The organism is Rhodococcus sp. IEGM 1241 (assembly GCF_033142365.1).
Taxonomy (GTDB): domain Bacteria; phylum Actinomycetota; class Actinomycetes; order Mycobacteriales; family Mycobacteriaceae; genus Rhodococcus_F; species Rhodococcus_F erythropolis.
Map to the genome: position 1 here is coordinate 31,540 of NZ_JAWLSE010000006.1, position 115,343 is coordinate 146,882.

Below are 115,343 nucleotides of genomic sequence, written 5' to 3' on the forward strand. Positions count from 1 at the left end.
GGGGGCGGGCCCCCCCCCCCCGCGGGGGCCGCCGGGCGGGCGGGACCCGGTGCCCGCACCCGGGGGGGGCGCGTTTTTGCCCGGCGGGGGGTTAAAACCGCCCCACAGCAGGGTTATGCCCCTACATCGTCTAGCGACTCACCCTTTGTCTCGCGCATGACCAGCAGCGCAACAAAAGTCAGCGTCGCCGCCACGAGGAGGTAGATGCCGACCCAGCCGACGCCGTAGTTCTTCGCGAGGTAGACGGCGATGAACGGCGCCACCGCAGCGCCCAGAATGCTGGCGGTGTTGTACGCGATTCCCGAGCCCGTGTAGCGGACGTTGGTCGGGAAGAGTTCCGGGAGAACGGCACTCATCGGCCCAAAGGTCAGGCCCATGAGCAGCATGCCCACGATGAGGAACGCCAACATACGACCGTCGTTCATTCCGTCCGGTTCGAGGAACACGCCGAAGGTCAAGCCGAACACCATGATCAGGCCGGTGATGATCAGCAGTGTGATACGACGCCCGTAACGGTCCGCAAGCCAACCCGAGACCGGCACGGCGGCAGCGAAGAACACGACTGCGATGAGCTGCAGGACAAGGAAATCGGTGTACTTGAAGCCGGCGCCAGTTCCGCCGTCGGCCGCCGTCTTGCCGGTTCCGTGGCTGAGTACCCAGGTGGTCATGATGTAGAAGAGCGTGTACGTCGCGAGCATCACGAACGTACCGATGATGAGCTGACGCCAGCTGGTCTTGAATACCTCGGCGACCGGGGTCTTGACCTTCTCGCCGCGCTCGACTGCACGCGCGAACACCGGGGTCTCTTCGAGCTTGAGCCTGACGTACAGGCCGATCATCACCATGATTGCGCTGAGCAGGAACGGAATTCGCCATCCCCAGCTCAGGAAGGCACCCTCAAGGTCCGGGCTGGAATTGTCGTGGTTCATGAACAACGTGATGATCAGGAACAGTCCGTTGGCCATGAAGAAGCCGATGGGTGCACCGAGCTGCGGCCACATCGCCGCCCAGGCCCGCTTGCCTTCCTTGGCCGTCTCGGTCGCGAGCAGAGCCGCGCCAGACCATTCGCCGCCGAGTCCGAGGCCCTGGCAGAAACGCATGAGCGCCAACAGCGCCGGGGCCAGTAGACCGATCTGGTGATAAGTGGGCAGCAGTCCGATGAGGAAGGTCGCGATGCCCATCGTCAGCAGCGAGCCGACCAGAGTTGCCTTGCGTCCGACGCGGTCACCGAAGTGTCCGAAGAGAATCGAGCCGAGGGGACGGGCGACAAACGCGAGTCCGAACGTCGCCAACGACGCGAGAAGCGCGGTGGTGTCGTTGCCCTTCGGGAAGAACAGGTGCGGGAACACCGATACTGCCGCTGTTGCATAGATGTAGAAGTCGTAGAACTCGATGGACGTACCCACCATGCTGGCAACCACGATTCGGCTGCGCGGCACTCCGGCGACGGTATCTGCGTCGCCGCCCTCCGGCTTGGGTGGGTTCTCACTGACTGACGTGCTCAAAACATGCTCCTGCGCCGTTATACGAAAATTGTCCAATTGGTGGGATGGTGTCCCAATCAGTAGGAATTGAACACCCGCGGGGTTTTCCGGCGCAAATTCGGTTCGCTAATTCGGCTCAGCGAGCAATCCGCGATAAAATCCCGTAAAGGTGAGCCGGGAAGTCTGGTCGGCACGTGCATTCGATGCTTTACAACGTCGATCACGTTCATGTCTGTTGCATCCGAACTCGGGTGCACGAACAAAGGTCGTCCCCACGCGTGATCTCCACTTTGCGTTCCGAACTGTCCCGCTATCTCCGCACCGAAACGGTGGGCGGATCGATACTGCTCATCGCCGCTGCCGTCGCTCTGATCTGGGTGAACTCACCTTTCGGTGAGAGCTACATCGCACTGCGCGACTTCCAGATCGGCCCGTCTGCACTCCATCTGGACCTCAGCCTTGGCACCTGGGCGCAAGACGGACTGCTTGCCGTCTTCTTCTTCGTCGCCGGCCTCGAACTCAAACGCGAACTGGTGGTCGGCGAGCTCGCGGACCGCAAAGCCGCGATGCTCCCGATCATCGCGGCGTGCGGCGGCGTCCTGGTCCCCGCGATCATCGCGGCGTCCATCGGCTTCGGCACTCCAGGTATGGACAAGGGCTGGGCCATTCCCGTCGCGACGGACATCGCTTTTGCCCTCGGCGTGCTCGCTCTCACCGGATCGAAGATCCCCGCAAGCGCCCGAGTCTTCCTGCTCAGCCTGGCCGTCGTCGACGATCTGCTCGCCATCATCCTCATCGCCGTACTGTTCACCGGCTCCCTCGCGATGTTGTGGCTGCTGACCGCGGCCGCAGCCCTCGCTGTCTACGCCTACGCCCAGCACAAGCGCATCACGACGCCGTTCCTCTACGTCCCGCTGGCACTACTGACCTGGTACGCGATGCACGAAGCGGGGATACACGCCACACTCGCGGGCGTCGCGCTCGGCCTACTCACCCGTGTCAGGCGCGATCCGGACGAGGAGTACGCGCCGGGCAGCCGCCTCGAGCACCGCATTCAGCCGTACTCCGCAGGCTTCTGCGTCCCCGTCTTCGCACTGTTCGCCTCCGGTGTTCCGATCAACGCCGCGGTACTCGGCGACATTTTCACCGACCCCGTCGGGCAATCGGTTGTCGTCGGCCTTCTGGTCGGAAAGACCGTCGGAATCTTCGGAATTTCCCTGCTCGCGATCAAATTGGGCATAGCCACCAAGCCCAAGACACTGGAATTGAGAGACATGTTTGCCCTCTCAGTTCTCGGTGGCATCGGGTTCACCGTTAGCCTGCTTGTAGCAGACCTCGCATTGGACGGGGTCGGCGATGGCAGCGAGGCCGAGATAGCGAAGGCCGCAGTTCTCGTGACATCGTTGGTGGCATCGCTGATCGGATCAGCGCTGCTGTGGCGACGTGGACGAGTTCATGCGGCTCGAGACGACGCTTCCACCGCCATTGCCACGGACGCGAGAGAACTACCTGGAGAGGTCGACAAGTGAGCTTGACCAACGGAGAGAGCCAGCGCTTCACCGGAGATGGAGTACCGAACACGGTCTCGTCCATCCCTCTCACCGATGTGGACGCCCGCACGCCGGGTGAGGCCACCATCGGGGCCCTCGTCAAGGACGCGACCGCACAGGTCTCCACCCTCGTGCGCGCCGAGGTTGAACTTGCCAAGGCCGAGGTCACGGGCGAGGTCAAGAAGGGTCTGCAGGGCAGTGTCTTCTTCATCCTGGCCTTCACGGTTCTGCTGTTCAGCTCGTTCTTCTTCTTTTTCTTCTTGGCCGAGATGCTCGATACCTGGGTGCCGCGCTGGCTGGCGTTCCTCATCGTCTTCCTGATCATGGTGGTGACCACCGCGATTCTGGCGCTGCTCGGTTATCTGCGTGTGCGCAAGCTGAGGGCTCCGGAGAAGACGATCGAATCGCTCAAGCAGGCCAAGAACGTCCTTCCCGGCAGCCATGACGACGCAAAGCCGTCTGTCGATTTCAACGCGCGCCGGTAGCGAGTCTGATCGAAAGTGGCAGCCCCAGATCCATCCACCGTCAGGTTCGACGGCCCCTGGATTCACCGGGACATTCACGCCAACGGCATCCGGTTTCACGTCGTCGAGGTAGGCGACGCGGAGCCGGATGCTCCGTTGGTGGTCCTGTTGCACGGATTCGCCGATTTCTGGTGGTCCTGGCGCCATCAGTTGACGGCACTGTCGGAGCAGGGATTCCGCGTCGTCGCCATGGATCTTCGTGGGTACGGCGATTCCGACAAGCCCCCTCGCGGCTACGACGGTTGGACGCTCGCCGGTGACGTAGCCGGTCTCATTCGTGCGATGGGTTACGGCAAGGCCACGCTGATCGGTCATGCCGACGGCGGGTTGGTGTGCTGGGCGACCGCGCTCCTGCATCCACGCCTGGTGCGGTCGATCGCGTTGATCTCGTCGCCACACCCGATGGCACTCAAGAAAGCAGTCGTGCGCGACCCATATCAGCGCCGCGCGCTTTTGCCCTCGTTCCTGGCCTATCAGGTACCGCTGCGCCCGGAACGTCGGTTGACGGCCGACAACGGCGCCGAGGTGGAGCGTCTGGTTCGCTCGCGGTCCGGCCCCACCTGGCCGCAGCAACCCGAGTTCGCGGACGTGATGACCAAGATGCGGGCTGCGATCCGAATCCCGGGCGTCGCGCATTCCACGCTGGAGTACCAGCGCTGGGCCTTCCGCAGCCAGCTCCGGCCGGAGGGTCGTCGTTTCATGCGTTTGATGGATCAGGTTCTTCGCATTCCGATCGTCCAGATTCACGGCGAACTCGACCCGTACGTGCTCACCCGTACCGTGCGGCGCGACAAGCATTGGGCTCCCGGCGAGAAACTGCGCACCATTGCCGGAGTTGGTCACTACGCGCACCAGGAAGCCCCCGAGCGCGTCAACCGCGAACTCGAGGACTTCCTCCTTACAGAGAAGTGACCGCTACAGAATGCAGGCGCCTGTCGGCACCGGCGTCGACGCCGAGGCAGCCGCGTTCAACTGGCGCGATACTTCCTGGGCGGTGAGGACGAATCCGGTGTCGCTGTCGTCGACGGCAGCACCGAACACGACGCCGAGGACGCGGCCCTGATCGTCGACCATCGGCCCACCAGAGTTGCCCTGCCTGATGGATCCGCGGACGGTGTAGACCTCACGTTGAGTGGTTCCGGCCTTGTAGATGTCCGGTCCGTTCAGGTTCAGGACCTCACGAACGCGGGCTGCGCTGGCCGTGTACGGACCGCCGCCGGGGTAACCGAGCACCAACGCGTTGTCGCCGGTCTGAGCCTGCTCCGGAGCAAACGGCAGCACCGGTGCGTCCAGTCCGGGAACCGCCAGAATCGCGATGTCGACGGCGGAGTCGAAGAGAACCACCTGCGCGGGCAGCGCGCCCTCCATGGTGTCCACCGTGATGCTCTCGGTTCCGGCAACCACGTGTGCGTTGGTCATGACGCGTTCGGGAGCGACGATGAATCCGGATCCCTCGAGCGCGCGCTGGCAACTCGGTGCGACACCGTTGATGCGTAGAACACTCGGACGCAACTGCGCCGCCAACGGACTGGCCAGAACGCTCGCGTCGGGTGCTTCGACCTCGGTGATGGGCGTACGCCCGAACGGGCCGATGACGTCCGGCAGGCCGGAGGTGTCGAGCAACGCCGAAAACTCCGTCGGGATGCGGCGCAGCCACTGCGGCGCCAGTTCGTCCACGCTGGCGAGAACATCCGAACCACGAACAGCGGCGGCAATATTCGGCTGCGACGAAGAAGTGAGCGGAATCGCGAGCAACCACGCCGCGACCACGACGGCCACCGCCTGTAGACCCGCACCGATGACGCTGTCGACGGATCGCGCCGTCGGACTGTGCATTCCGCTGCGCGCCGCGCGTCCGAGCACCATGCCGGCGACTTCGCCGATGATGACCAACACCACGATCAGCGAGATGCCCGCGAGGATGCGCAGCTTGCCTTCGGTGACGTGCACGAGCAGGTGGGGCGCCAACAGAATTCCCGCGACGGCACCGAGGATCACGCCGACAAACGCCAACGCCGACGCCACCGCACCCTGACGCCATCCGGACGTGGCCGCGATGAGGGCGACCAGAACGATGGCGATGTCCACCCAACGAGAACCTGTCATCGCGGCACCGCCGAATCCTCGACACCTTCACCGAACTCGGACAGCGCTGTGTCCAGGTCTCTCACGTCCTCGTAGTTCCACGGAATCTCCCAGCCCGACACCGTGAACAGCGCCGCGAGGATTCCTGCTGTGAACCCCCAGACCAGCATGCCGTCGGCGCGGAACGCCGGGCCCTGGTATCCGAGGGGATGGCGAACCTGAAACCGGTTGTCGGGGTCGAGCAACGTGCGCAGCGGCACCCTGGCCACCCGTCCGACCTCGCCCTCGTCCTGAATCCCCACCGTCGTCGGCTGCTCCCAGTAGCCGAGCACCGGCGTCACGTCGAAACCCGACGGCGGGATGAAGATCTCCGGCAGCACGGTGAGCGGCTGAACTCCGCTCGGATCGAGCCCGGTTTCCTCCTGCGCTTCACGCAGCGCGGTGCCGATGGGGCCGTCGTCGCCCGGATCGGCGGCGCCGCCCGGGAATGCGACCTGTCCGCTGTGCTGACGCATCGTCGACGCCCGTTGGGTCAGCAACACGTCTGCGCCCTCCGGCAAGCCGCCGACGGCGAGAGGGTCTGCCTCACGCGGTCCGCCGAAGAGCACGAGCACCGCGGCCGGACGCGTCACGGTCCCGCGCGGCGCGCGACGCTCGAGGACGGGGTTGATCCGGTGTGGATCGGTGGGCTCGGTGCTGGCGACAGCTCGCAACCACTCGGGAACCGGTGTGCTCATACGACGACTCCCAGATATTGCGCCGCAGCGGCGGCGATTTCGTCCGCACTGCGGAAAGGTTGAGGCAAGACCTTGGCGACTGTTCCATCCGCGCGCACGAGCACCGACACCGGCAGCACCGGCGGTGCGCCCACTGCGATCCGTACCTTGCCGTCACCGTCCTGGACGCCGGGTAAACGCACCGAGTAGTCGATGAGTCGCGTCAAAGCGTTCTCCTGATTCGGATCCGAATGCACCGTCAGAACGTTGATGCTGCCCTCGGCGCGCTCCGCGAATTCCTGAAGGTACGGAAGCTCTTCGGCGCATGGCGCGCACCAGTACGCCCACAAGTTGAGCAGAGTCGGTTTTCCGCCGACCGCTGCGGCAAGGTCGACGGGCCGACCGTCTGACACGCAGTCGAGGGTGATTCCGGCCAGCGCCGAGCCGGCCGGAGCTTCGCCCGTCGGAGTCGGACAGGGAGCCAGTGAGGCCTGGCTACGGAGTTGATCGAGCGATTCCGACGACGGAGTGAACGTCGGCGGCTGATACGCGGACGACGACGGACCCGTGGACGTGGGCGTCGTGTCGTCTCCCCCGCGCGGCCAGATCGCCACGACGAGAGCCGCGACGACCACGAGCGCAGCGAGAGACCATCTTCCAGCACTTGTCATCGGCGATCACAACCCTGCCAGGGCGAGCAGATGGTCGGTCTCGGGGCCTTTCACCAGGGCCGCGGCCTCGGTTTTGTCGGTCGGGCCGAGTCCGTACGACGGGCAGTCCTTGGCGAGAACGCACACCCCGCACGCGGGCTTGCGCGCGTGGCAGACCCGGCGGCCGTGAAAGATCACGCGGTGCGAGAGCAGTGTCCATTCCTTACGTTCGATCAGTGCCCCGACGGCGTGTTCCACCTTGACGGCATCTTCTTCCTCGGTCCACTTCCACCGGCGCACGAGCCGACCGAAGTGGGTGTCGACGGTGATTCCCGGGATGTCGAAGGCATTGCCCAGCACGACGTTCGCGGTCTTGCGTCCGATGCCTGGGAGTTTCACCAGATCTTCGAGCTTGTTCGGGACCTGACCGTCGTGGCGTTCGAGTAGCGCCTGACCGAGTCCGATCAACGACGTCGTCTTGTTCCGGTAGAAGCCGGTGGAGCGGATGTACTCCTCGAGTTCGGTCCGATCGGCTTCCGCGTATGCCTTCGCGTCGGGATAGCGGGCGAAGAGCGCCGGCGTGACCATGTTGACGCGGACGTCAGTGCATTGCGCCGACAGGATTGTCGCCACTGCCAGTTCCAACGGAGTCGTGAAGTCGAGTTCGCAATACACGTGCGGGAAAGCCACAGCGAGCTCGCGATTCATCCGACGCGCCCGGCGTACCAATCCGAGGTGTGATTCTTCCTTCCGCGCACCCCCCGAACGCGGTTTCTTCCGCTGCTCTGAACTGCCTGTCGGGGTGGTCTGCACTCAGACAACTGTACGGATACGACATGAGTGGAGACTCCGTCGTGTCGATTCTGAGACCTTCGACGTGTTTACTTCCCCCTATGCAAGGACTCGCAGTAATTCTCTTTCCGCTACTGCTGATGCTCTTTGCCCTGGCGATGGAACGAGTCGAAGGGCGATTGCGTCGGCTCTCGGTTCAAGAGCACGAAGTAGAAGACTTCCTCGATCAGGCAAGTCACGACGACGTCGCCCGCCTGGCAAGCGATGGGTTTCCCCATGCGTTCGCTCGCTTCCACCGGAAGCGGAAGGGCCGTCAGTCGGAGGCTCCCGAGAGCGCCAGCCTGGGCGAAATCCGGACACAACGGGCAAGTTGACGGCCATACAAAGTAGTCACCGCAGCAGATTCCGGAAGAATTTTCGGCTCTTACGTGGCATCAATCACTCGTCGCGAGCTATCGGGACGTAGACTTCGATGCCGTACCTGTTGCATTGAACACAGATTGCATTGGACACAGTGTCTCACTCATGAGGGCTGAGCCTGTGTACGACGGTTTGTGCGCAGCGCGGGTACAAAGATAGTTAGCGCAAAAATGACACCACAAACGAACAAATCCCAACAAGGAGCGCACGTGGACGACGTCCTGGCAAGAGCCGGCATCTTCCAAGGAGTCGAGCCCTCAGCGGTAGCGGCGCTGACAAAGCAGCTGCAGCCCGTCGACTTCCCCCGTGGACATGTCATCTTCAACGAAGGTGAACCCGGTGACCGCCTGTACATCATCGTGTCCGGCAAGGTGAAGATCGGTCGACGCTCACCCGACGGTCGCGAGAACCTACTGACGATCATGGGCCCGTCCGACATGTTCGGCGAACTGTCCATCTTCGACCCCGGCCCCCGCACCTCGACGGCTACGACCGTCACCGAGGTTCGCGCCGTGAGCATGGACCGCGACGCTCTCAAGGCATGGATCCAGCAGCGCCCCGAGATCGCCGAGCAGCTGCTGCGCGTTCTCGCCCGCCGACTGCGTCGTACCAACAACACCCTGGCCGACCTGATCTTCACGGACGTTCCCGGCCGTGTTGCCAAGGCGCTCCTGCAGCTCGCGCAGCGCTTCGGCACTCAGGAAGGTGGCGCCCTGCGCGTCACTCACGACCTCACGCAGGAAGAGATCGCCCAGCTCGTCGGCGCTTCCCGCGAGACCGTCAACAAGGCGCTCGCCGATTTCGCACACCGCGGATGGCTGCGCCTCGAAGGCAAGAGCGTTCTGATCTCGGATTCCGAGCGTCTGGCTCGTCGCGCCCGCTAGTTTCTTCCTTCTCGACTCTTTCGGCCGCTCCCACTTCGGTGGGGGCGGCCGAAGTCATTCCCTGGACTGTTGTTGTACCTATCGGTAAAGTATGTACCGATAGGTACACATCCGATCGAGAGGCCACGCAATGACCGTCCGAGCACCGATTCCGCCCTTCACCCACGAAACCGCCGTCCAGAAGGTCCGCCTCGCCGAGGACGGATGGAACTCACGCGATCCGCACAAGGTGTCGCTGGCCTACACGCCGGACAGTTGGTGGCGCAATCGGTCGACGTTCGTCACCGGCCGATCCGAAATCGTCGAACTTCTGACCGAGAAGTGGACCCGCGAGCTGGACTACCGGTTGATCAAAGAGTTGTGGGCACACGGCGACGACCGCATCGCCGTGCGATTCGCGTACGAGTGGCACGATCACGACGGGCAGTGGTTCCGCTCCTACGGCAACGAGAACTGGGAATTCGACGCGGACGGCCTCATGCACCACCGTCATGCCAGCATCAACGACGTCCCCATCGCGGAGTCCGAGCGAAAGTTCTTCTGGGATTCGACCGGACCACGCCCGCACGATCATCCGGGCCTGAGCGAGTTGGGTCTGTGATGAAAGGATGAATCCATGGCCAGACAGGTAGCTGAACGCTCGGACACGATCCCCGCCCTCGCGAACGTGTTTCGAACCTACGGGTTCGACGGAGCAAGCCTGGCCGTCATCACCGAACACACCGGTTTGGGCAAAGGCAGTCTCTACAACTTCTTTCCGCGAGGAAAGGAAGAGATGGCCGAGGCCGTACTCGACGAGGTCGACGGCTGGTTTCGCACCGAAGTCTTCGAACCGCTTCGAGCAGAGTCGGTTCCACCGCGGCAGCGTATCCAGAGCATGTTCGCTACCGTCGCCGACTACTTTCGGTCAGGGCAACGCATTTGCCTGTTCGGCGCATTTGCACTCGGTGAAGAGCGAAACCGCTTCGGCGCCAAGGTGCGAACCTACTTCGACGAATGGACAGCAGCTCTCGAGGCGGCACTCGTCGGCGCCGAAGATTCCACCGGACTCGCCGAAGAAGCCGTGGCCGGAATCCAAGGCGCAATAGTGATGTCCCGAGCCCTGGACGACGGTGCCGTATACAGCCGAGTGACGACGCGACTCGAAGATCGACTGGTACAGGCACTCACGCCGTAACGCATACCGCACGACCACAAAGGCATTTGTGCCGCGGCATGCACCTGGCATGCTCGAAAAGGTATGCACAAGAGGAAAGGAACCCATGCCCTCGTCCGAGACGGTGATCGCATCCACAGCTTCGGGGAAGATCCGCGGCCTAAAGCGTGACGGTTCCTACTACTTCGGTGCGATCCCCTACGCCCGCGCACCGCGCTTCGAGAAGCCGCGGCCGGCGGGACCGTTCTCCGACGTCTTCGACGCCACAGCGCTTGGAACGGTCTTCCCCCAACCACCTTCACGGCTCGAGCGCATCATGGGGCCACCGCTCCCCGAACCGGAGCAGAGCGAGGACAGCTTCACCGTCACCGTCACAACCCCGTCGCTGACCGGTCATCGCCCGGTGATGGTCTGGCTTCACGGTGGCGGTTACTCCAGTGGCGGCGGCTCCCTCCCCTGGTACGACGGCGGCGCTTTGTCAGCCGAGGGCGACGTCGTCGTGGTGTCGGTCAACTACCGCGTCGGCGTGCTCGGATATCTCCTCCTCGACGGCGTGAGCGAAGGCAATCTCGGGGTCCACGATCAGATCGCAGCGCTCGAGTGGGTGCGCGAGAACATCGAGGCATTCGGCGGCGACCCAGACTCGGTCACCGTGTTCGGGCAGTCGGCCGGCGCTCATTCGATTGTGAATCTGTTGAGCAGTAACAACTCTCGAACTCTGTTCCATCGAGCAATTCTGCAGAGCACCCCACGGCCGGACCTCAACTTCACGCAGGTTGCCGCGATCGAGAACGGTGAAACATTTGCCCGACTGCTCGACGGAGATCCTCGGACCGCGCCACTCTCCCGCATTCTCGACGCATTCCGCAGCACCGCAATCGAGTTCAGCCGGCGGTCCCCTAACGTCGTGCAACCGCCCTTCGCACCGATTTCCGAACTGGATCCGGTGATCCGAACTTTCGAAACAGCGCCGGACGTCATCGTGGGATACACCCGCGACGAGGGATCCGCTTTCGTGCGCGACGTGGCGGGAGTACCCGATCCCGAACGCGTCGCCGAAAAGGCACTGACACAGAACATGTTTGCCGAACCGGCGACGGAGCTGGCCGACGCCTTCACAGCGGCCGGCGCGTCGGTGTACACGTATCGCTTCGACTGGGCACCGACGGACGACGTCTTCGGAGCCACTCACTGCATCGAACTACCCTTCATGTTGGGAACCGAGCAGTCCTGGAAGAGCTCACCGATGCTGGGCAGCAGCGACTGGCAGAGCATCGACGCACTGGGCCGTCGGATACGCCGGCACTGGACGTCGTTTGCGCACACGGGAAGTCCGGACAGCAGCGAAACCTGGGAGAAGTACACCTCGGCCCAACCGATCGGAATCACCTTCTTCTGAGCAACTTCGGGCGCCTACCCACTCGCGGCAATCCCGTCTAGGATTGCTCCATGGACATGCCCAAGCTCCTCGACGGGCGACTAAAACTCCGCCATCTCCTGCTCGTCGACGCATTGAGCCGTCAGGGCAGCGTGGTCGGCGCCGCTGCCGCACTTCACATCACACAACCCGTCGCGACCCGCAGTCTGCACGACATCGAGTCCATTCTCGGTGTTTCGCTCTTCGACCGCGGGCCACGCGGAATCACCCCGACCATTTTCGGCGAGGCCTTCACAACTCATGCGCGGGCCGTGATCGCGCAGCTGACCGAAGCCGGGCGGCACGTCGTCGAACTTGCCGACGCCAATCGCGGAACCGTCATCGTGGGAACACATCTCGCCGGATCCAACGTGCTGCTTCCCGGTGCTATCGCGCGCCTGAAGGTTCACCACCCGCTGCTCACCGTCATCGTGCGCGAAGGCACGCCCGAACAGTTGCTCACCGATCTGGAAGCGGGCCGAATCGATCTGATCGTCGGCCGGCTCACCTCACCTACCGATGACACCGCGACAAGACGGAACCTCTACGCGGAGTCCGTCGAACTCGTCACCCGCGTGGATCACCCGCTCGCTCACCGCGAGGACGTCCAACTCGAAGAACTACGCGGCTTCCCCTGGATCCTTCCCGGGGTCGAGACAGTGCTCCGCCGCGAGCTCGAGGAGTTCTTCGCCCGCAACAGCCTGCCGTTGCCCGAAAACCGCGTCGAGGCAACCTCTTTCCTCACCGTGCGCCAACTGCTGGTCGAGACCGACATGATCGCGGTCCTACCGAGCCTCATCCCCCGCGACGACGCGCGCTTGACCACCCTGTCCATCACACTCGATCCGATCGGGCACAGCGTCGGCATCACCTCCTCGGCGACTCGCACGTCGAGCCCGTCCGCACAGGCCCTGATCGCGACGCTGGAGTCCTTTGCAGCTGAGCTCATGCGACCGTGAAACGCCGATCGGCCCGTTCCCCGCGAGGGGGAACGGGCCGATGTCGGATCAATCCAGTACTCAGGCGTTTTCGGAGACGCGAATCTCCTCGTGCTCCAAGCCCCGCGACGAATCGGGGACAATCTTGAACAGTGCGATGGCGCCGACCAGGCTGATTGTGCATATCGAGGCGAGGTACCAGGTGACGCCTACCGAAGACCCGGTGGCGTCCAGCAGTGCGGTGGCGATCATCGGCGCCAGTCCACCGCCGAGAATCGCACCACTCTGAAGGATCAGAGACGAACCGGAGTAGCGGACCTTGGCCGGGAAGGTATCGGCGATGATGCTGCCCTGAACGCAGTGGGTGACCGGCACGATCAGACCCATACCCAGGAACGCGATGACAGCGACCACTTTGTTCTCGGTGTTCAGTAGCGGGAAGAACACGATGCACCACAACAGGATTGCGGCAGATCCGCCGATGAACATGTGTCGACGCCCGTACTTGTCAGCGATCTTGGTCCAGAACGGGATGGAAAGGAACCACAGGACTGCGGCCGCGGTCACGCTGAGCACCAGGAATTGCTTGTCGTAGCCCAGATGTTGAGTTCCGTACGACAGGGTGAACACCATGAAGGCGTACGCCACGGCGGAGTTCGCCAAGCACGCGGCAAGCGTGAGAGACAAACGGGGGAAGCCGACCTTGAGCGACTCACGCAGCGGGAAGCGGACTATTTCGCCCTTCTCCATGATCCCGGCGAATGACGGCGACTCGGTGACGCGCAGGCGAATCACCAGACCGATCGCCACCAGAACGAAGCTGAGCAGGAACGGGATTCGCCAACCCCACGAAGCGAATGCCGAGTCCGACATCACGGCGTTGGTCGTCAGGAAGATGCCGTTGGCGAGAACCAGTCCGGCGGGTGTGCCCATCTGCGGGAAACCTGCATAACGATTCTTCTGCCCTGCCGGCGCGTGCTCCATCGACATGAGTGTCGCACCGGCGCCTTCACCGCCCAGACCGATGCCCTGAACGACGCGCATGGCCACCAGGAGGACGGGCGCCCAGAATCCGATGGAATCGTAGTTCGGGATGAGGCCGATGAGTGTGGACCCGACGCCCATCATCACCAGGGAGACCACGAGTGTGGCCTTGCGCCCGATCCGGTCACCGAAATGCCCGAACACGAGCCCACCTACCGGCCGTGCGATGAATCCGACGGCGAAGGTGCTGAAGGCAGCCAGCGTGCCGGCCGTGGGGCTCAGGCTCGGAAAGAATTGTTTGTTGAAGATCAGCGCGGCGGCTGTGCCGTAGAGGAAGAAGTCGTACCATTCGAGAGTTGTGCCGGCCAGAGTTGCCATGGCAACTCGGCTACGGGCAGCTTTCTCCGGCAACGGCTTTCCGTCACTCGTTGTGCTGTTGGATATCTTGTCTGACATCGCGGAACCTATCGATTGGATGGGGCAGGCGGACGATGAAATCTGTAGTCACCGACCCCGTCTTCGGGATTGTCGGCATCACGAGCGTCGTCGATCGTTGTGTTTGGAATTGTGCTCGCTCGAGACATGACTCACAAATGCCGAATTCACCGTCCGCCATACCGGAAAGGGTATAGCCGGGGTCTCAGACGAGACCCAGGAAGCGTTCGGCATTCCCCCGCGAAATCAGTTGGCGCGCAGTATCGTCCAAGAACTCACTCTTGCGAACCACCTCACCGACCGGACGCTCCCCCAAGGGGTACGGGTAATCACTACCCACCATCACACGGTCCACCCCCACCGTGTCCACCAGCAGTCGCAGTGCGCGCTCGTCGAAGACGACGGAATCCACGTAGAACCTACCCAGGTAATGCGAAGGCGGGAACTCCGACGTACCGATGATGTCGTTGCGGCCGTGCCAGGCGTTTTCCATCCGGCCCAACCAGAACGCGAAAGATCCACCACCGTGCGCAAATCCGATCTTGAGACGATCGTCGATCTTGTCGAACACCCCACCGAGAATCAGCGCGAGTATCGACAGATGCGTTTCGGCCGGCATCGCGGTGAGCCACTGCGCCATCCAGCGATCGAGGCGCGGAGAGTTGGCCATGTCCCACGGGTGCACGAATACCGGCACGTCAAGCGACGCGCAGTGCTGGAGAAACGTCACCACGCCCTCACTGTCGAGGTCCAGATCGCCCACATGATTGCCGATCTCGACACCGCGGTGCCCGTTCGCGATGCACCGCTCGAGCTCACGGCACGCTGCGTCGGTGTCTTGCAGAGGCACCTGGCAGAACGGAATCAACCGATCCTTCGCCGGCTCCACGATCTCGAGCGCGAGGTCGTTGAAGATCCGTGCGATGCGACTTGCCTGCTCGCCGCTTCGGCCGTAATTGAAGAATGCCGGCGTCGGCGAGACGACCTGCGTGTGCACGCCGTCGGCATCCATGTCCCGAAGCCGCACCTCGGCGTCCCAGGCATCGGACTGGATGCGGCGGAACTCCTTGGTGCCCATCATGATCATGGCTTCGGTCTCCGACTCGACCTTCAGCCACGGCGCTTGCGGCCCCGCGTCTTCGGTCAGATCCGGCCACCCGTTGGGCACGTAGTGGGTGTGGATGTCGATCAGGTTGCTCATCACTCAGCCCTTGCCGGGATGGAGCGTGCCGCACTTGTCACACGTGCGGGCTTCTTCGCTCTCGTAGAACTTGACGAACACCGGCGGAAGGTCGGCCACGATGTCGCGCACCTGAAGTTCGACCTCGTGAATCTTGTGATCGCATTCGAGGCAGTACCACTGGAACTTCTCGAGCGTGCCTTCCTTGCGGACGCGTTCGATGACCAGGCCGATGGAGCCCGCAGTGGGACGCTGCGGCGAATGCGGAATGTCTCCCGGCAGCAACCAGGTTTCGCCCTCACGAATGTCGACACGCTGAGGACCGTCCTCGGTCATGACGTTGACGTGGATGTCGCCTTCGAGCTGGTAGAACCACTCCTCGTACGGATCGAGGTGGTAGTCGGTCCGCTGGTTCGGTCCGCCGACGACCTGCACGATGAAGTCGTCTCCGAGCGCCATCGTCTGATTGTTGACAGGCGGCTGCAGCAGGTGGCGGTTGTCGTCGATCCACTTCTTGAAGTCGATGACGGGAGGAATCGTGGTCATGATGCATTCTCCGTATCTTCGGACGCTGAGCGCTTGGAGGCGGGCACGTACGCCACGCCGGAAATTTCGATGAGCAGATGCGGGTGGGGCAGTTGGTGAACAGCCACAGTCGTTCTCGTCGGACCGTTTTCGTCGAACAGTTCGGCGTACACCTCGTTGTATCCACCGAAGTCGTTCATCGACACCAGGTAGGAGGTGACCTGAACCAGATCACTGAGTTCTCCACCCACTTCGGCGAGGATTGCCGCGATGTTTTCGATGACGGCGCGCGTCTGCGCCCGAATGTCGAGCACCGTCGTCCCCATCTCGTCGACCTCGACGCCGACAAACGTGTTGTCGGGTCGACGCGAACTGGTCCCGGAGACATAGACGAAATCGCCGACCACCTTGACGTGGGGGAACTTTCCGCGCGGCTTCGCCAGCTTCTCGATGACCTGCGCCCCACTCATCGCTTCACACCTTTCACCGTGACGGTTCCGAGTCCGTCGATCGTGCACTGTGCGACGCCCTCGTCGAGTCGCACAGCTGCTGTGGCGGCACCGGCCAGAATTACCTGACCGGCGCGCAACGGAATTCGGCGTCGGCGGGCGATGTCGAGCAGTGCATGCAAAGCGCGCACCGGATCGCCGAGAATGGCCGACGTGGAACCGACTACCGTCTCGCCGCCGACCTCCATACGTACGGAACGGTCTTCGACGTTCTGTAGCGGCAGCCACCGCCCGATCACATACCCGGCAGCGCTGGTGTTGTCAGCGACGACGTCGGTGTAGGTGAAGCGGAAGTCGCGATAGCGCGAGTCGATGATCTCCATTGCGGGAGCCAGTGCATCGACGCAGGTTTCGATGTCGACGTTCGGATCGTCGAGATCGACGTCCTTCGACAGACGGTATGCCACTTCGGGTTCGATCTTGGGATGAATGAACTTCCTCAGGTCGACTTCGCCGCCGTTGCTCACGCACATCGCGTCGGTCAACTGACCGACGATCACTTCGGAGACACCCATCTGCGCCATCTTCGCTTGGCTTGTGAAGCCGAGCTTGATACCCACAATCGATTCGCCACGGCTGGTTCGTCGTTCGATGAGTTCGTTCTGAATCCGGTAGGCCTCGTCGATGTCGATGGTGTATTCGTCGGCGAGGCTCGGGGTGTCGGTGCGAGTCTGCGCAGCGTCGTCGAGGCGACGCGCGAGCGCGGATACGGTGTCTTCGGGGGCTGTCATCACGCCTCGCTCATTTCTGGAAAACTTTTGCGGTTTCGATGTTCACAGTTGCACACATACATTCGTCGGTTCGGTGTAGAAGTGCAGCGAGGACTCGCCACCCTCACGTCCGATACCGGACAGGCCCATACCGCCGAAGGGAGATCGCAGTTCGCGGGTGAACCACGTGTTGACCCAGGAGATTCCGACGTTCATCTTCTGGGCGACGCGGTGTCCACGGCGCAGGTCGTTGGTCCACACGGAGGCAGCGAGGCCGTACTCGGTGTCGTTTGCCAGGGCGATCGCTTCTGCCTCGGTCTCGAACGGGATGAGTGCTGCGACGGGTCCGAAGATCTCCTCGCGCACGACGCGATTCTTGTTGGTCAAGCCAGTCCACAGCGTCGGTTCGATCCACGATCCACCGGACAGTTCCTGTCCGAGGTCCGGAATTCCGCCGCCGGTCAGCACTTTCGCGCCCTCCTGCTCGGCGATCTCGAAGTAGTCGAGAACCTTCTTCCGGTGTGCCTGCGAGATGAGCGGTCCGGTCGTCGTCGCAGTGAGCGTCGGGTCGCCCAGACGCAATCCTGCTGCCCGCTCGACGAGTCCACCGGCGATGTCGTCGAAAATGCTGCGGTGCACGTACACCCGCTCGGTGCACAGGCAGACCTGGCCTGTGTTGGTGAACACCGACTTGGTCAGACCCGTCAACGCTTCGTCGATGTCGACGTCGTCGAAGACGATCGCGGCGTTCTTGCCACCGAGTTCGAACGAGACCGGACGGACTCGCGGCGCAACGGTTTTCATGACATGGGAACCGGTTGCCGAAGAACCGGTGAAGGTGACGCCGTCGATGCCGGGGTGCGTGGTGAGGAACTCGCCGGCGGAGTTCGCACCGAACCCGTGGACGACGTTGTAGACACCGGCAGGCAGGCCGACTTCTTCGAGTACCTCGGCAAGCAACGACGCGGTCGCTGGGGTTTCCTCGGAGGGCTTGACCACCACGGAGTTCCCGCACGCGAGCGCGGGCGCTACCTTCCAGGTCAGGAGAAGCAGCGGCAGGTTCCAGGGAACGATGACAGCGACGACGCCGAGCGGCTTGCGGATCGCGTAGTTCAGCGCCTGCTTGCCACCCGCGAGATCCGTGACAAACGATTCCTGTCCGGCCGCGGCGACGATGTCGGCGAAAGTGCGGAAGTTCGTCAGGGCGCGCGCGACGTCGAGTTCGCGTGCCTGTGTGATCGGCTTGCCGGTGTCCGCCATTTCTGCGGCGACGAACTCTTCGAATCGCTCCTCGATCCGGTCGGCGGCGCGTCGCAGCAGAGCCGTCCGCTCGCGGACCGGCGTATCGGCCCAACCGTTGTCCAGAGCACGTCTGGCAGAGGTCACGGCCCGATCGACCAGGGCCTTGTCGGCCTCGTGGACCCGGGCGAGAACACGGCCCGTTGCTGGGTCGACCTGATCGAAGCTCGACGACTCGTCGGGTTCGACATAGGAGCCGTCCACGTAATTGCGGATCCATCCGTCGCATTGTGAGGTCATGGACTAACTATTGGCCCGTGACCCATATCAAACAAATGCAAAAACTGCCGCCAGCTATACCTCGATCGGCATAGATGGCGGCAGTTCGGCTACACAACTCAACTCTTTATGTCGGCGCCGAGCGCCTCAGCGGCGCAGAATGTCGGCGCCGAGCGCCTCAGCGGCGCAGATACGCCAACTGCACGTTGACGGATTTCTCCGCCACCGGCCACAGCTTCGGGTCCACGTCGGAGTAGACGTGCTCGACAACATCGCGCACCGATGCCGACTCCCCCAACGTCGTCAGAGCGTCCCGCACCTGGGCTAGACGCTCCTCGCGGTGAGCAAGGTACTGCTGCGAAATCGCCTGCAGATCGGGCAGGTCCGGACCGTGCCCGGGAAGAACCGTCAGTCCTTCGCCGAGTGCGGCCAACGACCGCAGTGATGTGAGGTAATCCCCCAGATCGCCGTCGGAGTCGTCCAGAACTGCGGTGCCGCGGCCGAGAATGGTGTCGCCTGTCAGCACGCTCGCATCGTTCTCGATGACTATCGACACCGAGTCAGCGGTGTGTCCCGGAGTCGCGAGGATCCGCAGCTTCAGACCCGCCACCTCGATCACTTCACCGTCGACAAGCGCCGAAGCACCCCCGCGCAGAAAAGTGGGGTCGACGGAACGCACCGGAGCCGAGGTCAATTCATGGAAACGGTCCACCCCGCCGGTGTGGTCGTAGTGCCGGTGCGTGATCAATGTCAGCGCAACCGGACCGATACCAGCGACACGTTGCAGGTGTTCCTCGTCGTTGTCGCCCGGATCGACGACAACACACTCGACGCTGCCGGGAGCATGCAGAATCCAGGTGTTCGTACCGTCCAGCGTCATCATGCCCGGATTGTTTTCGAGCAAGACCGAAGCGATGTCGGTGACGCGGCGAAGCTGCGCGTAGGCGGGATGGACCGTCGACATCAGCGAACTTCGACGATCAGTTCCACCTCGACCGGAGAGCCGAGGGGAAGCTCTGCCACGCCGACTGCCGAACGAGCATGGATACCGGCGTCGCCGAGCACCTCACCGAGGAATTCGGAAGCGCCGTTGATCACGCCGGGCTGACCGGTGAATCCTTCGGCGGATGCCACGAAGCCGACAACCTTGACAACGCGAACGACGTTGTCGATGCCGACCAGGGCGTCGATGGCAGCGAGAGCGTTGAGCGCGCAGGTGCGAGCCGCAGCCTTGGCGTCGTCATCTGACACGCCCGCACCGAGCTTGCCGGTCAGCGCCAGTTTTCCGTCGACGAACGGGAGCTGACCCGACGTGTACACGTGGTTGCCGCTGCGAACCGCGGGAACGTACGCAGCAACGGGTGCCGCGACGGCGGGAAGTGCAATGCCCAGTTCGGCGAGACGCTCCGACCAGGTCTGTGTTGCCTCTGCCATGTGATTCAGCCCTTCGGACGCTTCATGTACGCGACGTGCTGCTCGCCCGACGCGCTCGGCAGGACTGCCACGAGTTCCCAGCCGTCGACACCCCAGTTGTCGAGAATTGCCTTCGGATTGTGGACCAGCAACGGAGTCACGGTGTATTCCCAGGAAGTTATTTCGCTCATGCGGTGAGCCTATCCCGCGTACATCTTCGGCCCCAGACTTATAGGCTCGCGGTGTGGTTGCATCCCAAGATGAGCTGAGCAGGACCTGGCCCGAGTCTGCGACAAAGGCCCGCCTGCACTTTGTGTCGGGTAAAGGCGGAACCGGTAAGTCCACGGTTGCCGCCGCGTTGGCGCTCGCGTTGGCCGAGGGCGGCAAGCGCGTTCTCCTCGTGGAGGTCGAGGGCCGCCAGGGAATCGCGCAGCTCTTCGACGTACCGCCGCTTCCACCGCAGGAGACCAAAGTCGCGGCCGCCGAAGGTGGCGGTGAAGTGATGGCTCTGGCCGTCGACATCGAGACCGCGTTCCTCGAATACCTCGAAATGTTCTACAACCTCGGCTTCGCCGGCCGGGCGATGCGCAAGTTCGGCGCCATCGAATTCGCCACCACCATCGCTCCCGGCCTTCGCGACGTTCTGCTCACCGGCAAGATCAAGGAGTGCGTCATCCGCACCGATCGAACCGGCAAGCGCGTGTACGACGCCGTTGTCGTCGACGCTCCCCCGACCGGACGAATCGGCAGCTTCCTCGACGTCACCAAGGCGATGGCCGATCTCGCCAAGGGCGGCCCGGTGCACTCCCAGAGTGAAGGCGTCGTTCGGCTGCTGCACTCGCCGGAGACCGTCGTACATCTTGTTGCACTTCTCGAAGCGCTGCCCGTTCAGGAAACTGCCGACGCCGCCGCAGAACTGGCGCGCGACGACCTCAACCTCGGTGCCATCATCGTCAACCGCGCCAGCCCGAGGTTCTTGCCCGAAGACCAACTCTCCGGTGCCGCTGCCGGCGATATCGACGCGGCTTCGATCCGGTCGACACTCTCGGACGTCGGCATCGATCTGTCCGACGACGACTTCGCAGGCCTGCTCACCGAGACGATCGAGCATGCCTCGGTGCTCGAAGCTCAAGAATCCAGCGCCGAGAAGCTCCGCGAGATCGACGGGGCTCGGGTGCAACTTCCCGCACTCGCCGACGGCGTCGATCTCGGTGGGCTGTACGAGCTTGCCGAATACCTCACGGAACAGGGCGTGTGATGACCGAGACCACCGAGAACGTGACGGTCGGCAGTTCCAGGACCGGCCGACGCGCAGCTCCTGCCCTCGATATTTCGGCGATCATCAAGGACCCGACGGCCCGGATCGTGGTTTGTTGCGGCGCAGGTGGCGTCGGCAAGACCACGACGGCCGCGTCCCTGGCGTTGCGTGCAGCCGAAGAGGGCCGACGCGTAGTCGTCCTCACCATCGATCCGGCCCGCCGCCTCGCACAGGCCCTGGGTGTGGCCGAACTCGACAACACTCCGCAGCCGGTGAAGCTGGGTCCCGAGGCCACGGGCGAACTGCACGCAATGATGCTGAACATGCGTCGGACTTTCGACGAGATGGTCATCGAGCATTCGAGCCCTGAGAAGGCCGAGCAGATCCTGGCGAATCCCTTCTATCAAACCGTTGCCACATCGTTCTCCGGAACGCAGGAGTACATGGCGATGGAGAAGTTGGGGCAGCTGGCGTCGAACGACGCGTGGGATCTGGTGATCGTCGATACCCCGCCGTCGCGCAATGCGCTCGACTTCCTCGACGCCCCGCAGAGGCTCGGCACATTCCTCGACGGACGGATGATCCGGCTGCTCTCCGCACCCGGCCGTGGCCTGACCAGGCTCGTCGCCGGCGCGATGGGATTGGCACTGAAGGGTGTCTCCACCATCGTGGGAAGCCAAATGCTTTCGGATGCATCGGCATTCGTGCAGTCGCTCGACTCGATGTTCGGCGGTTTCCGTGAACGCGCAACGAAGACCTACGAGTTGCTACGTCAGCCGGGGACTCATTTCCTGGTGATCGCAGCGGCCGAACCCGACGCTCTGCGCGAGGCGGCGTTCTTCGTCGATCGCCTTGCGGGCGACTCGATGCCGTTGGCCGGTCTGGTTCTCAACCGCACGCACCCGACATTGACGGCTCTGCCTGCCGATCATGCGGTGACCGCCGCCGACAAACTGGAAGCGAAGGAAAGTGCGACCGAGGCCGAAGCCCTCACCGCAGCCGTTCTCCGCATCCATGCCCATCGGGCAGTGATCGCGAAGCGGGAGATCGCCTTGCTGAGTCGATTCACCGCAGCTCACCCGAGGGTGCCGCTGATCGGTGTTCCGTCGCTACCGTTCGAGGTCTCGGACCTCGAGGCGCTGCGCGCGGTGGGAGATCAGCTCACTCGTAAGGGCTGATCCCCCCGATCGACCTGGATCAGACTGCTGAGTGATGCTGGCGCTGGTCTTCGAAGAACTCGGACCAGGAGTCGACGTCGGGGTGCTGCTTGAGCAGTGCACGGCGCTGACGCTCGGTCATTCCGCCCCACACACCGAACTCGACACGATTGTCGAGAGCATCTGCTCCGCACTGCATGAGGACCGGGCAGTGACGGCAGATGGTGGCCGCCTTGCGCTGCGCGGCGCCACGAACAAAAAGTTGGTCGGGGTCGACCTCGCGGCATCGTGCCTTAGTTACCCAGGCAATTCGTGCCTCGGCCTGCTCGATGTCCAAACGGCTACTCGGGGTGGCTGTGTACATTCTGGGTCCCCTCTACAAAGTCTGACCGTCGCCATAGGGCGAGCAGCGCACCATCTCAACCGTCCCCGCGGTAGCACGGTGAAAGCTGAGACACATTCGTGATCGAGTGTTACATCGATCACACTGATCACAATTTAGGTAAAGAACGGCCCTAACGCAAGACGCTCGGGAGCATTTTTTGGTACGGCAGTACAAAGCGCGTGTTCAGAAGGTTTTGAACACCCCCAAAACACTGAAACCGGTTCCAATGGGTGGGCACACGTACTCTGTAGATCGTGTCGATTGCAAAAACAGTGGCGAAGCTCGCCGGAAGCTCCGCATTGGCGGGTGTCCTGGTCGCAGGGGTGATGTTCCCAGTGGCGGGCGGATTCGGATTCGCGTCCAACCGCGCCGCCGATACCGTCGACAACGTCTCGGCCGAACTGGTCGAAGGCACGGTCCCCGCGGTGTCCACCATGGTCGATGCGGCAGGCAATCCCATTGCCTGGCTCTACGACCAACGACGCTTCGAAGTCCCGAGCGAGAAGATCTCCAACAACATGAAGTTGGCGATCGTCTCCATCGAGGACCGTCGGTTCCCCGACCACAAGGGCGTCGACTGGCAGGGAACGCTGCGTGCCTTCCTCACCAACACGACGACCGGTGAAGTGCAGCAGGGCGCGTCGACACTCGATCAGCAGTATGTGAAGAACTACCAACTGTTGGTCGTGGCCAAGACGGATGCCGAGCGCCGCGCTGCCATCGAGACCACCCCGGCCCGAAAGATCCGCGAGATCCGGATGGCCCTGACGCTGGACAAGGAACTCACGAAAGACGAGATCCTCACCCGGTACCTCAACCTCGTACCGTTCGGCAACGGATCCTTCGGCATCCAGGACGCCGCTCAGACCTACTTCGGCGTCGATGCCGCAGATCTGACCGTTCCCCAGTCGGCGATGCTTGCCGGCATGGTTCAGTCCAGCTCCGCACTGAACCCGTACACGAACGTCGAGGGCGTGACCGAGCGTCGTAACACCGTGCTCGACACCATGATCACGAACATTCCGGATCGTGCCGACGAGTTCCGTGCGGCCAAGGAAGAGCCCCTCGGCGTCCTCGAAACCCCCAACAACTTGCCGCGCGGCTGCATCGCTGCAGGCGATCGCGGATTCTTCTGTGACTACGCACTGAAGTACCTCTCGGATGCCGGAATCACCCGCGACCAGATCAACGAGGGTGGTTACCTCATCAAGACCACTCTCGATCCGCAGGTCCAGGCGTCCACCAAGGCCGGACTGAACGCGAACGCGAGCGCCAACCTCGACGGCATCGCGAACGTGATGAACGTGATCAGGCCGGGCCAGGATTCACACAAGGTCATCGCGATGGCCAGCAGTCGCACGTACGGACTCAATGCCGACGCCGACGAAACCGTCCAGGCGCAGCCGTACTCCCTTGCCGGTGACGGTGCGGGTTCCGTCTTCAAGATCTTCACGACCGCTGCGGCGATGGAGAAGGGCCTCGGCATCAACGCGACCCTCGACGTGCCCAAGCGCTTCGAAGCCAAGGGCATGGGTAGCGGTGGTGCGGCAGGCTGCCCGGTCTCGACGTACTGCGTGGAGAACGCCGGCAACTATCCGCCGACACTGTCCGTGACCGACGCCCTGGCACAGTCCCCAAACACCGCTTTCGTCAAGCTCATCGAGGCGACCGGCGTCACGCCGACGGTCGACATGGCTGTCCGCCTCGGCATGCGCTCGTACGCCGATCCCAACACCTCGGGCTTCGACGAGCGCAGCATGGCCGACTTCCAGAAGGAACAAAACCTCGGTTCGTTCACCCTCGGCCCCACCTGGATCAACCCGCTCGAACTCTCCAACGTCGCGGCCACTCTCGCCTCGCACGGCAAGTGGTGCCCGCCGAGTCCCATCGATTCGGTCTTCGACCGCTACGGCAAGCCGGTGGCCGTCACCGAGCAGGGCTGTGAGCAGGTCGTCGAGCCCGGCTTGGCAGACACACTCGCCAACGCCATGAGCCGTGACGACGTCGGCGCCGGTACGTCTGCCGGTGCTGCAAGCAGTGCCGGATGGAGCCTGCCGATGTCGGGCAAGACGGGTACCACCGAGACCCACAAGTCCTCGGCGTTCCTCGGCTTCACCAACAACCTCGCTGCGGCCGTCTACATCTTCGGCGACTCCCCGACGCCCGGCGAGATCTGCTCGAGCCCGCTACGCCCCTGCTACAGCGGCAACCTGTACGGCGGTACCGAACCGGCGAGATCCTGGTTCGCGGCAATGAACCCGGTCGCCCACAACTTCGGGCCCACCTCACTGCCTCCGATCGACGAGAAGTACGCACGGGGATCGCAGAACGGCCAGGTTCCCGAGGTTGTCGGCCTGAGCCAGTCGGCGGCGACGTCGAGGTTGCAGGCGTCCGGCTTCACGGTCAATTCCGTGACCACGGCGTCCGGAGCACGCGCGGGAACGGTCACCGGAGTTTCGCCGTCCGGGTCCGCGATCCCGGGTTCGACCGTCACGATCTACATCAGTGACGGTTCCGTAAGGGCTCCGGCAGCACCCGCATCCCCGGCAGCTCCAGCAGCTCCGGCACCGGGCGCGACTCCCCCGGATGCGACTCCGCCGGGAGGCGAACCCGCACCGCCTGCGGGGACCCCGCCGAACTGACGGCTCTGAAAACAAGAACGGCCGCGATCTCCGAGAGACTCGGAGTTCGCGGCCGTTTTCGGTTTCCGGTGGCGCGCTTCTACAGGCGGGACTTCACTGCTGCAGAGATGCGTGCGCCATCGGCCTTGCCCTTGGCCAGCGCGCTGGCGGCTTTGATGACCTGGCCCATCTGACGCATACCCGGACGCTCACCGAGCTCCTCGGACACCTGAGCGAGGGCGGTGTCGACGACGTCGACGAGTTCGGCGTCGGTCAACGGCGTCGGCAGGTACTCGTCGATGATCTGAGCTTCGGCGCGCTCTTTCGCGGCAAGTTCTCCGCGGCCGTTCTCGGTGTAGATCTCGGCCGATTCGCCGCGCTTCTTCGATTCCTTTGCAAGGACTTTGATGATTTCTTCGTCGGTGAGGACCCGTGCTTCCTTACCGGCAACCTCTTCGGTCTGGATGGCTGCCATGAGCATCCGAAGGGTGGCTGTACGTAGCGGATCCTTCGCCTTCATGGATGCAACCATGTCGGTTCGGAGGGTGGCTTTGAGCGATGGTGTCGTGTCGGACATGGTGGAAACGTTACGCGCTCGGCGTTTCGAGCGTGCCGATAGTTACCTCCGCCCGGACACAATTCTCTGTGGAATAGCTGTAAAAGGCGGCGAGAGCGACGCAGAAGAACGCCACACCCGTATCCTTGAGAGGTGTCTTCCCAGTTCCGCACCAATCTGACCCGCACCGCACTTGGTGCCGCGGGCGCCGCTGCACTAGGGATCGGGTACGCATCCGGCATCGAACGCAATGCATTTGCACTGCGTGAGGTGACGATGCCAGTCCTGGCGCCCGGTTCGTCGTCGCTGCGGGTCCTCCATCTCAGCGACCTGCACATGATGCCGAACCAACGGTTGAAACAGAATTGGTTGCGTGAGCTCGAAGGCCTCGACCCCGACCTCGTGGTCAACACCGGCGACAACTTGTCGCATCAGCGCAGCGTCCCGGCAGTGGTCCAGGCGCTCGGTGATCTGTTGGCTCGGCCAGGTCTGTTCGTCTTCGGCAGCAACGACTACTTCGCTCCGAAACCGAAGAACCCACTGAGCTACATCTTCAACAAGGACAAGCGCATCACCGGGGATCCCCTCCCCTGGGGCGATCTGCGGGCCGCATTCACCGAACGTGGATGGCTGGACATGACCCACGTGCGCCGCGAACTCGAAGTGGCCGGTATTCGCATCGCGGCGGCCGGAGTCGACGACCCGCACCTGAAGCGTGATCGCTACGACACCGTCGCCGGAACACCCAATCCCGTCGCCCAGCTCAAGCTTGGTCTGACGCACTCGCCCGAACCTCGAGTTCTCGATCGGTTCGCCGACGACGGTTACGACCTTGTGCTCGCCGGCCACACGCACGGTGGTCAGCTGTGCCTTCCGTTCTACGGCGCGTTGGTCACCAACTGCCAGATCGATCGATCCCGGGTCAAGGGGCCGTCGAAGTGGGGCGCGCACACCCAGCTGCACGTCTCCGCGGGCATCGGCACTTCGCCGTGGGCGCCGGCGCGCTTCTGCTGCCGCCCCGAGGCAACTCTGTTGACTCTGGTTCCGGCCACCAGGCGCGAACCGGAGCACGTCTCCGCACACAGTTCCGCAGAGTCTCCAGCGTCGGTTCTACGCAACTGACCTGCGGATTTAATGTCAGTCGACTCGGTAATGTAAGCTAACCGAGGTTCGACACGGGGTGTGGCGCAGCTTGGTAGCGCGCTTCGTTCGGGACGAAGAGGTCGTGGGTTCAAATCCCGCCACCCCGACAGTGAAGAACAGTAATCGAGGCCCTTCCGCTCACGCGGGAGGGCCTCGATTGCGTTGACGATAAGGTGAAGCCGTGGCATCCCAACCAGACTTTGCGCACAACGACATGGCGAGCCGTAGCCGACGCGAGAAAGCCGTCGGCCTGGCCAAGTTCGCCTGGGATCGCGATATCAGTAGCGCAGAGTTGCTCGAGATGCCCGACGATCGGCTGCGCAAACTCGCGCGGGCGGCCGGCGCCAATCCGCCGAGCACGCGGGAGACCTGGACCATCGCGGCCGGACTGCTCGACGAGAAAACCGGGTGGGCAGCCGCTAACCCTGACCGTCCCGAAGCTCGGCGTGAGCATCCGGACGAGAAGATCATGTGGGTGAAGAAGCCGATCGAGCCCTGGCTGTGACAGCCGAGTTCAGCACAGCTGTGACAGCCGAATTGAGCGGAGCTGTGAAGCGGTGATCGGGCAGGTTGATGAGGTGGTCGTCGACTGCTCGTCTCCTATCGCACTGGCGAAATTCTGGGCCGGAATCCTCGGCGGACAACCAGTGGAGCGAAACACCGCGTGGGCGTTTGTCGACCCTCCAGGATGGACCCGCCTCGCGTTCCAGCGCGTACCGGAATCCAAGCTGACGAAGAATCGTCTACACATCGACGTCAGCGTGGATGACGTCGTCGCTGCAACCGAGGCCGCCGAGCGCCTCGGCGCAACTCGGGTCGGTACTGTCCAGCAGGACCCGGCCGGTACCTTTCAGGTGCTGCTGGATCCAGAGGGAAACGAGTGGTGCGTCGTCCGAAGTATCGGAAGGTGATTCACACTCCCGCTACGGTTTCGCGAGCCCAACGGTAGTCGGCCTTCCCACTGGGTGAGCGGAGGATGCTGGGTACCAGCACGATCGACCGGGGGATCTTGTACCCGGCGACGTGGGTGCGGCAGTGCTCCGACAATGATTCCGTCGCAACATCTTCGAACCCCGGCCGAACCTGCACGACAGCGGCAACCTTCTCACCGAATCGTGCGTCGGGCGCGCCCGCTACCAAAGCGTCGAAAACTGCCGGGTGAGTTTTGAGCGCCTGCTCCACTTCTTCGGGGTAGACCTTCTCGCCGCCGGAGTTGATGCACATCGAACCGCGCCCGAGCAGCACGATGGTTCCGTCGGCTTCCATCGTGCCCATGTCCCCGAGTACCGCCAGACGCACCCCGTCGACGACAGGAAAAGTTGCAGCAGTCTTGGCGGGGTCGTCGAAGTAGGCCACGGGGACATGGCCGGCCCTGGCGATGAAACCGGTTGTGCCCGAGCCTGGTTCGATGCGACGAAATTCGTCGTCGACAAGAATCATGTTGGGGTTGGATCGAATTCGCTTTGAACCGTCCTCACCGAATTCGACGACGCCGTCGTTGCCGGATTCCGAAGCACCGAAGGCATCCTTGATCACCAGTCCCGGTAATCGGGTTGTCAGTTCTGCCTTCAGGTTCGGGGAGAACAATGCGCCACCCGACCCGATCAGTTTGAGAGTCGAAAGGTCGTAGCGCCCTTCGCTTGCAGCGATGGCGTCGGCGATCGGCCGAGCAATCGCGTCGCCGACGACGGTAATTCCGGTGATCTTCTCGGCCTCGACCAGTCGCAACACTTCCATCGGATCGAAGCTGCGGGTCAGTACTCGGGGCGCTCCCATGAGGAAAGCCGTGAGCAGCGAATAGATCGCGGCTCCATGCATGAGCGGCGGGATAAGTAGCAGCACAGTTGGATTGGTGTTCGCCACGGCCGCATCCACAACCTCTTCGAGGCTCCGACGCGGCGGCCCGCTGAGGTTCGCTCCGGACAGCGCGGCGAAGAAGAAGTCCTCGTGCCGCCACACCACGCCCTTGGGCATTCCGGTCGTGCCGCCGGTGTAGATGATGAAATGGTCGTCGTTGCTTCGCGGGCCGAAGTCGCGGGTATCAGTCTGCGCGGCAAGGGCGTTCTCATAGTCGTCGCCGACGATCAGCACGTGGGAGATCTCCGGACACTGCGGAACCACGGCCAATGCCGTCGGCGCGAATTCCTCTTCGACGAGTAATGCCACCATTTGAGAGTTGGTGTAGATGTACAGGAGTTCTGCATCGGTATAGCGGAAGTTGACGTTGATCGGCACTGCTCTGATCTTCACGCAAGCCAGGAGCGCTTCGACGTACTCGACGCAGTTACGCATGTGAATACCGACGTGCTGCCCCGGCTCGACGCCGACGGACTGCAGATGATGTGCGAGTCGGTTCGATCGCAGTTCGAGTTCGGCGTAGTTCAACCGCGCGTCTTCCAGAATCAAGGGAACCCGATCGGGGATCGCATCGGCAACGGCCTCGAACAGATCGGCAATGTTCAGGGTCATCGAAATCCTCACTACACGCGTCTTCGCTTACCAGTACAGGTCTTTCGCGAAGCTAACACGTTGGTCGCACCCTGTAGTCCGAATTGCGTAGCGGTCCCGCTGAGCGAGACCTGACGCGCTGCTCACCTGGCATCAACGGTGCGGATACCTCTCTGACCAAGCCCGATAGCCGGAAGGTAGGGTAGCCTAATGCATTCACGCACCACTCTCCGGAGCCGCACGTCGGTCCGGGTCGCCATGCTTGCCCTGGCGACTGTTTTTGCCGCTACGGCCTGCGGTTCTTCCGACGCCGGCGGCAACGCAAACGGCAACACCGATGTCGCAACCGGCGGCAAGCTGTTCAGCACCGCCGACACGGAAACCGCGAAGCTCGGCAGCGATGCTGCGCCCGGCGAGTTCCCACGCACCATCACCCATGCTCTGGGCGAGACCACCCTCGAGGCCAAGCCGACCCGCGTCGTCGTCCTCGACAGTGGCGAACTCGACGAGGTCCTCTCGCTCGGGATCACCCCGGTCGGCATCGCCAGCCCGGAAAGTGCCGCCGGTCAGCCGTCGTACCTGGCTGACAAATTGGTCGGCGTCCCCGATGTCGGCACGACCAACAACCTCAACCTCGAGGCGATCACCGCACTGCAGCCAGATCTGATCCTCGGCAGCAAGTTGCGCCAGGACAAGCTTTACCCGCAGCTCGCGGCAATCGCGCCGACGGTCTTCAGCATCCGCCCCGGCTTCCCGTGGAAGGAGAACTTCCTCCTTGCCGGTGACGCACTCGGCGAGGAGACCAAGGCCGAGCAGGTTCTCAACGACTACCAGACGCACGCGGATCAGGTCCGTGAGTCGATCGACGGTTCGCCGACGATCTCGCTGGTTCGCTTCATGTCCGGGAAGCTGCGCCTGTACGGCAACCTGTCGTTCATCGGCGTCATCTTGAAGGACGTCGGCCTGCCACGCCCGGCGATCCAGAACATCAACGAGTTGGCCGTCGAGGTCAGCCCGGAAACGATCACCGAGGCAGAGGGTGACCGAATCTTCTACTCCAGCTACGGAAATCCCGCAGACACCGGTCAGACCACCGTTGTCGCCGGTCCGCTGTGGGCAAGCATGGACGCAGTCAAGGAAGGCCGCGCCACCGAGGTGAGTGACGAGACCTGGTTCCTGGGCCTCGGCCCGACAGGCGCAGGCCTGGTTCTCGACGACCTGCAGGCCAAGCTCGGCAAGTAGCCGTCACCGACACAGAAAAAGCCGCCCGACTCTCCGGAGTCGGGCGGCTTTTTTGTTCAGCGGTTGTCCTGCTCGAGGTGTTCGTTCATCGTCGAGTGCAGGTCGACGAGAAATTCCTCGAATCGACTGAGCAGTTCGGGCGGGTATTTCTCCATCATGGCGTCGAGTCGCACGGCAAGTGGACCGAAGAACTCGTCCGCGAGGTCCTGCACATGCGCACTGCTGTGCAGCGTGACCACGCGACGGTCTGCATTCTCACGGGTCCGGACGATATGTCCCGCCTTCTCCAGGCGGTTGAGCAACGCGGTGGTTGCGCCCGACGTCAGCGAGATCCGCTCTCCGAGGCGGGCGGGCGAGAGCGGCGCCCCCTTCTCCTCGGCAGCTGTGATTTCCATCAAGGCAGTCGCGTCGGTGGAATGCAGGCCGAGCCACGACGCAAATCGATGACTGAATTCGGTGAACGTCCCACCGTACGCGCGGAATTCGTCCATCAGCCGCTCCCGCTCCACGGAGATGTCGCGCGGTGCTTCCACCCCGTGATCCCACCTTTCCTGTGCCAGACGGCGGCCGGTCGAGCCCAGCGCGCACGTTGACAACTTACCGCCTCAAATATACCTTCACTGTGAAGTTACTTCACAATGGAGGTTTATTCGTGAACATCTCACCCACCACTCGGAAGTGGTTGGGCCTGATCGCCATCGCACTCGGCGTGGCACTGATCGTCGTCGACACCACTATCGTCAACGTCATAGTTCCCTCGATCATCGAAGATCTCGGGATCAACTCCGTTCAGGCTCAATGGATCCAAGAGTCCTACGCAATCGTGTTCGCGGCGCTCCTGCTATTGGTCGGCAGAGTTGCGGACCTGGTCGGCGCCCGTCGCATCTTCATCGCCGGTGTCGTCGTGTTCGGCGCAACGAGCCTACTGGCCGGACTGGCACCGAACGGCGGCCTGCTCATCCTGGCGCGATTCCTGCAGGGCGCCGGCGCGGCCATGATCCTGCCCACCTCACTGTCACTTCTGAACGCGATGTTCACCGGCAAAGCCCGCGGCCAGGCCTTCGCAGTCTGGGGTTCCACCATCGGTGCAGCCTCCGCTCTCGGCCCATTGCTCGGCGGCTGGCTTGCCGAACATGCCTCATGGCGTTGGGCATTCGGCATCAATATTCCGCTTGCTGCGCTCATTCTGATCGGCGCAGTGCTGTTCATCGCGCCCTCACCCCGCACCGCTGGACGCATCGACGCCACCGGAGCGGCACTGTCCATCGCCGGCCTGGGCCTGCTCGCCTTCGGACTCGTCGAGGGACGAACGTACGGGTGGCTGACGACGAAGGAACCCTTCGATCTATTCGGTCTTTCATGGTCCAGCGGCCCGTCGCCGGTTCTGGTGGCGCTGGTTCTCGCCGTTCTGTCGCTCGGTGCGTTCGCTTACCGTCAAACCATGCTCACCCGCAGCGACGATCCGTCGCGGGCACTGATGGACGTACGGTTGTTCTCCATCTCGTCGTTCCGCAACGGCAACATCGCGACGCTGATCATCGGGCTCGGCGAGTTCGGAATCGTTGCGGTGCTTCCTCTCTGGCTCCAGTTCACGCTCGGATACAGCGCACTCCAGGCAGGGCTCGCACTGGTTCCCATTGCCATCGGCAGCTTTGTCGCCAGTGGTGCGAGCTTCGGGCTGGCATCGAAGGTCTCGCCGTTGGGCTTGGTCCGTATCGGCCTGGCTCTCGAAGCGCTCGGTCTCGCCGGTCTCGGATTCATCGCTGCGACAGACAGCCCCTGGTGGACTATCGCCGCAGTGCTGTTCTTCTACGGAATCGGCGTCGGTTTTGCGACTGCCCAGGTGACCAACGTCGTGCTCGAGGAGATTCCCGAGCAGAGCGCCGGTCAAGGCTCCGGCATTCAGAGCGCGTTCCGCCAACTCGGATCCGCACTGGGCATCGCTGTCCTCACCACGGTCTTCTTCAGCACTCTCAATTCGACGCTGAACAACGACCTCACCGGATCCGGTGTCGACCAAGCTCAGGCTGATCAGTTGACGCGGGCAGTCACCGACAGCGCAGGCGCCGCCATCGACTCGCTGGCCGGTTCACCGAACACTGCCTTCGTCGCCGACGCTGCCCAATCTGCGATGACTCACGGCATCACACTCGGCGGATACCTTGCGGCCGGATTTGTCGTGGTGGGCCTGATCGCCACGGCGCTCATCCCGAACAAGCCTGCCCCGTCAAACGAGGAGGAAACGAAAGCAGCAGCCGACGTCGCCTGACGGTCGGATCGGTGCAGTACGGTGCCGGTATGCGATTGCCCTGGTCACGGTCATCACAGTCACGGTCAGCACAGTCACGGTCAGCACCGGGGCTCAGTGAGGCCGACATCGTCGCCGTACGTGAGCAAGCACGCGAACTGGTAGTCCCAGGTTTCGCGACGTTCGACGAAATCTGCGAAGCCGCCCGAGACTGTGTCGAGGGCGGCTTCGAGAACGACGAACTCGGCAGACAGATCGACGCAGTAGTGCGTGAGGTCTGGGACCGAAGAGTCGAGGAGCAGACCCAGTGGACGGCTCCCGGAGACTTCGAGCGCCTCTCCGCAGCCTTCGCCGAACTCGAACGCAACGGCATCGTGGCCCGGATGAACTTCACCTGCTGCATGCAGTGCGGCACTACCGAAATCGACGACGAACGCACGCCGTCCGAACCCGACGAGAACGGGTATCCCTTTGTCCAGTGGGCGTACACGTTCTTCCACATGCAAGATGCGGAGCGTCTCGGCGACGAGCCGTCCGATCTCTACTTGTCCTACAGTGCGTTTCGTCCGGCCCACGATCTCGATCCCGCGCTGGTCTCCGCCGCGTTCGACGGCGACGAAACCGCCAAGGCACAGATGATCGCGCACACCGATCAGACCGTCGGGCGCCAGGTAGCCGACGCACTCCGAGCCCAGGGACTGAGCGTCGACTGGAACGGTGACAACAATCAGCGCATCCGCATCTCCGACGTATGTTGGCGCAAACCACTACCGCAGTAGGAGATTCAGCTGGGTGGCAAGACGCGGTCGAGGAACGTATTGCTGAAGACGCGGTGCGGGTCGTGTTCGTCCAGAGTGGCGAGAGCGAAGTCCCAGTTCCCGTCGCCACCGGCACGGAAGGTGGCAGGCACTGTACTGGTGAGGAATTCGTCGTCCTGGTACGCCGCCTGATCGGTGAATGCCCACCCCTTGGACCACTCCGGACGGAAAGTCGCGTAACCGCCGGAGTAGTTCGCGACCATCCACCGTTCCATCTCGCGAAGGAACGCGGGCAATCCCGCGGTGCCGGGAATCGAGACCACGTTCATCCAGATCGCCGTATCCCAGTCCTGACGATCCGCCCGGGGCCGCACCGCTGACAGATCCGGCACGCCGGCGCTGTCGACAAGGACTTCGCCACTGTCATCGACACCACAGAGACGCACTTCGAACGGCATGTTGACGGGATACTGCCCCAGCGACGCGTAGTGCGTCATTCGCTCGTTCAACCAACTCGTCATCTCGTGGACGACTCGGCCGATGTTGGACCGCTTGGTGATCACCGCGCCGCCGCCCGCTACTACGCGCAACGTCGTGTGCCGCAGGTAGAACAGAACATCTTTTGACCAGCCCCACAGATCGTCGGTGTCGGTCAGCGCCAATCCTGCTGCTACAGCTCCGAACTGAGAGGCGCCGAACAGCGGTGTCGCAGCTTGAAGGCCTTGCGCCACCATCCCCAACGGGGTGGTGACTTCTTCGGGAATCGCGTCGGAGAAGAAGTAGTTGTACGGCCCGCTCACCTCTCGGGACTCCGGTGGTTTGACCGGGGTCGGCGTCCAGACCTTGAGCCACGGTGTTTGCGTGAACGGGAACCAGATCGCCTCCACCCGTCCGGATTTCTCGACAAAACTCTCGTAGGTACGCCCTGGCGAACCGGGAGCAGCAAAGAGTTCTTGCCACGGAATGTCGGTGAAACTCTGGCACCGCAGCCGATAATTCTCCCCGGCTTGCAGCGTCACGGAGGTGACGAAGGTTCGGCCCAGGTGAGTCAGGAAAGCCGTGATCTCGTCATCTGATCGGTGAAAAGTCTTCAGCGCGTAGCGATTGCTGCCTTCGTCCCACGCCACCACCGTGATCTCGGTGATCAGGTTGCTCAGCGAACCATACGACTGGCCAGGGGTGATCGTCTCCCCCACCGCCGGATAGGTTGCCCCGTGAGCACCGATCGCCAGCGCGCCGGCGATGGACAGCTCACCGATCGCCGGAGAGTTGGCCCACCCGAGCCCCTCGCGCTCGAGCGCTGTCAGAATCGCTTCGATACTGGCGCCGGCGCCCGCCGTGACTGTTGCGGGCGTGCCGTGCTGCACCACAACCGAATTCAAGTTCGCCATCGTATCGACCAGCAGAACTCGATCCGAAGGCGCGCCGGGCACCACCGTCAACGGACTCCACCCGTGCATCGTTCCCTTCGCACGCACTGTGTACCCGTTGTCGAACGCCCAGTTGGCGAGGGTGACGACGTCGTCGCTGTGACGCGCCGTCGCCGTCCACACACTCTCGAGCATGATTTCTCGCGACCAGTTCGCGTATGCCTGCTGTGACAACGGAATGTCCGACGGAAATCCGGGCGGTGGCGCGATGGTCGATGCCGAGCCCCAGGGAACAGCTCCCGCCGGTGCCCAGGAAATACCCGCGAGAGCAGCTGCGCCGACACTCGCTGCGAGAAATCCGCGCCGGCTCACACCGTTTTCTCTCGAGCTGTGCTCCGCCTTGCGCTCTGCTTGATGCACCACTGCTCACTCCGTCAGCCGACTCGGTTCATGTCAGGGACGAACGTAGAACAAATATGATTACGATGCCAGTGGTTCCGTAATAAAAGATTTAGATGCTCACTGCACCATCGGAGCGAAGACGGCGTAGATCGCTTCCGGGGCGCCGTCGAAAGCACTGATGATCAACCAGGCAGTCAGGACCGTCAGCGCCGGCCCGATCAGAATCTTCTCGAAGTTCCCACCTGCGCGGATGGACAGAAATGACGGCAGCCGTTGTTCCCACCACCGCTTGCCGCCGAGCGGAATCAGGGGCGCGAGAAACGGCACCCCTTCCTTGGTGATCGCATCGCCGAGACAGTGTGTGGCGCAGCCCAGTGCCACTGCAACACCTAGCCCGGTGGATCCGGCCTCACTCGGATACCACTGCCAGGTGAGGGCCGAGAGCACCAACGCAACGGCGGAGACGGCGAGCCACCCCTTCTCCTTGGCCAATTCACCCGCCAATCCTCGGATCGCCAGCCCGAGGCAGAAGAACAGCGTGATGATGATGGCGGGCTTCCCGAACTGAACAACCAGCGCCGAGACCCCGGCCCCAAGACCGGCGGCAAACAGCGCGGTGTGCGTGAGCGTGCGATGCCCACCACGACGCTTGCCGTCCTTCTTGCCTTTGGTGATGCGGTAGAAGGTCACCGAAATTGCGTCGATACCTTTGGCCAGCGCTTTGCTGAGCGGACCGAATGATCGGGAAACCGTCGACTGACCGGTATCGAGGTCGGGAAGCAAGGCGGCTCCCGCGCACACACCGGCAAAGGTCAAGGTTTCAGCGGTGGATGTGGGCCCTCCCCAATCGAGAGGCAACAACTCTGCAACCACCAACCCCACAGCAGCACCGGACATCGCGTGGGTGGGGCCCATGACCATGAAACACAACACCTTTCGAAACGCGCCCCGCATCAGGCCGTACCGCACCCTCTGCAAGACACCACACACATGACGCCGTCGGCGACGGTCTCGGCATGCTCGCCGAGACCGCCCCGAACGTAGCAAGTGCTACCGACAGGGTTGACCAACCTCCGGACCCGGTTGAGTACGGCCGTACCGTTCCAGGTCAAAGCGGTTCATGCGGAGCTTTTTTCGCTCGTCAGCCCGCAGCAACCGCGCATGACAGGGCAACGCCTTCCTCCAGCGGAGCGACGCCTGCCATGTTGAGCACCTCTGCCGGAACACCCTCGATCGCCGGAGCCCATTCGACGGTCGGCAACGCCGGCACCCCTTCACGCGCAATGAATGTCGCGGCGTCGCCAGGGACTTCGATCGTGATTGCGGCTGTACCCGCCTCCTCGGCGCGCACAACCTTGCCCTCGTCGATGAGCTTCTGCAGTTCCTCGTCGGAAATCGGCGTCGCGGCACCACACGCTACTTCCGGTGCCACACCCGCCTCTGACGGAGCGGTCGCGATCGATCGCACCGCCACCGGCGACCCTTCGGAAATCGGGTTGGAAGCCCAGGCGATTCCCGGCGCCACGGCCATACCGAGGACCGCCACCGACGCCACCACCACACCGGTCCGGCTGGCCCGCTTGCCGTTCACTTTCAATCGCGTCATCGTTGTTCTCCTTGATCGAACGTTCTCGAATTCTCGGCGCGGTCGCATCCGAGAAACCCGAGGTTATGAAGCCAACACTGCAGATCTGTTGTCGGTTTCTTAGGAGTTGATGAGAATGCGGCGGCCCTCGCTCCGAGCGAGGCCCCAGGTCGCAATCCGATGGCACCATGGCTGGAGTGAGTACACGCGAGCGCATCCTGATCGTTGACGACGACGCGAAGGTTCTGAATTCGCTCGAACGTGGACTCCGATTGTCGGGCTTCGACACGGCAACTGCCGTCGACGGACGATCGGCCTTGTCATCGGTGAACAAGCAATGCCCGGCCGCACTCGTTCTCGACGTCAACATGCCCGGCCTCGACGGCGTCGGAGTGGTAACCGCCCTGCGCGCGATCGGCAACGAGGTTCCGATCTGCGTACTCAGCGCCCGAAGTTCCGTGGGTGACCGCATCGCGGGGCTGGAGGCGGGCGCCGACGACTACCTCACCAAGCCCTTCGAATTGGCCGAGCTCGTCGCCAGACTGCGCGCATTGCTACGACGCACGACGCGAGCCACTCCGTCGGTCGACCATCCGATCACGGTGGGACCGCTGACGGTCGATCTCCGTGGCCATCGAGCACACATCGACGGTAGGCGAATCGAGCTCACCAAAAGAGAATTCGACCTGTTGTCGGTACTCGCCGAGCATGCCGGTGTCGTACTCAGTCGCGCACAACTCCTGCGACTCGTCTGGGGTTACGACTTCGCGGCCGACACCAATGTCGTCGACGTCTTCGTCACCTACCTACGCAAGAAACTCGAAGTCGACGGGGCGCCCCGCGTGATCCACACGGTGCGCGGAGTGGGCTTCGTCCTGAGGGCCGAACGATGAAGCGGCCGCTGTCACTTCAGACCCGGGTAGCCATCGCCTCGGGCCTGGCCGCCGGAATCGTGATTGCCGCGATCGGAATTGCGTTCGCGGTCTTCTTGCGCGTCAACGGATCCGAACAACTCGAACGCACTCTCGATTCCGTCACCCTGGGCGTCGCAGCGAGTGCGCCGAGCCCCCTATTCATCGAAACACCAACTGCAACCACAGAACCATTCGTGGTCAGCCCTGGATTCAACGCCACGACCGTCAGCGCCTTGGCTACCACTGATGTTCGCAGTCGGGATGTTCTCGTGCCCGGCGACAGCGGCGCCGCACTGGCCGTCAGCATCCCCGAAGACCCACTGACCCAGGCAATCCGTGAGCAGCAGTTTCAAGTGGCCGCTGCGGCAGTGGTCGCCATCCTTGCCGCGGCCGGGCTCGGCTGGTTCCTCACAGGCCGAGCCGTCCGGCCTCTACAGCAATTGACCGAGACCACCAGTTCGATCGGCAACAACCTCGACGTCGAAGGACTCTCGCGCCGGGCACCGTCGGTGCGCGGAACGCGCGAAGCCGAAGAACTGTCGGAGGCAATCCACAGCATGCTCAGTCGCATCGAAACCGATAGAAGCCGCACCGAAGAGGCGTTGGAGTCGGCACGCGATTTCGCTCGCGTCTCCGCCCACGAACTACGCACACCTCTCACATCGATGCGTACCGATCTCGAAGTTCTCGCAACACTGGATCTCACGGAAAGCCAACGCCGCGAACTGTCCAGCGAGTTGTTGGAGGCGCAGCGCCAGATCGAGCGCACCCTGACCGATCTCGAGACGCTCGCCCTGGGTGAAGTGGCCGATCCGGAGGATTGTGCCGACGTCGATCTCGTGGAGGTTGCCGATCGTGCCGTCGCTGACGCAGGCCGTCTGCACCCTCAGGTCGACGTTCGTTTGAAAGCACCGGAAGAACTTTCGGTTCAGGCCTTTCCCGCGGGCATCCGTCTGGTGTTGACCAACGCCGTCACCAACTCCGTTCGGCACGGCAATGCCGACGAAGTCGAGATCACCGTCCGATCAGGGGCTGCCACCGGTTCGGCGACGGTATACGTCGACGACAACGGCACCGTGATCGCGCCGTCGGAACGCGAAGCGATGTTCGAACGATTTGTTCGTGGCACCGGCGCCGGAAGCGGTTTGGGGTTGGCCCTCGTCGCGCAGCAGGCGCGACTGCACGGCGGTAGCGCGCGACTCGACGCGAGCCCCCTCGGCGGAACTCGATTGATTTTCTCGATCAACCCAATTCGACGTGCAGAGCCTCGAGCAGTGGCTTGGCTGCCTCGTCGAAGAATCGGTCTTGGGTATCTCCACCGATCTGTACCAACGCCACATCGGTGAACCCGGCATCGGTGTACGCCTTGACTGCCTCCACGATGACATCGAGATCAGGGCCACACGGAATACTTTCCGCCACATCCTCTTTGCGCACGAACTGAGTCGCACCTGCGAAACTCGCCGGTGTGGGTAGTTCGGAGTTCACAGACCACCCTCCACCGAACCACCGGAACTGCTGATGAGCGCGAGCGATCGCCGTGTCGCGATCAGGATCCCACGAGATCGGAATCTGACCGATGGTCCGGCCTGCTGGAGCCAACCCGTACGCCCGGCCGTGAACGTGCTTCCACTGGTGCACCAGATCCGAATCCGGCTGCACGGCAATCAGATCATCGGCCATCGGACCGAAACGCTCGACAGACTTGTCGCCGGACATGGCCAGCGCCAGGGGAACCGGGTTCTCCGGGAGATCCCAGATCCGCGCGGACTGAACGTCGAAGTACTCCCCCTTCCAGCTCACCAGATCTCCGGCAAGCAGTGCGCGAATGATGCTCACTGCCTCCTGCAGCATGTCGTGCCGGGTGTCGACGGACGGCCACCCCTCACCGACCACATGCTCGTTCAGGCTCTCGCCACTTCCCAATCCCAGTGTGAAGCGCCCGTCCGCGAGGATCTGCATCGTCGCGGCTTTCTGCGCGACCACGGCAGGGTGGTACCTGACGGTCGGACAAGTCACATACGTCATCAACCCGACTCGCTCGGTGGCATGGGCAACTGCTCCCAGCACCGACCAGGCGTAAGGCGCATGCCCCTGCTCGGTCAGCCACGGCGAGTAATGATCACTCATCACTTCGAAGTCGAAGCCGACTTCTTCGGCCCGAACTGCATGGCGGACCAGTTCTTTCGGGCCGGCCTGTTCGGTCATCAAGGTATAGCCGAATCGTGCCATCACTGATCAACTCCCGGTATCTTGGCCTGAAACGAGTTCGGAAATCACACTGCCGTCGAGGTGGTCGAGAAGGTCGCGGGCGTCGTCGTACACCTCCGCCGCACCCGCGCCGTCGAGTTCGTCGGTCGACATGCCGCCGCTGCGCACTCCCACAGCCACAACGCCTGCCGATGTCGCCGCCTTCATGTCCCAGACGGCGTCTCCGACCATGACCGCATCGCCCGCGTCGACACCTGCCTTCGCGAGCGCGATTTCGATCAGGTCCGGATCAGGCTTGGCCTCGTCGACGGATTCCGAAGAGGTCGCGGCGTAGATCATTTCGTCGATGTCGAGCGTCTGGCGCAACAACTCCAGTTCGTCGTCGGGCGCCGAGGTAGCGAGCACGACGTGCAGTCCGAGCGAGTGAACTCGGCGGATCAATTCGCGCGCTCCCGGCAGTACTCGGAGACGGTCAGCCGACTGCCGGTAGTACTTGGTGTGAAGTTCCTTGGCCCGTGGCCCGCACCCGTCGATGTCTTCGCCGAGCAACGTCTCCAGTAGTTGGTCGCCGTCCATACCGATGCTGCGGTGCACCCGCCAGGCGTCAACCGGGCGACCCACCTCGAAGAAGGCTCGTGACCACGCTTCTACATGCAGATAGTTGGAATCGACGAGCGTTCCGTCGATGTCGAAGAGAACTGCACCTGCTGCCATGGGAATTGACTGCCCAACACTTCCGTTCGCGAAACTTGTGCCCCGAGCATTCCCCGCTCGAGAAGCGGATCATGGAGAGTGCGAACAGCAGAAGTGCACGTCGAACAGGGGTGTCGTCATGGAGTCAGTGGTTGTGTTCCTTCTCGCATGCTTCGTCTACTGGTTCGCACTGCTGTAGTTGGGCAGACAAAAACGGACCGCTGCCGGGAAGTGATTTCCCTTGCAGCGGTCCGCATTCGGTAAACCTAGGCGATGCTCATGTCAGCGGGTCACTGACCTGCGCGTACACCTTCTTCGACGCGCTTGCCCAAATCTGCGTCGACGTTCTTCCAGTACTCGAAGACACGCAGTAGAACTTCTTCGCTGACGCCGGCAAGGGCGTGGCCGACGATGTTGCTCACCAGGCGCTCACGAGCTGCGTCGTCGAGAACTTCACGGACCAGCGTTCCGGCCTGCGTGAAGTCGCCGTCCTCGGCGTGCTCGATGTATCCGGCGCGCACTGCCTTGCCGTCGAACGACCACAGGCCTTCGTCACCGGCAACAGACGGATCGGCGTGAGGTCCGCCGTACGAGTTGGGTGCGTACACCGGCGTCGACGGGGAATTGAAGCTGTACCGCATGGCGCCCTCCTTGGAGTAGGAGTTCACCTCGTTCTTCGGGGCGTTGACCGGCAGGTCGGCGTAGTTGGTGCCGATGCGGTAACGATGTGCGTCGGCGTAGGAGAAGACGCGGCCCAGAAGCATCTTGTCCGGGCTGAATCCGATGCCGGGCACCACGTTCGACGGCTCGAAGGATGCCTGCTCGATCTGCGCGAAGAAGTTCTCCGGGTTACGGTTCAGCGTCCACTTGCCGACCTCGATCAGCGGGTAGTCCTTCTGGGACCAGACCTTGGTGAGGTCGAACGGGTTGAAGCGGTAGCCTTCGGCCTCGTCGACCGGCATGATCTGAACCTTGAGGGTCCAGCTCGGGAAATTACCGGCCTCGATGGCGTTGTACAGATCCGCGCGGTGGTAGTCGGGATCGCTACCGGCGAGGCTGTCTGCTTCTGCCTGCGTCAGGAACTCGATGCCCTGATCGGTCTTGAAGTGGTACTTCACCCAGAAGCGTTCGCCCGCAGCGTTGACCCACTGGTAGGTGTGCGATCCGAAGCCGTCCATGTTGCGCCAGGTCTTCGGGATACCGCGGTCACCCATCAACCAGGTCACCTGGTGAGCCGTTTCGGGACGCAGCGTCCAGAAGTCCCACTGCATGTCGTGGTCACGAAGACCGGAGCCTGGCAGTCGCTTCTGCGAACGGATGAAGTCGGGGAACTTGATGGCGTCCTTGATGAAGAACACCGGGGTGTTGTTGCCGACGAGGTCGTAGTTTCCCTCTTCGGTGTAGAACTTCATCGCAAAACCGCGCGGATCGCGCCAGGTGTCCGGGCTGCCCTGCTCACCGGCGACGGTGGAGAAGCGGACGAGCGACTCGGTCTTCTTACCCGGCTGCAGGAACGCGGCCTTGGTGTACTTGCTGACGTCGTGTGTGATGACGAGTTCACCGAAAGCGCCGCCGCCCTTGGCGTGGACGATGCGCTCCGGGACACGCTCGCGGTTGAACTGCGCGAGCTTCTCGATCAGGTAGTGGTCATGAAGGAGCACCGGCCCCTGAATACCCGCGGTCAGCGATTCGTCATCACTTGCGACCGCGATACCGAAATTGTTGGTGGTGGGCTTGGTCATGGCGAAGCCTCCTAGCGTTGTGGGCTGGGCGTCAGAGGAGCGGGGCTGCATCCGAGCCGAACGCATGGGCTGCATGCGAAGGGGCCGGCTCGGAGGTTCTGGACGCATCAATTCGATTCTGCGAGACCGTGTCCGACGCGGTGTCGGATTCGGCAGAATTCTTCAGGCAATCTTCGCAACGGCCCCAGAACACGACCTCGGCTTCGTCGATTTCGAAGCCGTGATTATCGGAAGGTTCGAGGCAGGGAGCTTGGCCGACAACACAATCGACGTCGACGACCTTGCCGCAGCCGCGACAGACGAGGTGATGGTGGTTGTCACCAGTTCTCGTCTCGAACCGTGCGGGTGAACCCGCCGGCTCGATGCGTCGCAGCAATCCTGCGTTCACGCATGCCTTGAGCACGTCGTAAACGGCCTGTGTGGATACCGATCCGAGCTGCTGCCGCACGAGTGCTGCAACAGAATCGGCGTCTGAATGCGGTTGGGCTGTAACCGCATCCAGCACGGCGAGGCGCGGAGCAGTGATCCTCAACCCGACGGCGCGCAGTTGCGCTCGGGGGTCGAAGTCATGCTCTCCGTCTCGCATGTTTCCCAGTATGCCGCTTTTCTGGAATTAGTCAAGAAAAGGATTGCCTAAGTTGAATCGAGACCGGCGTCACATACCTGGGGCGGGAACAAATCCGGGGAGACCACCGTTGAACACCCTGTCGGCGTCCGAACAAGCCCCGGGCCCCACCCCTTTTGTCGCTGCGAGCGACCACCCGCCGAGAGGCGCCTGTGGGACGTCGACACCTAACCTATTTACACAACACGAGCAAGGCCGCCCAATCACTGACGGGCGGCCTTGCTCGTTCTTTCGCAGGTCAACCCCCTGCTATCGGTGCTTGGCTGCTCCCGTAGTCATTTTTCCGCCCAGAATCACGGCGCCGTGATGAGTGCCCGATGCCAACCAGTTCGGCAGTGTCGGCCCCTCTGCCTCGACGCTCACGCGCGCATATCGGAACGACCCCGTCAGTCTGGCCGACGCGATCGCCAGACCTCCACCGGATTCCGGCTGCGCAAATCCCAACGCCCCGGCAATCGGCAGACGCGGCCCGAGCATCCGCGTGTCCGAACGCACCTGCCATCCGTCGCCGGTTGCAGTGAATTTCTGCTGCACGTCTCCGTCGAACTCGGCCAGGACCTTGGGTAGTTGCCAGTGGAACCGTCCGCCGTGCACCGACGGTTCCGAATCCACCGCGATGAAAGGGACCGCCATCCGCGGCATAGGCCCGATCCGTTTCCCTGGCGCATGCAAGACCGGACTGGCGAGGATCTCGCGATACGGGCCGACCGGCGAATCGAGGTAGTCCACCATCATTGCCACCGTCACCGGAATCGTTCGACCGTCTGGCCCGAGTTCCCGCGCCGCCGGCGTACTGCGGTGCCACCACAGTGTTGCGCGAACGGAAGCAGGCCACGGCGGCGGATCGCTCACCGGCCAGTCGACGCGGTCACTTGTCGATTCAGGCACGCTCCACATCGGACACCTTCTCAGCTCGAACGGTCAGGGGAAGCCGCAAAGCACCTGGTGCATGCGTCGGCACCACCGGGTTGGACGGCAACGTCGGATCGATACGTACGTATGGTTCGCCGGTCTTCGGGCGGGCGTCTGCGGCACCTTTGTTCGGCCACATCGCGCACGCTCGTTCCGCCTGCGCAGTGATGGTCAGGGAAGGATTCACGCCGAGATTCGCGCTCACGACCGAACCGTCCATGACGTGCAGGCCGGCATGTCCGTAAGCACGGAGATACGGATCCACGACGCCACTCGCCGCGCTGTCACCGATTGCGCAGCCACCCAGAAAGTGCGCCGTCATCGGGATATTCACGATCTCGGCGATGGAACCGCCCGGGTCGCCGTCGATCTTCTCGGCGACCTTGCGAATAGCTGTATGGCCCTGCGGAATCCACTGGGGAGGTGGATCACCCGGTCCCGGCCTACTGGTGAGGGAACGCCCGAATCGTTTGGTGTTCTTGGAAAGCTCGAGGGAGTTGTCGTCGGTCTGCATCACCAGCGCGATGACGGTTCGCTCGGACCAGTTCCGTACCGACAAGGACCGGAAGAACGCACCGGGGTGCCGTGCCGCGACCGCCAGAGTCTTCAGCACCCGGGGAGTTCGCCCACCGCCGTCACTCAGGACGGTCTGCAGAAGTCCTATTGCATTGCTGCCCTTGCCGTATCGCACCGGCTCGATGTGCGTGTGATCATCCGGGTGAAAGGACGATGTGATCGCTACGCCCTGCGTGAAGTTCCGTCGACGCGACTTCGACGTTGCGGCCAGTACGGCTTCGGAATTGGTACGTACAACGGTGCCCAGAGTGTCCGACAGGTCAGGCAGGGCACCGGATTCCTTCATACCGAGCAGCAGTCTCGCCGTTCCGTACGTTCCGGCGGCTACCACCACCTGATCGGCGGTGAACAGAACTTCTCGCCGGCGGACGCCGTCCGTTCGCCTCGCGAGCAGGTGATAACCACCGCTTGCGCTCGGCCGAAGTTCGGTGACGGTCGTGAGCGGATGAACCCTGGCGCCCGCTTGCTCGGCGAGATGGAGGTAGTTCTTGACCAGCGTGTTCTTCGCCCCGACTCGGCACCCGGTCATGCATCCCCCGCATTCGGTGCAACCGGTGCGTTCGGGCCCTTTTCCGCCGAAGAACGGGTCCGGCACGGAAACTCCTGCCTCCCCGAAGAAAACACCGACGGGGGTGGACGTGAAGGTCTCCCCCACGCCCATCTCTTCGGCTACGTCTTTCATCACCGCATCGGCCGGAGTGAAGGACGGATTGGTGCGAACACCCAACATCCGTTTGGCCTGGTCGTAGTACGGCGCCAGTTCGTCGTGCCAGTCCGTGATGTGCGCCCACTGACGGTCTTCGAAGAACCGCTTGGGTGGCTGATACAACGTGTTGGCGTAGTTCAACGATCCGCCCCCGACGCCGGCTCCCGCCATCACGAGTACGTCCGGAAGAAGGTGGATACGCTGAACCCCATAACATCCGATCCACGGCGCCCACAGGTACTTTCGCATTCGCCAACTGGTTTCGGGCAACTCGTCGTCGGCAAACCGTCGACCGGCTTCGAGCACCCCGACCCGGTAGCCCTTCTCCGTCAGGCGAAGAGCGGCGACACTGCCACCGAATCCCGATCCGATTACCACCACGTCGTAGTGCGTCGTGGTCATGCCTGGACGCTTTCGATCTTGCGAGCGGAGTAGTTCTCACGATCGAAATGCTCCAGCAGCGAACGGAATTTGAATGTGAACGTCGGCCACTGCACCGAGTTGCGCCCCTCCGGATCGATGTACCAACTCGAGCATCCGCCCTTGTTCCACACCGTGTGCTGCAACTCGTGCTGAATTCCCTTGTTGTAGTGCACCTGTACCGACTCGTTGACATCAAGAGCGTCCAGTCGCTCACGTTTCATGGTGTTCAACGCGTCGTTGACGTACTCGGCCTGGGACTCGAGCATGTACACGATCGAACTGTGTCCGAGGTTGGTGTTCGGACCGTACATGAGGAACAGATTCGGGAACCCGCTGACCGCAGTGCCCTTGTAGGCATTGGGGCTACCGTTCCAATGCGCGGCCAGCGTTTCGCCACGTTCTCCGGTGATCAGATGCGCCACAGGCGGTTCCGTCGGCGTGAACCCCGTGGCGAAGATGATGGTGTCGACCTTGTGCTCGACTCCGTGCCCGTCGACCACCCCGCCCTCGGTGACCGAGACGAGCCCGCTGTCGACCAGGCTCACGTCCGCGCGGTCGAGGGTGCGCAACCAGTCGTTGGACAGAAGCATGCGCTTGCAACCGATCGTGAAATCGGGAGTCAGTTTCCGGCGCAACTCCGGATCTTTCACCTGTCTGCGCAGATGGAGGCGCGCGGCCGCCTCGAAGGCCGGCAGGACCCACGTCGCATGTGACATCGCGGCACCGAGCAACTCGCGAAAACCATAAACCGCTCCGCGAACAACTTTCTGCGTAGCGGGAATCCGCGAGTAGACGGCCTTCTGCGCCGCAGGCAGGGTGCGATCCATTCGCGGAATCACCCAGGCCGGAGTTCTCTGGAACACGGTGACATGGGCAGCAGGGTCGGCAATTTCGGGAACGAACTGGACTGCCGACGCTCCCGTTCCGATCACTGCTACGCGCTCACCACGCAGGTCGTGTTCGTGGTTCCACGTCGCCGAATGGAAAGTGGTACCGGAGAACTGGTCGAGACCGGGAAAGTCGGGAATCTTTGGAGTCGACAATGCCCCGGTCGCAGCGACCAGCGTCTTGGCCGTCAATGCCCCTCGGGATGTCCGAACACGCCACAGCGCCGCATCCTCGTCCCACACAGCAGCTTCGAGTTCGCAGTTCAGGACTACGCGATCCACGATGCCGGTGCCTGCCGCCACCTTCTTCAGATAGTCGTAGATCTCGGGCTGACGAGCGAAGGTATGACTCCAATCGGCGCTCGGCGCAAAAGAATACGAGTACAGCGCCGTCGGCACGTCACAGGCACAACCTGGGTAGGTGTTGTCTCGCCAGGTGCCACCGATATCAGCTCCGCGCTCGATCAACACGACGTCCGCCGTTCGGTTGTCACGAAGCATTCTGGCCGCCAAGCCCATACCGGCGAATCCGGCACCGACGATCAATGTTTCGACATGTTCGGGAAGCTTCACTTCTTCTCCACTCGGGATTGCCAGGCCGGCAACAGTCGCGCTCTGAGCGCGTCGTCGGCTTCGGGTGTACGGAAAAGGGCTGAGACTGCAAGACCGCGGACGAGTTCGATGGTGAGTTCGACCGACTCGGAATCGAATCGATCGCCGAACAACTCGGCGCTACCGAACTCGAGTGCCTCACTGACCTTGCGTTCGAGGGGCACCGTCGCCGCATGCAGAACAGGATCGGTTCGCGCCGCGACCCACAATTCGAGGGCGGCGTAGAACAGTGGCCCGGAGAACGCATCCGCCAGGACCTCGAGACCTCGGCCGCGATCCACTTCAGCGGTGAGGATTTCTTCCAGTCGCTTGTCGACCAGATACTCGACGGCGGCAACGACCAGCGATTCCTTGGTCGGAAAATGATGCAGTTGCGTACCTCGCGAGACCCCTGCGCGACGGGCGATCTCTTGGGTGCTGGTCCGGGCGTAGCCCAGTTCGACAAGCGATTCGACGGCGGCGTCGAGCAGGCGCCCACGCATCGCGGCAGTTCGTTCGGCCTGCGTACGGCTTACTTTCGCATCGGAAGTGGTCTCGGTCACAAGACAACTGTAGAGCCGAAACGTAAAACAGTCCAGGCTGACTTCAAATCTTGATACGTAACATACCGATCAGTCAGCTCTGCCTGATAACGTCCTCGCATCGAGCGGAGGGAAACAATCGCTGTGCCAGAGCAAACTGCATTTCCACACCGCCGTGTCGGACTGGTGGAAGACCACGAGTCGGTGGCTATCGGCTTGTCCGTGATGCTGAAGGACGAGCCAGATATCGAGTTGGTGTGCATCGCGACCACTGTGTCCGAGATGCTCGCTCAGAACGTCAGCTTGGATCTGGCAATTCTCGACCTCCGACTGGCCGACGGTTCATCGCCCAAGAGCAACGTCGAGGAACTGCGGGCCGCGGGGCTCGAGACATTGATCTTCACCGGGGCGGAAAACCCGTTCCTCGTTCGCTCGGCCGCCCGTGCCGGCGTACTGGGCGTTGTGCGCAAGTCCGAACCGACTGCCGTCGTGATTGATGCAATACGCGCCGCCGCGTCGGGAAGGCAGGTTGTGACGACAGAGTGGGCTGCCGCAATCGACGGGGATCCAGGTCTCGACGAGGTGGGTCTGAGCCCTCGACAACTCGAGGTCCTCGAACTTTACGCATCCGGAGAGAAGGCAGATCGGGTTGCGCGACTCACCGGTTTGGCGCCGCAGACGGTCAACGATTATCTCCAACGCATCAGGCAGAAATATGCGGCTGCCGGACGGCCGGCCCCCACAAAGACAGATCTGTACAAACGCGCGGTCGAGGACGGGGTGCTACCGATTCCGGAACGCAGAAATCTCGGTAGAAATCTGACCTTGACTAACAATGACCTTCAGTAATGAAAAAGTTCGGTAACGATTGCTTTCGCTGAGGCTGCCCCTGGAAATATGGGCAGAGGAATTGATGTCTGGGAAAAATGGCCAACTTCGACTTACATTCACCTGGTAAGAAGACGGCACTGTCGGGGAGTCTGTCATTCCGCTAGACGAAAGAAAGACGAAACTCATGACCGTCACTGTGGAAAACTGCATGACACAAGAGCCTGTCGGACCGCACCTTTCGGAGCGCGAAGTCGAGGTTCTCAGGGAATGGCTACTGAGTGATTCGAAGTCACGCGTCGCTCAAAACCTCTACATAAGCGTGGGAACGGTGGGAACCCACCTGTCCCGGATTCGCGAGAAGTATGCCGACGTTGGAAGGAACGCACCGACGAAATGCGAACTACTCGTGCGAGCGATACAAGATCAGATAGTGACGATCGACGAACTCTGATCGACAAAGTTGCTTTCGACAAAACAGCCACTGCTTCTGACGAAATTCTCAGGCTCTTCGGCCGTTTCATCGGCGCAGGCTATGTCTGCTATCTGATATTGCTCGCCCCTGCCATTGCCGAAGCCACTGCGATGTCCGCGTCTTGGTGGACCCCGCTGGCAGTGGTCGCAACTTTCGGTAGTGGACTGGTATTGGGAGCATCGACGTTTCACGCAGACACCCGGTGGGTGAAACGAGCCGCGAGTGCAAATGCGCTCCTCTACGTCGTGGTCATCCTCCTGTGGTGGCCGGCCTGGAATGGTGAGCACGTCACGGATTTCACCTTGTGGATTTCCAATTTCCCCGGCGTCGCCAGCCTTGCGGCAGCTGCGGCTTGGCGACCGGCCGCTGCCGTCGTGCACCTTTTCGTGGCGGCAACACTCGCACAGTTGACCAATCACATAATCCGGACGAGTCCCACGACGCACCTACTTGTTCCCGACCTCGCCTTCGCCTGGACATTTTGCGCGGTATTCGTCGCAGCGGCCGTCATGGCCTTGCGTACCGGTCGAGTGCTGGATGCAACTATCGCCACCACTCATGCCGCTGCGGCAGGCGCCGCCGCGGCCGAGGCCAAGTCCGTCGAACGCGAGAGATTCGACGCACTCATCCACGACACCGTGATGTCCACCCTGCTCGCTGCTTCGAGAAACGATGCCGATCCCTCGGTCATCGCTCAGGCACGAAGGACTGTCGAGAGGCTTGACGAACTCCGCTCCGGAACCGATCACGAGACGAGTTTCGACTTCGACGGAATCCTCGCTCAGTTGCGTTCAGCCGCTTCGGAAGTGGACGAAAACATCACGTTCGAGACCGCCCTGTCAGTCGGGTCCGATCCGAGCGGATACGCGCCCGACTCGATTCGTGCGATGGCCGGTGCGATGGCCGAGGCGCTGCGCAACAGCGTCAAGCACGCCGGAAGCAGTGCACGGCGTTCGGTCACGGTCACGGCAACCGCCACCCACCTCGAAGTAGTCGTCGCGGACGACGGCGTCGGCTTCGATCCGAGCTCCGTCGAGACGCATCGCCTCGGAATCACTGTCAGCATCCGCGGCAGAATGCGCCAACTCGACGGCGGATCGGCAACCATTCGATCGTCACCCGGCCGCGGCACTTCGGTGACTCTGACCCTGAGCTTGCCCGCAGCGGTGATGGCATGACCAGACCGGACGGACGAGATGTCCGCGATCTCCTCGGTATGCACAGCCGTGCTGCTCGATTCATGGCTGCATGCTTCGCGCTCACCTGCGTGATCTCGGTCGCGTACACCTCCTCCGACGTCCGCGCAGTCTGGCCGATGGTCTTGGCAATTATCGTGTGCTCAACTGCGGCTTTCACACTCGTTCTGAGCCGAGGCGACCCGATGCCGCTGGGGCAGAGCGTTCTGGTGTCTCTGACTGGCGCCGTCACGAGTGGCCTTGTGTTGTCAGTGGTTCCAGTGCCCGTCAACGACATGACTCAATTGTGGATGTTCGGGATGTCTACGGCCGTTTTCACCTTCATGTGCGTTCGTGGGCGTACAGCACTCGCGTGGCTCGGGCTTGGGCTCATGGTGTTGGTGACCGCCATCTGGTCCTCCACTACCGGCCAGGGGGCCATGTACGGAGTGTCGTTGACGGTCATCAACGCGGGCCCTGTTCTGATGTCGACCTTCTTCGCGTACACCATCCGTCCTCAAGCCAGGGTTATCTACGAACTTCGGGAGCAGTCCACCCAACGAATTGCCTCCGCATCCGCTAGCGCTGCGATTCTCGAGGAACGCGACGCGCAACTCGACAGGCTCGATCTACTTGCGCGCCCACTCCTCGAACGGGTCGCTTCCGGGATTCCGCTGACAACCGCCGAGCGGCAAGAATGCGAACTCCTCGAGGCGCAACTCCGAGATTCGCTGAGGGCGCCTGGCTTACAACAGACAGATGTCATCGATGCTGTGCATGCCACTCGAAACCGCGGCGTCGAGGTAGTCCTGCTCGACGACCACGGAATGGATGGTGCTGACCCCGCCGTGCGCGACCGAATCCACGCGAGCATCGTCCGGGAACTCACCGCGATCACGCGAGGCAAAGTGACCATTCGGATCCTTCCACCTCGGCGCACCGCAATGGCCACGATGCTGGTCGACACTGAAGACGTTCGACGAATCGAGTTCGATCACAACGGAATGCAGCTGTTACGGCAGGGAGATCAGAGGGAACTCGGCGCCTCGTCCATGTCCGTCGATCCGACTACAGACAGCGCCGTCGATCCCGAATAGCTTTCGAGGAGAGTGAGATTCACCGCGTCGATCACCAGGAGAAATGAATGATCTTCGAACTGCGTCCAGCACATGTTGCACGCGCCCTTGCCGCACTGTGTGCCCTTCCGATTCTGTGGACCTTCGCAGTCGAGGGAATCACCACGACAACGGAATACGACTACAGCACGGGCGAAGTATCCTCATCGAGCGACCTGGGCTCTCAGATCGGAAGCGTAGCGATCTGGATCGTCCTCGCGATCGCATGTGCCGCCGGTGCATGGTATCTGGAGAAACAGCGCATCGGTTGGCCGCCGGCGGCACACGAGCAGCTGGTCAAACTGCAGCTGGCATCACCCAACCGAGAAGAGTAAAGGTCCCTATCGCTTCCGATCGCCGGCGCGGAGAAGATTACTGGGAACCGTATGGCCCACTATCTCCTCTGCAACGGCAGCGGCACGAATGCTCGCATCCAGGTCGATACCTGTCGCAATGCCCATGTCTTCGAGCATGTAGACCAGTTCCTCAGTCGCGATATTGCCACTGGCACCAGGAGCAAACGGGCAACCGCCCAGGCCACCGGTGGACGCATCCAGGTTTCGAACTCCGTGCTGCACAGCCGCCAACGCACTGGCAAGACCAGCGCCACGCGTGTTGTGGAAGTGCACACCCAAGCCGAAGTCACCCACTCTTTCGCCGACAGCGTCGATCAACCGTCCGACGCGTCCCGGTGTGGCAGTGCCGATGGTATCCGCGATCGAGAACTGATCAGCGCCGAACTCTTTGGCCTGCTCCGCAATCCGCAGAACACGGTCCGGATCGGTTGGACCGTCGAACGGACAGTCCCAGGCTGTGGCCACGATGACCTCCACCCGTCCACCAGCCTCGTGGACGATCCGGACGACCTCTCCGATACGTTCGGTCGCTTGCTCCGTCGTCGACCGAGTATTGGCCTCGCTGTGGCTATTCGATGCCGACACCACATATTCGACGGTTTTCATTCCTGCAGCAACGGCCCGTTTCGCTCCACCGATTCCGGCGACCAATGCCGAGAACTCGATGCCTGGCCACTGGTGCAACTCTGCGGCCAACAACTCCGCGTCGGCCAGTGCCGGCACCGCACGCGGTGACACGAACGACGTCGCCTCGATGCGCGAAACACCTGTCGCAGCCAGAGCTTCGACAAGACGAAGTTTCTCCGCCAGCGAGACCGGGTCTTCGATCTGCAACCCATCCCGTGGCCCGACTTCACGAATGCTGACCGCGGGAACACCTGCTTCAGGTACCGACACGTCAGATCACGCCCTTCTTCTTCAGTTCTGTCTGCTCGTCGCCCGAGAGTCCGAGGAGCCCACCCCAGACCGAAGCGTTGTCGTACCCCGGCGACGCTGCTCCCGCGTTGCGCACGGATCCGGGTGTCTCACTGAATGTAGGCACGACGCCCAGGCCGAGGACGTTTTCCCCGATCCGCTCGTCGTAGTGGTCGACGAGCATCCCCCGTTCGATCAGCTGCGGATCCTTGACCACATCTTCAACCGTATTGATCGGCCCGGCAACAACTCCCACTTCGGTGAGGCGTTCCACGAGACTGGTGGGATCTTGGAGCGCAACCCAGGCGCTGATCAATTCGTCGAGCTCGTCCTGATGTTTGCCACGCGCAACATGATTGGAGAATCGGTCGTCTTGCGCTAGTTCCGGTCGACCCATGATGGTGCACAGACGCACGAAGAGCGTGTCCTGATTGGCCGCGATCACCACCCAGTTTCCTTCAGAGGTCTGGTAGATGTTGGACGGCGCGATACCCTCCAACCTCGTTCCCGAGGGCTGCCGGATGATCCCGCCCCGATCGTAGTCCGGGATCGTGGATTCCTGCACCGCCAGACAGGATTCCGTGAGGGCGACGTCGACCACCTGACCACGGCCGGTCCGCTCTCGCGAGAGCAACGCCGCCAGCACTCCCTGAACGGCGAACATCCCACCGAGAGAATCTCCGAGTGAAAGGGCGATACGCGGAGGTGCCTGCCCAGGATAACCGTTCAGATGCCGAAACCCGCTGACTGCTTCGGCAACCGAGGCGTAGCCGGCACTCCTGGCTTGCGGTCCGCTCTGCCCGTAGCCGGATACCCTGGCCAACACCAACTTCGGATTGCGCGCGCTGAGCACGTCGAATCCCAGACCCCACTTCTCGAGGGTGCCCGGCCGGAAGTTCTCGACCACCACGTCGGCATGTTCGATCAGATTCAGAAACAGGTCTCGGCCCGCGTCGACGCGAAGGTCCAACGTCACACACCGCTTGTTGCGGGCGTGAACCGTCCAGAAGAATCGATGACCGTCCTGCTCTGCCTGACCCCAGGTGCGAAGCGGGTCTGGACGGTCCGGTGATTCGATCTTGATCACGTCGGCTCCCATGTCGCCGAGCAATTTCCCGGCGAAGGGCCCGGCGATCAAGGTTCCGAGTTCAATCACCCGATATCCGTCCAGGGGCCCGGTGGGCGCACCTTCCGACACAGCTGCCTCCTCTGGGAACTTTTCTCCCTTTGAAGGCTACGTCACCACCCGGTATCGCAACATCATGTCGTGGTCTTCGTGATCGAGCATGTGGCAGTGCCAGACGTACCCCTGCAAGTCCCCCATGCCAGCTTCTCCGTGCGCCGAGTGATCTGCCATGGAACCTCTCGCGAAAGTTGCATCCGGATCGAAGCCCAACTCGTCGGCCGTCGGAAAGCGCACGATCACGCGGGTGATCGAGTTGGCATCCACGATGACCGTGTCCTTCTCCCCCGTTTCCCACACTTCGGGAGGCCGCAGCGAAGAGGTCACGAATTCCTCCGCCGACGGCGTCCACCGGACCCCCAAGTCAGGCACCGGATACCGCTGCATCAGTGCTGCAGTGTCGAGGCTCTGGCGTCCCACAACGCGGAACGCCACCAGGTGCAGATGAATCGGATGTGGTTCCGTGGTGATGTTGATCAGATTCCATTGCTCGACGGCCCCCTGACGTGGCAGTTCGATATCCGAATCGGTGAACCTCAAATTGTTGAGCGACATAGTGATCGACGGGTAATCCGACGGACGCGACAGCTGCATGATCGTGAGATTTCGCACCACATCCGGGGACGCCGGTTCGGCGGCAACGGAATTCAGCTGCTGCGGGATCGAGCCGGTGAATCCCTTTGCGCTGCCCACGTCGAACCGACAGAACACCGGCATCACCTGCGTGCCGCGTTGAGCCACCGCAAGGGGTACCGGTTCGTCGTTGCGCAATTCCACCGTTGTGCCCGGCTCGAGCATACTGAAGTCGACCAGCAGATCAGCGCGTTCACCCGGACTCAACCGGACGTGATCCGTCGGCGCCGGAGCGGCCAGTAAACCGCCTTCGGACCCGATCACCCAGAACCGCAAACGATTTGCGAAATGCAGATTCCACACCGAATAGGTTGCGGCGTTGAGCAGTCGCAATCGATACAGGCCGCGGGCAACCTCCACTTTCGGCCACACGACGCCGTTCACCACGCCAACGTCACCGGGGGTCGCCGGATCCCATGAACCTTGCGGAGTGAGCCACGTGGAACGGACACTCTGCTGACCGTCGGAAGTGAATACCTTGTCCTGCAGAATCATCGGGAGTTCGAACTCACCGGTCGGCAGGCCGAGAGAATTCCCGGCGGCGCCCGTGTCAACGTCGTCACGGAGAAAATACATCCCGACCAATCCGGCGTAGACGTTGAGGCGCGTCATTCCCATGGCGTGATCGTGGTACCAGAGATTGCCGGCGGCACGACCATTCGTGTATTCGTGGACCAAACCTTCGCCCGGACGCTGGATCAACTCCGGATGTCCGTCGAACTGTGGTGCAGTAACTCCTCCGTGCAGGTGAAGCGAGGTGGGGACCTGTGTGCGGTCGAGGTCGCTGACGCCGTGCAGACCCGGATCGACATCCGCGGCAAGCGGATACGCAGAAATGTCATTGGCATATCGGACTGTGACGAGCTGATCGACGTGAGCTTCGATGGTGGGGCCCAGATAATCCATTCCGCCGTAACCCAGCGACGGCGACGACGGTAGGTCCGGATGGAAACGGTGCATCGACGAAGCCGCGCGAAGCTCCAGGTTGCCACCCGAAATGCCCGGCAGGACAGGAAGGGTCTCCCGAAACGGTTCCAGCCGGGGTGACGGAAGTTGGAATGGGCGTAGCGGATCGATGTCAGGGGGTCGAGCTGTCGCTGATCCAGCGGACAATGCACTCAGGCCGGCCAGCAAGCCAAGCCCTTGAACAAACGATCGTCGACGGATCTTGTGTGACTCGTCCACTCACGGCCCCCTCACGCTGACGGCATCCGGAGCGGGTTACCCGTGTGCTCGCACGGTCAAACACCGACCACCTTCTCCAACCAAGGTTTGAGAATGGGTAGAACATGAGCCGGTTGCATTGCCTGCGTGTGATCCAGACCGTCTAGTACCTCGATATCCCACCCTGCTGACCGAGCGGCGTCGAGGTCGAGATCGGCCGGCGCGACCCGTACCCCACCCCATCGGTCACCGTATTCGATGACGTCTTGCGAACCGACGAAACACATTCGCGGACAAAGGATGCGCCCTTGAATTGTTCGATCGTCGAATTCACCAAGTGCGCGGTACAGCGTCACGAACTGCCGGGTCTGCGCTCCGGTCAACGCAATGTCGATGGAGTTCCAATCGAACTCGTCTGATGATGCCGTGGGTTGCGATGTGCGCTGGGGCGGTTCACTCGTCATGCGGTGTGTAGCTTCGGTAACCTGGAGCATCGCCTTGTACGGCCCATCCACCGGCGGGAAACCACCCATGACCAGTGTGGTCAGACGATCGGTGCGCAGCGCCAACTGCAATCCGCACAGAGCCAGCCAGGAGTATCCGTAGTAGGCGAACTGGTCGATCCCAGCCGAATTCGCCACAGCCAGAATGTCGGACGTGATGTTGTCGGGAGTGAGCGTGTCCGGAGCGGGCGACGCCATCCGGTGCCCTTCGTAGTCGAAGGCAACCACAGTGAAGTTCGACGCCAACCCTTCCATGAATGTTCGACCGAGCGAGGGGTCAACGCCCCAGGCGCGCAGTTCGTCAGCCTTGATGCCGGTAGCCGAAATCGGATTCACGGGCATCAGCACGGCGGGGCCATGTCCGAGAACCTCGACATCGATAGTTGTCCCGTCGTGAAGTCTTGCCTCAACCATGCCCACTCCCAAATCTTTACACTGTAAAGTAATTAAGAATAGCGCGACTCCACGAAAGCGACAAGATGAATAAACAGGCAGGCCGACGCGATATCGCACGCACGATTTCACTTCTGTGGCGTCAACCCGAGACGCCTTCCGGCCGCCGAGGACCGAAGCCCGCGCTGTCCACGGACTCAGTCGTTGACGCCGCGATCGAAGTCGCCGACGCCAACCCCACGACACCGTTGTCGATGCGCATGATCGGCGACCACCTCGGCCGCACTGCGATGTCTCTGTACACCTACATACCGGGAAAGGACGAACTACTGGACCTGATGTACGACCGGGTGCATGGCGAGCTACCGCCGATCGCAGACACCGGCGACTGGCGCATGGCACTGTCCGACTGGGCCGCCGCACTCTTCGCCCTACATACACGCCATCCGTGGACATTGGATGTCTCGTTGGCGCGCCCCGTCCTGGGTCCGCACGAGCAGGCAGGACTCGAATCACTCCTGTCCATTCTCTACTCCACGGGTCTCAATGCTCCGACCATCCGCAGATCGGTGAGCATGCTTTTCCATTTCATCCGGGGGTCCGCGCGGACCCTAGCTGAGATCCGGAGCGCCTCGACCATCGGAGATTCCGAATTTCATTGGTGGGCAGAGTCTTCTGCTGCACTGGCCGATGCTGCACCGGATTTCGCGGACGACTTCCCCCACACGATGCAGTTGGGTCGGGAGGCCCCACCGGTACCGGGCGGCGACTTCTATCTCGAACGAGAAACCGAAGAGTCATTTACTCAGGGCCTACAGATCCTCCTTGACGGGATCGAATCGAGGATTCGAAAACACTCTTGACTCGAACACATGTTCGAGTATTCTTGTGTGTAGGGGATCGGGGGATTCAATGAGTGTCTTGTTATCGGATGTGGTGTCTGGTTCTGCGGTGGGGTTGCGCGGACGCCTGTGGCAGTTGTCTGCTTCTGAGTTACGTGCGGCTGCGGTGTCGGCGAGCGCGGAGATTCTTCGTCTCGAGGCTGTTCGTGTGGCGGTGGTCGACGAACTCTCGGTGCGCCCGGATGATCAGGTGATCGCCAGCCGCGGGGTCGGTTCGTGGTTGGCGGCCAACACGATGCTGCAGGTCCGGGACGGGAAGAAGATCGCCGCCCTCGGTGCAGCGCTGCGGCCTTTTCCCGCGGTGGCTGCTCGGTTCGATGTCGGGGACTGCTCGTTCGAGCATGCCGTGTTGATCGTGGCGTTCTGCGAATCACCACCGAAGGGCATGCCGGAGGAAGCGCTCCCTCGCTGTATCGATTTGTTGTTGGCTGCTGCCTCGGGGGTGGAGGCGACGACCACGAAGGTGCGGAGTGTTATCGCGACCTTGGAGCGAGTGTTCGAATCGGATGAGATTCCACCCGCCGAAGATGTGGATCGCAACGAGCTCCGGATCGCGTCGACGTTGAACGGCCGGGTGGTGGTGCGCGGCGATTTCGATGCCCTCACCGGGGAAATGTTGTTGTCGGCGTTGTCGAATCTGACGATGCCGACCCCGGCACCCGATGGAACCCCGGATTCTCGGTCGGCAGCGAAACGCACTGCGGATGGGTTCACCGAACTGATCCGCCGGTATTTGGACTGCGCGAAGACCGGTACGGACGGTGGGCAGCGGCCGCACGTGAATGTTCACATCAACGCCCGTGATCTGGCGGAGCACCGTGACTGCGCCGCAACATCCGCTGCTCCTGATGGTGGTGGAGTGGCTGTGTCGGATCTCGATGTCGGGCACATGCCCTGGCTGGGGCCACTGTCCGTGTCGCAGACCAGACTCCTCGGGTGTGACTGTTTCCTCTCGACCGTGCTGCTCGACGACCACGGGGCGCCGTTGGATGCGAAACCCGGGAAACGGTTGGTCTCTGCCGAACAGCGAGTGGCGTTGATCGCCCGAGACAAAGGCTGCGCGTTCCCCGGATGCACATGCGTGCCCGCCTGGACGGATGCGCACCATATCCGGCACTGGGCCAACGGTGGCCCGACGGTGATGAGCAACCTTGTCCTGCTGTGCCGTTCACATCATCGATTGATGCACCGAAAATCCGGGTTCGTCGGGAAATGGGTGATCCGGATCGGGGTCGACAACAAACCGTGGTTCATCCCGCCGCCCTCGATCGACCCGCAGCAGCACCCGCGGCCGGCGAACACCACCTTCAAAACCTGAGAAGAACCTCAGGCACAACAGAACACGGCCCAGCACCGCATCGAGCAGATCTCGATGCGGTGCCGAAAGCCGTGACTTCCGTCAGACCGCCTGCGGAACTTTGGTGGCGCGTGGGAATCGCTCCCGAATCTCCGCTGGGGTGACAACTCTCGGGTCGAGGGGTTGCTCGTCACGCAGGTGGCGCTCCAACACCTTGCCAGTCATCGGCGCGATGACCTTCAGAGCAGTGGTCATGTTCTTCGGTGAACTGCCGACCCGGACCGCAGTTCGCACCGCGGGCGCAATTGCCCTGTCCAACAAAGCGGGTTGATCGAAGCCGCCCATGGTTCGCATCCAGCCCGGCAATGTTGCGATAGTGGCCGGCGCGACCAATCGGCTGAACGCCGCGAACTTCGTCTTCCCCTGCGCCCTTGGCGTTCTCAACAAGTAGTGCATCGCCCGGTTGGCACGCTCGGAGGTACACAATCTGGGCCTGACTTCAGCGAAGTACTCCCGTACCTCGTCTCGCGAGCGCGGAACGTCGGACGCTTTGCATGTCTGCAGTTCGGCAGCGATCACGCATTCTTCCCAGTACCGCTGCTCTTCGACGGCGGAGAGTGGGCCCGGCCCGTACATCTCGTAGCACTTGAGCACCGAATGCCAACCGGTCACATGGATCCACAGTTGTGACGCCGGATTGTTTGCACTGTAACGAGTTCCGGTGATCGGTTCGATACCCGTGGCCTGAGCGTGAACCGTCATGAGATGGTCGGACAACGCCAGTGCCGTCCGCCCGTCGGCAGTGGCGACGGTCAGGAAGTACGCCAAGGTTCGGTCGAGTCGCCCGGCGGGATCGCTGTAGATCCCGCTCATATCTGCCACTGCGGCAGCAAGGAAGGGGTCGAAGTGCTCGAGCACCACTGACCGCTGGAAACCGATCAATGCTGTCGGAGCCGCCCAGATCTTCCAACTGGGTGATCCTGGGCCGAAGAAGCCGTAATCCTCACGCGGTCGATTCATCGTCAGTTCAGACATTTCATTCCTCCCCGTTCGTTGACCCTGCACCGTTCATTTCGTAGGCACCAGACAAGGCGACTACTTGCTGCCAGACGTACTCGAATCGCTCGGCCGCGAACGCGGGGCGTCGAATAGATGCGAGAGCCAACCGCTGCTGATCTTCACTGGCGCTGGGTTTTCCGTACAACTCCACCGCTGCAGCACTGAAGTCGCGGACCAGGACGTCGAAGATCTGATCCAGCACCCCATCGCTCTGCTGCCCCTCGTCCAATCCCAAGATCTCGGCTTGTTCGAGGATCAACTGGCCGTAGACGACGAGGGTGAAGAGTTCGGTGATCGCCAGGCCGAAATCCAAGTCGACCTGCTGCGCCGCATCCGGTGCAGCTTCGGCAAGGAGGGTCACGAGAGCTTCGGCCTGCTCCACGAACAGTGCGACGTTGGGAACATCCGCAAACTTCGCGTACACCGCTCGCCAGTCGTCGAATCGAACCTTGGACAACCCCCGTGCCGGGCCCTGACGGAACAGGAACTCGTCGTCGGCTGCGTCGTTACGCGTCGGAATCGCCGGAAATGACTCGGGGGCAAAGAGGTACGCCGGCATGAACTTGGCGATCAGGGCGAGATTGACGGCGACGGTCCCCTCGAGCTTGGGCAGCCCGTCGACATCCATCTTGGCCACCGCGAGGTAGCTGTCCTTCTCGAAGCCCTTTGCCGCAGCGATGTCGGAGAGCAGTCCGATCACCTTCTGTGCCTCGGTTGTCACCTTCATCTTGGTGACGGGATTGAACAAGAGGTAGCGGCGATCCTCGGGCGATGCGGTGCGGAAGTAGTCCACCGCACGATCCGAGAAGAGCCTCATCGCCAGCAGGCGCGCGTACGCGTCGACGAATTCACGTCGTACGTGTGGGAACGCCGTGACGGGATTGCCGAACAGGATTCGATTGTGCGCGTGGGTAATCGTCTCGTACAAGGCATGAGTCGACATACCGATTCCGCCGAAGCACAGGTTGAATTTTCCGATGTTCACGGTGTTGAGTGCGGCACTGAATGCTGCCTCGCCGGTATGCAGGATATCCTCTGCCACAACGGGATATTCGGCGAGTGAGAACTCCGCTACGTACATCTGCGCCGGAACGATGTTCTTCACCACGGTGAATGCCGGATGGTCCGAGTCGGCGTAGAAGAAGACGTACTGATCGGCGCCCTCCACTCCGTCGACACGACCGAAGACAGAGACCGTGTTGGCGCAGTTGCCATTTCCGATGTAGTACTTCGAACCGCTGGCCAGGTACCCGCCGCTGCCGTTCGACGTCAAGACCATGTCGGTGGAGTAGACGTCGGCGCCGTGCTCTTTCTCGGACAATCCGAATGCCGCAACGCCTCCGGAAGCCAAAGCGGAAGCTGCTCGCGCCCTTGCAGTCTCGTTGTCGCTCTGCCACACCGGCCCGAGGCCGAGAATGGTCACCTGCCACGGGTACCAGTAGTTGAGTCCGTAGAAGCCGAGGATCTCGGACAGCGCAGCGATACGGCTGGTATCCCAGCGCTTGTCGGAGTCACCGCCGCTGTCGCGGGCGGGGGTCAGGAAAGTCGCGAACAGGCCTTCCTTTGCCGCGAAGTCGAGGAAGTCGGAGTAAAAGGTCTTGTCGTGATAGTCGGCCAGAAGTCGATTCTTTCCACGCGCCTCGAACCAGTCGACGGTCGCGCCCAGCAGTCTCCGCGTGGTCGCGTCGAATTCCGGCCGATCGTAAGTGGAGGGATGGAGCAACAGATCATTCGGCACTAAAGAGGTCGACGCTGTCATCGCGGTTGTTCTCCTAGAGATCTCGGCAGAGGCGCCTCACTGACCGCCTCTTCGAATACAACGCCACCGTAACAATTGATGACGACGAATACAACGGTTGCGTATGATTCACGAAGAATTGGCAGGCAGATTAGGGTGGGAGCGGAGGTGAGGCACACGATGACCAGGTCACAAGCTGACGCAACGGATACACCGCGACGCAAATACGCCCCTCGCATGGCGCCCGAGCAACGACGCGAACAGCTGCTCGACGCAGCATTCGAGGTCACCGGCCGCGTAGGCCTGCACAACCTCAGCATGGAATCCGTCGCTGCCGAAGCCGGCGTTGGCAAGCCCGTCCTCTACACGATTTTCGATACCAGGACCGATCTCGTCGCTGCACTCCTGCGCCGCGAGCACGAGCGAGCCATCGCTCAGGTGCTCGAAACCATGCCGACGGATCTGAGCGAACTCGGCCCAGCGGCGTCATACACCGGAACCGTTGGCGCCTTCGTCGACGCCGTACTGGAGAACCCGACGCGCTGGCGCCTGATTCTGACGTCTGTCGAGAACGCCCCCAGCGAGTATCACGGCTTGCTGAAGCTCTCTCGCGGAGCTGTCTTCGCCCGCGCCGAAGAACTGGCGCGTGCCGGGATTGCCCTCGAACCGAAGCTCGAAGGCCTTGATCCGGTTCTCCTCGCACACACCATGATGTCGTTTGCCGAAATGCTCGGACGACTGGCCGTCAGCGACCCCGAAACCTATACCCGAGAAAGACTTTCCAGTTTTGCCGTGGCCCTCGCCCAATCGGTCGGACGTTAGCTGCCGACTGAAACCTGTCGGTCGGATCTGCTTCAATACACGCATGACATCACCATCGATCGAACCGCTACAGCTTTTCGAAACGTCTCCGGGCAACTGGTCACTGATGCTCACCGACCAGCATTTCGGCAAGGTAGCAGCGGTATTCGAGCAGGTAGAGGGTTTCGAAGGCTCCGGCTACGACTGGGCGTCGGTCGCCCACGCAGTGGTAGGCCGCGATGCACCGCATCTGGAGGGCCGCTTCGGCACCGATCCCGAAGCGGGCATGTTTGTTGCGTACGGCAGCGACAACGAAGCTCTTGGTGAACTCGGAGTGCTTCTCGCCAAAGCGTATTCGGATGCCGAGTACCTCGGCGGCCTGGTCGCCATTTCCGAACTCGACTAGAGCTCCTGCTGAAACGACACCGGCCCCACACCTAGGTGCGGGGCCGGTACCGAAGGAAAGATCTAGCCGACCAACAGCTCGGCAATCTGAATCGTGTTGAGAGCGGCGCCCTTACGGAGGTTGTCACCCGAAACGAAGAGCGCGAGTCCGCGTCCCTCCGGGACACCCGGATCCTGACGGATACGACCGACCAGCGACGCGTTGCCGCCGGCAGCGGCCAGCGGCGTCGGAACCTCGACCAACTCCACTCCGGGAGCGTCGGCGAGGATTTCCTTCGCACGAGCGACCGAGAGCGGGTTCGCGAACTCTGCGTTGATCGCGAGCGAGTGTCCGGTCACGACGGGAACGCGCACGCAGGTGCCCGAAACCAGCAGATCAGGAAGTCCGAGGATCTTGCGGCTCTCGTTACGGAGCTTCTGATCCTCGTCGGTCTCGCCGCTTCCGTCGTCGACCAGCGAACCTGCCAGCGGCAGGACGTTGAACGCGATGGGGGCGACGTAGTTGTTCGGAGCCGGGAAGTCGACGGCGCTGCCGTCGTGAACCAGCTTCTCGGCGTCACCGACAACGGCGCGCACCTGGCCGAGGAGTTCCTCGACGCCGGCGATGCCGCTACCGGACACAGCCTGGTAGCTGGAAACGATCAGACGCTGCAGACCGGCTTCGTCGTGCAGAACCTTGAGCACCGGCATCGCTGCCATGGTGGTGCAGTTGGGGTTCGCGATGATGCCCTTGACCAGGTTCTTCGTGTCCTGCGGGTTGACCTCGCTGACCACGAGGGGAACCTCGGGATCCTTGCGCCATGCGGAAGAGTTGTCGACAACCGTCGCACCGGCCGCGGCAAAGCGCGGAGCCTGCGCACGAGACAGCGTCGCACCGGCGGAGAAGAGGGCGATGTCGATGCCCTTCAGATCCTCGTCGGACGTTGCTTCGGCATCCTCGACAACGATCTCTTCGCCGCGGAACGTCAGCTTCTTACCGGCGGAGCGTGCCGATGCAAAGAACCGCACCTTGTCCGCGGGGAAGTTACGTTCTTCGAGCAGAGTGCGCATGACGATGCCGACCTGACCGGTCGCACCGACAACAGCGATTGTTGTCATCAGAAATTACCGTCCTGTTCCTGCGTGTACTACAGCTTCTTCGTCGCCGCCGAGACCGAAAGCGGCGTGGATAACGCGCACGGCGTCGTCGAGTTCGGTGTCCTTGACCAGCACGGAGATGCGGATCTCGGAGGTCGAGATGAGATCGATGTTGATGTCGGCCTTGGCCAGTGCCTCACAGAACGTGGCCGTGACGCCCGGGTGGCTCCGCATTCCGGCACCGACCAGGGAAACCTTGCCGATGTGGTCGTCGAACAAGATCTGTGTGAAGCCGATGTCTTCCTGACGCTTGGTCAGGATCTCGACGGCGCGGGGGCCGTCGGCGGTCGGCAGCGTGAAGGTGATGTCCGTCTTGTTGGTCTCCACCTTGGAGATGTTCTGCAGCACCATGTCGATGTTGATCTCGGCATCGGAGACTGCGCGGAACACCTTGGCAGCATGTCCCGGTGTGTCCGGCAATCCGACAACGGTGATCTTGGCTTCGCCGCGATCGTGCGCGACTCCGGTGATCAGGGCCTCTTCCACAGGAATGTCCTCCATCGATCCGGACACGATTGTTCCGGGCTTGGTGGTGTATGACGAACGGACGTGCACAGGCACGTTGTAACGACGGGCGTACTCGACGCACCGGAGCATGAGCACCTTGGCACCACACGCTGCGAGTTCGAGCATTTCCTCGAAGGAAACCGTCTCGAGGCGGTGAGCGTCGGGGACGATGCGCGGGTCGGCGGAGAAAACGCCGTCGACGTCGGTGTAGATCTCGCACACGTCGGCGTTGAGCGCAGCTGCCAACGCAACGGCGGTGGTGTCGGAGCCACCGCGTCCGAGCGTCGTGATGTCTTTACTGTCCTGGCTGACGCCTTGGAATCCGGCGACCAGAACGATCGAGCCTTCGTCGAGCGCCGTGCGAACACGGCCGGGCGTGACGTCGATGATCTTGGCGTTTCCGTGGCTGCCGGTCGTGATGACTCCGGCTTGTGAGCCCGAGAACGAACGAGCTTCGGCGCCGAGGGAGTGAATTGCCATCGCTACCAAGGAGTTGGAGATGCGCTCACCCGAGGTCAGCAGCATGTCCATTTCACGGGCCGGCGGGGAAGGGCACACCTGCTGAGCCAGGTCGAGCAGCTCATCGGTGGTATCGCCCATCGCTGACACCACGACGACGACATCATTGCCGGCCTTCTTGGTCTCGACGATCCGTTCAGCGACTCGTCGGATGCGCTCGGCGGTTGCCACCGAGGATCCGCCGTACTTCTGGACGACGAGAGCCACGCGTTTCTACCTCCAGGTCGAAATTGTTTACAGATACCAGAGGTCGAGCTTACCGAGGTGGTCCTGGGACTTCCCGATGCGTACTGCTGTTCGCCTCAGATCCGCGCGGGATCAGTTGCGAGATCCGCGCTCGCATCAACGTCGCAGAACGCGAACCACCGGCAACGTAACCGACCACCGCGACGGCAACTCCGCAGGCGAGAAGCACGCGGATACTGCTGACCAGGGAAACTGCCAGCGCGTCGTACACCGCCACAGCCGCCTCGGACGACGGTATGTCTGAATTCTGTAAATAGACCCGGCGCACGACGGCCAGCGCCACCAGCAGCGCGATCATCGCCACCGCCGTCGCCAGCCCGACCAGGGACAGCGCGCGCATTCGCCCCGGTGCAACTGCGACGGCCGCAATCGCGCAGGCCACCGACGCCCACGGCAACCAGGCTGCTGCTCGGTCGAGAGTGTTCGAGAAATCCTGGGCCCGCACCAACTCGTCGGATTGCAGGATCTCGAACTGCGGATCGAGCGCCGGGAGGCGATCGATCACGGTTAATCCGCGATCGCGCAGGTTCGTCCTCAGTTCCGTCATGACCGGTTCGAGGGAGACGGTGACCGTTCCGCTGTCGTCGGCCCGAACTATGCCGTCGGCGGCTCGGCCGGTCACCATCGCGGCAAGTTGCGCGTGCGCTCGACGGTTGGCCGCGGTCCAGAGCGTCGCAAACTGGTCGCTCGAGACCAACGACTGAGCGGCCTCACGAACAAGTCTCTCGGCCTGTCTCGTCACCACCTGCGGAAACCCGTCCAACCGCTGCGTCAATTCCTCGGTCAGCCGATCAACGACCGCCGATTGGACAGCGGGGTCGGCAGCCAGCGGGGCAACGGACTCGACATAGCTGTCGGTGTCGTTCACCTGGGTGTGGACGAACAGCGCGAGCACCGAGCCGGCAAAACCGAGACCAGCGAGAACGATCAGCAGTGAACAGACGATCCAGCGGATCGAGCGCATCACGTGTGCTTGGCGCGCGCCGGTCGAATCTTCGCGGTGATGTGGTGAAGGCGGTGATCGTCAGCGGGTATCCGGAAGGTCTCGGTAACCCGAACGGTCATCAGGTTGCGCCCGAACAACCCGGCGTCAAGGAGGTAGTCAGCCGTCAGGTCGTCCCCGTCGACCGTCCACTCCACCTCACGAATGTCGCGGATCACGCGATACTGAGGACCTCCGGAAAGGCTGCGCCGCAAATGATTCCCCGAAAATCCGGTCTTCAACCCGACCTCGTGACGTACCGCGTCCGGAGCCAGCGGTACGGAACTGCCATCGTGACTACGGAGCGCGTCGAGGTACGTGCTCGCCACGGCGATTCGGGGATCCATGGACGACAGTCCACCATTTTCGAGGCCGAAACGGCAGCACAATTCGGCGACAAATTGGACATGAGGGCGAACCCCACCGATTTCTCGCGAAATCCAGGAGTAGAGTGCTGTGCATGCAGCGCGCACTCCTTCTTGGTTGCCGCGACGGGGTCTGATCCAGACTGGCCTCCCGCCGCGGGGTTTTTGTGCGCCGGTCGACCAAGCCTTCCGGACTCATGGTCTTGACCAACAGGTCATCAGGCCAGGTCCACAATCCTGGAGATCACACCAATGTCCCCCGCTGACGCATTCACCACCGGCACTCGCACCATTACCCCGCCCACGAAGCCGGCACCTTCCGACCAGCCTGCGTGGAACACGCAGAAGAACTCGTCGATGCCGACGTTCCGCTACCGCCCGTTCGCCGAAGAGGTCGAGACGGTCACGCTGCCCGACCGCACCTGGCCGGACAAGATCATCGACCGAGCACCCCAGTGGTGTGCCGTTGACCTGCGCGACGGCAACCAGGCGCTGATCGATCCGATGAGCCCGGCGCGCAAGCGTCGCATGTTCGATCTCCTGGTCCGTATGGGCTACAAGGAGATCGAGGTCGGATTCCCGTCCGCGAGCCAGACCGACTTCGACTTCGTTCGCGAGATCATCGAGGACGGCGCGATCCCATCCGATGTCACCATCCAGGTGCTGACGCAGTCGCGTCCCGAACTGATCAAGCGCACATTCGAGGCGTGCGAAGGTGCCGAGAACGCGATCGTGCACTTCTACAACTCCACCTCGATTCTGCAGCGCCGCGTCGTGTTCCGCGCCGACAAGGACACGATCAAGAAGATCGCCACCGACGCCGCCGAACTGGTCCTGGCCGAGTCGAAGAAGTACCCGGACACGAACTGGCGCTGGGAATACTCGCCCGAGTCCTACACCGGCACCGAACTCGAGTACGCCAAGGAAGTATGTGACGCCGTCACCGAAACCCTGGGTGCGACGCCTGCCAACCCGGTCATCCTGAACCTGCCCGCCACCGTCGAGATGGCGACACCCAACGTGTACGCCGACTCCATCGAGTGGATGCACCGCAACCTGGCCCGCCGCGATTCGGTCATCCTGTCGCTGCACCCCCACAACGACCGCGGCACCGGCGTCGCGGCAGCCGAGCTGGGCTACCAGGCCGGCGCAGACCGCATCGAAGGCTGCCTGTTCGGTAACGGTGAGCGTACCGGCAACGTCTGCCTGGTCACCCTCGCGCTGAACATGTTCACGCGCGGCGTCGACCCGCAGATCGATTTCTCGAACATCGACGAGATCCGTCGCACGGTCGAGTACTGCAACCAACTGCCCGTCCACGAGCGTCATCCGTACGGCGGCGACCTGGTCTACACCGCGTTCTCCGGCAGCCACCAGGACGCGATCAACAAGGGCCTCGACGCCATGAAGGTCGACGCCGACAACCAGGACTCGGACGTCGACGACATTCTCTGGCAGGTCCCCTACCTGCCGATCGACCCCAAGGACGTCGGCCGCAGCTACGAGGCCGTCATCCGCGTGAACTCGCAGTCCGGCAAGGGCGGCGTCGCGTACATCATGAAGGCCGATCACGGTCTGGTGCTGCCGCGTCGTCTGCAGGTCGAGTTCTCGCAGTCGGTCCAGAAGATCACCGACGGCGAAGGCGGCGAAGTCTCGCCGAAGGAAATGTGGGACGTCTTCCACGAGGAGTACCTCGCCCCCGTCACCCCGCTCGAGCGGATGAAGCAGAAGGTCACCGCGTCCGAGGAGGACGGCGGCACCGACGCCATCACCGCCATCGTCAAGGTGAACGGCAAGGAGCAGGAGATCTCGGGAACCGGTAACGGCCCGCTCGCTGCCTTCGTCGACGCGCTGGGAAGCATCAACTTCGACGTTCGTGTCCTCGACTACTCCGAGCACGCAATGTCCGCCGGCGACGACGCCCAAGCCGCGGCCTACGTCGAGTGCGCAGTGACTGGCCCGGACGGTCAGAGCACCGTCGTCTGGGGTGTGGGTATCGCCACGTCGATCACGACGGCGTCGCTGCGCGCCGTGGTTTCGGCAGTGAACCGCGCGAGCTGACACTCACGCAATACGAACCCGGCTCTTGAACAAACCCTGGTCTCACCCGATTTTCGGGTGAGACCAGGGTTGTTTTCACGGCACAGAAGTTCTTCGGTCCGCGTTTTCGCTTCGGCATGACATAGGTCCCGAAAGAGTCGCTTAGCGAAGTTAACAAACAGGATTCACCCATCGAGGATGATGCAGCCGACCCCGGCACGTGAGATAGTCACCTCAGACAAATCCGACTTGTGAAATGGGGCTCGACAATGGATTCCTTTTGGGACTTCCTCTGGCTGATCATCATCAGCTTCGCGTTCATCGCGTACCTGATCCTGCTCTTCTCGATCATCACCGACCTATTCCGTGATCACAAGACTTCCGGCTGGGTAAAGGCAATCTGGATCGTCTTCCTGTTCTTCATTCCGCTGCTCACCTCGCTCGTCTATCTGATCGTCCGAAGCGACGGAATGGCCCAGCGCTCCATGGAGGCTGCTCAGCAGGTCAAGAATGCACAGGACAGCTACATCCGTGAGGTTGCCGGAAAGTCCCCGGCCGAGTCCATCGCAGATGCAAAGGCGCTTCTCGACGCCGGCACCATCAGCGAAGAAGAATTCGCAGCGCTCAAGGCCAAGGCCCTCGCCTGATTCAGGCCCTCACTAATCAGTGAGGATTGCACTACCGAAACGGGAGCGACACTAATCGTGTCGCTCCCGTTTTGTATTCATTCACCATCCGCCGTTCATGCACCGACAGCCGTTCATTCACCGACAGCTCGCGCGACGTCGCGAAAAGCGTCGAGAACCACTCCGATAGCCGGGCTGCGGTCGATGTGTAATCGAGTTGCCAATTCATAAACGCGTGCAGCGCGCACGCCTGCCACCGGTTTCCTCGACACTCCAGGATGTGTGATCGCGTAACGCGGCATCAAAGCCACACCGTGGCCCGCCGCCACCAACTCTTCGATAACTCGGAAATCGTTTATCCGATGAGCGACTCGAGGTTGGACCCCGGTGACGGACGCAACCGACAACAGAACGTCGTCGACCGGAAACCCGCCGCGCACGCTGATCCAGTTCTCGTCGGCCAATTGCTCCAACCGGACCGAATCCTGCTCGGCGAGTGGATGATCAGGCCGCAGCACCAGATCGATCGGTTCACGCATCAGCGGTTGCACGCTGACCCGGGGAAACGAGGTCTCGGCGCCGCGTTCGTCACGGTGAGTGAGGATCACGTCGTGATCGGCCAACAGTCCAGGGACGGCCGACGCCGGTTTGTCGACGTCGTGTGCGTCGATGTCCACGTCCGAGTTCTTCAGCGCCGTCAGAACGCCGGGCAGCAGGAGAGCTGCTCCGGAGGGAAAGAACGCGACTCGCACCTTGCCGCGCGGCGAGCCTCGGTACGACGCCATCTCGTCCGCTGCCCGGTCGAGCGCCGCCACCACGTCGTCGGCGCGGAGCACCAGCGCTCGACCAGCGTCGGTGAGGCGCAGCGTGCGCCCGTCCGGTTCGAGGAGCGAGACCCCCGCCTCTCGGCCGAGGATCTTGAGTTGTTGCGAGACGGCGGACGGTGTCATCGAGAGAGCGAGAGCAGTAGCGCCGACGGTTCTTCGGTCGGCGAGCTCACGGAGGATCCGCAAGCGCGTGGCATCCATACGGTGACGAATATCCATGTAGCAAAACTACATGGATAGTGCATCTATATTCGCTTGTTCTGATGCTTCGTACGGCTCACGATTAACGTCATGACTCCCCGCGACCGTCTCCTCGGCCTGACCGTGATCGTCTTGTGGGGTCTGAACTTCCTGGCCATTCGCGTCGGCCTGGATCATTTCCCGCCGTTCTTCTTCGCGGCGCTGCGGTTCCTGATCATCGCGATTCCGGTGGTCATCTTCGTGCCGCGTCCGCAGGTACCGCTCCGTTGGTTGCTGCTCTACGGATTCGGTTTCGGATTCGGCCAGTTCGTCTTCCTCTTCTGGGCGATGCATTCGGGGATGCCGACGGGTCTCGCATCACTGGTCCTGCAGTCGTCCGCGCCGTTCACCGTCGTCCTCGGCGCGTTCCTACTCCGCGAGAAGCTCAGCGTCTGGCAGGTCTCCGGGATCGCCGTCGCCGTAGCCGGTATGTCGTTGATCGGCTGGGACCGTTCACACCACGCGGCACTGCTGCCCGTCATCCTCACGCTCCTCGGCGGCCTGTCCTGGGCGTTCGGCAATCTCGGCAGCCGCTTGGCCGCGGCGAACACCGTCGGTGAGCCCGCACCGATGCGCTTGATGCTGTGGATGTGCGTCATCCCGCCGTTGCCGATGCTCGCCCTGTCCGCGGTGGTCGAAGGCCCCACCGTCGGATGGCACGCGCTCGGCACCGCGTTCAGTGCCGACGCCTGGCCGTCACTGGTCGGGCTGGCCTACATCATTCTGCTCGGCACCATCGCCGGATCCGGGCTCTGGACGATGCTCATGGGCCGCTATCCCGCCGGCATGGTGGCGCCGCTCTCCTTGCTGGTACCGGTAGTGGGAATCGGCGCATCCTGGCTGTTCCTGCACGAGGATCCGAGCCCGTTGTCCCTGGTCGGGGCAGTCATCGTGATCGCCGGAGCGAGTGCCGCACAGATGAGGCGCAAGCCCGCGAACACTGTTTTCTCGGACACACCTGCAGCCTCACCACCGGCGCGACTCGGCGTCTGACGATGCCCTGTGCCAAACTCGGGCCGTGGGAACTGGACTATCGATCACAGTGCGCGGAAAGCTCGCCATGCGAGCTGCCGCAGCAGCATCTTGGGCATCGCAGAAGGCCGGTCGCGGCAAGGGTTCGATGATCGGCGGGTTGATCGCCCTCAAGATCGACCCGACGCTCATGACTCAGCTCGGACGCGGCAAGCGCACCGTCGTGGTCACGGGCACCAACGGCAAGTCGACGACCACGCGTATGACCGCCGCAGCGCTCGCGACACTCGGTGACGTCGCCACGCAGGCCGACGGCGCCAACATGGATGCCGGGATCGTGGCCGCTCTGGCCGCGCGTACGGACGCAACGCTGGCAGCACTCGAGGTCGACGAACTGCACGTCCCCCACGTAGCCGACGCCGTGAATCCGGAAGTGATCGTGCTGCTCAATCTCAGCCGCGATCAGCTCGACCGGGTCGGCGAGATCAACATGATCGAGCGGAAGCTCCGCGCGTGCGTCAATGCGCATCCGAACGCGGTGATCGTCGCCAACTGCGACGACGTACTGGTCACCTCCGTGGCATACGACGCCACCAACGTCGTGTGGGTTGCTGCCGGCGGCGGCTGGGCCGGCGATTCCGTCAGCTGCCCGCGCACCGGTGAACCCATCGTGTGGGAGGGAAAGCACTGGCGCAGTACCGGTTCCGACTTCGCGCGGCCCGAGCCGACCTGGTGGCTCGACGACGACAATCTCTACGGCCCCGACGGCCTGAAGATTCCGATGACGTTGACTCTCCCCGGAAAAGCCAACCGCGGTAACGCCGCTCAGGCCGTAGCTGCTGCGGCTGCTTTGGGCGCAGATCCGGTCGGGGCAGTTGCCGCCGCGTCGACGGTCCAGGAAGTCGCCGGCCGCTACAGCACCGTCGAGGTCGGACCGCACTCCGTCCACATGCTGCTCGCGAAGAATCCCGCCGGTTGGCAGGAAGCGCTGTCGATGATCGATCCCACGGTGGACGGACTGGTGATCGCGGTGAACGGTCAGGTGCCGGACGGCGAGGACCTCTCCTGGCTGTGGGACGTGAAGTTCGAGCACTTCGAAGGCGTCAAGGTAGTGGCCGCCGGCGAACGCGGAACCGATCTCGCCGTTCGCCTCACGTACGCAGGCGTCGAGCACACCCTCGATCCGGATCCGTTGCGCGCCATCGCTTCCTGCCCTCCCGGACGCGTGGAGGTACTGGCGAACTACACAGCCTTCCGTGACCTCAACACCGCCATCGCGAAGGAATCTCGCAATGTCTGACTCGACAATTCGCATCGGACTGGTTCTCCCCGACGTCATGGGCACCTACGGCGACGGCGGCAACGCCCTGATCCTGCGTCAGCGTCTGCGGATGCGCGGGTACGACGCCGAAATCGTGGACATCACCTTGAGCGATCCGGTCCCCGATTCGCTCGACGTGTACACATTGGGTGGCGCCGAGGATTCCGCTCAGCGACTCGCAACGCGCCATCTCGCGAAATACCCTGGCCTGCAACGCGCCGCCGAGCGTGGCGCACCGGTTCTGGCGATCTGCGCTGCAATTCAGGTGCTCGGCAACTGGTACGAAACCTCCAGCGGCGAACGCGTCGACGGTGTCTCGATGCTCGACGTCACGACCTCTCCGCAGGAGAAGCGTTCCATCGGCGAGGTCATCACGAAGCCCTTGATCGACGGGCTCACAGCACCTCTCTCAGGTTTCGAGAATCACCGCGGCGGAACAACTCTGGGTAGCTCAGCCTCTGGATTCGCACGTGTCACCCATGGTGTCGGAAACGGCGTCGGTGACGGATTCGAAGGCGTCGTACAGGGTTCGGTGATCGGGACGTACATGCACGGACCCGCCTTGGCCCGGAATCCGGAACTCGCGGACCTCCTGCTCATGCGGGCCTTGGGCGTCAACGAACTCGAACCCCTGCATCTGCCCGAGGTCGACAAGCTCCGCAAGGAGCGGCTCGCGATTCGCTGACCCGGTTCAGACGGTTTCGGATTTCCCCTCGGTCAGAACCAGTTCCACGGCCAACAGCGCGGCGCAGGCCAGTCCCGCAACCAGTTCGGGCACCGCGGTGTAGGTACCACCGAGCACGACGACGATCGCGACCGAGAACGGCATGAGGGTGCGTACCGAGGAGTCATGTAGTCGAATGTGGATGAACCACAGGGCGGCAAGGATGACCGCGACCGGAACGGTGACGGCAGCACCCGTCACCAACGCGCTGCCGTCACCGTGATGAGTCCAGAAGTCGACGCGCGAGGCCAACCCCGCACCGATGGCGGCAGCGGCGGCGAAGATGAAGTAGTGACCGAACCCCCAGACGAAGGGTGAGACGTTGTCACCGCCGATCACTTCGCCTGCATTGCGTTGGAAGTAGAGCCACCACAGGCTGAAGACAATCAGAATGCCGCCGATCACGACGTAGGTGACCTGCGCTGCCGGATGCTCACCGTCGACCGCGTCCTGAATCGCGATGGTGGTCGAGAGGATCGTCTCGCCCAGAACGATGATGAAGAACAACGAGTACCGCTCCGCGATGTGATGCGGGTGCCACGGCGTCATGCCCGGCTTCTCCGACCAGATCGGTACCGCGAATTCGCACAGAACCAACACCAGGAACGTCGGGACGTAAATGGCGGATGGAACGAAGTAGAAACCGATCCAACCGATCTGGACCAACACGATTCCGAGAGCGTATCGACGAGCCGTGAGCGCATGTTCGGGGTCGTTCCGCGACACCCTGAGCCATTGGATGACCAGGGCTATTCGCATGATGACGTAGCCGACGATGATGAGCAGGGCGTCGTCGTTGAAGAAGCGGACGATGCCGGCTGCAAGGACCAGCGATCCGAGGATCTGGAAGATGGTCAGCAGCCGGGCGATTCCGTCGTCGTTGTCGTACGCCGAGGTGAACCACGTGAAGTTCAGCCACGTCCACCAGATCGCGAAGAATGCCATCGCGAAGTGCCCGACGCCCGAAGCCGCGTGCCCTTCGCTGATCGCGTGGTGCAGACCGGTGGCCGCTTGAGCGACCGCCACGACGAAGCAGAGGTCGGTGAGCAGCTCGAGCGGCGTCGCCACCCGATGCGGCTCGTGCGGATCCCGCGGAACCAACGGCCGGATGAACGAACTGGTGCGATTCACGAAGGGCAGAGTAGCGCGATGATTGCCGACGCGCTGCCCGTGACTGCAACCTGTCGTCTCAGATATTCACGCCGACGCCCCGATCTGGGCTCGGATTTCCAACTGATCGGCGAGTTCGGCGCCTATCGCCCCCGCGCTCCCCAAGGTGAAGGCGATCTGCCGTCCCCACAGGAAATAGCGGTGAATCGGATAGTCGACATCCGCTCCGATTCCGCCGTGCAGGTGCTGGGTCGCGTGCACCACGCGCAGGCCGCCGCGCGACGCCCACCATTTGGCGACCAGCGCAGCTGCTTCCGCTTCGCTCTCGACTCCGCTGTCCATCAGCCAGGCAGCGCGGTGCGTGGTCAACCTTGTGCTCTCGGTGTCGAGGTATGCGTCGGCGGCCCGGACGGCAACTGCCTGGTTGGTCGAGAGTGGACGACCGAATTGCACTCGCTCGGAGGTGTATTTCGCCGTCATTGCCAGCGCTTCCTCGCAGACGCCGGTAGCCAGGGCCGCAAGAGCCACCCGTGCACGCCGCAACGTCCAGTCTCGAACCACCGCGCCGTCTGCGGGAAGTGCGTCAGCTGCAGTAACCGCAACCCCGTCGAACTGCACAGCACTGTTGCTCTCGCGGTTCGTCACCGCAAGCGGTGCACGCACCAGCGCGTCCCGGTCCGTGGGCACGATCATGACGCTGACACTGCCGTCCGGCATCGTCACCGGAACGACCAGCGCGGCCGCGAACTCCGCGGCAGGCACGGAGTCGACGTGGCCTGACAGAACCCAACCGTCAGGCGCGGGCTCGGCGCAAACCGCCGTCTCGGCGTTGTAGCCGGTGTCGAATGCGCCGGTGACGATCACCGAGCCGTCGAGCAGTCCCGGAAGCCACGACGCTTTCTGCTCCGTGCTGCCGAACTCGGAAATCGGCAGCGCCGCCGTGGAAATCACCGACCAGAGCGGCACCTGGGCGACCCGGCGGCCCTGTTGTTCGAGCACCGCGGCCAGGCCGAGCATTCCGAGTCCTGCTCCCCCGACCTCTTCCGGCAGAGCGATTCCCAGAACGTCGGAGTCGGCGAGGAGCTTCCACAGTTCGGCGTCGAAACCGCTGGTGCTCTCCACTTCCCGCAGTCGGTCCACTCCGGACTTCGCCGAGAAGATCGATTCACTCAGATCCCGCACGGCGGACAAGTTGTCGTCGAATTCGAATTCCATGTCAGCTCTTTTCGTTCTGTGCAGCGGGCCGGCGACGCGCAGCAAGCGCCATGCCCAGGCATTTTGCGGCGACAATTTCACGCATCACTTCGTTGGTACCACCACCGAAGGTGTTGTTCTGGGCGCGCCGACCCAGGTTCTCGACCCGCCCTTCCAGTACCGCTCCGGGTGTACCGGGGCGCAGTAAGCCCTTGGCACCCAGCACTTCCTGCAGCATGCCGTACGCACTGACGACGGCTTCGGTACCGAAGATCTTGGCCGCGGCCGAATCCCCGCCGCCCAAGGTGTTGGCGGCGACGTCCGCCACCAGTCGCAGGTTCATCAGGTCGGCGGCGCTGAGCAGCGCGTAGACTTCCGCCAATTTCTCACGTACCCAGCCGATGTCGTAGACGTGGCCGTCACCGGCGGGTTCTGTCTTTGCCCACTCGACCACCTCGGCGAAGAGCTCGTTGGCGATGCCACCGCGTGCTGCCAGGGCAACACGTTCGTGGTTGAGCTGGTTGGTGATGAGCTTCCACCCCTGATTGAGCTCACCGACGACATTGCTGATCGGCACCCGAACATCTTCGTAATAGGTTGCCGAAGTGCTGATTCCGCCCACGGTGTGAATTTCGGTGACCGAGAACCCCGGCGAATTGGTCGGTACCAGGACCACGGAAATGCCCTGATGCGTCGGCGCGTCAGGATCGGTGCGAACGGCAAGCCAGACCCAGTCGGCAAACACACCGGCGCTGGTGAAGATCTTGTTGCCGTTGATGACAAGCTCGTCGCCCTCGATGCGGGCGCGTGTTTCGAGTGCCGCGAGATCGGTGCCCGCATTGGGTTCGGTGTAGCCGATGGCAAAGATCAATTCACCCGCCAGGATCGGACGCAGGAAGAAGTCCTTCTGAGCTTGCGTCCCGTGCTTGATCAGAGCGGGTCCGACGGTGTTCAGCGTGACCAGTGACAGCGGCGCATTCGCGCGAATCACTTCGTCGTAGAACACATACAGAGCTTCGGGGTTCTCACCCCGACCGCCGAATTCCTCCGGCCACCCCAAGCCCAGCCAACCGTCTTTACCCATCCGGCGCAGGATACGATCGAAGACGGGGCCGCCTTCGGTCTGATCCACGAGAGCACGGCGGTCTTCGTCGTTGATGATCTCTGCGAAGTATGCGCGCAATTCCTTGCGCAGAGTCTTCGACTCCTCCGACAAATCCAAGTACATGGTGAAGCTCCTAAGATCTACGAACGCGGCAGGCCGAGTACGCGCTGCGCGATGACGTTGAGTTGGATTTCGACGGTTCCGCCGCCGAACAGAATCGAGGGAAGTCCGATGTGGTCTATCGCGTAATTCGCCGACGGGTCGACAACTGCGGCGCGCGGTCCGAGCAGTCGCAACAGGTCCCGCGAGCCCTCGCGCTGCGCCAGGGCGTTGTACACCTTCGACACGCTGATCTCGGCGCCCGGTTCCTGACCCGCCAGTCGCGCCGACACTCCGCGCAGATTCATCGCGGACAGTGCCAACTCACGAGAGATACTGCGGCCGAGGCCTTCCACTGCATCTTCGCGGGGGCAGTCGTGGCTCGCGTCGGCAATCACCTGACGGAACAGTCGACTCGAACCGTGGTGCAGCGTGCTGCCCATGCTCAAGCGTTCGTTGGACAGCGTTGTCGCAGCCAGTTTCCACCCTTGCCCCGGTTCGGCCACCAGGCAGTCGTCCGGGACGAAGACGTCGTCGAGGAATACCTCGTTGAATTCCGACTTGCCGGTGGCTTGCTTCAGCGGACGTACGTCGACGCCCTTCGAGGTCATGTCGACCAGGAAGTACGACAGCCCACGATGTTTCGGAGCGTCCGCGTCGGAACGCGCCAGGCATACTCCCCAATCTGCCTCGTGCGCACCCGAGTTCCACACTTTCTGACCTGACAGGACCCAGCCACCGTCGACCTTGCGCGCTTTCGTGCTCAGACCGGCCAGGTCTGATCCCGCGCCCGGCTCACTGAACAGCTGGCACCAGATGATGTCGGCGCGCAGCGAAGGCTCGACGAACCTGTCCTGCTGCTCGGCGTTGCCGTGTTCGAGAATCGTGGGCAGCACCCATTCCCCGATCACCGTGGACGGTTGAGCCCAACCTCGCATCGCGAATTCATGTGCGATGACGGCCTGTTCCCTCGGTCCCGCTCCCAGCCCGTACGGCGCCCGATAGTGCGGGGCAACCAGTTTGGCGTCGGCAAATCGGGCGCGTCGAGCGCTCCCCTTGGCCGGCGCCCAACTGGCGCTGGTGGTTCCGTCGTCAGGCAGCAGCGCAACCTCGTCCAGAACCCTCCGAACCTGCTCTCGTAACTCCGGCAGCATTTCCGGGTCGACAAAGGAGAAATCCCGTTCCGAATCGGCAGACCGGTCTCCCAACGTGTGTGCCCACTTCACCTCGGAACCCGCCACTGCCGCGATACTGATCGCCCGGCGCCAGTACAGGTGCGCGTCATGCTCCCAGGTGAATCCGATTCCGCCGAGCAAAGTTACACATTCGAGGGCGTTCTCGATGCCGACGGGCAAAGCGGCCAACGCAGCTTGAGCCGAGACAAGTTTCTGCTGATCCTCGTCGTGGTCTTCGGATCGAGCGGCGTCCCACGCTGCGGCACAGGCAATCTCGGAGCGGACCAGCATCATGGCCGCCTTGTGCTGAACTGCCTGGAAGCTTCCGACCGGACGGCCGAACTGCTGCCGGGACTTCACATAGTCGACTGCGGTCCGTAGCGCCCACCCGGCGATACCGCTCGCCTCCGCAGCCAACACCGTGTTGACGATCAGTTCGACTAGGTGCGCCTGGAGGCCGTCGACGATCAGCCCAGCCTCGACCTGGTGATCGGTCAACGTCAGTGTTCCGATCGACCGTGTCAGATCCACCCCGTCTTCGATCACCACCGCAGCGGAAGTCGACGGTTCGAGCCGGAACCACAACTCGCCGTCTTCGCTGTTCGCCCGCACGAGAACGACATCAGCTCCGGGCAGACCTAGAGCTGGGTCGGCAGAACCGCTCACTGTCCACCCAGCATCGCTGCGAGCCGCGCGCAATCTCGTTCCGGTACAGACTGCTCCGGTTGCACCGGTGGCCAATTCGGTCAGCATTGTTTCCGCAGCCGGGCCCGCAGCTGTTGCGAGAATCCCACTCGCGATGACCGTCGGAACGTACGGTCCCGGGTAGAGCGCATCACCCAATTGCTCGACTACCACTGCAAGTTCGGCAAGACCCGCCCCGTCACCGCCGTACTGCTCCGGCAGGTGCACTGCGTGCAGGCCCTGACGGACCAACCCATCCCACGAGTCCGGCCGATCACCGGCGGTGTACCGCTTGACGTTGCTCCGCGTATCGGCGATTCCACCGAAGCGGTTCGCGAATGCGGCTACCGCTTCCGCCAGGTCACGGTGATCTTCGAGCAGGGGTAGTGCCATGGCAGGTTCCTCAATCTTCGGTTCTTGTCAGATGCGTTCGAGAATCAGGCAGGTGGTTGCGGCGGACGCGCAGATCGCGATCAGTGCGATGTACTTGTCCCGGCGCTCCAATTCGTCGATGACATTGGCCAACAGTCTGATTCCGGTTGCACCGGCCGGGTGGCCCAGTGCGATTGCGCCGCCGTTGACGTTCAGCAATTCGGGATCGACGCCGTGAACCTGCGCGAACGACATCGGTACCGAAGCAAATGCCTCGTTGACCTCGAACAGATCGATGTCGTCGATTGTCAGCCCGGTGCGTCCGAGCACGATGTTTGCCGCGTCGACGGGACCGTCGAGCATGAACTCGGTGTCCCCGCCGATAACGCACTGCGCCAGAATCTTTGCCCGTGGCCGCACGCCGAGGGCCTTGGCTCGATCCTCTGACATCAGCAGAGCTGCACTCGCACCGTCCGAGACTTGCGAAGACGTTCCAGCGGTGTGCAATCCGCCCTCTTGAACGGTGCGCAGCTTCGCGAGCCCTTCGAGACTCGATTCGCGCAGACCCTGATCCCGATGAACCGGAACGTCAGAGCCCGGAGCGACCACATCGATGATGTGCGAGTCGAAGCGTCCTGCCTCCCACGCCGCCGCCGCCCGCTGCTGCGAGCGCAGCCCGAAGGCGTCGAGATCCTCGCGGCTGAAACCGCGTTTGACAGCAATCCGATCGGCCGCGGTGTACTGGTCGACGGTATCGAGTGACCACGACTCCGGACGCGGCGTTCCCAGGCCGGTACCCACCTTGTACGTCAACGGAGCTCGGGACATCAACTCGACACCGCACGCCACACCCACGTCGACTGCACCGATGGCAATCTGCCCGGCGATCAACTGCACCGATTGCTGCGCTGTGCCGCACTGCGCGTCGATCGTGGTGCAGCCCGCTTTCAACGGAAGGCCCGCATGCATCCAGGACGTACGCACGATGTTTCCGAACTGCTCACCGAGAGGCGTCACACATCCGCCGATGACCTGGTCGACCGCGTCAGGATCCACGCCAACCCGATCCAGCACGCCTCTCTGCGCATATCCCAACAGTTCCGCCGCGTGGACTCCGGACAGCCAACCCTCACGCTTGCCGAACGGCGTTCGTGCTGCGTCCACGATGACGGGCTTCATGCCAACTCCTCGGTTCGTAGTGCCGGGTTCTCCGGTAATGCTGCGCCGTCCAGACCGCGTACGGTCAGGGACCACTCGTCGATCAGGTCCAAGCTGACGCTCGAGCGCGCGGTGAACTCGGTGTCGCAATCACACAGCGCTGTGACCGCTTCCACCATTTCTTCCATAGATTCGACCTGATCCGGCCGGATAGTCTCACCGACCAGGACTTTGGCGCCCTCACTGAGCACCGCTGCCCGCGGTTGAACCGTGTTGACGCGAACCCCCTGGCCGTAGAGTTCCACGCCCATGCCGTTGCTCATCCTGTTGAGCGCTGCTTTGGAGGCGCCGTACACGGTCATGGCAGTTCCCGGTTCGACCCACGTGAACGGCGGGCCATGCCACGGTTTGACGGTGCCGCTCGACACGTTCACGATCCAGCCGTATCCGTTTGCCACCATCCCCGGCACCACGGCTTGCATCAGATCGAGCGGTGCATGGACATTTGCCTCGAACATCAAACGTCGTCGCCGCAGTGGGTAATCCGACAGCGGCTGATAGATCGCCGCTGCCGCGTTGTTCACCAGGATGTCGATCGTCCCGCCAAGCTTCTCGACCGCCAGCGGCACAACGGTGTCGCGCTGCTGCTCGTCCGTCAGATCTGCGACAACTATCTCGACTTTGGTTCCGTACTTGGCAATTCGAGCCGCAGTCTCTTCGAGACTGCCCGGCAGGGTTGCATGCGTGCCGAGCGTCCGAGCCACGAGGGCGACGTCGGCACCCTCAGCGGCCAGTCGCTCTGCGACGCCCGCACCGATTCCGCGACTGGAACCGGTGACAAGCGCTCGGCGGCCGTCAAAGCGCCTCGTCATGCTATTTGAACTTCGAGGCGAAGCGATTGATGCTCTCCGCAATCCGGGCAACTTCGTCTTCGCGCAGGCCGTGACTCATGCCGAGTGTCATTCCTCGGGCGAAAACCGCGTCGGCTTCCGGCAATCCTTCGGCCGGCTGACGGAACTCGATGTTGTTCATCATCGGGTGACGAGTGACGTTGCCGCTCCACACAGTTCGTGTGTCGATACCGTCGGCCTCGATGGCTTCCTGCAGGTCGCTGCGCGTGAAGGGGGCATTCTCGTTGATCATCACCGGGTAACACAGCCACGCCGTGTCGAGACCGTCGAGTTCTACCGGCGTCGTGAAGAATTCAGGATGGGCGCCGTATGCCGCCGTGAAGGCCGCAAACGTTGCCTTACGCGTCTTGTAGTTCTCTTCCAGCTTGTCGAGCTGCACGACGCCGTAGGCTGCGCCGAGTTCGGAGGGCTCGAAGTTCCATGACATGAGCTCGAAGATGAAGTCGTTGTCGTAGTCGACGCCGTCGAGTTCTTCACGGAAGACTCGGCCGGATTTGGTGCTACCGAACAGGTTCGGCTCGCTACGACGGCCCCAGCGGCGAAGCAGGAGCGCCTTGTCGCGGCTGGCTTCGTCGTCGACGCAAACCATTCCACCGGTTCCCGCGCACGTGATGATGTGTGCCATCGAGAAACTGGTGACGACGATGTCCGCCCGGGAGCCGGTGGGAGTGCCGCGGAGCGTGGCACCGATCGCGTCACACGAATCCTCGATCACTTTGAGTCCGTGACGATCTGCGATGTCACGAATGACGTCCCAGTCCGGGCAGTTGCCGGCGAGGTTCGGCATGAGGATGGCACCGGTTTTTTCGGTGACCATTGCCTCGATCTTGGTGACGTCGACGTTGAACGTGTTGGGTTCCACGTCCACGAACACCGGCACCAGACCGGCACGCACGATCGGTGCGATATCGGTGGAGAACGTCAACGGCGACGTGATGATCTCGCTTCCCGTAGGCAGTCCGAGCAGCTCGACTGCCAAGTACAAACCCGAGGATCCCGAGTTGCACATGACGCCGAACTTCTTGCCTGCCAAGGCCGCGATACGTTCTTCCATCTCGAAGACGTTCTTGCCGATGCGCAATCCTTGATGCCCGCTGCGCAAGACGTCGACAACCGCCTGTATTTCTTCCTCGCCGTGTGTAGCCCTGGCGTAGGTGATCCGCTCACTCATCTTGTTCCTGCTTTCTCGAATAGGCAGATTCAGCGATCTGCCGCGAGGACGAGCGCACTGTGCGGGACGGGAGAGCCGCCGGTCACGAGCACGTTGTCCAAAGTTTTGGTGGGTTGGTTGGTGGAGGTACCGCGGATCAGGCGAACACCTTCGGCAATACCGTTGACGCCGTGGATGTATCCCTCACCGAGTTGACCGCCGTGGGTGTTGATCGGCAGGCGACCGTCCAGCTCGAGATTGCCGTCGGCGATGAATTCTTTTGCCTCACCCCGACCGCAGAATCCGTACTCCTCGAGTTGAAGCAGAACCATCGGAGTGAAGGCGTCGTAGAGAATTGCGGCATCGATGTCGTCCGGGCCGATACCGGCCTGGTCCCATAGTTGGCGCGCCACGAGTTCGACTTCCGGCATGCTGTCGATGTCTTCGCGGTAGTAGCTGCTCATCGAAATCTGTTGTGGACCTACACCTTGCGCAGCACCGCTGATGATCGCAGGTTTGTGCGGCAGGTCGCGGGCGCGCTCCGCGCTGACGATGACCAGCGCCTGTCCACCGTCACTTTCCTGGCAGCAGTCGAGCAGACGGATGGGGTCGGCGATCATGCGCGAGTTCTGATGATCCTCGATAGTGATCGGGCGTTCGTAGAACCAGGCCTTCGGGTTGTTCGCGGCATGCTTGCGTGAGAGAACCGAGATCTGACCGAAGTCGGCGCTGGTTGCCCCGTACTTGTGCATGTAGAGCTTGGCGAGGAAGGCTTCCTGCTGCGCCGGGGTCAGAAGCCCGTACGGGTTGATCCAGTTCCGATACTCCTGGTCCGTCGACGCGTTGTACGCAAAGGGTGGTGGCCCGGCGCCGAATCGGTGACCTGATCTTTCGTTGAAGGCACGGTAGACGACCACAACGTCGGCGACACCACTGGCGACGGCAAGCGCGGCTTGTTGAACCGGTGCGCAGGCGCCGCCGCCGCCGTGTGGAATACGACTGAAGAACGTCAGTTCCGGGATCCCGAGAGCGCGTGCGACCGCAATCTCGGGATTGTTCTCCATGGTGAACAGTGCAAATCCGTTCACCTCTTCTGCCTCGATGTGAGCGTCGTCGAGCGCGGCGATCACGGATTCGCACGCCAACTGCCATTCACTGCGGCCGGAGTTCTTGGAGAACTCGGTGGCGCCGATCCCGGCGATGGCGGCTTGCCTCGAAAATCCTCGTGTCATGCGATTACCCTTTCCGCCGGTTCGAGAGTCACGTCGGCTGTCACGTGCGTTCCGCGAGCGTTCTTGCCGAGAACCGTCACGGTGAGCGCCCGGCCGTCGGAGTCGATCACCTTGCCGGTCAATGTCATGGTGTCTCCGGGAAAGTTCGGAACACCAAGCCGTAGTGATGTTTTGACGATTCGCGATCCCGGGCCTGACCAGTCGGTGATGTAGCGGTCGATGAGCCCGTTGGTGGTGTTGATGCTCATGAAGATGTCGGGAGTTCCGCGATCCTGCGCCTTGCCCGGATCGTGATGCACGTCCTCGAAATCCTGAGAAGCGATCGCCGTGGCGACGATGAGCGTTCGGTCCAACGGCAGTTCGAGGCTGGGAAGGGTCGAACCTACCTCGTAATCAGAAAGATTCGTCATTGCACCGATCCCCGTCGCCTCAGTTGCGGCAGCATCTCGCCGTGAGCGTGCTCGGAGAACGCCACTTCGAGTTCCATACCGAATTCGAGTTCCTCGTGATCGATGCCCGCGATGTCGGCAACCAGACGCGTGCCTTCTTCGAGATCGACGAGTCCGACGGCGAGCGGGTACTCGAAGGCAGGATCCTTCGGGTGATGAATGACCGTGAAGCTGTGCAACGTGCATCGCCGCGTGGATTCGACTGTGTCCCAACTGAACGAGCGGCATTCCGGGCAGGCGGGTGCGGGTGGGTGGCGCAGTGTCTTGCAATCCGCACACCGTTGGATTTCGAGGCGACCCTCTTTGGCCGCGGAGAAGAAGAAATCGTTGTCATCGGTGACGGTGAGTCTCGGCACCGCGGTGTTGCGGGAGCCAGTCTCGCTCATGCAATTACCTCCTGGGCTTCGGGCTTGGCATCTGTCTGGGCGTCTGGTTTGAATCTGAGCAATCGAAAGCGCTCTTCGACCAGCGTCTTTCCGTCCTGGTCCACGTACTTCTTGAACAGGGTGATGAAGCACCCGTGACCGAGAGCCGTCTGTTTGAACGGTGAGATCGCTTCGATGGTGAAATATGCGGTGACGTGGTCTCCGGGACTCAACTCCGCGAAATACTCCTGCTCGACGTTGGTCGCGACTACGGACGTGTAGCCGGCCTCGTCCAACAGCCCGAGTAGTCGTGAATAGGCGAAATCCTCGGAGGCTCCGTCGGCGCGAAGTTGTTGGACCTGCCGATAGCGGCGGTAGCCCGCCATCACCCAGGTCGAGATCATGGCGGGTGGGCAGACGACGTCTCGACGACCGGTGCTGCGAGCAGCTTCGGCGTCGACGTAGATCGAGTTGCGGTCGTCGTGTGCCTCGACCCAGTTGCGGATCATCGCCTCGTTGACGGCGTAGCGGGCGACGCGGGGTGGTTCGGCCTCTGCGCCGATGAAATTCGGAAACTGCGTCTGCAGGCTCTGCACTGAAATCCTCCGTGAACGAAAGTTGAGCAAGCGCTTGATTTTGAAGCTAGCATAGGAATCCGGAAGTGGAAACACTCGATCTCACCGACGAATTGGTTCGAGCCGGAGCTATCAGGCAGGATTGCGCTACGTTCGACGCCGGCAGCCCGGCACCCGCGAAACCCTGCCCTGAGCAGGACTGACAACCAGTGGAGATTTCAGTGGCATCACCAGATCGTCGGGAGAAGATCCTGGAGAGCTCAGCCGAGCTGTTCGCCAGGAAGGGTGTCGCCACCACGACCGTTCGCGAGATCGGCGACGCTGCTGGTGTGTTCTCGGGCAGCCTCTACCACTACTTCAAGTCGAAGAATGCGATAGTCGCCGAGCTCATGCGCGGCTTCATCACCGACATTCAACTCCGCTTCGATCAGGTGGAGAAGACGGCGAACGACCCCGAGGACGTCCTACGCGGCCTGATCCGCGAGACCCTGGTCGTCATCGAACTGCACCCGCACCCGACGGCGATCTACCAGAACGATCGGGCGTATCTACGCGACAACGATCTCCTGCAATCCGTCGACGGGCCTTCCCGCCAAGTCCGCGAGCACTGGATGAAAGCGATCGCCGAAGGCGTCGATCAGGGAATCTTCCGCAAAGACGTGGCCCCGGAGATTTTCTATCGATCGGTACGAGACACCCTGTGGTCGACCACGCATTGGCCGGACCGCCAGAAATACACCACCGAAGAGTTCGCGGATCTGATGATCACACTCTTCCTCTCGGGATTCAGGGTCGCCTGACGAGATCCGGCAGATCGATGTGTTTCGGGGTTCGCCCCTGCGGCAACAGGATCGACACTGCGAACACGACCACGGCGCAGCCCGCGCACACCAGGTATGCGACGGAGAATCCGGTCCACGACGTGGAATGTTCCGAACCGCTGATCACGAACGCGGCGAGGATCGTTGCCACCGTCGCGCTGCAGATCGTGCTTCCGGACGTCCGCAGAAGTGAGTTCACCCCGTTGGCTGCCGCCAGTCGCTGACGAGGCACGGCAACCAGAATCAGCAGCGAGAGCGTGCTGTAGACGATGGCGGTCCCGACTGCTGTGATACCCAGTGCTGCAACCACTCCCCACAGCGGCTTACCGGCAACGGCGTGAATCCCGTACCCGCCGGCGAGGAAGACGGCACCGGTCAACATCGCGGTCCGTGAACCGAAGCGGTCGGTGATCCGCACCGCAACCGGTGAGAACAGCACCATCGCGATACTCGCCGGAATCTGGCAGAGCGCTGCTGCGATGATCGACAGGCCGTACCCGGCGCCCGGCCCCTTCATCCCCTGCAGCAGTTGTGTAGTGATCAGTGTGTTCCCGAAAAATGCGAACCCGACCAGCAGAGCCGCCAGATGCGGGATCAACACCGCACGTTTCACGAGAGCGCGGACGTCGACCAGCGGATTGACGTTGCGCCGCTGTTGAATTACCCAGAGCGTGAACAGCACGGCCGACGCGGCCAGCATGGAGATCACCGCTCCGCTGGTCCATCCCCAACTCGACCCCTGAGTGATCGGCACGAGCAGAGCGATCATCGCGGCGCTCAGACCGACAGCCCCGACGCCGTCGAATCTTCCCGACGGATTCGGCTCGGACTCTCGAATGAACAGCACCGCAGCAAGAGTCACGGACAGCCCGATGGCGGTGGTTACCCAGAACAGGACGTGCCAGTTCGAATACTGCGCGATCATCGCAGAAAACGGTATGCCCAAAGCGGTTCCGACGCCGAGCGTCGAACTCATCATCGCCACTGCGCCATTGACCTTGTTGCGTGGCAATTCGTCACGCAGCATGGAGATTCCGATGGGGATGACCGCAGACCCGGCTCCCTGCAACGCTCTCGCGAAGATGAGGACAGCGATGTCCGACGACAGCGCACACAACATCGAGCCGAGAGTCATCATCGAGAAGGCAACCAGAAGCATCTTCTTCTTGCCGAACATGTCGGCGAGCCGACCGAAGATGGGAGTGACGACGGCGCCGACCAGCAGCGTTACCGTCACGAGCCAGGACACGGCCGTGCGTCCAGCGCCTGTGAAGTGCGGCAACTCCGGCAGCAGTGGAACGATGACCGTCTGCAGAACAGCCTGGAACACTGCGGCGGCGACAACGATGGGAAAGAGGAAGCGGGAGCGCGGCTGCGCGAGACTCGCGTCGGGGGTGGTGACTGCAGGCGTGCCCGGCGGACGGTCGAGCGTCGTCACCCCACACCGCCTGTTCCCACTAGGTAAATATCCGTTCACCTACATTAGGTGAACGGATATTTACCAAGCAAGAATTGTGATGCCGCTCACCCGTCGAGCAGTTTTTGGACAAGTGGTGCGTACAACGCAACCACTTCGTCCTGGGTGCCGGTGGCATGGCCGGCCATCATCCGTCGGCGCATGATCGCCACTCCAACCACCATCGACATCGCCAGTTCCGCGCGCAATCTCGCGTCGGGGCCAGACAGGCGAGCGGCGAGGGTGTCGATCATCTGCGTCGAATAGTTCTCGCGCAGCTTGCGGTTGCTCTCTTCACTGACGCCGCTCATGAACAACAAGCTCATGGACAGCGGCTTGTACGACTCCAACGGCTTGGTGAACAGCGAGACCATGCGCTCGCCGAGCGAGTCGTTCGGGGCGTCGAAGACCGTGACCGCTGCTGCCCGGAAGTCGACCAACTCGTCGTACAACTGCTCTTTGGAACCGAAGTACTTGATGATGAGAGGAGCGCTGACGCCTGCGTCTTCGGCGATGTCCTTGAGCGTGATTTCGCGGTACGGCCGAGTCGCGAATGCTTTCCCGGCCGACGCGATGATCTGCGCACGCGTCTGCTCGGACGTACGACGCACCTGCTGACCTTGCTCCGTGCCGCTCATCAAGCGTTCCGCGACAATTCACGACGGCCGGACAATGCCCGACCCAGCGTCAACTCGTCTGCGAATTCGAGATCGCCACCCATCGGAAGACCCGAAGCCAACCGAGACACCGTCAGCCCCGGAATGTCTCGCATCATGCGAACGAGATAGGTAGCTGTCGCCTCACCCTCCGTGTTGGGGTCGGTGGCGATGATGACCTCGGACACGTCGACGCCGTCCTCCTGATTTGCGATGCGAGCCAACAACTCCCGGATACGCAACTGGTCCGGCCCGATCCCCGAGAGCGGATTGAGCGCACCGCCGAGGACGTGATAGCGACCCTTGAACTCACGGGTGCGCTCGACAGCCTGGACGTCCTTCGGTTCCTCCACGACGCAGATCACCGTGCGATCGCGACGCGCGTCGGCGCAGATGCGGCACTTCTCCTGATCGGACACAGTTCCGCACACCGTGCAGAACTGAACGCCGTCACGGATGCGCTGCAATGCATTTTTCAAACGGTCGATCTCGGGAGGCTCCACGGAGAGCAGGTGAAAAGCGATGCGTTGAGCGCTCTTCGGCCCGACTCCGGGAAGCTTCCCGAGTTCGTCGATCAGATCCTGAACCGGACCTTCGTACACGCGTTCTCGTTTCTAGAAGCCGGGGAGACCGGGAAGGCCTCCGCCGAGTCCGCCGGCCAACGGGCCGAGCTTCTCAGCAGCGACTTCCTGTGCTTTGCGCGAAGCGTCCTCGATCGCGCCGATCACCAGATCCTGCAGCGTCTCGACGTCTTCGGGGTCGACGACCTTGGGATCGATCTGCAGACCGACAACCTCGCCGGTGCCCTTGACCGTGGCGACAACCAGTCCGCCACCGGCCTGACCGGTCACTTCGGCCTGAGCCATTTCCTGCTGCGCCGCCATCAATTGCTGCTGCATCTGCTGAGCCTGAGCCAACAGAGCAGACATGTCGGGTGCTCCACCTGGTTGCACGAGCGGTCCTTTCTACAGAGTTATCCCCACCAGCGTAGTCGGTGCGCGCTACCGTGAGCGGGTGCGCCGGAACCAGTCAGACACCGTAAAACCGTCAGGTAGGTCAAACATGGCATCACGTGTGTTCCGCTCCACTGCCTTGATCGCCGTGGTCGGGGCTGGGCTTCTGAGCGCTGCGTGCACGATTCCGACCGAGACTGCCGAGGCCACGACTTCGGTCGAGGTGTCTCCGCTGAGCACTGTCGCCGCTGACGTCCCCGCTGCGCTCACCGGCAAGGTCGTCTTCCTCGATCCCGGGCACAGCGGGGCGAACGACGACAGCATCAACACCCAGGTCCCCACGGGCCGCGGCGGCACCAAGAACTGCCAGACCACCGGCACCAACACCGATGCCGGGTTCCCCGAGCACACCTTCAACTGGGAAGTCGCGAGCCTGGTCAAGAGCGAGCTCGAAGGCCAAGGCGCAACTGTCGTCCTGAGTCGACCCGATGACGTCAGCGTCGGATCATGCGTCGACGCACGTGCCGAAGCCGCCAATTCCTCCGGCGCCGACGTAGTGGTGAGCATTCACGCGGACGGCGCAGCGGCCGGGGCCGAGGGCTTCCACGTCTGCTACTCCGCGCCCCCGCTGAATACGGTGCAGGCCGGCCCGTCCGTCGCCTTTGCCGAAACCATGCGCGACTCACTCGTCACCGCCGGGCTCACCCCGTCGACCTACATCGGTGACGACGGGTTGGCGCCACGCGCCGATCTGACGGGTCTCAATCTGTCGCAGCGGCCGTCGATTCTGGTCGAACTCGGCAACATGCGAAATGCCGACGAGGCAGCGCGCATGACGAGCCCGGACGGTCAGCAGGAGTACGCAACCGCCGTCACCAGCGGAGTCACCGCCTTCCTGACAACCCCCTGACCTCGCTACTGTGGAGAAATCCCGATTGTCCACAGGAAACTCGGCACCGTCCCGCTAGCCAGCTCACCTGGATACGGTTCTGCCATGGGGCCGATACTTCAGGTAGATTTCGCTGCTCTGCAGCAACTTTCAGCTGATCTGTCTCGAATTGCGGATCAGATCTCGGGGATCGATTCCGCCGGCCCGATTTTCGAAGCCGCGGCGGCCCTGACCTCGTCCGCTGTCGCGGCTGTGTCGACTGGGAATGCCGGAGTCATCGCCGACGCGTACCGGTACCTGGCTACGCAATTGGGACTCATGGCGTCGGGAACCGCTGCCGCAGCACGTCTGTACGACGCTGCCGAGGGCGAAGTGGTGTCCGAACTGCGCGGAACCTACTGATGCAGTCCACTATCTCTCAGCTTCGAACGTGGTCACCGGAGAAATTGCGCACGAGCGCTTCGGAACTGATCGACATCGACCGGCAGATCGAAGCTCTCGGCAATGACGCCGGACGCAGCATCGACGGCGTCCGCGAATTCTGGCAGGGACAAGCGTCGAGCGCGGCGGCAGTGCAGTGGTCTGGCATCTCGCTTTCCTCGTCGCGGCTGTCGATTGCTGTTCGCATAGTTGCGGATCTATATGGCAGAGCAGCCAATACGATCGGTGCAGCGCGAAAATCAGTTCTGGACCTGGTCGAGGAGGCGACTCTCGAACACGGCTTGACGGTGTCAGACAGTGGAGCTGTATCGGCGCCTGAGACGAAGCAGCCGTGGAATCTGGCCGACGTCATGCAAGATTCCGAAAACGCCACGGCTGCAGAGATTTTTCAGCAGAGGATCTCCACTGCATTGACGGCACTCGACGATGAAGAAAACCGGGCCGCGACTGCTCTGGGTGAGGCATTCCGGGAGATCGGATCACTCCTTGGCAATCAGACTGATCGCCTCAACCGCACTGTCGTCGACATCATCGATGGGAGGTCGACACTCCCCGGGACACCAACGGAGCTACACCGACTGTGGGAATCGCTCACTCCCAACGAGAAAGACGCGTTGGCGAGGTGGGATCCGTCCATCGGTAGCCGCGACGGCCTTCCCGCTCTAGACCGGGACTACTGCAACCGGCGGTACCTCTCTGCGCTCGAGCAGTTGCCGGATCGAACGGTAGCTGCCGGATACACGGCCGTGCGCGGCGAACTGCGACCGGACACGTTCCTTCTCTCGGTCACGGATGGGCACGCCGTAGTGGCAGTCGGTAATCCCGATGCCGCCGACAACGTCGCAACACTGGTTCCCGGAACCGGCTCCGGGCTGTCGGGCGTCGGCGGAGATCTGCAACGAACCAAGGCCATGTACGACTCGGCGGTGAGGGCGGCGCCAACGGAAGCCACATCAGTGATCCTGTGGTCCGGATACGACGCTCCCCCAGGCATTCCCGATGCAGCCTCGGATCAGCACGCCAACTCCGCGGCACCGAGGCTGGACAGCTTCCAGGACGGGTTACGAACCTCGCATGACGGTCAGCCGTCGCACAACGTGGTGATCGGTCATTCCTACGGCAGCACCGTCGTCGGTGCTGCGACTACCCGTGGCGCTTCTCTCGACGTCGACGAACTGGTTTTTGTCGCAAGCCCGGGCGTCGATGCCGAGCGCGTGAACGAACTGAGCCTGGACGGCGTCGACTCGGACGAGGTGGCGCGCCATGTTCATTCGACGACGGCCTTCTGGGATCCGGTCCAATTGATCCCCAAGATCCTCGGAGTCCACGGGTTCGACCCGTCGGATCCGGAATTCGGCGCGCAGATATTCGCCGGATCACCCGGGCAGCCTGGGTTCGGAGTTCACAGCGACTACTGGGAAAGCGGAAACCCCGCACTCACCGAATTGGGGCGGATCATTACCGGCCCATGAAAGAAGGCGCCGTACCGGTGAAGGTACGACGCCATCTCGGTGATGCAGGATCAGTTAGACGAGTTCGCGCTTGAGGTTGTCCAGGACCTGGGCCTGGATGCGCTGCAGACCCTTCGGGGCGAACGTGCGCTCGAAGAATCCGCCGATACCGGTGGCACCCTGCCACTGGGTGAGCGTCGTCACCGTCGTTCCGGTGCCGTTGGGGGCAACGGTCCAGGTGGTGACGAGGCTGGAGTTCGCGTCCTTCTCGGTGATGACGTTGCCGTCGACCGTAACGGTGGCCTTGACGTTGCGCGAGCGCTTTTCCGTCGCCTTCAGCGTCCACTGCGCGACGGTGCCGTCACCCTGGCCGCCTTCGACGACCTTGTAGTCGAGGTACTGCTCGGACAGGATCCGCGGGCGAACCGTCTCGTAGTCCGCGAGCGCCGCGAGCACCTTGTCGGGTGCTGCTGTGACGACTATCGAACTCATTGCATTGACCTGACCCATATGCCCTACGTCTCCTTGCTCGACCAACGCGGCTCGATACCGCGAATGACTACCCGAATCCGCACCTCGAACTGCGCAGATATTCCTTTCCATACTGCCTGCTGCGCCCGGGTATCTCGACCATCTACCCATTCCGTGTGAGCTGGTTCACCACTCGGAGCATTTACCGAGTTCGATTGCAACAACTCGATCAAATTCGGGCATTAATACCCCTCCGGATAGCTTGCACACGCAACTACCGATAGCGTCAGGGTGTGACTCTCTCGTTCAATGGGGTAGTTCAGAAGTTAGATCGAATCCGGACAAAGCAAGGCCCGGGTTCCGATGCTGCGCGTGAAATGGGGTTCGAGCAGCACAGAGAAGGCGTCGAACGCCTACTCGCGTCATACCGCGCCATTCCCGCCGATGCTTCTGTACGCCTGGCAAAGAAGACATCCAATCTGTTCCGCGCTCGCGCCAAGACGTCGGCCCCCGGCCTCGACGTCAGCGGTCTGGCAGGTGTCATCGCCGTCGATGCGCAGGCGCACACAGCCGACGTCGCTGGCATGTGCACCTACGAAGACCTCGTCGACGCGACGCTGCCCTACGGTCTGGCGCCACTGGTCGTACCTCAACTCAAGACCATCACCCTGGGCGGTGCGGTGACGGGCCTGGGCATCGAGTCCACCTCGTTCCGCAACGGCCTGCCACACGAGTCGGTGCTCGAAATCGACGTACTGACCGGGAGCGGCGAGATCATCACCGCAACGCCGGACGGCGAACACGCCGAACTGTTCTTCGGTTTCCCCAATTCCTACGGCACACTTGGCTATTCGACGCGATTGAAGATCGCACTCGAACCCGTCAAAAAGTACGTCGCCCTGCGTCACGTGCGCTTCGATTCGTTGAAGAAGCTCGAAGAAACGATGGATCGCATCGTCACCGAGCGCGAGTACGACGGGATCGCCGTCGACTATCTCGACGGGGTGGTCTTCACCGATTCCGAGAGCTACCTCACACTCGGCGTACAAACCGACGAGGAAGGCCCGGTCAGCGATTACACCGACCAGGACATCTTCTACCGGTCGATCCAGCATCCGTCACTCACACAGCCCAAGACGGATCGCTTGACCATTCGGGACTACCTGTGGCGCTGGGACACCGACTGGTTCTGGTGCTCACGGGCTTTCGGTGCACAGAACCCGAAAATTCGACGCTTCTGGCCCAAGCAGTACCTGCGCAGCAGCTTCTACTGGAAGCTGATCGCCCTCGACCACAAGTACGACATCGGAGATCGCCTCGAAAAGCGCAAGGGCAAGCCCCCGCGCGAACGCGTCGTCCAGGACGTCGAGGTACCCATCGAACGAACCGCGGACTTCGTCTCGTGGTTCCTCGAGGAAATTCCGATCGAACCACTGTGGTTGTGCCCGTTGCGTCTTCGTGAGCCCAGCCCGGCCGCTGCCTCAGCTTCTCGGCCGTGGCCCCTCTACCCCCTCGAACCCAAGCGCACCTACGTCAACATCGGCTTCTGGTCTTCGGTGCCGATCGTTCCCGGCGAGCGCGAGGGGGCAGCAAATCGACTGATCGAAGAAAAAGTCAGCGATTTCGACGGACACAAATCGCTCTACTCCGACTCCTACTACTCGAAGGAAGACTTCGAGGAGCTGTACTACGGCGGCGACCGGTACATCGGACTCAAGGAACGCTACGACCCGAAATCCCGTTTATTGGATCTATTCTCTAAGGCGGTGCAACGTAAATGACCACGTTCAAAGACTCCAAAAGCCAGGACAAGCTCTCTATTGCCGAGATTCTCGAGACGCTTTCCGACGGCATGCTGCCGCTTCGATTCACCGCGTACGACGGCAGCACCGCCGGCCCCGAAGACGCCGACTACGGACTGCACCTCAAGTCGACTCGCGGAACCACTTATCTCGCAACGGCGCCCGGCGATCTCGGCATGGCCCGCGCGTACGTCTCCGGTGATCTCGAAGCCGAGGGTGTTCACCCCGGTGATCCGTACGAGATCCTGCGCATCATGGGTGACGAACTCCACCTCAAGCGCCCGTCGGCACTGACACTCGCCAGCATCACCCGCTCACTGGGCTGGGATCTGTTGCGGCCCATCGCCCCGCCGCCCCAGGAACACCTTCCTCGCTGGCGTCGCGTCGCAGAAGGACTGCGTCACTCCAAGACTCGTGACGCCGAAGTCATCCATCACCATTACGACGTCTCCAACACCTTCTACGAGTACGTCCTCGGCCCGTCCATGACGTACACCTGTGCCGCCTACGACAATGCGGAACAGACGCTCGAAGAAGCCCAGGAGAACAAGTACCGCCTGGTGTTCGAGAAGCTCGGACTCCAGAAGGGTGATCGACTTCTCGACATCGGTTGCGGCTGGGGCTCGATGGTTCGCTACGCGGCCCGACGCGGCGTCAAGGTGATCGGCGTGACTCTCTCACGCGAGCAAGCGGATTGGGCACAGAAGGCCATCGAGGACGAGGGCCTCGCCGATCTCGCCCAGGTCCGTTTCTCCGACTACCGCGACGTGGCCGAAACCGGATTCGACGCAGTGTCCTCCATCGGCCTGACCGAGCACATCGGCGTCGGAAACTACCCGGCGTACTTCGAGTTCCTCAAGGGCAAGCTGCGTGAAGGTGGGCGTCTGCTCAACCACTGCATCACCCGTCCGGACAACCGAAGCAGTGCCAAGGCAGGCGGATTCATCGACCGGTACGTCTTCCCCGACGGGGAGCTCACCGGTTCGGGTCGCATCATCTCCGAGATCCAGAACGTCGGCCTCGAGGTGCGCCACGAGGAGAACCTGCGCGAGCACTACGCACTGACGCTCGCCGGATGGTGCCAGAACCTCGTCGACAACTGGGACGCCTGCGTCGCCGAGGTCGGCGAGGGAACCGCCCGCGTCTGGGGCCTGTACATGGCCGGCTCACGACTCGGGTTCGAGCGCAACGTCGTTCAGCTGCACCAGGTTCTGGCCGTCAAGCTCGGCCCCAAGGGTGAGGCGCATGTGCCGCTTCGCCCGTGGTGGAAGGCCTAGGGAGCTCCGCTCCCTGTGAGTGGTTAAGGAGTCTCTGCACTCCTTAACCACTCACAGGCCCCGCAGGGGTTCTCCCCTCTTCTCCCCCAACCTCCCCGCCGCAAGACCGTCTCCACCTCGTGCGCAACCTGGCACGGGGTCTTCATCACCTCGTCGAATCCGTAGACCAACCGCGGACGACCTGCCAGCTCTGCCGCGTTGTCACGACGGCGATCACGGAATGCCACTTCGGCCATGGAATGCGCCCACCGACCGTCGAGACGCACGATCAACGGCACACCCACTTCGCTGTAATCACAATCCTCGTACAGCGTGCGACCGTCGACGCGAACCGGTGATTGGCGTCTGGCCGCGGGCAACCCGTGTGCTTGCTCCACATCCACCGCATAGTGATATTCGAGAGTCGATTGCACCCCGTCGGCCAAAAGCTTCACCGCACTTTCGAGGGCCTTCCGGTATCTACGGGGTGAGCGCTCCTCCATGCGTCGGCGGACGTCCGTCAAGCGGATGCGGCCGTTGGTGACTGTGGTGATGAGGCTGACATAGGCCTCACGCGGAGTCGGTTCTGCGACGGCCAGATCGAGTGCTGTATCAGCCTTGCCGGTGCGCGGCATCTGCGCGTCGACGCCAATGTGACGATGAGCCCTCGAACGGTGGACCACAACGCCGGGATGGAGGACAGTGCCGATCAGGGGTGATGGATGTCGGTCGGCGCCGAGGCCACGAACGAAAGTGGCGGCCTGAGAGATCGCAGACTTCCCGTACGGAACGGTGATATGTACGGGTGCAGTGCCATCCGGCCGACGCATCGACCATTCCTCAGCGGCGGTGTGATGGCTGAGCATCGACGACCCGCCACCGTACAAGAGCGCGGCCTCGAGTACGGCATACCTGGTCAATGGGCCCGTGGTGACGGAGTAGACGCCGCGAAGAACAGTTTGCCAGCGTCCGACCTCAACTCGTTGTTTCACGCGAGAGCGAGGAAATCCGATGGTGTGAAGTTGAGTGTGAGTGACCAGTCCGTGCTGAGCATCGACGACGGTCTGCAATGCATCGATTTCTGTATGTGAAGGCATACGACGAGCCTGCAAATACATACAGAAGGATTTCGCCGAGAAAACCAATCTGTGGATAAAGCTGTGCGCGGTTAGGAAGTGTTGAGACTCCCTAACCGCGCACGGGGGCTATGCCCCTAGCGAAGCCGGCGGGGTGAACCGCGGGCCGTACTGCGCAGCGAGTTCCTTTGCGCGAGCGACGAAGCCGGCCGTGCCGCCCTCGTATCCGACGATGAACTGGTGAACGCCACCGGTCCAGGCCGGGAATCCAATGCCCATGATGGAGCCGATGTTGGCGTCCGCCGTGGTGATCAGGACGTTCTCGTCGAAGCACTTCTGCGTCTCGATCGCCTCGATGAACAGCATGCGGTCGATGAGGTCCTGGATCGGGGCGTCGGAGGTTCCGGAGTTGAAGTTCTCGCGGAGTCCGGACCACAGGCCGGTGCGCTTGCCCTCGGCGTAATCGTAGAAGCCGGCTCCACCGAGCTTGCCCTTACGATCGAACTTCTCGACGAGGGTGTTGATGACCTCGCCGGCCGGATCTGCCGGCAGTTCCTTGCCCTCGGCCTTGGCGGCGTCGGCAGATTCCTTGCGGATCTTCTGCATGAGGGTGAGGTTGAGCTCATCCGAAAGCTGAAGCGGCGCAGCCGGGTAACCGGCCTGCATACCGGCCTGCTCGATGGTGGCAGGCTCGACGCCCTCGGCGAGCATGCCGATGGCCTCGTTGATGAAGGTTCCGATGACACGCGAGGTGAAGAAGCCACGCGAGTCGTTGACCACGATCGGCGTCTTGCGGATCGCCTGGACGTAGTCGAACACGCGAGCCAGAGTCTCGTCGGAGGTCTTCTCACCGCGGATGATCTCCACCAGCGGCATCTTGTCGACGGGCGAGAAGAAGTGGATGCCGATGAAGTCTTCCTGACGCTTCACGCCGGTGGCGAGACCCGTGATGGGCAGCGTCGAAGTGTTCGAGCCCAGCAGCGCCTTGGGATCGACGATGTCCTCGATCTCCTGGAACACCTTGTGCTTGAGTTCCTGGCTCTCGAAGACCGCTTCGATGACGAAGTCGACGCCGGCGAAATCTGCCGGGTCAGCCGTCGGGGTGATCTTGGCGAGGAGTGCGTCGGACTTCTCCTGCGTGGTCTTGCCGCGCGAGAGTGCCTTGGCCTCAATGCCTTCGGCGTACGCCTTGCCCTTGTTGGCAGCCTCGATGCTGACGTCCTTGAGGACGACGTCGAAGCCGGCCTTCGCGGAGACGTACGCGATGCCCGCGCCCATCATGCCCGCGCCGAGGACGCCGACCTTCTTGATGGTGGACTTCTCGATGCCTGCCGGACGTGAACCGCCGCCGTTGATCGACTGCAGGTCGAAGAAGAACGCCTGAATCATGTTCTTCGCGACGCGGCCGGTCACCAGCGAGGTGAAGTAGCGAGCCTCGATGAGGAGCGCGTTGTCGATGTCGACCTGCGAGCCTTCGACGGCTGCGGCCATGATGGCGCGCGGAGCCGGCATCGGAGCACCCTTGAGCTGCTTACGCAGGTTCGCGGGGAACGCCGGAAGGTTGGCAGCGAATGCCGGCGTGGACGGGGTTCCGCCAGGGATCTTGTAGCCCTTGACATCCCACGGCTGAACGCCGCCTTCGGGGTTGGCCTTGATCCACGCCTTCGCAGCCGGAACCAGTTCATCCACCGAGCCGACGACCTCGTCGATGAGGCCGACTTCCTTGGCCTGAACGGGTCCACGCTGCTGCCCCTGGAGCAGGACGCCCATGAGCGCGTTCTGCAGACCGAGCATCCGCACGGTGCGCACGACGCCGCCGCCGCCGGGCAGCAGGCCGAGGGTGACCTCGGGCAGGCCGATCTTGACGCCCTTGACGTCTGCCGCGATGCGGTGGTGGGTCGCGAGAGCGATCTCGAGGCCGCCGCCGAGCGCCGCACCGTTGATGGCGGCTACTACCGGCTTGCCGAGAGTTTCGAGGCGACGCAGGTCTGCCTTGATCTCGACGCTGTGGTTGTAGATCTCCTCGGCCTGCTCGGGGCCGACCTTGATCATGTTCTTGAGGTCGCCACCGGCGAAGAAGGTCTTCTTGCCTGAGGTGATGACGGCACCGGTGATGGAGTCCTTCTCGGCGACCAGGCGGTCGACGGTGGCCTTCATCGACGCGATGTACGCGTCGTTCATGGTGTTTGCGCCCTGGTTGGGATCGTTGATGGTGAGCACGACGATGCCGTCGGCGTCCTGGTCCCAGTTGATGATGTTCTGATCAGTCACTTTGCTTGACTCCTGGTAAGCCTCGTTGGAAGGACGGACGCCGCGTCAGACGCGCTCGATGATGGTGGCAACGCCCATACCGCCGCCGATGCACAGGGTGATGAGGGCGCGCTTGCCGCCACGACGCTCGAGCTCGTCGACCATCGTTCCGGTGATCATCGCGCCGGTTGCACCGAGCGGGTGACCCATGGCGATCGCGCCACCGTTGACGTTGAGCTTCTCGTCCGGGATGTTCAGGTCCTTCTGGAACTTCAGGACGACGGAAGCGAATGCCTCGTTGATCTCGAAGAGGTCGATGTCGTCGACCGTCAGGCCGGCAGCTGCCAGAACCTTCTTCGACGCCGGCGTCGGGCCGGTGAGCATGATGGTGGAGTCGGCGCCGCTGGTGGCGGTGGCGACGACGCGAGCGCGCGGCGTCAGACCCATGTCCTTGCCGGCCTGCTCGCTACCGACGAGCACGAGTGCAGCGCCGTCGACGATTCCCGAGCTGTTGCCGCCGTGGTGAACGTGGTTGATCTTCTCGACCCAGTGGTACTTCTGCAGCGATACGGCGTCGAATCCGCCGATTTCACCGATCACACCGAACGCGGAAGCCAGGCCGGCAAGGTTCTCGGCCGTGGTGCCCGGACGCATGTGCTCGTCGTTGTCGAGGATGGTGATGCCGTTGATGTCCTTGACCGGCACTACCGACTTGGCGAAGTATCCGCCGGTCCACGCCTTGGCGGCGAGGTCCTGCGAGCGCACAGCGTATGCATCGACGTCGTCACGCGAGAAGCCCTCGATGGTGGCGATGAGGTCTGCGCCGACGCCCTGCGGCACGAAGTAGTTGTCGTAGTTGGTGGCGGGGTCGAGCGCCCACGGTCCACCGTCGGATCCCATCGGAACGCGGGACATCGACTCGACGCCACCGGCGATCACCAGTTCGTCCCAGCCGGACCGAACCTTCTGAGCTGCCATGTTCACGGCTTCGAGACCGGAAGCGCAGAAACGGTTGAGCTGAACGCCGCCGACGGTGTCCGGCAGTCCCGCATCGTTGACTGCAACGCGGGCGATGTCCATTCCCTGATCGCCAACGGGGGTGACGACGCCCAGGATGAGGTCGGAGATCCGATCCTCGTCGAGGTCGGGAAAGCGCACGCGCAGTTCCTGGATCAGACCCGTGACCAGCGAGATCGGCTTGACCGAGTGCAACGACCCGGTCTTCTTGCCGCGGCCTCGCGGGGTACGGATGGCTTCATAAATGAATGCCTCTGTGGTCACTGTGAGGTGTTCCTTCCGTGTAATTCGTCGAACCGGTCTGCAGATCGTCCGCGCCGCCTTCGGTGGTGGCGCATGGCCGAGGTACAGACCTCAGCCCTTTCACTGTAGAACGTGTTCCAAATTCATGGGAAGGACCGAAGCGATCCTGCTAGGTGACCGAGGTGATCCGACGCGCGAACGCCTGCCCGCTTCGGTTCATTTCGATAGCGCCCCCGGAAGCACTCACGGCACGATGCGATACGGCAACATCATGTCGTGATCTTCGTGATCGAGTAGATGGCAATGCCACACGTATCCCTGGAGCCGACCGGTGTTACTCGCGTCGTGGTTGCTCATGCCGTGGTTACTCATACCGTGATGCGCGTTTCCCTGATGCGCCTGATCACCGCCCGTCATCCCACCGCCCGTCATCACAGCGCTCGGAAGACGATCGAACATTGCGTCGGGATCGAAACCCAGCTCATCCTCGGTGGGGAATCGCACGATGATCCGGGTGACAGTGCCGCCGTCCACCCTGACGGTGTCCTTCATCCCCGCTTCCCACGGCGCCGGCGCGATCATCGGCCCCGCCTCGAACCCGTCGGACGACGGAGTCCACTTGTTGCCGATCACCGGCTGCGGATGGCGGATCAAGTACTCCAGCGTCCGCATCGGTGTCCTGCCGAGAATCCGGAAATTCACCAGGTGCAGGTGTATCGGATGCGGGTCCGGCGTGGTGTTGACGATGTCCCACTGCTCGACGGTGCCTTGCCGCGGCCTCTCGACGTCCGTGGTGCTGAACGTCAGGTTGTTCAGCGTCATCTGAGCCGGTGGATTCCGCAGTTCCAGTTGCTGGCTCACTGTCACCGTGCGAATTACCGTCGGCTGCTCCAACGGGGAGAGAACGTCACGTTGTCGGCGCCCACCGCGCAGTTGCGACGGAACACCACCGGTGAATCCGCGCCTGGAGTCGCCGCGGAACCGGCAGAACAGCGGCATAGTCACTTCACCGATGACAGCAGCGGGCAGCGGGGGCGCCTCGTCGTTGCGAAGCTCCACCGTCGAACCCTCCGACAGTCCGGTGAAATCGACGAGGAGGTCGTACCGCTCCCCCGGTGCGCAGCGGAAGGCATTGACCGCGACGGGTGCGTCGAGCATTCCGGCGTCGTTGCCGATGACCCAGAACGTCATCATGTTCGAGAAGTGAAGATTCCACACACTTGCCGACGACGCATTGACGATGCGGAAGCGGTACAGGCCCCGAGCCACAGACAGTTCCGGCCACACCTTGCCGTTGACCAATCCGACGTCGCCCACCGCGCCGCCTTCCCACGATCCTTCCGGGATCAAGATGGTGGATCGGCCGTTCTGGGCGCCTGTCGGCGTGAAGATCTTCTCCTGCAGGATCAACGGGATCTCGAATTCCTCGGCCGGCAACCCCAACGGATTTCCCAGTTTGCCGGTGTCGAATTCATCCCTGATCAGATAGTTGCCGATCAAACCGGCGTAGACGTTGAGCCGGGTGATGCCCATCGCGTGATCGTGATACCAAAGGTGGGCGGCTTCCTGACCGTGCGAAAAGTGATGCATCGCAGCCTGTCCCGGCATCACCAGCAGTTCCGGGTGGCCGTCGCTCTCAGGTGAAGTGACTCCACCGTGCAAGTGCAACGACGTCGGCGGTTTCGCACGAAAGTCGGCCTGCATTCCGTGCAGCGTCATATCCATGTCCGCTGCCAACGGATGTCCGGTCAGATCGTTCTCGAACGTCAACATGATCGGCTCGCCGGAATGCGCCTCGACGGTCGGGCCCAGATAGCCGCCACCGATCTCTCCGCTGCGGTACGACAGTGCCGGGGACGATGGAAAGTCCCGATGAAAGGCATGTTGCCCCACTTGCGCTGTCAGCGTGATCTCGTTTCCGGAAAGCGTCGACAACGAGGGTAGTTCGTCACAAAACGGCTCGAACTCCGGCGAATGAAAAATCAACGGCGACTCGATGTCCGCGCTCCCGGTTGGAACAGCACTTGCCTTTGTACCCAATGCAACCGCCACCGTGCCGACTGCCGACCCCTTCAGAACCGACCTTCTCGAAACCCCGATACCCATACATACCCCTCCCCATCGAAACGGGTTGCGTTCTCCGGCAAGGAAAACGCAACCCGTCTCTCCACTTCGATCTCGGAAAATCCCCCGTCTACTTTCCGTCGATCGCCTCCAGCACCGAATCGATCAGTGACTGCGGAAGTTTCGACGGCGGAGAGATTTCCAGTTCTCCCGGAGCGCCCGGCATCGTCCAGACAGTTCTGTGCCGAGCGATCGCGAGCTTCTCCCGTGATCCGTCCTGATTGACCTTGAAGTACTCGAACTCGAGGTCGATCCCCCTCTCGTAGAGGGCAGCCAAGGACATCGTGACCAGGACGTCGTCGAACGGCATGACCTCGCGCAGATGCTCAACCCTGGTGTGCACACAACGCAGTTCCCCGAGAGCGCCTCTGGCCGCCATGGCCTCACGCTGAGAACGGGCGAGGAACTTGTCCCGAACCCTCGACTGCCAGATGTAATAGTTGCCGAAGTAGATGTTGCCCACGACGTTTCCGTCGTGCATCGTCGTCGAGAACACCTCGGATTCGAGCAGGTACGGATTGCGCGGCACCATCGGAGCCGAGCGGATCAAGGAACCACGATCGACGTCCTTCGGTTGTGTGGGGACAGCGATGTTCTTCGCCCCCGTCGGAATCGTCATCGGCTCGATGAAATCGTGGAAGTACTGCGGCATCGGCCGTGCCGCCACCACACCGTGGGAGAGGATTTCCACCCACGTCGTCTGCATCGCACTCCATCCGATGTGTGTGCGCGTCTCGCCGTCGACCCGGCACCATTCGACATGCAGATTGGTGGTTGCCCGATCCGGACCGGTGAGCTCGGTGATCCAGATGGTCCCCTCGACAATGTCGTCGGTGTACAGGTTCGCATCGATGAACACCTCGGAGTTGTTGGTCACCATGCCCCAACGACCCGTCGCCATGTCCTCCACGATCTGCTTCGAGATCGGTCCGGTTCCCCTCTCTCGCAAAGCGCCCAACCACAGCGCGAAGCTCGCGAACCCCACTGATCCACCGACGTTGCACGCGTCCCGGAACCCGACGGGGAACCGGATCGACACCGCCGGGTAGCCGCTCCGAGCCACCACATGCACGTCGGAGCCGTAGGCCATCGGATCGAACTGCGCGAGAGACTTCGCCGACAACGGGCCGGTGTCGAACTGTGGTGCCGGGTCCTGCGCCGACTCTTCGGCATCCGCCTCGTCCGAAACACGCTCTTCGGCATCCGCCTCATCGGTCACGAAAGCGAGAATCCGCTCCTCGTTGTCCGTCAACAGAGCCGGAAAGGTCAGAACCACCACGCTTCCCTCTGCGCCGCCGCGGAAGGTCACTGCGTCGTCCTCCCTGGCGCCCATCGCCAGAGAAACCGACATCTGCCCCGTGGCCTTTCGGATCGCCTCGGCCGCCGCCCACAGCCTGGTTCCCGCACGATCGAGTGATTCGCCGCCTGCGATCAACTCGTCGAGCAGCGGAATCCGCGCCGAACCCAGAAGCGCCTTCCACTGCAAGACGGTTCGGGAGCGAATCGGTTCGATGTCACACCCCTGAGGCCAGTCGCCGGCCGAACTGAGTGACTTGCTGCCGTCGTGCGAGAGCGAGACATCCACAGAGGGTGGAATATCACCGACAACGACGGGCTTTCCGGTTTCCCGCCATTCGATGGCAAAGGCATTACTCATTTGATCACCACATCCTCATCGAGATGAATGTTCACGGCCGCCTCGGCGATCGGTTTCTCCTGCTCGTGGCGTTCCGACTTGGTCAACTCGTGAATCCCCGGGGTGTGCGCGACCACAACCCGCGGGCTCTTCACTCCCAACGCCCGGCTGTGTTGCGCGAGCTTGTCGAGAATGATCTGTGCGTCGCGCGCAGTCGGATCCGCGATTTCCTCAGCCGTAGGACGGCTTTCGTCGTGGGAGAGAATCTGGGAGCGATATCCCTCGAGCTGCATCACCACTCGTCCGTCCTTCACCACCGCCACGTCGGCTTGCATGTGGGTCTCTGTCTGCACCTTGTCGTAGGCGTACGCGGTGAACGAACGAGCCTCGAATCGTCCGTCGTACATGTCGATTCGCGCAATGTTGACCGGAAGGCAGATCTCCCGCGGAACCATGATCTGGCCCGATTGGAGCAGGGAATCGAGGAAATACGGATCACCGAGGAGGTGCTGCTTACGGTCGGCTCGCGAAATAGCACTGAAGAGAATGTGCTCGGAATCGAGGCTCGAGATCTCTTCGAGTCGGCGGAAATCGCCCTCCTGGAACAGCAACCACGAGTAGAGGTCGTCCAACGGATCGATGTCGAGCACAGGTCGCGGCAACTCCTTCTCGAACTCCGGCAGTGATTCGTCCAGCCCGAAGATGAAGTCGGCCGAGAAATGGGGCCGCCCGTACCCGGTCCGTTCGGTGCCGATCGTGACATGCACCCGCGTTCCTGCGGCATCACGATCCTGCTCCACGACGCTTGCCTTGATCTCGACTCTGGTGCCCTCGACGGTGTCGACGACGATCGGTCGATCCAGTTTGATGTCGTCGATGCGGACGCGACCCAGGGTCACGCGTCCGGTGACATACGCCGCCGCCTGCGACATCGCCTCGAGCCCGAACACCGTCGGAAGCAGCGCCGATCCCTTCCAGACATGATCGAGGACAAAGGGATCCGCCGAGGTGGACAACGTCGTCCGGGTCACCAGTTCTACCTGCGGCTCGAATGTCACGACTTGGTCGATGTAGCGCGACACCGCCGGCAGAGCCGGTGCTGCCGGCGCCCAGGTGTCGAGACCGCCGAGTCGACTGGTCACGACGATACGACTCGCCTCGGGTCCGCTGTCGACCAGGCGAAGGAAATGATCCACTCCCGCAGCCGTCGAAATCGGCATGACACCCATCTTCGCGAGGTGGTTGACACTGCCCATGCGGGCGCCCATCCCGGTCTCTCCCCACACGCTGTACGCGAGCGAGAACGTCCGAGTCTTCGGGTGCCCGGCGGCATACCGCACCACCATTTCGTCGAGAAGCTCGTTTCCGTATGCATACCAGCTGTTTCCGGGCATACCTGTGAATCCGATGATGGAAGAGAAGCCCACGAACAGCTTCAAGTCACGATCAGCGAGCGCTTCGACGAAGTTGGCTGCGCCCAGGACCTTAGGTGCAACCTCCTTGAAAGCCGCAGCGCTGTCGACTCTCTCGAACCGCCGCGGAACATTTGCCCCCGCACCGTGTACAAACCCGGTGATCGGCCCCACCTCGACCTCGATCTGGGCGACGACGCCGGCCACCGCCGCGGCATCCGTGACGTTGCAGCGATAGTAGTGAGCGCTCAAACCGGCAGACGTGAAGTCCGCAAGAGTGGAGGCGATTTCGTCGCCCGCTTGTCGCTGAGAGCTTCCGATCAGCACCAGTTCGGCGCCGGTCTTTCGACCGAGGGCCAGAGCACATTGGGCCATGATGCCCTTCGCGCCACCGGTCACGACCACGACATCCGAACTTCCCAATCCGCTTTCGCGGACGGTGTAGTCGTTCGAGGCGAGAACCCGCGGTTGCAGTGCCGTGCGTCCCATCTCGGCGTCGTAAGTCGCGAACACATAGGGTGCAACCGAATCCAACTCGGAGACGACAGTGGCTGCCACCTCCGCGTCCGCAGTCGAGCCGTCGAATCCTATGACGCGCACATCCAGTTCGGGACGCTCGTGATGCACCGAAGCGGCGAAAGCCGCCACACTCGGCACCGGCGCTGGATTGCTCAACTCGACATCGGTGAACTGAACCACTGCCAATGTGGTTCGCGCGCCTCCACTTTGCTGCGCCGGAACTATCTTGTACATGTGTTCGATCCCACGGCGCAAGCCGATTTCGGTGACGGAATCATCGGTCACGCGCGGCATGACGGCAACCACGTGGTGTGCATTCGCAGTAGTGCTGTCGGAGAATGTGCGAATGTCGACCTGAGCACCACGCCCTCGAAGTTCGGATTCCAACCTTCCGACCAAACCGGCGTCGTCACCGATGACGACAAACGTCGTGTCCGTGAGGTCTCGGACTCCGTGCAACGCTGTCTCGCTCCGAACCCTTTCCAGGGTGTAATCGCGAACCCAGGTGAAACTGTCGGCTGATATACCCTTTGCCTTCGCCGGCAGCGCCCGCGCAGCCGGCTGCTGCTGCCCCGACTTCTCCTTCGCGGACCGATCGAGCACTTCGATCAGTTCACCCAGGCTGACGTTGACGAGTTCGGCCGGATCCAGGTCACCCTGAACACCCAATCGTGTTGCCACCGTCGCGATTGCATCGGCGGCCTTGATCGAGTCCATGTTCAGGTCGTCCAGAAGGTGGAGATCGACGTCGAGAGACTCCACCGGAAATCCGGTGTCCTCCGCGATTACCTCGAGCAGTATTCGCGACACGTCCGACTGCGCCGAACTCGCTGCTGGAACGGCAGAACCGGGATGCGGTGATGCCGCAAGGATCAGCGATGCTGCTTCTCCGATGGTGGCGTTGGCCAACTCGGCAGGGTCGAGGTCGACAACCTCGAACTGATGTGCAACCTTCGAAATAGCCTCTGCCGCACTGATCGAGTCGAGATTCAGATCATCGAGCAGACGCAGATCCGTCGTGATCGACTCGGCGGGGAATCCCGTCGTATCGGCGAGGATCCTGATCAGCTCACTTTCCACGGACCCAGCGCCCGCGACAGCCGGCTCTTCGACTACCGGAGCCGAAACCGGCGAAGGAGCTTTCGCTGCTACAGATTCGTGGCCGTTGGTGACTGCCCGCGAAGTCGGAGCAGATGGAACAGATGGAGAAGATGGAGAAGTCGCTCCACTGCCTACATCCGCGCGAATGACGTCGACGAGGAAGGTCCCGCGTCGGCTCAGGTAATCGGCCAGCGCCGCAGCCGGATCCCCGCCGGACGTACCAAGTGCGAGCGGTTCGGGAGCAGAGGTAACCGTCAGCTTCGCCTCGGCCAGGTTCTCGATGAACACCTTCTGATCGGCAGGAACGAATTCGCGCACGAACCGGCCGTCGAAAAGTTCGTTCCAGCGGACCTGAGCGCCGTGTACGTACATCGCGGCCAGTGCGACGTTGAAGTCCTCGTCGCGTCCGGACTTGGACGCAACGGGGAAGCAGCGCACGCCGTCGGTCCCATTGATCGCCTTGGTGAGCCCGGTCAGCACACGGCCGGGTCCGACCTCGACGAGCAGGTCCACTTCCTGCGAGATCCCACTTACCGTCTTGACCCAGTCAACCGGTGAGACAACCTGTTTGGTGACCAGTTCGCGAAGGGCCAGTGGCGTCTGTACGCGTTCCCCTTCGACGCAGGAATACACGGGGCAAGTCAACGAATCGACTTGCTCGTCAACGGGCGCAGTGGACTTCAGCTCCCGTTCGGCCTCGTTCATCATCTCGGAGTGGAAAGCATTCGACACGGCAAGCGCCTGAGCCGACACTCCGCGGGTCTTCGCGATGGCAACCACATCGTCGACCGCGTCTTTGGTACCCGAAACCACACTCTGCGTGGGCGTATTCAGATTCGCGACGGTCGCGTAACCCTTTGCCTCCGCGATGATCGCCTCAGCCGTCGATCGGTCGCAGGTCAGGCTCGCCATTGCGCCGTTTCCACCACCACTGACAGCCATGGCCGCACCCTTCGCCGCAGCCAAGGTGATCAGCGTCTTCTGGTCGTAAGCTCCGGCCGCGTAGAGCGCAGTCAACTCCCCGAGACTGTGGCCGGCGACAGCACTGGGTGTGACACCCAATCGGCGGAGGTACTCGAACCAGAGCAGCGACGCCAAGGCGACGGCGGGCTGGGTGAACTGTGTCTGGGCGAGGTCCCGCTTCCACTTCGCCAATTCCGCAGCGTCTGCGCTCTTGACCGGGTTCCGCAGAATCCGCGGCGTGATCGCCTCCGCTCCAACTCCCTCCAACCAGCCGTCCGCCTTGGTCGCCAGTTCGCGCGCCCACTCGAAGCGCTCGATCAGCACGCGAGCCATCTCGAGTTGTTGGGATCCCTGTCCAGGGAAGAGGAATCCGATGTCGTGGCGGACGCTGTTCGAAATCGAGATCTCGTTGCTCACCACCTTGCCTGGCCGGAAGCTGGAGCGGAGTTCTCGCAGATCACGGCAAGCTGACGCATGCGTTCGGCCAACTGCGCGGGACGTCCGGCCACCACTGCGGCACGGAAGGGCGCGGTCGGCGAGATCACTCGCGAGAGTTTCGCCGAAAAGTCCAGCAGCTCGGCAACACTCAACGGAACCGCCAGATCTGCAACATCCCGCGCTCGGGTCGCCAAGTCCACCGCGGAATCTGCAGAGAGTACAAATACCTCGGTGTCCTGATACGACGCCATCATCGTGCGGACGTCTTGCGAGGGTGTCAGCTTGCTGGACGGTGCATCAGCCGATTCGATCGCGACGTGGCAGTTGATACCGCCGAAGCCCATGGCTTGCGCACCGGCACGCATCTTCTCCGACGAATCTCTGATCTCGCCGTTGACAAGCGGAAAGAGTGCCGGTGCTTCGGTTCCGAACGCCGGGTTCGGGTCGGTGCAACCGGCGAGCGGCGGAAGGATTCGTTGATTGACGGCCATGGTCGCCTTGATCAGCGCAAGGATGCCCGACGCCGCCTTCGTGTGCCCGATCAGCGACTTCAGTGAGGTCATGCCGATGCTACGAGCCTCGACTGGTCCGTCCGTCTGCGCGGCCTGCTGGACGCCGGCCAGTTCGACAGGGTCCCCGACGGGAGTACCAGTTCCGTGTCCTTCGACAAAGGCAACCTCGCTGGCCGCGAATCCCGCTCCCGAGTATGCGCGACGGATCATTTCGGCCTGAGTTTCGGCGCGGGGCTTGGTAATTCCACCCTTGCCATCGGTGGAGATGCCCCAGCCGCGAATCGTCGCGTACACGTAGTCGCCGTCCGCCCTGGCGTCCTCGAGTCGTTTCAAGGCCACGAATCCGCAACCTTCACCCGGGATGAATCCGCTTCGGCTTGCGTCGTACACGTTCATGTCGCCGCGTGTCAGTGCACCCAAACGGGCGAATCCCACCAGTTCCAAGGGATCCAGGCTGACGTCGACTCCACCTGCCAATACGAAGTCGGCCGCGCCGGACGCCAGCTTTTCGGCTGCAGTCGCCACCGCGAGCATTCCGGACGCGCACGCACCGTCCACGACGTATCCGCCGCCGTTGAAGTCGAGGTAATTGCAGATACGGCCGGCGATCGTATTCGACAACATGCCGGCCAGAGTGTCTTCACTCGGCTCCACCAACGGGCCTTTGTAGACCTCTTCCATCGTCTCGGCGAGAGCATCGGCGACGGAACTGTCCAACTGGCGCGCTTCGGCTGCCACAGCGAGTGCGCGCTTGACGTAAGGCCAACGCAAACGCATCGACCACATCCGGGATTCTTCACCGGTGAGGGAGTTGCCGACGATTGCGGCGCTGCGTCCAGTTGGCACCGATCCTCGGCTGTAGCCCGCGTCCGTCAAAGCCCCGAGTGCTGTTTCCAGCGCCAACCAGTGTGTGAGATCTGTCGACTTGAAGGTTCGCTCCGGTATCCGGCGACCGACCCAGTCGAATTCGAAACCGTCCATGAACGCGCCGCGGTCGGCGTATGTCTTGTCGACGTCGTCAGGGCTCGCGCTCCAGTAGTCGTCGAGCGACATCCGCGACTCGGGAAACTTTCGGAATTGCATCCGTCGCGCGAGGACGTTCTCCCAAAATCCTTGCAGATCATGGGCACCGGGAGACCACATGCTCATCCCGACTATCGCGATCGCGGGATTAGTTGAATCTTCAGTCATCTTACACTTCCTATTTTCGCGCGCATCCACGGGAGACTCAATCGACCGAAGACTAACCACGCGTTCAGCCGCGTGTAAAACGCAGATTCATCTCAAGGCATAAACAAATAACAAAGGTCGTTCAGCTCCGTGAACATGTGTCAGCAATTTGACAGCAATCGATAGTTAGCTGTAACTCGGAGTTACTTGTTTGCTTCGTCGCCGGTCAAGCAGTGGTTTGAACATCCGTGCCGGACACCGGTTTCACGGCCACCGTTTTCTCGAGATCGGCAAATGCTCAGTTGAGTGCGCACCGAAATGCCGCAATGTCGAATATGTGGCCAATTCGCCGAATGTCCCAAATTGGTCGATCACCGCAAAACAAACATCCGACAACTATCAATCTGAACATTCGTGACACACCGAGAATTAGCAACAGCACGCGAATGTCGATCAGACAACAAGAAATTCCAGATATTCTTCGGCGACCATCGTCCGAATCGATGTTTCGTTACACCGGAATTGAGCGAACGAATGTGCCAGCAAACCGGCCACACACAATTCAGCTTTGCCGGGCCGAGCCGGTGCCCTTTCGACACGTGCGCACACAAAAGGAACGGCACTTATAACAATTCGATCACACAGTGGTGCCGCGGCATTCCGACAGCCGTTTCACGCGCACGGACCGAGTCGGCAACTCAGCTTTCGAGGCGGCGTGCCCCGAGGACGTCCTTGAGGAGTTCCTTTGCAACGTCCTCGGGATCACGTCTGGCAGTCGGATCAGCGGGCTCAGCCGCCTCCGCGAACATCTCGTCCTCGTCCTCCGGCGTTGCAGGCGGAGGAGTTGCCTCGTAGTCGACCTCAGGAGCAGGGGCCGGTCCAGGGTCTTCCGGATAGTCGGGGGCCTCAGGCGGCGGAATGTCGTCCGAATCTCCGCGCTGGGGCTGCGGGGCCTTGGGCTGCTGCGCTGCACGCTCCTGACTGGGGCGCGAGAAGCGGGGCGCAGCGGCCGGGCGGCTCGCAGCTTCTGTCGCCTTGGGTGCGCTCGATGCTGCCGGCGCTGTGGGCGCACCTTCTTGGTACTCGACTTGCCAAGTGCCACCGAACATCTCGGCAAGGACCTCGCAGATGACCGCCGCGTTGTGCGGTTGCGTCACACGAGCACCCAGGACCGGCGAGCCGTGAGCGATGACCACAACATGTCCACGCACGTCGTGAACCGTCGCAGCGGACAGCATGGCCGGAAGAACCTTGTTTCGTTCACCGACCTTGTTGCGCAAGGTGTTCCACGATTCACGGAGGGTCTCGACTGTGGGGCCCGCCGAGACCGGCGCAGCTTCTGCAGCCGCCGGCTCCTCGTACTCGGGCTCGGGCTCGTGGTCGGGTTCCGGCTCGGCAAGCCCGATCAGCTCTTCCGCTTCGACCGGAGCAGGAGCCGGTGGTTCAACCACAGGAGCTTCAACTATTGGAGCTTCGGCAACCGGAGCTTCAACCACTGGTGCTTCAACCACCGGAGCTTCAACCACTGGAGCTTCCGCAACCGGCGGTTCCACGATCTCGACGGTGGGAGGCTCGACCACGGGAGCTGCCGCTGCCGGAGGTTCGACGACAGGAGCCTCGACGACCGGCGGCGCCGCCGGAGCCGGGGCGGCTGGTTCCGGCCGTGCCTCAGGCTCGGCCTTGCGTTGGGAGGGCCGTTGGAACTTGGAAGCAATCTCCGGTTCGAGCGGCGGCACAGTCGGTGCCGGCGTTGCTGCCGCGCGAGGGGCAGCGGCAGCCGCGACTCCGGCAGCCGGAATACCTTGTTCCAGGCGCTCGAGCCGCTGCAACACAGCCGACTCGGTGTCGGAGGCCGAAGGAAGCAGCATTCTCGCGCACATCACTTCGAGCAGCAGCCGCGGCGCCGTCGCCCCACGCATTTCACTGAGACCAGCGTGGACGGTTTCGGCGAAACGGGTGAGCGTGGCCGGGCCGACTCGCTGAATCTGTTCACGCATCGTGACCAGCTCGGCCTCCGGCGCATCGACCAACCCTCGTTCGCTGGCATCGGAGACTGCCTGCATCAAAATGAGATCGCGTAGACGTTCGAGGAGATCGAGCGCGAATCGGCGTGGATCGTGACCGGCGTCCATCACCCGATCGACAGTGCCGAACAAGGCGGCTCCGTCACTGGCAGACAGGGCGTCTACTGCTTCGTCGATGAGCGCGACGTCGGTGACTCCGAGAAGAGAGAGCGCCCGCGGATACGTGACACCTTCTTCGCCGGCTCCCGCGAGCAACTGATCGAGGACACTCAACGAGTCGCGAGGCGAACCGCCGCCAGCCTTGATGACCAGGGGATAAACAGCAGGCTCGACCGGTACGCCTTCCTGGGCGCAGATCTTTTCCAGGAGTCCGCGCATGGTCGACGGCGCCAACAGGCGGAACGGGTAGTGGTGTGTACGAGAACGGATGGTCGGGAGAACCTTTTCCGGTTCCGTCGTCGCAAAGATGAAGATGAGGTGCTCCGGCGGCTCTTCGACGATCTTGAGCAGCGCGTTGAAGCCCGCCGCCGTCACCATGTGTGCCTCGTCGATGATGAAGACGCGGTAGCGAGAAGCGGCGGGGGCGTGGAACGCCTTGTCTCGGAGTTCTCGGGTGTCGTCGACGCCACCGTGACTTGCGGCGTCGAGTTCCGTCACGTCCAGGTTGCCTGTGCCGCCCGGGCCAAGCGAAACGCACGAGTCGCATACATCGCACGGCGTCGACGTCGGTCCCTGCTCACAGTTCAGCGAACGCGCCAGGATTCGCGCCGACGACGTCTTTCCACAGCCGCGCGGGCCGGAAAACAGATAGGCATGGTTGATGCGTCCGGTGTCGAGGGCCGTGCTGAGCGGTGCGGTGACATGCTCCTGCCCCACCACCTCGGCGAAGGACGCGGGTCGATACTTCCGGTACAGGGCCACGCGCAAAGACTACCGGCGACCCACGACAGGTGATCCGGTGCGGGTGCAACGCCGACTTCTCCCGAAACATGTTCGCAACACAATCGCAGTGCGGAGGAAACCGCACGCACCCATCGTGGGTTCCGTGCACGCGGGCTGGTCCGCATGCGTGAGGAGAAAACTGTGCCCGCCACCATCGATGCCGGAGCAACTGCCTGGTTGCTCGTCAGTACTGCACTCGTACTTCTGATGACGCCAGGACTCGCGCTCTTCTACGGCGGCATGGTCCGCTCGACCGGCGTACTCAACATGATCATGATGAGCTTCGTCTCCATCGCACTCGTCACGGTCGCGTGGTTGTTCGTGGGCTACAGCCTCGTGTTCGGCGACGATCACGGTGGCATCATCGGCGGACTCGAACACATCGGCATGGCGGGCATCGACCCGTCGACCGTGCACGGGAATGTCCCGGAAGTGTTGTTCGCAACCTTCCAATTGACGTTCGCAATCCTTACTGCAGCACTCATCAGTGGTGCGATCGCCGACCGCGCGAAGTTCTCCGCCTGGATGATCTTCGTCCCCATCTGGTCCTTGCTCGTCTATGTCCCCGTCGCTCACTGGGTGTGGAATCCGCAGGGATGGCTCGCCCAGATGGGCGCACTCGACTACGCCGGTGGCCTCGTGGTCGAAATCGTGTCCGGAGCGTCAGGCCTGGCATTGGCACTGGTCCTCGGCCAGCGGATGGGTTTCAAGGCCGAGTCGATGCGTCCGCACAATCTGCCGTTCGTCCTGCTCGGCGTCGGTCTGCTCTGGTTCGGTTGGTTCGGATTCAACGCCGGGTCGGCCCTTGCGGCCGACGGTATGGCCTCGCAGATCTTCCTCAACACACTCGTCGCCGGCTGTACCGGACTACTCGGCTGGCTGTTCGTCGAGCAGAACCGTGACGGACACCCCACGACGTTCGGCGCAGCTTCGGGCGTCGTCGCCGGTCTGGTCGCGATCACCCCGTCGTGCGGAACGGTGAACATGTTCGGTGCGCTCGTCATCGGTCTGATCGCGGGCATCGTCTGCTCGTACGCCGTGGGATGGAAGCACAAGCTCGGCTACGACGACTCCCTCGACGTCGTCGGCGTGCACCTCGTCGGCGGAATCGTCGGCTCGTTGCTGATCGGACTCCTCGCGACGGCCGTGATGACGGGCGGTCCGGAAGGTTTGTTCTTCGGCGGTGGATTCGCGCAACTGGGCAAGCAGTTCGTCGGTGTCGTCGTGGTCGCGCTCTATGCCTTCGGTGTGACCTACGGTCTCGGAAAGCTCATCGACAAGACCTTCGGCTTCCGTATCTCGCGTGAAGACGAGGCCCGCGGAATCGACGTTGCCCTGCACGCGGAGTCCGCCTACGAGCACGGAGTCCTCGGCCACGGTCCGATCGGCGGACAGAACCCCAGCCCGTTCCTCCAGCGTCAGCGTGAGGAACGGGAGAACCGCGAGCGGGACTGACCGCCGTCACCGGTTTGCGATTTCCTCCATCAGGATCGGAACGCCGACATTGCAGGAGTGAATCCCGACGACGGTGGTCAGTTTCAGCACCTCGAGAATCTCCTTCGGGGTCACTCCCACGTCGAGCGCAGCGCGAATATGGCGTCGTACGCCGGGTGCGTACATGTGTGTGCTCGCCGCATCGACGGCTATGCACAGCAACTGGATCACCTGAGGTGACAGCACCCCACTGTTCCAGGGCTGCATTGCTGTCTTCATGTACAGCTCGGTCCACTCGGGATCCAGCTCCGAAAGTCCGTCCCACAACGGATTCCAGCCACCCGAATCCTTCATAGCCTGGGTCACGGGAAAAGCTTCACTTGCTCGAACGTCAGTCATCGATCTCCTCAGACAATCGAAAATGCTTGATTCAATTCACGTTTGAGAATCTTTCCGGTTGCCGTCATCGGTAGCGACGGCACGAACTCGATGCGGCGCGGATATTTGTAGGCGGCCATCTGTTCCCGCGACCATTCCACGAGATCCGATTCGGAGATCTCTTCACTCGGCTCTCGGATCACGTAGGCGACAACTTCTTCGCCGAGGCTCGTGTCCGGCACCCCGACGACAGCGACGAGTGAGACGGCTGGGTGGGTGAGCAGAACCTCTTCGATTTCGCGTGGGTAGACGTTGAATCCGCCCCGCACGATCATGTCCTTCGCGCGGTCGACGATGTAGTAATTTCCGTCGGTATCGACCCGTGCCAGATCCCCGGTGCGAAACCATCCGTCGCACATTACTTCCGCCGTCGCCTCGGGTCGGTTGAAATAGCCCTTCATGACGTTGTGCCCGCGAATGGCCAACTCTCCCACTTCATCGGGGCCGGTGATCGTACGCCAAGAGTCATCGACAAGCCGCGCTTCGACGCCCCAGATCGGCACGCCGATCGAACCGGGCCGGGGGTCGCTCTCCGGGGCACTGAACAAGGCCAACGGAGAGGTCTCGGACAACCCGTACCCTTCGAGGATCTGAACACCGAAGCGTTCCCTGAACTGTGTCAAGATTTCGACGGGAAGCGCTGCACCACCGGAGATCGCGCACCGCATGTTCTGTGCAACGTTCTCGACATCCACCCCGGATTTCACTACCTCCTCCAGCACGCCGAGCAGTCCCCAATACATGGTCGGGACGCCCGCGAAGACCGAGATCTTTTCGCGTTCCATGATCTCGAGTGCCGCGGTCGCATCGAAGCGCGGCATCAACATCAAGGTGGCACCGACGCAGATTCCCGCATTCATGGTCACTGTCTGGCCGAACGAGTGGAACAACGGCAAAGTCAGGAGATAACGCTCATGCATGGACGGAACGCTCTCG

Annotated in this window: 107 protein-coding genes and 1 tRNA gene (1 of these 108 running past the window's edge); 42 read left to right on the top strand and 66 right to left on the bottom strand. The window is 62.4% G+C overall.

Annotated features, from left to right (window positions below; all coding sequences use genetic code 11):
* Nucleotides 1-113 precede the first annotated feature (113 nt).
* Nucleotides 114-1,505, bottom strand: coding sequence for an MFS transporter (locus R4P70_RS24255; protein ID WP_020968263.1), 1,392 nt, complete (start codon nucleotides 1,503-1,505; stop codon nucleotides 114-116).
* A gap of 173 nt (nucleotides 1,506-1,678) precedes the next feature.
* On the opposite strand from R4P70_RS24255, the gene nhaA reads away from it, so the two are divergent.
* From nhaA to R4P70_RS24270, 3 genes are read left to right on the top strand one after another with little or no spacing between them, the layout of a single operon-like run.
* Complete coding sequence (gene nhaA / locus R4P70_RS24260) at nucleotides 1,679-3,013, top strand: Na+/H+ antiporter NhaA (RefSeq protein WP_019746626.1); 1,335 nt, start codon at nucleotides 1,679-1,681, stop codon at nucleotides 3,011-3,013.
* Nucleotides 3,010-3,519, top strand: a complete 510-nt coding sequence (locus R4P70_RS24265; protein WP_019746625.1) for a phage holin family protein — start codon at nucleotides 3,010-3,012, stop codon at nucleotides 3,517-3,519. The genes nhaA and R4P70_RS24265 overlap by 4 nt, the downstream gene beginning before the upstream one ends.
* Before the next feature lie 15 nt (nucleotides 3,520-3,534).
* Nucleotides 3,535-4,470 carry an alpha/beta fold hydrolase gene (locus R4P70_RS24270; protein WP_019746624.1) on the top strand — a complete coding sequence of 312 codons (936 nt, stop codon included), beginning with the start codon at nucleotides 3,535-3,537 and terminating at the stop codon, nucleotides 4,468-4,470.
* Between the two features lie 3 nt (nucleotides 4,471-4,473).
* Here the strand turns inward: R4P70_RS24270 and R4P70_RS24275 are convergent, their stop codons facing one another.
* From R4P70_RS24275 to nth, 4 genes are read right to left on the bottom strand one after another with little or no spacing between them, the layout of a single operon-like run.
* Entirely contained in the window at nucleotides 4,474-5,664 is a 1,191-nt protein-coding gene (locus tag R4P70_RS24275; RefSeq protein WP_019746623.1) for a MarP family serine protease, read from the bottom strand.
* Entirely contained in the window at nucleotides 5,661-6,380 is a 720-nt protein-coding gene (locus tag R4P70_RS24280) for an NUDIX hydrolase (RefSeq protein WP_019746622.1), read from the bottom strand. The genes R4P70_RS24275 and R4P70_RS24280 overlap by 4 nt, the downstream gene beginning before the upstream one ends.
* Nucleotides 6,377-7,030, bottom strand: a complete 654-nt coding sequence (locus tag R4P70_RS24285) for a TlpA family protein disulfide reductase (RefSeq protein ID WP_020905971.1) — start codon at nucleotides 7,028-7,030, stop codon at nucleotides 6,377-6,379. Before R4P70_RS24285 ends, R4P70_RS24280 begins: the two co-directional genes overlap by 4 nt.
* Nucleotides 7,031-7,036: 6 nt before the next feature.
* On the bottom strand, nucleotides 7,037-7,822 hold the full coding sequence (nth, locus tag R4P70_RS24290; RefSeq protein ID WP_003943471.1) for an endonuclease III: 786 nt from the start codon (nucleotides 7,820-7,822) through the stop codon (nucleotides 7,037-7,039).
* A gap of 80 nt (nucleotides 7,823-7,902) precedes the next feature.
* Here nth and R4P70_RS24295 point away from each other — a divergent pair, with 80 nt between their 5' ends.
* From R4P70_RS24295 to R4P70_RS24320, 6 genes are all read left to right on the top strand, one after another.
* Nucleotides 7,903-8,175, top strand: coding sequence for a hypothetical protein (locus R4P70_RS24295; RefSeq protein ID WP_019746620.1), 273 nt, complete (start codon nucleotides 7,903-7,905; stop codon nucleotides 8,173-8,175).
* Between the two features lie 255 nt (nucleotides 8,176-8,430).
* The gene (locus R4P70_RS24300; protein WP_003943506.1) at nucleotides 8,431-9,105 is read left to right on the top strand and encodes a Crp/Fnr family transcriptional regulator; all 675 of its coding nucleotides are present in this window, start codon (nucleotides 8,431-8,433) and stop codon (nucleotides 9,103-9,105) included.
* 130 nt (nucleotides 9,106-9,235) lie between these two features.
* On the top strand, nucleotides 9,236-9,706 hold the full coding sequence (locus R4P70_RS24305; RefSeq protein ID WP_019746619.1) for a DUF1348 family protein: 471 nt from the start codon (nucleotides 9,236-9,238) through the stop codon (nucleotides 9,704-9,706).
* Nucleotides 9,707-9,721: 15 nt separating this feature from the next.
* Complete coding sequence (locus R4P70_RS24310; RefSeq protein ID WP_020968259.1) at nucleotides 9,722-10,282, top strand: TetR/AcrR family transcriptional regulator; 561 nt, start codon at nucleotides 9,722-9,724, stop codon at nucleotides 10,280-10,282.
* 85 nt (nucleotides 10,283-10,367) lie between these two features.
* Nucleotides 10,368-11,660, top strand: coding sequence for a carboxylesterase family protein (locus R4P70_RS24315; RefSeq protein WP_317832191.1), 1,293 nt, complete (start codon nucleotides 10,368-10,370; stop codon nucleotides 11,658-11,660).
* A gap of 50 nt (nucleotides 11,661-11,710) precedes the next feature.
* Nucleotides 11,711-12,637 (top strand): LysR substrate-binding domain-containing protein, encoded by a 927-nt coding sequence (locus tag R4P70_RS24320; RefSeq protein WP_030535682.1) that lies wholly within the window; start codon nucleotides 11,711-11,713, stop codon nucleotides 12,635-12,637.
* Between the two features lie 60 nt (nucleotides 12,638-12,697).
* On the opposite strand, the gene R4P70_RS24325 is transcribed toward R4P70_RS24320, so the two are convergent.
* From R4P70_RS24325 to R4P70_RS24365, 9 genes are all read right to left on the bottom strand, one after another.
* Nucleotides 12,698-14,056, bottom strand: coding sequence for an MFS transporter (locus R4P70_RS24325; protein ID WP_019746615.1), 1,359 nt, complete (start codon nucleotides 14,054-14,056; stop codon nucleotides 12,698-12,700).
* A gap of 184 nt (nucleotides 14,057-14,240) precedes the next feature.
* On the bottom strand, nucleotides 14,241-15,236 hold the full coding sequence (locus tag R4P70_RS24330) for an amidohydrolase family protein (RefSeq protein WP_020968257.1): 996 nt from the start codon (nucleotides 15,234-15,236) through the stop codon (nucleotides 14,241-14,243).
* A gap of 3 nt (nucleotides 15,237-15,239) precedes the next feature.
* Complete coding sequence (locus R4P70_RS24335; protein WP_003943511.1) at nucleotides 15,240-15,761, bottom strand: 3-hydroxyanthranilate 3,4-dioxygenase; 522 nt, start codon at nucleotides 15,759-15,761, stop codon at nucleotides 15,240-15,242.
* Entirely contained in the window at nucleotides 15,758-16,210 is a 453-nt protein-coding gene (locus R4P70_RS24340) for a RidA family protein (RefSeq protein WP_113683536.1), read from the bottom strand. Before R4P70_RS24340 ends, R4P70_RS24335 begins: the two co-directional genes overlap by 4 nt.
* Nucleotides 16,207-16,980: a fumarylacetoacetate hydrolase family protein gene (locus R4P70_RS24345; protein ID WP_317832196.1), complete on the bottom strand. Its 774-nt coding sequence runs from the start codon at nucleotides 16,978-16,980 to the stop codon at nucleotides 16,207-16,209. The genes R4P70_RS24340 and R4P70_RS24345 overlap by 4 nt, the downstream gene beginning before the upstream one ends.
* Before the next feature lie 42 nt (nucleotides 16,981-17,022).
* On the bottom strand, nucleotides 17,023-18,498 hold the full coding sequence (locus tag R4P70_RS24350; protein WP_317832198.1) for a 2-hydroxymuconic semialdehyde dehydrogenase: 1,476 nt from the start codon (nucleotides 18,496-18,498) through the stop codon (nucleotides 17,023-17,025).
* A gap of 157 nt (nucleotides 18,499-18,655) precedes the next feature.
* Complete coding sequence (locus R4P70_RS24355) at nucleotides 18,656-19,441, bottom strand: MBL fold metallo-hydrolase (protein WP_029254328.1); 786 nt, start codon at nucleotides 19,439-19,441, stop codon at nucleotides 18,656-18,658.
* Nucleotides 19,441-19,911, bottom strand: coding sequence for a RidA family protein (locus tag R4P70_RS24360; protein ID WP_019746608.1), 471 nt, complete (start codon nucleotides 19,909-19,911; stop codon nucleotides 19,441-19,443). Before R4P70_RS24360 ends, R4P70_RS24355 begins: the two co-directional genes overlap by 1 nt.
* Before the next feature lie 5 nt (nucleotides 19,912-19,916).
* Nucleotides 19,917-20,081, bottom strand: coding sequence for a hypothetical protein (locus tag R4P70_RS24365; RefSeq protein ID WP_003943454.1), 165 nt, complete (start codon nucleotides 20,079-20,081; stop codon nucleotides 19,917-19,919).
* A 53-nt stretch (nucleotides 20,082-20,134) separates the two neighbouring features.
* Here R4P70_RS24365 and R4P70_RS24370 point away from each other — a divergent pair, with 53 nt between their 5' ends.
* Nucleotides 20,135-21,148, top strand: a complete 1,014-nt coding sequence (locus R4P70_RS24370) for an ArsA family ATPase (RefSeq protein ID WP_019746607.1) — start codon at nucleotides 20,135-20,137, stop codon at nucleotides 21,146-21,148.
* On the top strand, nucleotides 21,148-22,326 hold the full coding sequence (locus tag R4P70_RS24375) for an ArsA family ATPase (RefSeq protein WP_029254327.1): 1,179 nt from the start codon (nucleotides 21,148-21,150) through the stop codon (nucleotides 22,324-22,326). The genes R4P70_RS24370 and R4P70_RS24375 overlap by 1 nt, the downstream gene beginning before the upstream one ends.
* Before the next feature lie 19 nt (nucleotides 22,327-22,345).
* Here the strand turns inward: R4P70_RS24375 and R4P70_RS24380 are convergent, their stop codons facing one another.
* A complete protein-coding gene (locus R4P70_RS24380; protein ID WP_019746605.1) occupies nucleotides 22,346-22,669 on the bottom strand; it encodes a WhiB family transcriptional regulator in 324 nt (107 codons plus the stop codon).
* A gap of 293 nt (nucleotides 22,670-22,962) precedes the next feature.
* Here R4P70_RS24380 and R4P70_RS24385 point away from each other — a divergent pair, with 293 nt between their 5' ends.
* Nucleotides 22,963-25,332: a transglycosylase domain-containing protein gene (locus R4P70_RS24385; RefSeq protein ID WP_317832633.1), complete on the top strand. Its 2,370-nt coding sequence runs from the start codon at nucleotides 22,963-22,965 to the stop codon at nucleotides 25,330-25,332.
* Nucleotides 25,333-25,411: 79 nt separating this feature from the next.
* On the opposite strand, the gene R4P70_RS24390 is transcribed toward R4P70_RS24385, so the two are convergent.
* On the bottom strand, nucleotides 25,412-25,888 hold the full coding sequence (locus tag R4P70_RS24390) for a GatB/YqeY domain-containing protein (protein ID WP_003943491.1): 477 nt from the start codon (nucleotides 25,886-25,888) through the stop codon (nucleotides 25,412-25,414).
* A gap of 132 nt (nucleotides 25,889-26,020) precedes the next feature.
* Between R4P70_RS24390 and R4P70_RS24395 the strand changes: the two genes are divergently transcribed.
* From R4P70_RS24395 to R4P70_RS24410, 4 genes are all read left to right on the top strand, one after another.
* Nucleotides 26,021-26,989, top strand: a complete 969-nt coding sequence (locus tag R4P70_RS24395; RefSeq protein WP_003943461.1) for a metallophosphoesterase — start codon at nucleotides 26,021-26,023, stop codon at nucleotides 26,987-26,989.
* Nucleotides 26,990-27,043: 54 nt separating this feature from the next.
* Nucleotides 27,044-27,117: transfer RNA gene (locus R4P70_RS24400), tRNA-Pro, on the top strand.
* Nucleotides 27,118-27,191: 74 nt separating this feature from the next.
* A complete protein-coding gene (locus tag R4P70_RS24405) occupies nucleotides 27,192-27,515 on the top strand; it encodes a hypothetical protein (RefSeq protein ID WP_317558876.1) in 324 nt (107 codons plus the stop codon).
* A gap of 52 nt (nucleotides 27,516-27,567) precedes the next feature.
* On the top strand, nucleotides 27,568-27,921 hold the full coding sequence (locus tag R4P70_RS24410; protein ID WP_029254326.1) for a VOC family protein: 354 nt from the start codon (nucleotides 27,568-27,570) through the stop codon (nucleotides 27,919-27,921).
* Between the two features lies 1 nt (nucleotide 27,922).
* Here R4P70_RS24410 and R4P70_RS24415 read toward each other — a convergent pair whose 3' ends face one another.
* Nucleotides 27,923-29,479, bottom strand: a complete 1,557-nt coding sequence (locus R4P70_RS24415; protein ID WP_317832203.1) for an acyl-CoA synthetase — start codon at nucleotides 29,477-29,479, stop codon at nucleotides 27,923-27,925.
* Between the two features lie 189 nt (nucleotides 29,480-29,668).
* On the opposite strand from R4P70_RS24415, the gene R4P70_RS24420 reads away from it, so the two are divergent.
* Nucleotides 29,669-30,700 carry an ABC transporter substrate-binding protein gene (locus R4P70_RS24420; RefSeq protein WP_030535687.1) on the top strand — a complete coding sequence of 344 codons (1,032 nt, stop codon included), beginning with the start codon at nucleotides 29,669-29,671 and terminating at the stop codon, nucleotides 30,698-30,700.
* A gap of 56 nt (nucleotides 30,701-30,756) precedes the next feature.
* Here R4P70_RS24420 and R4P70_RS24425 read toward each other — a convergent pair whose 3' ends face one another.
* Complete coding sequence (locus R4P70_RS24425) at nucleotides 30,757-31,233, bottom strand: MarR family winged helix-turn-helix transcriptional regulator (RefSeq protein ID WP_020905958.1); 477 nt, start codon at nucleotides 31,231-31,233, stop codon at nucleotides 30,757-30,759.
* A 119-nt stretch (nucleotides 31,234-31,352) separates the two neighbouring features.
* Between R4P70_RS24425 and R4P70_RS24430 the strand changes: the two genes are divergently transcribed.
* Together R4P70_RS24430 and R4P70_RS24435 are read left to right on the top strand one after the other, a co-directional pair.
* Nucleotides 31,353-32,969, top strand: a complete 1,617-nt coding sequence (locus R4P70_RS24430; protein WP_149357823.1) for a DHA2 family efflux MFS transporter permease subunit — start codon at nucleotides 31,353-31,355, stop codon at nucleotides 32,967-32,969.
* A gap of 29 nt (nucleotides 32,970-32,998) precedes the next feature.
* Nucleotides 32,999-33,727, top strand: coding sequence for a DUF6891 domain-containing protein (locus R4P70_RS24435; RefSeq protein WP_317832208.1), 729 nt, complete (start codon nucleotides 32,999-33,001; stop codon nucleotides 33,725-33,727).
* 5 nt (nucleotides 33,728-33,732) lie between these two features.
* Here the strand turns inward: R4P70_RS24435 and R4P70_RS24440 are convergent, their stop codons facing one another.
* The 3 genes from R4P70_RS24440 to R4P70_RS24450 form a co-directional block, all read right to left on the bottom strand.
* Nucleotides 33,733-35,499 carry a cholesterol oxidase substrate-binding domain-containing protein gene (locus R4P70_RS24440; RefSeq protein WP_317832210.1) on the bottom strand — a complete coding sequence of 589 codons (1,767 nt, stop codon included), beginning with the start codon at nucleotides 35,497-35,499 and terminating at the stop codon, nucleotides 33,733-33,735.
* Between the two features lie 96 nt (nucleotides 35,500-35,595).
* Nucleotides 35,596-36,399, bottom strand: a complete 804-nt coding sequence (locus tag R4P70_RS24445) for a metal-dependent hydrolase (protein ID WP_317832212.1) — start codon at nucleotides 36,397-36,399, stop codon at nucleotides 35,596-35,598.
* Nucleotides 36,400-36,619: 220 nt separating this feature from the next.
* Complete coding sequence (locus R4P70_RS24450; RefSeq protein WP_029254320.1) at nucleotides 36,620-37,084, bottom strand: hypothetical protein; 465 nt, start codon at nucleotides 37,082-37,084, stop codon at nucleotides 36,620-36,622.
* Nucleotides 37,085-37,251: 167 nt separating this feature from the next.
* On the opposite strand from R4P70_RS24450, the gene R4P70_RS24455 reads away from it, so the two are divergent.
* On the top strand, nucleotides 37,252-37,956 hold the full coding sequence (locus tag R4P70_RS24455; RefSeq protein WP_003943475.1) for a response regulator transcription factor: 705 nt from the start codon (nucleotides 37,252-37,254) through the stop codon (nucleotides 37,954-37,956).
* The gene (locus R4P70_RS24460; RefSeq protein ID WP_317832214.1) at nucleotides 37,953-39,323 is read left to right on the top strand and encodes a HAMP domain-containing sensor histidine kinase; all 1,371 of its coding nucleotides are present in this window, start codon (nucleotides 37,953-37,955) and stop codon (nucleotides 39,321-39,323) included. Before R4P70_RS24455 ends, R4P70_RS24460 begins: the two co-directional genes overlap by 4 nt.
* Here R4P70_RS24460 and R4P70_RS24465 read toward each other — a convergent pair.
* The 8 genes from R4P70_RS24465 to R4P70_RS24500 form a co-directional block, all read right to left on the bottom strand.
* Complete coding sequence (locus R4P70_RS24465) at nucleotides 39,220-40,209, bottom strand: LLM class F420-dependent oxidoreductase (RefSeq protein WP_317832635.1); 990 nt, start codon at nucleotides 40,207-40,209, stop codon at nucleotides 39,220-39,222. The genes R4P70_RS24460 and R4P70_RS24465 overlap by 104 nt on opposite strands.
* A 6-nt stretch (nucleotides 40,210-40,215) precedes the next feature.
* Nucleotides 40,216-40,902 carry an HAD family hydrolase gene (locus tag R4P70_RS24470; RefSeq protein WP_317832216.1) on the bottom strand — a complete coding sequence of 229 codons (687 nt, stop codon included), beginning with the start codon at nucleotides 40,900-40,902 and terminating at the stop codon, nucleotides 40,216-40,218.
* Between the two features lie 269 nt (nucleotides 40,903-41,171).
* On the bottom strand, nucleotides 41,172-42,623 hold the full coding sequence (locus tag R4P70_RS24475; protein ID WP_019746589.1) for a catalase: 1,452 nt from the start codon (nucleotides 42,621-42,623) through the stop codon (nucleotides 41,172-41,174).
* Between the two features lie 31 nt (nucleotides 42,624-42,654).
* Complete coding sequence (locus R4P70_RS24480) at nucleotides 42,655-43,209, bottom strand: Fur family transcriptional regulator (protein WP_019746588.1); 555 nt, start codon at nucleotides 43,207-43,209, stop codon at nucleotides 42,655-42,657.
* A 288-nt stretch (nucleotides 43,210-43,497) separates the two neighbouring features.
* Nucleotides 43,498-44,145, bottom strand: a complete 648-nt coding sequence (locus R4P70_RS24485; RefSeq protein WP_060939238.1) for a hypothetical protein — start codon at nucleotides 44,143-44,145, stop codon at nucleotides 43,498-43,500.
* Nucleotides 44,129-45,844 carry a GMC oxidoreductase gene (locus R4P70_RS24490; RefSeq protein ID WP_020905937.1) on the bottom strand — a complete coding sequence of 572 codons (1,716 nt, stop codon included), beginning with the start codon at nucleotides 45,842-45,844 and terminating at the stop codon, nucleotides 44,129-44,131. The genes R4P70_RS24485 and R4P70_RS24490 overlap by 17 nt, the downstream gene beginning before the upstream one ends.
* Nucleotides 45,841-47,325, bottom strand: a complete 1,485-nt coding sequence (locus tag R4P70_RS24495; RefSeq protein ID WP_317832222.1) for an NAD(P)/FAD-dependent oxidoreductase — start codon at nucleotides 47,323-47,325, stop codon at nucleotides 45,841-45,843. The genes R4P70_RS24490 and R4P70_RS24495 overlap by 4 nt, the downstream gene beginning before the upstream one ends.
* Nucleotides 47,322-47,846: a TetR/AcrR family transcriptional regulator gene (locus R4P70_RS24500; RefSeq protein WP_020968240.1), complete on the bottom strand. Its 525-nt coding sequence runs from the start codon at nucleotides 47,844-47,846 to the stop codon at nucleotides 47,322-47,324. The genes R4P70_RS24495 and R4P70_RS24500 overlap by 4 nt, the downstream gene beginning before the upstream one ends.
* A gap of 183 nt (nucleotides 47,847-48,029) precedes the next feature.
* Between R4P70_RS24500 and R4P70_RS24505 the strand changes: the two genes are divergently transcribed.
* From R4P70_RS24505 to R4P70_RS24525, 5 genes are all read left to right on the top strand, one after another.
* Nucleotides 48,030-48,734 carry a LuxR C-terminal-related transcriptional regulator gene (locus tag R4P70_RS24505; RefSeq protein WP_019746583.1) on the top strand — a complete coding sequence of 235 codons (705 nt, stop codon included), beginning with the start codon at nucleotides 48,030-48,032 and terminating at the stop codon, nucleotides 48,732-48,734.
* 190 nt (nucleotides 48,735-48,924) lie between these two features.
* Complete coding sequence (locus R4P70_RS24510; RefSeq protein WP_029254309.1) at nucleotides 48,925-49,167, top strand: LuxR C-terminal-related transcriptional regulator; 243 nt, start codon at nucleotides 48,925-48,927, stop codon at nucleotides 49,165-49,167.
* Nucleotides 49,110-50,366, top strand: coding sequence for a sensor histidine kinase (locus R4P70_RS24515; RefSeq protein WP_259349257.1), 1,257 nt, complete (start codon nucleotides 49,110-49,112; stop codon nucleotides 50,364-50,366). Before R4P70_RS24510 ends, R4P70_RS24515 begins: the two co-directional genes overlap by 58 nt.
* Complete coding sequence (locus tag R4P70_RS24520) at nucleotides 50,363-51,460, top strand: hypothetical protein (protein WP_047888090.1); 1,098 nt, start codon at nucleotides 50,363-50,365, stop codon at nucleotides 51,458-51,460. The genes R4P70_RS24515 and R4P70_RS24520 overlap by 4 nt, the downstream gene beginning before the upstream one ends.
* Nucleotides 51,461-51,507: 47 nt before the next feature.
* A complete protein-coding gene (locus R4P70_RS24525) occupies nucleotides 51,508-51,813 on the top strand; it encodes a hypothetical protein (RefSeq protein WP_019746579.1) in 306 nt (101 codons plus the stop codon).
* Nucleotides 51,814-51,819: 6 nt separating this feature from the next.
* Here R4P70_RS24525 and R4P70_RS24530 read toward each other — a convergent pair whose 3' ends face one another.
* Genes R4P70_RS24530 through R4P70_RS24545 form a run of 4 tightly spaced genes read right to left on the bottom strand, consistent with a single transcriptional unit; the run spans nucleotide 51,820 to nucleotide 56,646 of the window.
* Nucleotides 51,820-52,731, bottom strand: a complete 912-nt coding sequence (locus R4P70_RS24530) for a hydroxymethylglutaryl-CoA lyase (protein ID WP_019746578.1) — start codon at nucleotides 52,729-52,731, stop codon at nucleotides 51,820-51,822.
* A 1-nt stretch (nucleotide 52,732) separates the two neighbouring features.
* On the bottom strand, nucleotides 52,733-53,947 hold the full coding sequence (locus R4P70_RS24535; protein WP_195791609.1) for a CaiB/BaiF CoA transferase family protein: 1,215 nt from the start codon (nucleotides 53,945-53,947) through the stop codon (nucleotides 52,733-52,735).
* A gap of 36 nt (nucleotides 53,948-53,983) precedes the next feature.
* The gene (locus R4P70_RS24540; protein ID WP_317832230.1) at nucleotides 53,984-55,750 is read right to left on the bottom strand and encodes a multicopper oxidase family protein; all 1,767 of its coding nucleotides are present in this window, start codon (nucleotides 55,748-55,750) and stop codon (nucleotides 53,984-53,986) included.
* A gap of 56 nt (nucleotides 55,751-55,806) precedes the next feature.
* A complete protein-coding gene (locus R4P70_RS24545) occupies nucleotides 55,807-56,646 on the bottom strand; it encodes an alpha/beta fold hydrolase (protein ID WP_031332762.1) in 840 nt (279 codons plus the stop codon).
* A 65-nt stretch (nucleotides 56,647-56,711) separates the two neighbouring features.
* On the opposite strand from R4P70_RS24545, the gene R4P70_RS24550 reads away from it, so the two are divergent.
* Together R4P70_RS24550 and R4P70_RS24555 are read left to right on the top strand one after the other, a co-directional pair.
* Nucleotides 56,712-57,488: a TetR/AcrR family transcriptional regulator gene (locus R4P70_RS24550; RefSeq protein WP_195791610.1), complete on the top strand. Its 777-nt coding sequence runs from the start codon at nucleotides 56,712-56,714 to the stop codon at nucleotides 57,486-57,488.
* A 49-nt stretch (nucleotides 57,489-57,537) separates the two neighbouring features.
* The gene (locus tag R4P70_RS24555; RefSeq protein WP_317832233.1) at nucleotides 57,538-58,845 is read left to right on the top strand and encodes an HNH endonuclease signature motif containing protein; all 1,308 of its coding nucleotides are present in this window, start codon (nucleotides 57,538-57,540) and stop codon (nucleotides 58,843-58,845) included.
* 81 nt (nucleotides 58,846-58,926) lie between these two features.
* Here the strand turns inward: R4P70_RS24555 and R4P70_RS24560 are convergent, their stop codons facing one another.
* Both R4P70_RS24560 and R4P70_RS24565 read right to left on the bottom strand, forming a co-directional pair.
* Nucleotides 58,927-59,859: an oxygenase MpaB family protein gene (locus tag R4P70_RS24560; protein ID WP_019746572.1), complete on the bottom strand. Its 933-nt coding sequence runs from the start codon at nucleotides 59,857-59,859 to the stop codon at nucleotides 58,927-58,929.
* Between the two features lies 1 nt (nucleotide 59,860).
* Complete coding sequence (locus R4P70_RS24565) at nucleotides 59,861-61,642, bottom strand: acyl-CoA dehydrogenase (RefSeq protein ID WP_197941390.1); 1,782 nt, start codon at nucleotides 61,640-61,642, stop codon at nucleotides 59,861-59,863.
* 159 nt (nucleotides 61,643-61,801) lie between these two features.
* Here R4P70_RS24565 and R4P70_RS24570 point away from each other — a divergent pair, with 159 nt between their 5' ends.
* Together R4P70_RS24570 and R4P70_RS24575 are read left to right on the top strand one after the other, a co-directional pair.
* Nucleotides 61,802-62,443 (top strand): TetR/AcrR family transcriptional regulator, encoded by a 642-nt coding sequence (locus R4P70_RS24570; protein WP_020905924.1) that lies wholly within the window; start codon nucleotides 61,802-61,804, stop codon nucleotides 62,441-62,443.
* A 43-nt stretch (nucleotides 62,444-62,486) separates the two neighbouring features.
* Entirely contained in the window at nucleotides 62,487-62,828 is a 342-nt protein-coding gene (locus R4P70_RS24575) for an Imm51 family immunity protein (RefSeq protein WP_021332919.1), read from the top strand.
* Nucleotides 62,829-62,890: 62 nt separating this feature from the next.
* On the opposite strand, the gene R4P70_RS24580 is transcribed toward R4P70_RS24575, so the two are convergent.
* The 4 genes from R4P70_RS24580 to R4P70_RS24595 are packed head-to-tail and all read right to left on the bottom strand — an operon-like array spanning nucleotide 62,891 to nucleotide 66,565.
* Nucleotides 62,891-63,925: an aspartate-semialdehyde dehydrogenase gene (locus tag R4P70_RS24580; protein WP_019746568.1), complete on the bottom strand. Its 1,035-nt coding sequence runs from the start codon at nucleotides 63,923-63,925 to the stop codon at nucleotides 62,891-62,893.
* 6 nt (nucleotides 63,926-63,931) lie between these two features.
* Nucleotides 63,932-65,197 carry an aspartate kinase gene (locus R4P70_RS24585; protein WP_019746567.1) on the bottom strand — a complete coding sequence of 422 codons (1,266 nt, stop codon included), beginning with the start codon at nucleotides 65,195-65,197 and terminating at the stop codon, nucleotides 63,932-63,934.
* A 49-nt stretch (nucleotides 65,198-65,246) separates the two neighbouring features.
* Nucleotides 65,247-66,200, bottom strand: coding sequence for a hypothetical protein (locus R4P70_RS24590; protein ID WP_317832241.1), 954 nt, complete (start codon nucleotides 66,198-66,200; stop codon nucleotides 65,247-65,249).
* Nucleotides 66,200-66,565, bottom strand: coding sequence for a hypothetical protein (locus R4P70_RS24595; protein ID WP_317832243.1), 366 nt, complete (start codon nucleotides 66,563-66,565; stop codon nucleotides 66,200-66,202). The genes R4P70_RS24590 and R4P70_RS24595 overlap by 1 nt, the downstream gene beginning before the upstream one ends.
* Before the next feature lie 270 nt (nucleotides 66,566-66,835).
* Between R4P70_RS24595 and leuA the strand changes: the two genes are divergently transcribed.
* On the top strand, nucleotides 66,836-68,644 hold the full coding sequence (leuA, locus tag R4P70_RS24600) for a 2-isopropylmalate synthase (protein WP_019746565.1): 1,809 nt from the start codon (nucleotides 66,836-66,838) through the stop codon (nucleotides 68,642-68,644).
* Nucleotides 68,645-68,892: 248 nt separating this feature from the next.
* On the top strand, nucleotides 68,893-69,270 hold the full coding sequence (locus R4P70_RS24605; protein ID WP_020968226.1) for an SHOCT domain-containing protein: 378 nt from the start codon (nucleotides 68,893-68,895) through the stop codon (nucleotides 69,268-69,270).
* Nucleotides 69,271-69,383: 113 nt separating this feature from the next.
* Here the strand turns inward: R4P70_RS24605 and R4P70_RS24610 are convergent, their stop codons facing one another.
* Nucleotides 69,384-70,277, bottom strand: a complete 894-nt coding sequence (locus tag R4P70_RS24610) for a LysR family transcriptional regulator (protein ID WP_069147130.1) — start codon at nucleotides 70,275-70,277, stop codon at nucleotides 69,384-69,386.
* Between the two features lie 90 nt (nucleotides 70,278-70,367).
* On the opposite strand from R4P70_RS24610, the gene R4P70_RS24615 reads away from it, so the two are divergent.
* Genes R4P70_RS24615 through R4P70_RS24625 form a run of 3 tightly spaced genes read left to right on the top strand, consistent with a single transcriptional unit; the run spans nucleotide 70,368 to nucleotide 73,294 of the window.
* Nucleotides 70,368-71,309 carry an EamA family transporter gene (locus R4P70_RS24615; RefSeq protein WP_151531496.1) on the top strand — a complete coding sequence of 314 codons (942 nt, stop codon included), beginning with the start codon at nucleotides 70,368-70,370 and terminating at the stop codon, nucleotides 71,307-71,309.
* Nucleotides 71,310-71,334: 25 nt separating this feature from the next.
* On the top strand, nucleotides 71,335-72,588 hold the full coding sequence (locus R4P70_RS24620; RefSeq protein WP_021332917.1) for a Mur ligase family protein: 1,254 nt from the start codon (nucleotides 71,335-71,337) through the stop codon (nucleotides 72,586-72,588).
* The gene (locus tag R4P70_RS24625; RefSeq protein ID WP_019746560.1) at nucleotides 72,581-73,294 is read left to right on the top strand and encodes a type 1 glutamine amidotransferase; all 714 of its coding nucleotides are present in this window, start codon (nucleotides 72,581-72,583) and stop codon (nucleotides 73,292-73,294) included. The genes R4P70_RS24620 and R4P70_RS24625 overlap by 8 nt, the downstream gene beginning before the upstream one ends.
* Nucleotides 73,295-73,300: 6 nt before the next feature.
* Here R4P70_RS24625 and R4P70_RS24630 read toward each other — a convergent pair whose 3' ends face one another.
* The 11 genes from R4P70_RS24630 to R4P70_RS24680 all read right to left on the bottom strand — a co-directional run bounded on the left by R4P70_RS24630 (nucleotide 73,301) and on the right by R4P70_RS24680 (nucleotide 84,933).
* Nucleotides 73,301-74,464, bottom strand: coding sequence for a low temperature requirement protein A (locus tag R4P70_RS24630; protein ID WP_020905917.1), 1,164 nt, complete (start codon nucleotides 74,462-74,464; stop codon nucleotides 73,301-73,303).
* A 66-nt stretch (nucleotides 74,465-74,530) separates the two neighbouring features.
* Entirely contained in the window at nucleotides 74,531-75,658 is a 1,128-nt protein-coding gene (locus R4P70_RS24635; RefSeq protein WP_317832252.1) for an acyl-CoA dehydrogenase family protein, read from the bottom strand.
* A 1-nt stretch (nucleotide 75,659) separates the two neighbouring features.
* Nucleotides 75,660-76,865 (bottom strand): acyl-CoA dehydrogenase family protein, encoded by a 1,206-nt coding sequence (locus R4P70_RS24640; protein ID WP_020905915.1) that lies wholly within the window; start codon nucleotides 76,863-76,865, stop codon nucleotides 75,660-75,662.
* A gap of 17 nt (nucleotides 76,866-76,882) precedes the next feature.
* Nucleotides 76,883-79,093, bottom strand: coding sequence for an acyl-CoA dehydrogenase (locus tag R4P70_RS24645; RefSeq protein ID WP_317832255.1), 2,211 nt, complete (start codon nucleotides 79,091-79,093; stop codon nucleotides 76,883-76,885).
* A gap of 27 nt (nucleotides 79,094-79,120) precedes the next feature.
* Complete coding sequence (locus R4P70_RS24650) at nucleotides 79,121-80,251, bottom strand: steroid 3-ketoacyl-CoA thiolase (RefSeq protein ID WP_317832257.1); 1,131 nt, start codon at nucleotides 80,249-80,251, stop codon at nucleotides 79,121-79,123.
* A complete protein-coding gene (locus R4P70_RS24655) occupies nucleotides 80,248-81,102 on the bottom strand; it encodes an SDR family NAD(P)-dependent oxidoreductase (RefSeq protein WP_317832259.1) in 855 nt (284 codons plus the stop codon). The genes R4P70_RS24650 and R4P70_RS24655 overlap by 4 nt, the downstream gene beginning before the upstream one ends.
* A gap of 1 nt (nucleotide 81,103) precedes the next feature.
* Nucleotides 81,104-82,312, bottom strand: coding sequence for a DegT/DnrJ/EryC1/StrS aminotransferase family protein (locus R4P70_RS24660; protein ID WP_317832261.1), 1,209 nt, complete (start codon nucleotides 82,310-82,312; stop codon nucleotides 81,104-81,106).
* A 29-nt stretch (nucleotides 82,313-82,341) separates the two neighbouring features.
* Complete coding sequence (locus tag R4P70_RS24665) at nucleotides 82,342-83,523, bottom strand: lipid-transfer protein (protein ID WP_317832263.1); 1,182 nt, start codon at nucleotides 83,521-83,523, stop codon at nucleotides 82,342-82,344.
* Nucleotides 83,520-83,933, bottom strand: coding sequence for an acyl dehydratase (locus R4P70_RS24670; protein ID WP_172932493.1), 414 nt, complete (start codon nucleotides 83,931-83,933; stop codon nucleotides 83,520-83,522). Before R4P70_RS24670 ends, R4P70_RS24665 begins: the two co-directional genes overlap by 4 nt.
* Nucleotides 83,930-84,358, bottom strand: coding sequence for a Zn-ribbon domain-containing OB-fold protein (locus tag R4P70_RS24675; protein ID WP_007731532.1), 429 nt, complete (start codon nucleotides 84,356-84,358; stop codon nucleotides 83,930-83,932). Before R4P70_RS24675 ends, R4P70_RS24670 begins: the two co-directional genes overlap by 4 nt.
* Nucleotides 84,355-84,933 (bottom strand): MaoC family dehydratase N-terminal domain-containing protein, encoded by a 579-nt coding sequence (locus R4P70_RS24680; RefSeq protein ID WP_317832267.1) that lies wholly within the window; start codon nucleotides 84,931-84,933, stop codon nucleotides 84,355-84,357. Before R4P70_RS24680 ends, R4P70_RS24675 begins: the two co-directional genes overlap by 4 nt.
* Nucleotides 84,934-85,133: 200 nt before the next feature.
* Here R4P70_RS24680 and R4P70_RS24685 point away from each other — a divergent pair, with 200 nt between their 5' ends.
* Nucleotides 85,134-85,712 (top strand): TetR/AcrR family transcriptional regulator, encoded by a 579-nt coding sequence (locus tag R4P70_RS24685; protein WP_225320237.1) that lies wholly within the window; start codon nucleotides 85,134-85,136, stop codon nucleotides 85,710-85,712.
* Here R4P70_RS24685 and R4P70_RS24690 read toward each other — a convergent pair.
* From R4P70_RS24690 to R4P70_RS24705, 4 genes are all read right to left on the bottom strand, one after another.
* Nucleotides 85,699-87,171, bottom strand: a complete 1,473-nt coding sequence (locus tag R4P70_RS24690) for an MFS transporter (RefSeq protein ID WP_317832269.1) — start codon at nucleotides 87,169-87,171, stop codon at nucleotides 85,699-85,701. The genes R4P70_RS24685 and R4P70_RS24690 overlap by 14 nt on opposite strands.
* An 86-nt stretch (nucleotides 87,172-87,257) precedes the next feature.
* A complete protein-coding gene (locus tag R4P70_RS24695; RefSeq protein WP_007731538.1) occupies nucleotides 87,258-87,827 on the bottom strand; it encodes a TetR/AcrR family transcriptional regulator in 570 nt (189 codons plus the stop codon).
* Nucleotides 87,827-88,447, bottom strand: a complete 621-nt coding sequence (gene recR / locus R4P70_RS24700) for a recombination mediator RecR (RefSeq protein WP_003943917.1) — start codon at nucleotides 88,445-88,447, stop codon at nucleotides 87,827-87,829. Before recR ends, R4P70_RS24695 begins: the two co-directional genes overlap by 1 nt.
* Nucleotides 88,448-88,459: 12 nt before the next feature.
* Entirely contained in the window at nucleotides 88,460-88,798 is a 339-nt protein-coding gene (locus tag R4P70_RS24705) for a YbaB/EbfC family nucleoid-associated protein (RefSeq protein ID WP_003943929.1), read from the bottom strand.
* Nucleotides 88,799-88,907: 109 nt separating this feature from the next.
* Between R4P70_RS24705 and R4P70_RS24710 the strand changes: the two genes are divergently transcribed.
* The 3 genes from R4P70_RS24710 (at nucleotide 88,908) to R4P70_RS24720 (ending at nucleotide 91,600) form a co-directional block, all read left to right on the top strand.
* Entirely contained in the window at nucleotides 88,908-89,708 is an 801-nt protein-coding gene (locus tag R4P70_RS24710) for an Rv3717 family N-acetylmuramoyl-L-alanine amidase (RefSeq protein WP_047888073.1), read from the top strand.
* Between the two features lie 84 nt (nucleotides 89,709-89,792).
* Nucleotides 89,793-90,089, top strand: coding sequence for a hypothetical protein (locus tag R4P70_RS24715; protein WP_097387981.1), 297 nt, complete (start codon nucleotides 89,793-89,795; stop codon nucleotides 90,087-90,089).
* Nucleotides 90,089-91,600, top strand: coding sequence for an alpha/beta hydrolase (locus tag R4P70_RS24720; protein WP_317832273.1), 1,512 nt, complete (start codon nucleotides 90,089-90,091; stop codon nucleotides 91,598-91,600). The genes R4P70_RS24715 and R4P70_RS24720 overlap by 1 nt, the downstream gene beginning before the upstream one ends.
* A gap of 54 nt (nucleotides 91,601-91,654) precedes the next feature.
* Here the strand turns inward: R4P70_RS24720 and R4P70_RS24725 are convergent, their stop codons facing one another.
* Nucleotides 91,655-92,089: an SRPBCC family protein gene (locus R4P70_RS24725; protein ID WP_019746544.1), complete on the bottom strand. Its 435-nt coding sequence runs from the start codon at nucleotides 92,087-92,089 to the stop codon at nucleotides 91,655-91,657.
* A gap of 338 nt (nucleotides 92,090-92,427) precedes the next feature.
* Here R4P70_RS24725 and R4P70_RS24730 point away from each other — a divergent pair, with 338 nt between their 5' ends.
* The gene (locus tag R4P70_RS24730; protein WP_019746543.1) at nucleotides 92,428-93,831 is read left to right on the top strand and encodes an FAD-binding oxidoreductase; all 1,404 of its coding nucleotides are present in this window, start codon (nucleotides 92,428-92,430) and stop codon (nucleotides 93,829-93,831) included.
* The gene (locus R4P70_RS24735; protein WP_003943932.1) at nucleotides 93,828-95,129 is read left to right on the top strand and encodes a class I SAM-dependent methyltransferase; all 1,302 of its coding nucleotides are present in this window, start codon (nucleotides 93,828-93,830) and stop codon (nucleotides 95,127-95,129) included. Before R4P70_RS24730 ends, R4P70_RS24735 begins: the two co-directional genes overlap by 4 nt.
* A 23-nt stretch (nucleotides 95,130-95,152) precedes the next feature.
* Here R4P70_RS24735 and R4P70_RS24740 read toward each other — a convergent pair whose 3' ends face one another.
* From R4P70_RS24740 to R4P70_RS24775, 8 genes are all read right to left on the bottom strand, one after another.
* On the bottom strand, nucleotides 95,153-96,205 hold the full coding sequence (locus tag R4P70_RS24740) for a hypothetical protein (RefSeq protein ID WP_228117864.1): 1,053 nt from the start codon (nucleotides 96,203-96,205) through the stop codon (nucleotides 95,153-95,155).
* Nucleotides 96,206-96,313: 108 nt separating this feature from the next.
* Nucleotides 96,314-98,455, bottom strand: coding sequence for a 3-hydroxyacyl-CoA dehydrogenase NAD-binding domain-containing protein (locus R4P70_RS24745; protein WP_020968211.1), 2,142 nt, complete (start codon nucleotides 98,453-98,455; stop codon nucleotides 96,314-96,316).
* A 45-nt stretch (nucleotides 98,456-98,500) separates the two neighbouring features.
* Nucleotides 98,501-99,715, bottom strand: a complete 1,215-nt coding sequence (locus R4P70_RS24750) for an acetyl-CoA C-acetyltransferase (RefSeq protein ID WP_003943886.1) — start codon at nucleotides 99,713-99,715, stop codon at nucleotides 98,501-98,503.
* Nucleotides 99,716-99,937: 222 nt separating this feature from the next.
* Nucleotides 99,938-101,800, bottom strand: a complete 1,863-nt coding sequence (locus R4P70_RS24755; RefSeq protein ID WP_317832278.1) for a multicopper oxidase domain-containing protein — start codon at nucleotides 101,798-101,800, stop codon at nucleotides 99,938-99,940.
* 88 nt (nucleotides 101,801-101,888) lie between these two features.
* Nucleotides 101,889-103,475 carry a hypothetical protein gene (locus R4P70_RS24760; protein WP_317832280.1) on the bottom strand — a complete coding sequence of 529 codons (1,587 nt, stop codon included), beginning with the start codon at nucleotides 103,473-103,475 and terminating at the stop codon, nucleotides 101,889-101,891.
* Complete coding sequence (locus R4P70_RS24765) at nucleotides 103,472-107,866, bottom strand: SDR family NAD(P)-dependent oxidoreductase (RefSeq protein WP_317832282.1); 4,395 nt, start codon at nucleotides 107,864-107,866, stop codon at nucleotides 103,472-103,474. Before R4P70_RS24765 ends, R4P70_RS24760 begins: the two co-directional genes overlap by 4 nt.
* Complete coding sequence (locus R4P70_RS24770; protein WP_317832284.1) at nucleotides 107,863-109,590, bottom strand: polyketide synthase; 1,728 nt, start codon at nucleotides 109,588-109,590, stop codon at nucleotides 107,863-107,865. The genes R4P70_RS24765 and R4P70_RS24770 overlap by 4 nt, the downstream gene beginning before the upstream one ends.
* Nucleotides 109,591-110,267: 677 nt before the next feature.
* Entirely contained in the window at nucleotides 110,268-112,514 is a 2,247-nt protein-coding gene (locus R4P70_RS24775; protein WP_317832286.1) for a DNA polymerase III subunit gamma and tau, read from the bottom strand.
* Between the two features lie 162 nt (nucleotides 112,515-112,676).
* Between R4P70_RS24775 and R4P70_RS24780 the strand changes: the two genes are divergently transcribed.
* A complete protein-coding gene (locus R4P70_RS24780; RefSeq protein WP_003943791.1) occupies nucleotides 112,677-113,990 on the top strand; it encodes an ammonium transporter in 1,314 nt (437 codons plus the stop codon).
* A 6-nt stretch (nucleotides 113,991-113,996) separates the two neighbouring features.
* Here R4P70_RS24780 and R4P70_RS24785 read toward each other — a convergent pair whose 3' ends face one another.
* Nucleotides 113,997-114,368, bottom strand: a complete 372-nt coding sequence (locus R4P70_RS24785; protein ID WP_019746535.1) for a carboxymuconolactone decarboxylase family protein — start codon at nucleotides 114,366-114,368, stop codon at nucleotides 113,997-113,999.
* An 8-nt stretch (nucleotides 114,369-114,376) separates the two neighbouring features.
* On the bottom strand, nucleotides 114,377-115,343 hold the 3' portion of the coding sequence (locus tag R4P70_RS24790; RefSeq protein ID WP_317832289.1) for a long-chain fatty acid--CoA ligase. 623 nt of this gene lie beyond the right edge of the window; the window shows 967 of its 1,590 coding nt (coding positions 624-1,590); the start codon falls outside the window, past its right edge — the gene reads right to left on this strand; its stop codon occupies nucleotides 114,377-114,379.

Excerpts from the sequence above, each read along its gene's own strand:
- R4P70_RS24670 (WP_172932493.1), bottom strand. The coding sequence starts at position 83,933 with ATGACGAATCTTTCTGATTACGAGGTAGGTTCGACCCTTCCCAGCCTC.
- R4P70_RS24645 (WP_317832255.1), bottom strand. The coding sequence starts at position 79,093 with ATGGCACTACCCCTGCTCGAAGATCACCGTGACCTGGCGGAAGCGGTA.
- leuA (WP_019746565.1), top strand. The coding sequence starts at position 66,836 with ATGTCCCCCGCTGACGCATTCACCACCGGCACTCGCACCATTACCCCG.
- R4P70_RS24785 (WP_019746535.1), bottom strand. The coding sequence starts at position 114,368 with ATGACTGACGTTCGAGCAAGTGAAGCTTTTCCCGTGACCCAGGCTATG.
- R4P70_RS24575 (WP_021332919.1), top strand. The coding sequence starts at position 62,487 with ATGACATCACCATCGATCGAACCGCTACAGCTTTTCGAAACGTCTCCG.
- R4P70_RS24275 (WP_019746623.1), bottom strand. The coding sequence starts at position 5,664 with ATGACAGGTTCTCGTTGGGTGGACATCGCCATCGTTCTGGTCGCCCTC.
- R4P70_RS24415 (WP_317832203.1), bottom strand. The coding sequence starts at position 29,479 with ATGACCCTGAACATTGCCGATCTGTTCGAGGCCGTTGCCGATGCGATC.
- R4P70_RS24615 (WP_151531496.1), top strand. The coding sequence starts at position 70,368 with ATGACTCCCCGCGACCGTCTCCTCGGCCTGACCGTGATCGTCTTGTGG.
- R4P70_RS24655 (WP_317832259.1), bottom strand. The coding sequence starts at position 81,102 with ATGACGAGGCGCTTTGACGGCCGCCGAGCGCTTGTCACCGGTTCCAGT.
- R4P70_RS24725 (WP_019746544.1), bottom strand. The coding sequence starts at position 92,089 with ATGGGTCAGGTCAATGCAATGAGTTCGATAGTCGTCACAGCAGCACCC.
- R4P70_RS24550 (WP_195791610.1), top strand. The coding sequence starts at position 56,712 with ATGAATAAACAGGCAGGCCGACGCGATATCGCACGCACGATTTCACTT.
- R4P70_RS24755 (WP_317832278.1), bottom strand. The coding sequence starts at position 101,800 with ATGGGTATCGGGGTTTCGAGAAGGTCGGTTCTGAAGGGGTCGGCAGTC.
- R4P70_RS24715 (WP_097387981.1), top strand. The coding sequence starts at position 89,793 with ATGGGGCCGATACTTCAGGTAGATTTCGCTGCTCTGCAGCAACTTTCA.
- R4P70_RS24295 (WP_019746620.1), top strand. The coding sequence starts at position 7,903 with ATGCAAGGACTCGCAGTAATTCTCTTTCCGCTACTGCTGATGCTCTTT.
- R4P70_RS24470 (WP_317832216.1), bottom strand. The coding sequence starts at position 40,902 with ATGGCAGCAGGTGCAGTTCTCTTCGACATCGACGGAACGCTCGTCGAT.
- R4P70_RS24545 (WP_031332762.1), bottom strand. The coding sequence starts at position 56,646 with ATGGTTGAGGCAAGACTTCACGACGGGACAACTATCGATGTCGAGGTT.
- R4P70_RS24560 (WP_019746572.1), bottom strand. The coding sequence starts at position 59,859 with ATGTCTGAACTGACGATGAATCGACCGCGTGAGGATTACGGCTTCTTC.
- R4P70_RS24490 (WP_020905937.1), bottom strand. The coding sequence starts at position 45,844 with ATGACCACGACGCACTACGACGTGGTGGTAATCGGATCGGGATTCGGT.
- R4P70_RS24350 (WP_317832198.1), bottom strand. The coding sequence starts at position 18,498 with ATGACCTCACAATGCGACGGATGGATCCGCAATTACGTGGACGGCTCC.
- R4P70_RS24515 (WP_259349257.1), top strand. The coding sequence starts at position 49,110 with ATGCGAACTACTCGTGCGAGCGATACAAGATCAGATAGTGACGATCGA.
- R4P70_RS24650 (WP_317832257.1), bottom strand. The coding sequence starts at position 80,251 with ATGAAGCCCGTCATCGTGGACGCAGCACGAACGCCGTTCGGCAAGCGT.
- R4P70_RS24475 (WP_019746589.1), bottom strand. The coding sequence starts at position 42,623 with ATGACCAAGCCCACCACCAACAATTTCGGTATCGCGGTCGCAAGTGAT.
- R4P70_RS24720 (WP_317832273.1), top strand. The coding sequence starts at position 90,089 with ATGCAGTCCACTATCTCTCAGCTTCGAACGTGGTCACCGGAGAAATTG.
- R4P70_RS24420 (WP_030535687.1), top strand. The coding sequence starts at position 29,669 with ATGCATTCACGCACCACTCTCCGGAGCCGCACGTCGGTCCGGGTCGCC.
- R4P70_RS24460 (WP_317832214.1), top strand. The coding sequence starts at position 37,953 with ATGAAGCGGCCGCTGTCACTTCAGACCCGGGTAGCCATCGCCTCGGGC.
- R4P70_RS24625 (WP_019746560.1), top strand. The coding sequence starts at position 72,581 with ATGTCTGACTCGACAATTCGCATCGGACTGGTTCTCCCCGACGTCATG.
- R4P70_RS24455 (WP_003943475.1), top strand. The coding sequence starts at position 37,252 with ATGGCTGGAGTGAGTACACGCGAGCGCATCCTGATCGTTGACGACGAC.
- R4P70_RS24480 (WP_019746588.1), bottom strand. The coding sequence starts at position 43,209 with ATGCGAGACGGAGAGCATGACTTCGACCCCCGAGCGCAACTGCGCGCC.
- R4P70_RS24340 (WP_113683536.1), bottom strand. The coding sequence starts at position 16,210 with ATGAGTGGGGCGCAGGTCATCGAGAAGCTGGCGAAGCCGCGCGGAAAG.
- R4P70_RS24735 (WP_003943932.1), top strand. The coding sequence starts at position 93,828 with ATGACCACGTTCAAAGACTCCAAAAGCCAGGACAAGCTCTCTATTGCC.
- R4P70_RS24605 (WP_020968226.1), top strand. The coding sequence starts at position 68,893 with ATGGATTCCTTTTGGGACTTCCTCTGGCTGATCATCATCAGCTTCGCG.
- R4P70_RS24510 (WP_029254309.1), top strand. The coding sequence starts at position 48,925 with ATGACACAAGAGCCTGTCGGACCGCACCTTTCGGAGCGCGAAGTCGAG.
- R4P70_RS24360 (WP_019746608.1), bottom strand. The coding sequence starts at position 19,911 with ATGGCAGAGGCAACACAGACCTGGTCGGAGCGTCTCGCCGAACTGGGC.
- R4P70_RS24305 (WP_019746619.1), top strand. The coding sequence starts at position 9,236 with ATGACCGTCCGAGCACCGATTCCGCCCTTCACCCACGAAACCGCCGTC.
- R4P70_RS24520 (WP_047888090.1), top strand. The coding sequence starts at position 50,363 with ATGACCAGACCGGACGGACGAGATGTCCGCGATCTCCTCGGTATGCAC.
- R4P70_RS24770 (WP_317832284.1), bottom strand. The coding sequence starts at position 109,590 with ATGACTGAAGATTCAACTAATCCCGCGATCGCGATAGTCGGGATGAGC.
- R4P70_RS24635 (WP_317832252.1), bottom strand. The coding sequence starts at position 75,658 with ATGGAATTCGAATTCGACGACAACTTGTCCGCCGTGCGGGATCTGAGT.
- R4P70_RS24675 (WP_007731532.1), bottom strand. The coding sequence starts at position 84,358 with ATGAGCGAGACTGGCTCCCGCAACACCGCGGTGCCGAGACTCACCGTC.
- R4P70_RS24525 (WP_019746579.1), top strand. The coding sequence starts at position 51,508 with ATGATCTTCGAACTGCGTCCAGCACATGTTGCACGCGCCCTTGCCGCA.
- R4P70_RS24590 (WP_317832241.1), bottom strand. The coding sequence starts at position 66,200 with ATGCGCTCGATCCGCTGGATCGTCTGTTCACTGCTGATCGTTCTCGCT.
- R4P70_RS24595 (WP_317832243.1), bottom strand. The coding sequence starts at position 66,565 with ATGGATCCCCGAATCGCCGTGGCGAGCACGTACCTCGACGCGCTCCGT.
- R4P70_RS24285 (WP_020905971.1), bottom strand. The coding sequence starts at position 7,030 with ATGACAAGTGCTGGAAGATGGTCTCTCGCTGCGCTCGTGGTCGTCGCG.
- R4P70_RS24365 (WP_003943454.1), bottom strand. The coding sequence starts at position 20,081 with ATGAGCGAAATAACTTCCTGGGAATACACCGTGACTCCGTTGCTGGTC.
- R4P70_RS24555 (WP_317832233.1), top strand. The coding sequence starts at position 57,538 with ATGAGTGTCTTGTTATCGGATGTGGTGTCTGGTTCTGCGGTGGGGTTG.
- R4P70_RS24315 (WP_317832191.1), top strand. The coding sequence starts at position 10,368 with ATGCCCTCGTCCGAGACGGTGATCGCATCCACAGCTTCGGGGAAGATC.
- R4P70_RS24375 (WP_029254327.1), top strand. The coding sequence starts at position 21,148 with ATGACCGAGACCACCGAGAACGTGACGGTCGGCAGTTCCAGGACCGGC.
- R4P70_RS24335 (WP_003943511.1), bottom strand. The coding sequence starts at position 15,761 with ATGACCACGATTCCTCCCGTCATCGACTTCAAGAAGTGGATCGACGAC.
- R4P70_RS24710 (WP_047888073.1), top strand. The coding sequence starts at position 88,908 with ATGGCATCACGTGTGTTCCGCTCCACTGCCTTGATCGCCGTGGTCGGG.
- R4P70_RS24580 (WP_019746568.1), bottom strand. The coding sequence starts at position 63,925 with ATGACAACAATCGCTGTTGTCGGTGCGACCGGTCAGGTCGGCATCGTC.
- R4P70_RS24565 (WP_197941390.1), bottom strand. The coding sequence starts at position 61,642 with ATGACAGCGTCGACCTCTTTAGTGCCGAATGATCTGTTGCTCCATCCC.
- R4P70_RS24485 (WP_060939238.1), bottom strand. The coding sequence starts at position 44,145 with ATGTGGAGCGTGCCTGAATCGACAAGTGACCGCGTCGACTGGCCGGTG.
- R4P70_RS24730 (WP_019746543.1), top strand. The coding sequence starts at position 92,428 with ATGGGGTTCGAGCAGCACAGAGAAGGCGTCGAACGCCTACTCGCGTCA.
- R4P70_RS24740 (WP_228117864.1), bottom strand. The coding sequence starts at position 96,205 with ATGCCTTCACATACAGAAATCGATGCATTGCAGACCGTCGTCGATGCT.
- R4P70_RS24435 (WP_317832208.1), top strand. The coding sequence starts at position 32,999 with ATGCGATTGCCCTGGTCACGGTCATCACAGTCACGGTCAGCACAGTCA.
- R4P70_RS24330 (WP_020968257.1), bottom strand. The coding sequence starts at position 15,236 with ATGAGCAACCTGATCGACATCCACACCCACTACGTGCCCAACGGGTGG.
- R4P70_RS24500 (WP_020968240.1), bottom strand. The coding sequence starts at position 47,846 with ATGCGTGGGCGCCTGCTCGACGCCGCCGTCGAATCGCTTGTCGAACTG.
- R4P70_RS24465 (WP_317832635.1), bottom strand. The coding sequence starts at position 40,209 with ATGGCACGATTCGGCTATACCTTGATGACCGAACAGGCCGGCCCGAAA.
- R4P70_RS24355 (WP_029254328.1), bottom strand. The coding sequence starts at position 19,441 with ATGTCGACGGTCCATCCCGCCTACGCGCAGCTTCGCCGCGTCACCGAC.
- R4P70_RS24325 (WP_019746615.1), bottom strand. The coding sequence starts at position 14,056 with ATGTCAGACAAGATATCCAACAGCACAACGAGTGACGGAAAGCCGTTG.
- R4P70_RS24660 (WP_317832261.1), bottom strand. The coding sequence starts at position 82,312 with ATGAGTGAGCGGATCACCTACGCCAGGGCTACACACGGCGAGGAAGAA.
- R4P70_RS24695 (WP_007731538.1), bottom strand. The coding sequence starts at position 87,827 with ATGAGCGGCACGGAGCAAGGTCAGCAGGTGCGTCGTACGTCCGAGCAG.
- R4P70_RS24760 (WP_317832280.1), bottom strand. The coding sequence starts at position 103,475 with ATGAGTAATGCCTTTGCCATCGAATGGCGGGAAACCGGAAAGCCCGTC.
- R4P70_RS24640 (WP_020905915.1), bottom strand. The coding sequence starts at position 76,865 with ATGTACTTGGATTTGTCGGAGGAGTCGAAGACTCTGCGCAAGGAATTG.
- R4P70_RS24345 (WP_317832196.1), bottom strand. The coding sequence starts at position 16,980 with ATGACAGCCCCCGAAGACACCGTATCCGCGCTCGCGCGTCGCCTCGAC.
- R4P70_RS24570 (WP_020905924.1), top strand. The coding sequence starts at position 61,802 with ATGACCAGGTCACAAGCTGACGCAACGGATACACCGCGACGCAAATAC.
- R4P70_RS24610 (WP_069147130.1), bottom strand. The coding sequence starts at position 70,277 with ATGGATGCCACGCGCTTGCGGATCCTCCGTGAGCTCGCCGACCGAAGA.
- R4P70_RS24280 (WP_019746622.1), bottom strand. The coding sequence starts at position 6,380 with ATGAGCACACCGGTTCCCGAGTGGTTGCGAGCTGTCGCCAGCACCGAG.
- R4P70_RS24665 (WP_317832263.1), bottom strand. The coding sequence starts at position 83,523 with ATGACACGAGGATTTTCGAGGCAAGCCGCCATCGCCGGGATCGGCGCC.
- R4P70_RS24445 (WP_317832212.1), bottom strand. The coding sequence starts at position 36,399 with ATGGTCATGGGCCCCACCCACGCGATGTCCGGTGCTGCTGTGGGGTTG.
- R4P70_RS24450 (WP_029254320.1), bottom strand. The coding sequence starts at position 37,084 with ATGACGCGATTGAAAGTGAACGGCAAGCGGGCCAGCCGGACCGGTGTG.
- R4P70_RS24310 (WP_020968259.1), top strand. The coding sequence starts at position 9,722 with ATGGCCAGACAGGTAGCTGAACGCTCGGACACGATCCCCGCCCTCGCG.
- R4P70_RS24320 (WP_030535682.1), top strand. The coding sequence starts at position 11,711 with ATGGACATGCCCAAGCTCCTCGACGGGCGACTAAAACTCCGCCATCTC.
- R4P70_RS24380 (WP_019746605.1), bottom strand. The coding sequence starts at position 22,669 with ATGTACACAGCCACCCCGAGTAGCCGTTTGGACATCGAGCAGGCCGAG.
- R4P70_RS24390 (WP_003943491.1), bottom strand. The coding sequence starts at position 25,888 with ATGTCCGACACGACACCATCGCTCAAAGCCACCCTCCGAACCGACATG.